Here is a 115,343-nt window from a genome sequence, read left to right on the forward strand (position 1 = left end):
GTTATGGAAGAGGTAATAAGGTGGCAAGCACGAGCATTAGATAGAATATACCCGATTGTATATTTAGATTGCATCATGGTAAAAGCAAGAGATAATAATATAGTTATAAATAAGGCTGTTTACCTTGTTATTGGTATAAATATAGAAGGTAAGAAAGAGCTTTTGGGTATTTGGGTTAGCAAGAATGAGGGTTCAAAGTTTTGGATGCAGGTTGTAAGCGAATTAAAGAACCGAGGTGTAGAACAAATTTATGTAGCATGTATTGACGGTCTTAAAGGTTTTAGAGATGCAATAAACAGTGTTTTCCCAAATACCATAGTACAACTTTGTATAGTACATATGGTTCGTAATTCTTTAAAGTACGTTTCTTACAAAAATCTTAAAGAAGTAGCAGCTGACTTAAAACAAATCTATACAGCAAGTAATGAGAATATGGCTAATTTAGCATTAGAAGAGTTTGCTAAAAAATGGGATAGTAAATACCCAGTTATTTCTGATATATGGAGACGTAATTGGAGTGGTATAGTACCTTTCTTTGCTTTCCCTAAAGAGATTAGAAAGGTAATCTATACTACCAATACTATAGAATCGGTAAATCGACAAATCCGTAAAATTATCAAAAATAAAGGGGTTTTCCCAGATGATAAATCTATCACAAAAATTGTCTACTTAGCTCTTAAAAATGCTGCAAAAAAGTGGACTATGCCTATTAAAGAATGGTCTCTTGCTTTGAATCAATTTGAGATACTATGTGGAGATTTTAAATATGAATTATTAGAAAATGATTTTTAACTAACTTACACAAAAATTATGATTGACTCGAGGAAATTTACAAAGTAATTTGACGAAGCAATCTCAGGAGTTTGTTATTATTTCATGAGATTGCCACACAGCCTACGGCTGCTCGCAATGACGATTTGGTATCCCGCACAGGAATGATATTTTTAGAACAATATCTTTAACTTTAATGAACCTTTGGTGGCTAGTATATTTGCTGCGTAAATTACAGTTATACGTTGCAAATAGCTCAATATTCTTATGAGCGGTAAGTAAACTTGCACCTACATTATAGCCGACTTTCGGTGTGCTGCTACTTGTAGTGTTCTCAAAGTAATTATCTGCCCAAATAAATCTAGCTTTCACCTTAGGTTGCTTATTGCTAAAGCTATTTTCTACAGAAGCATGTAGTCCCGGTACTATTTGAGTATAGTTTGATAATCTCTTAGGAGCGGTTAATTTTATGCCTGCAATCCCTGTAGTTAAGTTACCGGACTTACCAGCGACATAAATATTATTGACACCTGTACCGGTTTGGGTATCTTTATATGTATTATATCTAATACCGATATTAGGCATTAAATTTATACCGTCCATGGCAGAGAATTGATAACCGACATTACCCTCAAAACCATAAGCTTTGCTTGTATATTTACCGCTAGCAGTTTTATATCTATGAAGTCCGACCGGTCTTAAGTCCTTTTTGTTGATTTTACTGTTACTTGCTGAAAATATTTCTTGTAATATAAAGCCATTACTAAATTGTTGTTGACCGTATAGAGAAATAATATAGCTTTCTGCCGATAATTTATCACCAGTGCTTGAACCTTTAAACTTAAAGTCAGAGTTCATACGGCTATATACAATACTGACAAGACTATTTTCCCCGATGTAAAGCTCACCGCCGATTGTGCCGCCGGATACCGTGCCTTTATAGCTAGGATTACCTTTATATGCATCTTGATTACTTGAACCGAAAGTACCGGCAACCCATAATACTTTTTTAGTAATTATAGGGTTTGCTTCATCACCTGCTGCAACGGCTATCATAGTACCGCCTGATAAGTGATTATTAATACTAGTAGTTACTGCTTCAGCTGTAACTACACTAACCGATCTTGTTCCTTGCTCAGTTAAATGCTCTACTACTTTTTTTGCATTATCAGGTGCAACTTGAGCTAAGTTTGCTACGAATAATAAGAATTGTTCTTGTTTTGTTTTACTCACTACAACAGTATCATCATTAGCTACTTCTTTAAGCTCAGCTTCATTATTTACTAATTCCTTAGCAAGCTCTACAGCGTGTTTTTCAGGATTTTGCATAACAAGTGCAGATTTTTCTCTAATCACTTCTTTTGTGCTTCCGCTACAAAAGTATTTTCCGTATGTATGGACAACGATAGCATTATTGATTGCCTCAGCTAATTTTTGCGACTCAGGTTTTTTAACATATTCCTCTGCTACTCTTATTTCGTTAGCTTGACGTTGCCGATACTCCGCTTGCAGTCTTTGCTGTTCAGCTCTCTCGTTAACGCTGAGCTTGTGCTTGTTGCTGTGCTTGTGCATCTGCCGGTACTACTAAACCGGTTAGGTTAGCTTATGTCTCTGCATCAACTTGATCTTGTCTAGCTTGAACCAATTCTAGAGCTATATTATCAATTGGTTATTGTATCTCTCTTTGTCTAGCTTGTCCATCTCGCTGCAGTACTGCAATTTGTACCTGTACTTCTCTTTGTGTATTTGTTAAGTCCAGCTGTGCTACAAACGAAGCGTTACGAATATCAAATAAAGCTTGCTGTGCTCGATTTTAGTCCCCTATATCGGCTCCTGCACGTGCAGCATTTAATCGTTGCTGTGCATCTGCTAATTGTTGCGGATTCTCAGCTTGTATTCGTGCCAGTGCATTCTGTACTTGCCTTAACCTTAAGTTTTCTCTGTCTACTTGTTGCTGACCCCTCACCGGAGCCACTACCATATCTTAGTCGTGCTTGTCTCTGTCCTAACATATCTACTGTTTCTCTTGCTACTATTACGTTTCCTACTATCGCTGCTTCCGCTCTTGCTTGAGCATGTGCCGGTTGTGCCGCTGCTTGCACTCCTACTTGTTGTACTTGTAATCCTTGCAGTAAAACAACGGTTCCAGTAGCTGCAGTATCAGTATATCCATTAGGAACAAACTCCATTACTCATCCTCAAAATTGATAGTACGGCTACATTATTCGCCATGTGAGCCCTATTAATATTAATCACAATATTTGTACCGAATGCCGTAGGGAGATTTTGAAAAACTATACCGCTTTCTCCTAAAGCATTTATAGTAGTAATATTGCCTTCAAATACTACATCACCGGTAAAAATTACGTTACGTCTAAGATCGAATGTCGAGCCATTAAAGTTAGCATTACCGTTAATTGTAATGTCCTGCGTGCAAATATTATAAGTTCCCGAATCAAAATTAGTTTGTCTAGAATGAATATCATTATATGCAATTTGTGTTCATGATTACCTTCAAACATCACTTTAGAAACTTGTTTGGTTTGTGAGCCGATTTCATAAATATCAGGAATCTTTACGAAAGTTACCTCTCCTCTCATAGTTTTAGTATTAGTAATATTACCGGTAAAACCTTTATTAAACCTTACCTTCCCAAAACTTATAAACTCTAAATTTCCTGTATCTATTACACTGCCGTTGCGATGTTTCATATCAACTTTTTCTTTAAATACAAGCTCAATAGATTCAACGGCACTAATATCATTACCGATAATGGTTAGCTCAGAACCTGTTCCATTACCGCTTGTAAGCTTTAGCTTTGCTTTTGCATTATTATTGGCACCATATGCAAGAGGTGCTCCTAAAGCATTTTGAACTGCCCTTTGAGTTTGCGGATTGTCAACATTAGTTATATTGTTAATACTAACTCTTGTAGTTGGATTGCCTTCAATAATAGTAAATACCCCATTAAAACCATAAAGATTAATATCATTAATATTAATATTTTTGGGTAAAATTAACCCTATGGTTATTTTCTGCGATAATAATATTGTCATTATCTTGTGGAAGATAATGGTTGTGATTATATCTCAAATCATTCATCGTACCTATATTAGAAGATGGATTTCCCGCCGGAATAATATCCGCCGTAAAGCCTCCCATGCTTGCAAGCAGCCCGATACTACTGGTTGCTAGTAAAATTTTATTAAAAAAAATTTTGTTCTTATTAGTTATAATTTCCCCTATAACTTATTGCTTTTAATGATTTTACCACTTAACTTATCGGTCATTATACACTATTTATTTACGACGCACAATAATTAATGAATAAATTTACTATTAGTTAATATTTATTAATTATTTACGATGGTGTGATTTATGAAATTTAAAGGAAATAGGCTGGTTTAATGAAAGGTAGGGGTTATGGTGTTTGTTTGGTAGGTAATCGTCATTGCGAGCAGGCATTGCCCGCGTGGATCAGTTTTCCGGTGTCATCCCGTGGCTTGACCACGGGATGACACCGAGTGCGTTTTTCGATCCGCACAACAATGTCGTAATTTCCTCGCAATGACGTCAAAATAACATCCTATTCATCATATATATTAGAAAGCTCATCTTGTAATTCTCGAGAAAATACATCCTCATCATCGTTAGAATCATTCAATTTCTTAAGAGAGTTTTTGAAATTATTTAGGTCTTTATTTTCAAATATTTCAATAGATTTTAAAGTCTCATTTGGAATTATAACTATAATATTTTTACTTAATTCATATAAATAATCAGTGGTAATGGAAACTTTCAGTACTCCTCCATATTTGCTCTGTTTACTACTTACTACAAAATCTTTTAAAGATTTACTTCTAAAATAGTTTTCAGAAGTAAAGATCATTGTTATAAAAAATAGTACTAACGAGATAGTAGTACCTACGGCAAATCCTGCCAATAACCCTAAAAATCTGTCAATAAAACCGTTTCTCATAAATGAAATTATAGCAAGAAATTTATAAACTATAAAAACACATAAAATTAAAGCAATAACATAAGATATAACACCGGCAATAATTATTCTTATAATCTCATTATCCATATATTTCCCGATTAGGTCAGAAATATATGGATATAGAAAATATCCTAACATTATAGAAGTAATAAAACCGAGTATTCTAGTTACAAACCCGATTATGCCTTGATATAAGCCGAAAAATGAGAAAAGAGTAATAATAGCAAAAATAGTAATATCAAAAAATGTGATCATTATTGTTAACTTCTATTGAATAATTGGATTTAAATCTTATATATTTAAATCTTATATAACTAAAGTTTTATTTATGGGCGATAAAATTTTTCATAACTTATCCGGTAAAACACTAGTTGCTACACCGCATGTAATTACAAAAGGCATTTACCATAAATCCTTAATTTATATGTTATCACACACGGAAGAAGGAGCAATAGGATTAATATTTAACCGCTTAGTAAATCATATAGATTTAAAATCGTTTTTTAAAATAAAAAATGACGAAATAACAACCCCGGTTATGGTTCCTATATATCTTGGCGGACCCGTAGAACATGAAAAAGGGGTTTTTCTTCATTCTAGCGATTATAATAAAAATTTGTTATTGGATTTCCATAATGATTTAGCAGTAAGCTCTAATTTAGAAATTTCAGAAGATATAGCTTTCGGTAAAGGACCTAAAAATAGCTTATTCATTGTCGGTTATACAGCATGGAAACCAGGGCAGCTTGAAGAAGAATTAGAGACAAATCTATGGCTGGTTATGGATTGTAATAAAGAATTTATTTTTGCCGATAATCCTGAAAGTAAATGGCATAATGCATTAAAACACTTAGGCATTGATGAAATACATTTCTCATCACAAATAGGAAATGCTTAGAGATTATCTGTTAACCATTTTTCGTAAGCCTAAGCAATAATGCTTTAAAAATTTTCCCTGACTGCTAATTAAATACACAAAATTAGAATGTTGTAATTCATATTTGTTTGTTTTTACATCAAATATTTTGGATGTATAGAAGACCTTAAATTGATCTGCTAATTGTTCAATATCTTGGACTCTCCCTGTTAAACCTATAAAATTATCATCTATTTTTTCTAAATATTTTTTTAATACTTCACTTGTATCATGCTCAGAATCTAGAGTAATAAAAACTACTTGTACTAAAATATTCTCTTTCTTCAAAATCTTAATAATATCTTCTACTCTTTTTAGTGTTTGATTGTCATATAAGGAATAGGTAGTACCAAAATAAATCAAACTTAAATGACCTTGCAAATGGGTACTATCAAATTTCTTTCCTTCTTGATCTATAAGAGTAAACTTAATTTTAGGCGAATCATCCATATTACTAGTTTTCACACCAATCTTAAGCTTAGACGGAGTTAATGAAGAATACAATAAACATAAAAATATTATGCCTGTAATCATAGCTAGGGCTATAAAAATTTTTATAATATACATTTGGTTTTTATTATTTCTCATAACCTCAGTAATTATTAATATTTATTTATAATAAACCTTATTCTTATCATATATGCAATAAAAATCATCTTTCAGTATATTAAATATCGTAATATCTAAATTGTGATATTTTTAGTTAATTAATTTATTAACTAAATTGAAATTTTTTGAGTTAAGATTATTAAATAAAAAAACAACTAAGAAACAGATTAATTATGTACAATTATACCGTTTATGTAAAACGTTTAAATGATAAATTTAAAAAACAAGAACATACGGAAATAGTAGATAGTACTATTTCTGAAGACCATTTATTTCAAATACTAAATGACAACAATAATGCAACTCAACCGATACAAACACTCATAAATCAAAATTCGTTTGAAATAACAAATATATTGAACACAATAAAGCAGAAGATATGAGGGATATAATGATGTTGAAAAAAGAAGAAATAAAGGAAGCAGAAATGGAACATTTTATATCCGATATGTTAAAGGATAAAAATTTTATCGACTTAATTAATAAAGATAGTGAGAAATATGAATCTATTATTGATAGGAGTAATAAAGCTATAATTATATGATTCTATTTATTACCTCAAGCTAGCGAACAAGCAAAAGACTATACAAAGCTATTAAATATTAGAGATGATAATTATATCATTCTAGATGAATATAATAAAATAACAATCGACGACGAAAATTTAACATATATTTTAAATTCTATAAATGTAATTAATAAAGAAGTACCAATTAGTATCAATGAGCTTAAAACATATATAGAAAATAATTTAAGTTTTGAAGATGTTTTGCCTAAAACAGACAAATTGAAACAATTAATAGATATAGTAAATTATTATAAACAGTTAGAAGACAATACCAAAACTATAGGAATTTTCTTAGAAACCGTTAAAAAATTAAATCAGCTTTTAGAAACACCGAAATCAGAAAATAAATTAGAGAATCTTCTAAATTACCTTAAATATTTATCTAACATCAAATTTTCCGAAAAAGAAAATTTGGTTACACTTAATTCTGCAAAATGGTTTAACGATTTATTTACCTCGGGGCATATAATATAAAAGAAAAGTTATTAGAATCATTTAAGCATACAATATGCAAAGATAAAGATTCATTTTATAACAAATTAAATGAGACTATTGAAAAATTTTATGAAGATATCAAAAATAACGATGTTTTAGACTTAAAAGTAATCTATAATATATATAACTTAAAAAACTTTTTACAGCATATTAACAATTCTAGCACTGATGTTGAAAATTTAGATATATTAAATTATTTTTAACAAAGAGCTTTAAGAATTTTAATAATATATTAGGTATAACTATAAATAATAGCATTAGTAATTTAGAAAAACTAATAGGCTCAGTCAGCAAGCAAGAAGCTAAATCTCTTTGGAAGTATATTACCGCCTCTAAATCTATTACAGAAATATCTCAAAATCTCGATAAAGTAATATATGATAAGCTTTTACATCAGCCTGTGTTACCTGATCAAGCGCTACCTATTTATAATTTATTAGAAAAATTACTAAAAGAAACTCATAAATCTATTAATGATTGTTATAAAAACGAAAACTTATATAAACATCAATTAGCAAAAATTTATTGTCAACAAGCACAAATCTGTACACCTAATGGCTCAACAAAACTATCTAAAGACTCAATAGGATTGTATGAAAACGCTGCTAACCTTGGTTCTGAAGAGGCAAATATAAAACTTGGGAAGATTGAATTTAAGAGCGGAAATTATGTAAAAGCTTTAGAATATTTTAAAAATACTACTCATATATCTTATGCAAAAGATGCTTTTAATAAATTATTACATCTCAAAGAATCAGAACTAAAAAAGAAAATACAGCAAAAGAATCTGCAAGATATAGCTAAATTAACATCAGAAATAATTGAATTATATTCAAGCCAAGGTGATTTAACCAATATAATCTAGACATATCAGAAAAAAGTCTGCAAGATTCACTAAAAGTATTTTGTCTTAATACGAAAGCTCTCATAGAAGAACGAGGAAGACCTAAACCTTATGGAATATTATATGATTTGTCTAAAGAGTTAACATCAATAATTTTTTCACCGTGTAGTCAACTTAAATTTATATAAAAAACTGAAAAATATAAAAATTTAGCAGAAAAATTTAAAGAAGAAAAACTAGAAACTAATTATACAAATATTACGACAAGCCGGTCACATTATTCATACTTTAAAGAACCTTTACTTAAGTTCGATGATTTAAACCTTAATTCTTCATTTAGACCATATTATGATAATAATGAAGATTCTAGCAATATGTTAGGTGCTTGTTATAATTCCTCAGAATATCCTCAATGAGAAAAATTTAATATCTCTTAATACAATTTTTATAGACAAGCAGAAATGTGGTGCTAGTATAAAAATAGCTATATTTAACGATGAATTAGATTATGACAAATAATCAATTTTCCGAAGATACCAAAAAAATTGCTGATCAAATAAAAGATGCATTAATGGGTATTAGTGACGATCTTGTACTTGAAAGTAAAGAGGTAGAGGAAATTTTTGAAGAATTAAGCCAAAATGAAGAATTTGAGTATGAGATGGAACGAATGCTTGCTATCTTAAATGAACAAACTATGGATTTAACTCAACTGCAAAGTCGGATTATCTTATTAATCCGTAAGTATTTAGGTAAAACTAAAAACTTAAAGCTTAAAATGCTTAAAATGGATGAGAAGCTCATTAACAAGAATGTTGCCGAAGTCAGTAATTATTTAATGCATCAGCATTCTAAAATAGTTAGAGATGCTAATAAAAACCTTGCAAACCCAAAAGACAAATTACAAGGTTTAACCAAACAAGCTAGAATAGACTTAAAACGTTTATTAAAAAGCTTTGCCGTTTACCAAATTTATATGTTTATGAACCCAAAAAGAATAGCAGGCGAAACGAAGCTAATGAACTTCGCCTATAATATGATCAAAGGGGGCATGAAACTCGCTAAAAAATATGAAGGCGGCAAGGAACAAGAAATTAAATCATATTCACCTAGACTTATTAAAAAACTTGAAAAAGCTCATGTCGGCTTTAAAAAAAGTGGCGGTATATCAATTTAACTATTGTATCTTTTATAAAGAGCTTATACTAAACTAACATTAATATTATGATAGGTATCAAGCTTTCAACTTCAAGTTATTCATGTAAACTTAATATTTTCAGAACTAATAACTTGGGTATATCTTGGCTGCAGTACTCAAGAAAAACACCACGCTCAACCTGTAAAAATTAACATAAAAATAAAACTCTTTCTCTTAACTCCTCCCCTTGCTACTGTAACGGATAATATAAACGATACTGTTTGTTATGCAGAAATCGTACGGCTAGTACAAAAACTTTCTCAAGAAAATCACTTTAATCTTATCGAGTATTTAGCCGCACAAATATATGATATTATTTATCAAAATTTTATCGAATCTAAATTAGAAAAGATTTTTCTAAACTTAACCGTTACTAAATTAAAATCACCGGTTTCAGGAGTGCATGGCGGAGTTTCTTTTTCTTATTCAGGAAAGGAGACACTATGATTTATATTTCTATAGGCAGTAATTTAGGTAATAGACTTTTAAATATTAAAAAAGCTCTAAATTTACTAAAAAGTTATGATTTTATATTGCTTAAGCAAGCTATTATTTTTGAAACACAAGCTATTCTACCACCTAATGCAGATAAAGCTTGGGATAAATCATATTTAAATATGGTGGTGCAGGGCAAAAGTACTTTAACGCCTAGTAAACTTCTAATTAAGCTTAAAAAGATTGAAAAACAACTAGGTCGAGCAAGCTCTTACGATAAATGGTCTCTAAGAGTTATTGACTTAGATATCCTACTTTGGAATAATTGCCATATAGATTTACCTGATTTAAAGATACCACATCCTGAATTATTAAACAGACCGTTTCTTATTCATCTAATTGCAGGTTTAAGCTTGGAATGTCGTTATTCATGTCCGATCAATAATTTTTACAACAATAAAACCTTTGCAGAAATAGCACATTTAATTGAAAATCAAGGAGTTATACGCTCTCTTGTTTTAAATCCTCAATTTGTCGGTATTTTAAACATTACTCCTGATTCTTTTTCAGGATTGAGTTTTCATAAAGGAAATGCCGTTAGAAATTTTGTACGCTTGATAAATGAAGGGCTACAATAATTGAGCTTGGATCACAATCAACACGTCCTTCTGCTTTAATTATTAATGAAGATGAAGAATATGCAAGGCTTAATAATGTTCTTGAAGAGCTTAAGGAAGTTATAGTCAGTATTGATAGTTTTATTCCTGAAGTAATTAAACGTGTTTTTAAAAAATACCCTATTTCCTGTATCAACTTGGTTAAAAATAATCTAGATGATTATACATTACGATTAATTGCCGATTATAATTGTAAAATTATTACTATGCATTCATTAACCGTTCCACCGCAAAAACAAAAATGTCTTGATTTCGATAAATCTCCGCTTGCTAGCTTAAATATATGGATAGAGCAAGAAATAACAAAATTAGAAAAATGTGGATTTGATAGAAAAATATCATTCTTGATCCTGGAATTGGTTTTGGAAAATCCGTTTATCAAAATTTATATATTACAACATATTAAAGAATTTAAAAATCTAGGATGTGAGATATTGCTAGGACACTCACGAAAATCTTATATTTCTGCTTTTTATAATTCCAAAGCATCGGAAAGAGACTTAGAAATAATAGCAATATCAAAATATTTAATGGAAAACGTAGTTGATTATTTACGAGTGCATAATGTTATAGAGCATCAAAGATTTTTTGTAGCAGACCATATGATTCACTATATCTTATGAAAAATAGAAAAATCATCAAGGTCAGATGCCTTGGTCTTATACTAAGGAGTTTGAATATTTTTATCAGACAGTGAAAAATAATATTATAGTCATGGGACGAAAAACCTTTGACTCTATACCTACAAAGATTTTAAAAAATTGTATTTGTATTGTTTTTTCAAGAAATACACCATTACAATCTTATAATAATATATTTTTTATTAAATCCTTAGATGGATTTTTAGGTAATAAAACCTTTTACTGATAAGAAAATTTTTATGGTTGGAGGGGCAGAAATAGCAACTCTTTTCCTAGAGCAAAATCTTATTTATGAATTTTTACTTACAAAAATAAATAAAAATTATGATGGAGATACTTTTTTGCCTCTTAATCTTTTAGCAGAATGGCATTCTGTAATAATAGATAAGACAAACAATTATCAGATTTATAAATTTACTAAGAGGAGGTAAGATGAAATTTTTAGAACAGTTTAATATAAAAATCTTGAGCAATATAACCTCTTAAATCATCCATTTTATCAATTATGGCATATGGGAAAACTTACTCATTCTACTTTACAAATTTACACAAAAGAATATTATCATCACGTTACAGCTTTCCCACGTTACATTACAAATGTAGTGATATACAAGCTAGGCAAATATTACTTGGTAATCTTATAGAAAAAGAACAAGGTGAAGAAAATCACCCGGAACTATGGAAACGTTTTGCTGAAGGACTTTGTTTAAGAAACCAACGCACTTCAGAACCTAAATTAGACTCAACTTAAAAACTTGTTCAAGGTTATTAAATTAACAGAGAAATCTTTTTCTATAGGTCTTGGAGTACTTTATGCTTATGAGCGTCAGACTCCTAAAGTATCTGACTCTAAAATTCAAGGATTACAAAAATTTTATGGAAATTCAGATTACAGAACTTTACAATTTTTCATTGTTAATAGTAAAGTTGATCAATGGCATACACAAGAATGTGCAAATTTGATTAATAATTTAAGCTCAAAAGAACAAAAATTAGCATATTAAGGAGCAAAACTACTATGGCAATTTCTAGACGGTATAAATGCAACGTATCAATAATTTAACTATTATTCTTTCATAAAATGAACAATATCTTCCTACATTCCTTAAGTCTTGAGAATTATCGTAATTTTAAAAATCTTGAACTAAAAACAGATAATACACCAATAATTTTAATAGGTGAAAACGGTAGCGGTAAAACTAATATTTTAGAAGCTATATCGCTATTTTACCCAGGAAGAGGACTGAGATCAGCAAAACTTGCCGATGTATTCAAAACTTCAGAAGATCATTGTCTAGTTAAAGCTCTATTGCAAAGTAAGCTAGGACTTGCAGAATTTACCACCCAATTTAAACGTAGTTCTAATAGAAGGATAACTAAGTATAACGAAAGTAAAATAGCCAATAATGAGTTAAGTAAATTCACTAGCATGGTATGGCTGACTCCGCACATGGAAGGAATCTTTACAAGCGGTAGCAGTGATAGAAGAAAATTTCTTGATAGAATAGTTTATAATTTTGATCCAAAGCATGCAGAGCTAGTTAGTAAATACGAATATTACATGCATGAGAGAAATAAAATTCTAGTAGAAGATATAAGAGATGATAATTGGCTTAAAATTATTGAAGAAAAGATGGCTGATATTTCTAACCATATTGCTAATAATCGCTTAAAAACCTTAGAATTTATGCAGCAAGCAATAGATGACCTTGAAAATGAATTTCCAAAAGCCGATTTATCGATTGACGGCATTGTTGAACAAAAAATATTAAACGGTAAAGAAAATATTGTTAGTTTTATTATTGCAGAACTTTATCAAACAAGAAGCAAAGATAAACTACTTGGTCGCACTAGTTTTGGAGTTCATAAAAGTGACTTTTTAGTAAAGCATCAAAAGAAAAATATCTTAGCCAAATTCTGTTCTACCGGTGAACAAAAAGCTATATTAATTGCAATAATCCTTGCTGAAATGAATTATGCTATAAAGCTAACTAAAATAGCACCGATTTTACTTTTAGATGAGGTCTTTGTGCATTTAGACGACAAAAGACGTCAATATTTAATCGAATTTTTTACCGGCTTAAACATGCAACTATGGGTTACCACTACCAATCTAGAGGGAATAGAAAATTTTGCAACTAAAGCACAATTGATTAAGTTATAGTTTGTTTAATAATGTCATTCCTGCGAAGGCGGGAATGACATCAAGAGTATTTTCTGATCCATACAATAAAGCACTATCCCAATCAGCTTCACAAGAAAAATTTACAACATCCTTTTTGATTTTTATCGCACCTCTTAAAAAACCAAAATAACTATTATTATTTTTCATAAAATAAAATTACTCTTCACTTACTATTATATGAGCATTAGTTAAATTTAAAGTTTTTTGTATATAAATATATTGCTTAATCTTTTGAAACTGCTTAAAATTTGCTTAAAATTAATTTTTAATTTATGTAAATACTATGACAAAACAAGCTAATAAAATATCCTATGATGAAGTACCTTATTCTCCATTTACTTTCAGTTATACCTCCCCACCTTATTTAAGAACTATCGGCAGGCTATTCGGGCTAAACCCTCCACCTCTTGAAACTGCTAAAATACTTGAACTCGGTTGTGGAATCGGTGTTAATCTGCTTAACTTTGCTGAAACATATCCTAAATCACAATCTCTAGGTGTTGACTTATCCAAAACACAAATAGAATTAGGTAAAAAAATTATCAGTGATTTGAAAATAAAAAATGCCGAACTAAAGGCATTATCTATATTGGACCTTGATGAGTCATACGGTAAGTTTGATTACATAGTTTGTCACGGCGTATATTCATGGGTACCTGAAGAAGTACAAGATAAAATACTCGAAGTCTGTAATAAACTGCTAAATCCAAACGGCATAGCTTTTGTAAGCTATAATACGCTCCCGGGCTGGAATATGCAAAGAACAATACGTGAAATGATTATGTTCCATTCAGAGCTATTTAATACTAGCCATGATAAATTACAACAAGCTAAATTACTTTTAAAGTTCATCAATGACTCATTAGAAAGCTCCACAACGCCTTATTCTAATTTCTTACGAGATGAAACAAAATTATTATCTGCATATACGGACTCATATGTATTACATGAATATTTAGGCGAAATTAATACAGGTACATATTTTCACCAATTCATAGAAAAAGCTCAAAAAAATCATTTAAATTACTTAGGTGATACGTCGCTTACTGCAATGTTTATCGGTAATTTACCTACTCAGGCAGCAGAAAAGCTACAAGCCGTTAATGATATTGTTCGTACTGAGCAATATATGGATTTTATCACTAATAGAAAGTTCCGCTCGACATTATTATGTCATCAAAACATACCTATAACAGAAAAATTGAATTTAATAATTTAAAAGAGTTTTTTACTAGCCTTAATATTAGACCGGCAATTCTAGAAAAAGCTGTTGATTTAACTAACGAACAGGAAAATGTTAGCTTCTATTACGAAAATTTACCTGAGCCTTTTATTTCAACCACTTCGCCGATCATGAAAGCTATTTTATATGTATATGCCGAAAATATTAGCAATCCGATAAGCTTAGAACAAGTAGCAAAAGAAGCTTTTAAAAAGCTTGGTAAATATCAATTACAAGATTTCTTAGCAGCATTAGAACAGCATTTTATCATATTCATTTTTCAAGGTTATCTCAAAATATTTGAGACTAAACCTCATGCTATAGCAACTATCACCGAAAAACCTAAAACTAGCGAATTTGCAAGATACCAAGCAAAACAAGCATATTTTAATAATGTAACTAGCGTGTTTAGCGTCACTAATAGACTTAACGATATGGTAGGTATACCGATACATGAAAAATATATTTTAGAAATGTTAGACGGTACGCATAATATTGATGATATTAAGAAAGGCGTTCTTGAAAAAATTAATTCAAAACTTTTAACTGCTCGTGACGATAAAGGACAGGAAGTAACAGATCCAAAATTATTAAAAGAATTTGTTGACTATGTAGTTAATACATCCCTTGAGAAATTCCGGATGAATTATCTGTTAGTAGAGTAATTAAAATGTTCGTGATCAAGTCTGCTTTGTTGCATGGATCAGATTTTTCGTTATTGCGAATAGTCGTAGACTACAGCCAATCCATAAAAATATAATCCGAGTCAATGAAGAGTAGCTATACGAAGCTCAACTTGGAAAAGAGCAAGGAGCCGAGGAGCAGAGCGTATACTTAATACGTGAGCATCCGAGGACTTACAAAGACGACACAGCCAATTTTTCAAGTTGAACGAGTATAACTATGCTACTAATTTTTCACGCAATACTTCAACTAACTTATTAATTGCTTCGGTTGGGTGGATATTTTCAAGGATAGCAAGCTCGCCTGCAAGTCTATTTAAAGCTGATTCGTAGAGTGTTCTTTCACTGTAAGAACGATCATTATCAACATTTTTATGTAAGTCCCGTAATACTTCGGCTATGGCTACAATATTACCTGAGTTAATTTTACCTTCATATTCTTGGGCTCTTCTACTCCACATTCTATTTCCTTGTTTTGGTTTACCTTGAAGAGTTGAATATATGACATCTAAATCTTTTCTGCTTGCAACCGCTCTAAGACCAACAACCGCAGCTCTACTAACAGGCACTTTTAATGTCATTTTATCCTGCGAAAAGGAAATTACATATACTTTAATTTCAGTACCTGCAATAGTATGATATTCTATATTTGTTATTTCACCAACTCCATGTGCAGGATAGACAATTCTCTGCCCTATTTTAAACTCGGATTTTTGTTCGGATTGTGTTGTATTTGCCATTATTAATTCCTCCGTAGTGGTTTTAATGCCTAAGAACTTAATGTTAGACTATTATTTCCTATAGTATAGCATATTTTGCTTTTATTACAAAGTAGAGATTTTTATTGAAATAAAATTGATACGATCTTATTGTAGATAATATTAATAAGTTAAAGGAATAAATATGCGAAGTATTTTTATTGTACTAATATTTTTATTATTTTTGAGTAGCTGTTCAGAAGAAAAAGCACAAGATAAGAACCATGAGGAAAAACAAATAATAGAGCACAAAACTCTACAAAATAACACAACTTCTAAAGAAACGAATCAGAAAGCCGTAAATTCTGAAAATATGGCTGAATCAATAGTTCCTGCTAATGATAATAATCAGACTGATGAAGTATCAACGCCGGCTTCACAAGAACAAAAAAATCCTGCAATAAAACCTGTTAAAGTCACTTTTAAAGTTGATGATAATGATATGGTTCTTGGTAACAAAAAATCAAATGTTATAGTAGTCGAGTATTTTTCTCCTACCTGTCCGCATTGTGCTTATTATCATCAAACAATTTTTCCGGAACTTAAGAAAAAATATATTGATACTAACAAAATTGCATATGTGGTTCGTGAATTTATTGCTACTAAACAAGATTTAGATGCTGCCATTTTAGCCCGCTGCAAGGGGGATACAAATAGTTTTACACAACTTCATAATATCATATTAATACAACAAGATAAGTGGGCATATAGCAATAAATACAGAGAATTATTAACTGATATAGGACAACTTGGCGGTATTTCTCCGGAAGAATATAAACAATGTTTAAATAATGATAAAATTACTGCAATACTAATTGCTAATACCAATTTTGTAGCAAAAGCACCCCAATTTATAGGTACTCCTTCTTTCTTCGTTAACGGAGTACAAACAGGAAGTTATAGCATAGATACTATTTCCACAGCAGTTGATAAAGCTTTAGAGGAGCAGAAAGAAAAAGCAAAAAATGAAATAAACTTGTAATTTAGATCGTTATTGCGAGCAGTCGTAGACTGTACGGCAATCTCGTTAAATATCCTGAGATTGCTTCGTCGACGCCTATGGCGTCTTCTCGCAAGACGGAGATAAACTAATGAATACGGGAAAACTAAAAGATATCAAAGCAAGAATTAAAGACTTAAAAACTCCTAAGTTCTCTAATCCTAAAATTCGGCCAGAAATTAGCCCATTCACTATCGCTGTAGATTTAGTTTCAGGTACAATGGTAGGTGTCGTAATTGGAATATTTACGGATAAATTTTTTAATTCTAAACCTTTATTTCTTATTATATTTACAATAATAGGAATGATTGCTGGCTTTAACATTATAAGGCAAAAAGTAAATAATAAAAAGTAAGGAAATGACTCATAGCCCTTTAGCACAATTTGATATCAAAAAATTAATAGACATCAAAATGTTCGGTTTTGACGTCAGCTTTACTAATTCGAGTATCTATATGTTACTTGCTAGCATCTTAGCTCTAACTTATTTTTACTTAGCTTTTTATAACCGGAAATTAGTACCTTCTAGATTACAAGTGAGTGCTGAAATAGTTTATAATCTTATAGCTGATATGTTAAATCAGAATATAGGAGTAAAAGGACGTAAATTTATTCCGTTAGTTTTTAGTTTATTTATTTTCATTTTATTCTGTAATTTACTTGGTATGACACCTTATAGCTTTACTGCTACTAGTCATATTATCGTTACTTTTACCTTGGCAATTCTAGTATTTTTAATGGTAACTATAGTCGGTTTTGTAAAACACGGCTTACGTTTTTTAACCCTTTTTTTACCGCACGGTACTCCTTTATGGTTAGCACCGTTGATGATAGTAATTGAACTATTTACATATTTAGCAAGACCGGTTAGTTTATCATTGCGACTTGCCGCTAATATGATGGCGGGACATGTTTTATTAAAAGTAATATCCGGTTTTACCGTTTCATTAATGATTTACTTGAAATTTCTGCCAATCCCTCTTATGGTGATACTAATTGGATTTGAAATTTTTGTTGCAATACTTCAAGCTTATATTTTTACTATTTTATCTTGTATGTATCTTAATGATGCTATTAATTTACACTAGGCTTTTTGCACAACTTGCTTCTAAAGGTAATTTGTACGTCAATCCGATGCTCGAATCCTCACGTACTTTTTTGTACGCTGCGGTTCTGTGTTTCGTGTTTCCTGCAAATTCCTCTTTATTAGCTTCGTTGTGCAAAAAGCCTATTATACAGATAATTAGATAAAAATTTTTTATTAATTAAAAGTGAGGTTTTTTATGGACATGGTTTCTTTAAAATTTATTGGTACAGGACTTATGGCTATCGGCATGTACGGTGCAGCTTTAGGCGTTAGTAATATATTTAGCTCTCTACTTAGTTCAATAGCACGAAACCCTTCGGCTACAGAAAACTTACAAAGAATGGCTCTGATCGGCGCAGGTCTTGCTGAAGCAATGGGACTTTTTTCCTTTGTAATTGCTATGTTACTTATTTTTTCTTAAAATTCATTTTTAAATAAGATGCCTCAATTTGATATTGCTACCTATTATTCACAAATTTTTTGGCTTATCGTTACTTTTGGCTTATTGTATATCTTTGTTTATAAATTTATAACTCCAAAAGCTGAAGAAATTTTTAATAATAGAAAGACAAATATTCAAGATAATATTACGCAAGCCGATACATTGACCATAGAAGTAGAAAAGCTAAATAAATATTATAACGAGGAAATAGACAAAATAAATACTGAAATAGATAGGCTAAAAAAAGAAAAAATAGACTCTTTAGAATCAGAATTTTTAATTAAAAAAAAGAATCTAGAGCAAGATTTAAAAAACGCTATAAATCAAAACATTGAAGATATAAATTTAGCTGCTAAGCAATTTAGAACTAATAAAAGCGCAGCAATCATAAAGCTTGCCGTTAATATTATTGAAAAAATAGCTGGCACTAAAGCAGATATGAATTTACTACAAAATATAAAAGTAAAATAATGAATTTCCTAGATGAGAGCTTCTGGCTTGCCGTTAGTTTTGTAATTTTTGTATATTTAGTTTATAGACCGGCAAAAAAAGCCATTTTAAATTCTTTAGATGCTAAGATTTTAGAAGTCCAAGAAAAAGTTCTAAAAGCTGAAAAGTTAAAAGAAGATGCTGCTTTGCTCTTTAAACACACCAACGCACAAATAAAGAAATTAGAAACTTTACGCTCTCAAATGATAGAAGAAAGCAATGAAGTTACCAAGAAAATCATTCAAGAAAAAACTAAAGAAATTGAAGAATTTTTAGAGCATAAAAAATCTGATGCTATACAGTTAATGCAAAACCAAAAATCAACCGCAAGTAAAGAGCTACAAGATGAATTTTGTGATGAAGTGATAAAACTTGTATCCGAATATTTTCAATCAGTTAAGCTTTCAGAAAGCAACATTTCTAAAAATTTAATGGATAAATCTGATTTTCCTCAGGATGAGGGTAAAGCTACATAGCCACACTAATCACTAGCTAGCAATTTATTTAAAATTGCTTCATCATTAACACATACCCGTAATATTGAGCCATCAATAAAATATTCAGGATGTTCGTTATCTTATTTGTTAATTCAGGATAGGCTCTAACAAATTCTTTTACACAAGTGAAGTTTTGAGCTGTTAATCGCTCCTAAGCAAATCGCTTCAAAACATAACATTTTAGCTATTTCTATATTTTTAAGGTCAGATAAAACTCCTAGTTGTTTTGCGATAAATATCTATCGCCTAAATAGCCTTTCGCCCCCAATTTCCTAAGATTGAGAACTTACTATTCCTCTTATCTTTATCAGCATTAATATATATTTTATTTAAAACATTCTTTTGTATTTTTTGTTTCATTTCTAATGTAACTTCCTCAAAATCGCCTCTTTGTAATATAAACTCCCTAGTTTCATTATTTTTTATAAATATAATAACCCATTTTTTGATATAAATTTGCCTTTCTACATTTATCCATTTCAATATCATCATTTAATATTTTTACTACATGGGGATAAAATATTTTAGAATTTTCCCAGTCTTCACTTGAAATATCTGTTAATATTTGGAAATAAATCATCTAAGATTTCTGCTAGTCTTGTATAAATCTCTTTTTCATCTATCGCATGTTCTTTATATTTATTTATATATTTTACTTTGTTATAAATTGCATTAATCTATGTAATTGTAAGCCGGCTTGTCTATTTTGGTATGTTAGATTCATTATCGATAATGCTTTTAACCTTTTTATAGGTTCTTGTAGCTTTTCTTCATCTATTAAAAATAATTCTTTGAAAATCTCTATACTGATAAAATCAGGGTCTAAATCTGCAGAATATTGTAAAATATCTGCCAAGCTAAAGGCGATTTTTCTAATAATTGTAGTAATAAAACGGTTTCTATATGATCATCTTTGCTATTTTTAAAGTAATTAATGTAATCATTTACTTTAAGTAATTTATTTGCTTTTAAATATGCTACTGCTTTAGATAGCCTATAAGGTGATGCAGCATCGTTACTACCAAAGTCTTCTACTAATTTATCAATATCTTTCTTGTTAATCTATTTTTTAGAGATTTCTTTAAATATAATATCGCTTCTTTTTTACTAAAAGACTCTAATATAATATTTTCTATATCATCACTTAAATTATTATTTTTAGTAGTAATTATCACTTGTACCTTATCATTAAGTATATTAATTATACTGTTAAGATAAGGCTCTATATATTTATGATCTTCAACATTATCAAAAATAAATAATATAGCTGAATTTAAATTAGCAATCCTCTCATGGACTAATCTTATTATGTTTTCTTCCTTTTCATCTATTACGTAAATAGTAAATTCTTTAGTAAGTTGTCTATATGCTTCAAGGACTTTGTCCGCAGAATCTGTGTTAATAAAACGTACTATTTTCTTTTTCGCTTGTGTTTGTCTATCTCCATATTTTATAGCTAGAGTGGTTTTACCGGCTCCAGCGAAAGCACTAACTGTTACAAATCGTTTTTCGTTTAAAGTTTCTTCTATTTGTTGTAATATTTCATTATGGACAATCAGATTATAAGTTGATAAAGGTGGGTAAATTGCTAATTATATTTTCTGTAACTTTAATTGATTCATTAGGAGTATAAGCATTGCAGTCTTCTAATACTTCCTTTGCTTCCCTACTGACTTCAATTAACCCTAAAATTTGCTCTCTTAAGTCATCTACTTTAACTTTAGGTAAGTTTGTAAAGATATAATATTTGCCATATTGAGGTTTTATTTCATATAGTTCTTTTATTACTTTTAACTGTTGTTTTATTAAATTTGGTATTTCTTTTTTATCTATACTCAATTGCTCAACTGTGCTAGATACCAATCGCTACTGTCCTTATTATTTGTATTTGCTATATCTACAGACAAATTTACTTTTTTATACGATAATGACCTTTGTAAGAAAGTTCAAATTTTCCCTCAGGGGTTATGATCTCTTTTGATGGGCAACCTTGTGCGGCATTATTTTCTAAATGCTTATAAACCCCTAAAAATTGTCCGATTGCAATATCACCGCTTATATAAGCTGATCGATTACCTCTAAGAAGTTTCCAAATGTCGTTGCAGTAACATTTTTATATATTAGATTGCTTGCTAAAAAGTGCTTTATTAATATGCGGATTACAGACATTTACAAAATTTGGAGCTGATAAATAAGTTGTTATATTTAAAATTTTTACGTCAAAGGTAGTTTCATGGCTATACATCTGCGGCTAAAGATTTTCTGTAGCTAAACCCGGGCTATCGAATGTGATTGCCTTTGCTTTTGGATAATGAAAATCTCTATGAGCAAAATATAAACTAAGCTTCTGCGAGCCATACACCTAAAGAATGACCTGTGAAAGATAAATTATAATTATTCTCTTCAGCATATTTGGTAATCTCCTTTGTAGCTTCATATGCGGCCGCTTGCTGTGCCACTATCTGTCCAACCTAAAATACTTTTAAAATGAGCTTTAAACGGTGAATTAATTTTGAGCAAATCTAATTTTTCAAATGTAGTACCTCGAGAGGTAAGTACCATTTGTTTTACTTTTTCATTTACATATGCTTACTGCGTAATATCTACCTATTTCAGGCTTGTTAAATATTTTCCTGTCTTTTAATTGTTCATTTCGGGTTTTGACCTTTTCATTATTTTCTTTTTCTACAGTAAAATCTACAATATCATTTTCCGTAGAATCCATATAAGCATGTAAACTAAATAAACCATGGACAAAGTCGGTAGGGTGGTGCTTTATAGTTTTGATTATTTAAGATAATTTTACTTTCAATCTTTTGTACAAGCTCACTAGAAGCATTAGGCACCTTGCCCCAGCTTACATTACCGATAAAATTATTATTTTGGATTTTAGCAGCTATTTCCTCTAGCTGCGGAAGCGTTAAATGTAGATTGCTAAAATCTAAATGAACAAATGAAGGGGCATGCTTTTCTAGACACACTATAATTGTTTGATAGTCACTTATAGTTTGAGAATAGTTAACTAGATTTTTTGAAGAAAACACATCTGCTTTCATAAATATACTTCATAAAATTTTATTAATTGTATTGTATAATACTAATTGAACTGAACTTTGTGTTTTCAGCCGATTTTTTTGAAGCATCATAAATTAAAAGTTATTATTTTCAACTATTATTTTTATTCTGAATTTAAAATTAGATTATTTAAGATCTTATATTATAGGAAAATATAGAATGGTGACCCCTACGGGATTCGAACCCGTGTTCCCACCGTGAAAGGGTGGTGTCCTAACCGCTAGACGAAGGGGCCTTAATTTTAAGTAAGCAATATAGATATATTAGCCATACCGTGGCTATGACCATGGCATGACATTAAGTTAGAAGTTTTATATAACACCTTTGCAAATATTGCAAGTATAAAAATTATAGGTTTACCTTAAGCTTAACACTACCTTGATGACTTCTATAATGTTTATTTAGATAATAATTATAATCCAACGAAATAGTAGTATTTTTGATACTGCCTATAATACCCGTTCCTAAATTATAGGATGTTTTCGGTTGCTTCGGTATTAGATAATTATGTTTGAATGTATTATCAAATATTTTAACAACTCTATTTATTCTTTGGGTTTTCTCTTTAAAATTATGTTCTACCGCTCCTTGGAATGTTAGACTTAAATTATTAAATTTTAGAGCATCTTTTAAAGGTACTGTGACTTTAGTACCGACAATTCCGGACAATATATTATTCTCTTTCATTGTAAGAGCTATTTCTTGTACGTTAACACCGATTTCATTATATACCCCGTCTCGTGACTTCCCGTATCTTAAGCCGATATTCGGGGTAATAACGAACTTGCTCTGCAAAAGATAATTATAATGCAGTAATGCTTCCGCATTATAACTATTATTACGATGTTTTACATTACTTCTAATTTTAGTATCACCATATGAATAAGTTGTTTTATCTTTAATAAAGTTTTTAGAAGCAGATACTAAAGCTTGTAGTGCAAAATTCTTCGGTAATTCTTTTTGTCCGTAAATAGAAACCACATGACTATTAATAAGTTCTTTATCATTATTTTTACTATTTTTAAATTTAAATACTGAATGAACATTACTATAAGCTATACCTACGATATTATTGTCGATTTCAGCATCAAACCCGATAGTAGCACCTTTGTTAGTACCTCTATAACCGGTCATATTCTCAACGCGTCCATGATTATTAGTGCCGTACATACCACGCATCCACAAACCTCTTTTTATATGAGACTCTTCTTCATCACCGGCTCCCACTGCTACCATATTATTAGACATATTCATAGATGCATCTAATCTGTTACGAATCATATTATTTACAATAGTATTAACAACTTTCGCTTGATTTAAAGTAGGAGCGTTTTCTGAAATTTGCGTTTGCATTTCTTTTTTTGCTTCCTGTTCAAGAGGAATAGCAGTATCAACTTCCGTTATTTTAAGATTACCCCAATCGGAATCGGATAATTGCCCTATTGTTTCTTCTTCCTCTTCAAACCCTGAATCATAACTTTCTTCATCTTCGCTACCATCGCCTAATGCTAAACATTCCTTTTCTCTATCGTCACTTAATGCTAATGCACACTCATTACTTGATGCAAGTGCAGGTAATGAAGATAATTGTCTACTTACTTCTGTGTCTTCTTGTTCTTCATCCCCTGCAGGTAAGATAGATTCTGATTTACCATCCGACACTAACATTTCTTGTAACAATGACTGAGCAAGAATATCTGCAGCTTCTTCGCCTGTATACTTCTCTAGAAGTAACGAAGAAATTTTTTCATCATGTTCTTGTAATCGTGCATTTATTGCTAAAAGCATTTTTTCATCTAATTCCTCTACATCCTGTATACGATTACTTATATAAGCCATTGCTTCTTTAATATGATTAAGTTCCTCACTTCTAGAACTTGAGCCAGGCAATTCTTCTATTTCTTGTATTTTATTGCTTAATACTCTTATATAGGTATCTACATAATCTTTATCAATTTCTCTAGTTAGAGTATCTACCGAAGTTACAACATCACGACTACTCAAATCATCACCATTAGAGAAGCTGTTTATGCTACCAACTGAAGATGAACATGAAAATACTGGCTTACTCTCAGTTACCTTAGGTTTAGACTCAGTATCTAGATGCTTTATCTCCCCTTCTAACCAAATCTTTTCTGGATCATCATGATTTAAAGTATCTAACTCCAATTCCTTAGCTTTATAATCATTGGCTATTTTTTTATGTTTAGATTTTAATTCCCCTAATTTCATAACATTAGAATTATTTAAATCCTCTAAGCCACTAACCGAAGGTGAACGGGATAGATTTGATTTGCATCACTAAGTACACTGCTTATGTCATCAATTGAATAGGAACGTAATATTGATACATCTGTGCTTGAAGACTTTTCATTTAAAGAAAATTCTGCTGCTATGGTTTTCCTTTTTGCTTTTAATTGTGATTCTTTTGAAGATAAGTCTAGTGCTTCCATAGCTAACCGCTTAAATTCTGGGTTTTCTGGATCTTGATATTGATCCAATGTGGCAATAGCTTGCTTTTCCTTAACTATTCTAGCTTCCTCTACTTCTAATAATTTATCTTCTAAATCCAAATACTCTAATTTCTTGTCAAGATCGGCACTTCTGAATAATGGCATAGGTAATTCTCGTTTACTAGTATTCGTGTAACTTATAGATGGCTTAGGTTGCTCTGTCTTATATATTGTTTCTGATGCTAAATTCTCATAACTAACCGACTCATATATAGTAGATAAATTAAATAATGGCTGTGTACCTTTTTTAATAGTACTATCAACCAAATTTAGTCTACCTTGTGATCTATCAAGTAAAGCTTCAACTTCCTTTACTACCTCAGGGGGAGCAGTATTATATATTGAAGCATCTACATCTGTAAGTTCTCTCACCATAGTACTATCAACCAAATTTAGTCTACCTTGTGATCTATCAAGTAAAGCTTCAGCTTCCTTTACTACCTCAGGGGAAGCAGTATTATATATTGAAGCATCTACATCTGTAAGTTCTCTCACCATAGTACTATCAACCAAATTTAGTCTACCTTGTGATCTATCATTTATTATAATATTTTTATGATCTTCTCGAAATTGTTGAGCTTGCGGAGAGTTATATAGTGACCCTACATTTATAGTTGGGGTTACAGCTAAATTTTTTGGTAAGCTATCCATATTAGCAGGCGGCATAGAATGACTATTTCCCCCATTTGGATTAAATCCAACATCTGCATCTGTTTCTATATTATTAAAGTATTTATCTGCTCTACTTTTAATAGCATCCAATTTTTTTTCTGCTTTTGAATTATAAGCTTTTATATCTTCCGGTTTGCGTATTAATACCTGCTGTAATTCTTGAGAGATTTTAATTGCTTCTCGGTAATCATTTTCTATTTCCTGTAAAACTAAACTAAGTGATTTTCTTTGTGAAGGACTGGTTGTTTGCAGTATTGCGGTTCTCTTTGCATCTAAAAGGCTTATAAGCTGAGTTGCCTTTTTTGTGAATCCACTAACTACATTATGATTCTCATTTCCCCAAGCGTGGCCAAATTCTCCCTCTTGATCTACTGTTCTTTTTTGCTTTGAGGTTTCTCCATCTTTTTTCCTTTTTCTGTTCTCTGCATAATTTGTTTGCAAAATTGACCCTACTTTTGATACAGCTCTATTTATTATATTACCTTGTTTGTTCTTACTAGAAACTAAATAGGTACTTTCTTCAGTTAAAGTTTCTTGAGGTGTATAATGTAAATATAGCTCTAGATCATCCTGCACACCTAAAGTTTCTGTACGCATTTTTTCTAATTGCAGTTGTTGTATCTCCGGAATACTTCCACTTACATTATTTTTCCTCGATGAGTCACTTTTAGCAACCGTTGTATTTTGTGTTGGTGTTATTAAACTAAGAGTTTCTATAGTTAACGTATCAGGTTGTTTTAGATTCTGAACGAATGCGTCGCCAGCTAAATCTAAATATTCTAATCCTCTTTTGTCAAGCTTTGGACTTGAAGAATATGGTGCAGGATTTTTCCAATTGTTGTCAGATCTCAAGCTTTCATCTGTAGTTGTGGTTTGTAACAATGCTGATTTTTCTTCAAAATTTGATGATATTACACTTTTAGCTGAAGACGAGCGTGATAATACTGGTGTACTGCTTTTTCTTAAATTCTCTTCATACTCTGCATAAGACTGAAATATTTCCTCTTGCTCATATACTTTTTGAGTTTCTGAAATTCTAGCTTGCTGAATTTCATATAATTTCTCGAACAAATCTTCATATGCCTTTATACTGGCAAGATGTGCAATCTCACCTAATTTTTGACTAAATTGATCCGCACTAAACTTTCTCATTTCTGTTGCTAAACTATCTATTACACTATCTATTTGAGCTTGATTTGACTGATTTGGCTGTATGCTATTCAAATAATTAATGTATTGTGAAACCTTAGATTCGTAAATATCTTTTGAATGACTTGGAATAGGGTCCTCTATTTCTTGATTCGGCAACATTACTGTATAAGGTTGCTGCTGAACTTTTCTTGGCACTAAGTACCCCTCTGCATCCTCTGGTTGTTCACATAAAATTCTCTGAACCCCATGACTTAATGGTATGGTTGGCTTTGCTTTTGGCGGCTGCTTATAAGTAGGACCGTCAAAATCACCATTCATTTTATCTTGCATGGCTCGTAATGCCGTTCTACTTGTTTCTTTTTTCACACTAGCAGCTACTTCTTTAGCTTTATCTGATGCCGTTTTTATAGCTTTTTCTTGTTTCTTTATTTCTGATAACTGCTTTTGTGCTTCTTGTTTTTTCTTTTCTCTTTCTGTTCTAGCACTACTTTTTCTTGCATTATCTCCGCTTGATTTATTTTTATTAAATACACCTTGCCGAGCCTCATTAATTCTTGCTTGCTGTGCTTGAAACGCACTAACTTTGGTTGACGCCGTTGTAGCCGGAACTGTTTCCTGCGATTTTATCGAAACTTTATTTGCTGGAATATCTATTTTTTCTATTTTCTGAAATAATCTATCTGCTTTATTGTTTTTACTTGTTAACTCTTTTTCAAGCTTCTTTATTTTATCTTTATTTTTACCTATTTTGATTTTTGTTTCTATCTCTTCAGCTCTTGACTTGAGTTCTTCTGTTGTTTTTTGTGCTGAAGTTAGCTGCGTATACAACTTCTGCAATGGTTTTTTATTTTTTTTACCTGTGGTATCTTTAATAGCCTGTGTTACTTCAGCTAACTTGATTCCTATTATCTCATTAACTCGTGATATATTACTTACCATTCCTGCTGCAATTTCAGTACTGCTTTTTTTTGTAGGCAACGGTACAAATGTCGGCTTCAGAAGAACTTCTGGTTTAACCTGTGAGCTAGATTGCACTGCCTGTTGTTGCGGGTTGCTACTGCTAAACGATAATCTTCGTGCTGCCTTTGAGTTTGTGTTTATGTTTGGTGGTGTATTAGCTCCTAAACTATCATTTGGTTTAGAATCTGAAGTAGGCTGATACGGAGTCGCCGGTGTTGATGATGGAGTACCAGGTGCCGTAGTATAATGTTCAGGTGATGTCAGGGTAGTATTTGGTGTATTAGGTGCAGTGACAAAACCATTTGAATCTGGGCTAAAAGTAGGCGAAGACTCTGTTATTATAATCTCTGATTTTTGAGGCATTTGTTCTATCGATTCAGGAGTATAAGTACTTTGACTTTGTGCTGTTTTTTCAGTGCCTGCAAATGTTTTGCGTCTAGTAATTGGTCGTACTTTTCTTGCTTTTCCGACATCAGACTTACTACGTGCTACCACTTTATAATGATCCTCTATAGGAACATCTTTTAATGGATTAGATGCCTTAGGTTTGTTAGATATTTTCATTTCTCTTATTTCAGATGGAGTATATGTGTTTATTTCTGGTTCCGGTACAATTACTGTTCCTATCTGCTGTGGGGTATTTGTTGTATCTTTGTGTCTGTTTAATTGTGACACGTGATTCAACAATTTATTACTGAGGTCGATACGAAATGCTTCTTTACTCATCGCCATACCCTCAAAAGGTATTGCAATTATTGCTCCTACTGAAATAGAGGCAAACAGAGAATATTTTAAAAATCTTGATTTTTTTAGTAAATGTTGTTCTGTTAACTTATTCATTACAAATATCTCAATTTAAATTAAAATTTTATATACATAACGTTGGACATTATAATAAATAAATTAATAAAAAGCAATATATAAGTTAATTTATCTTAACTTATAATTACAAGAGAATTTGGTTCTAATCATTGAAAATATAACAGATTTTTCATTTTTTGTGTTTATTTAATATTAACCTTTACTAGAAATTCTAATATATTTTTACAGTTTACTTACTGAATGATTATTGCTTTTATTTTTGGCATATTCATCTCTAAATATCGTGTAACTTACATAGCGAAATGCTTTATAAAACTATCATCACTAAAATTAGCGGTAAAATAGAATCGATAAAACCGACTATTATAGGAGGATAAGTAGTATTAAGTCGCATAAAGATAGAAAAAATTAATCGTAACTTACAAAAAGTTAAAATTAGTATACCGAAAAATATATACAAGAAATTAGGGTAAATAACCGAATTACTTTGCTTGCTAAGCTCTATAAGCCGCAAAATAGTATACTACCCGGGGGTTATGATTTTGGTTTTTACGCTTATCTATCTGATATTGGAGCAAACGGCTATGCGATGTCTGAGCCGCAAATTATAGAACGTAATGAAACAAATTTTGATAGTTTTATTTATAGAGTCGTTCCTATATTTATAATAATAGAAAAGCTAGGAAAAGATAAAGGGAATTTTGCAGCTGCAATATTACTTGGCGAGACAAAAGGTTTAAACAGGCAAATAATGCAGGATATGAGGCAAAGCGGTATATCACACGTGCTTTGTGTTTCAGGATTGCATCTATCTTTAGTTGTGATGATTATTTTCCTTACTACAAGGTTTTTATTATATCTTTCAAATTATTTGGCATATAATTTCAATATAAAATTAATCTCTGCTTATTGTTCGCTAATAGGAAGCTTTGGTTATTTAGAACTAAGCGGTATGCAAATAGCAGCGACTAGAGCTTTTATTACTGATGCAATTTTTATTTACGGTATTATATTTACCGGACGCTCTTGCTTTCCCCCTTCGTTCACTTACAATCGCGGCTTTTATAATATTACCGTTAAATCCCGAATATATTTTTCATCCAAGTTTCCAATTATCTTTTATCGCCGTATTATCGCTTGTTGCCGGTTATGAATTTTACTTAAAGAATTCATGGTTACTTGGAGAAAAGAAAGGCATTTTTGGAGCAGTAAAATTTTATACAGCCTCAAATATTTATTCAAGCTTCTTAGCAAGCATCATAACGGCACCTGTAGTAATTAATCAATTCTTTATATTTGCTACTTACTCAGTACCAGCTAACCTCATTGTCGTTCCGATAACGTCATTTTTTCTTATGCCGCTTGCTTTGTTATCTCTGCCTTTTACCATGATCGGGTTTGATAACTATATCTTAAAGCTTATGGGATTCTTTATTGATATAATAATAAAATCAGTCGCCTATTTTAATAGTTTACCGGCTGCTGTATGGTATTTCGGTTATATTACCAATTTCAGCATATTACTCTTTTTATTCGGCTTTTTTGGATTTGTATATGGAAAACTGCTTGGCGTTTGCTTGGTCTTGCAATCATGGCAATATCTTTTATATTTATGTTCTACTCCCCAAAGCCGGAATTAATATTTGATGCAAATCATATGGCGGTAGGCGTTAAAGATAGAGAAAATAAACTAGTAATACATGCTGATACAATACCTGCTTTCAATAGAACTTACTGAGCTAATTGGTTTGGACAAAAAGATAGTATGGTGTTACCTTTAGAGAATAATATTTTTTAACCAACTACGGACAAAAAATTGTCATTAATAAAGATAATCATTGTGAGAAAGCCGAAATTCATATTAAGCTCAATTATAAATCTAAATGCCGTGGGAGCTTAATAACGATTAATAAAGATTTTTTTAAAAAAAGCCCTGTTACACTTATCTTTTGCAATAAAAAGGAATGTACGGTAAAATCTTAGTACCGGACTGTTTTTGTTTTATGTCATTCCCGCTTGGCATTGTTGCGTGGACAGGTTTATCCGTCATTGCAAGGAAAAACTGTAAGTTTTGACTAGGCAATCCAGTAAAAAATGCTTTTTATTATTTTTCTGGATTGCCACGCTCCTTAAGTCGCTTGCAATGACTACTCAGTATCCACGCAACAATGCCAAGCGGGAATGACATAAACGAGCCATATAACAAGGTCCAGTTTTTAGCTAGGATGACATCAAAGTCTTTTTAAAAACTATCCGATACTTTAGGTAAAATCGAATAATGCAAGTTACACACAAAATACTAAAAATCCCCTCAAAAGGATATAGAAAAATCTTGAGTCTCTTAAATGAAAAAGGACAAGCAAGACTTATAGGCGGATGCGTACGTGATGCGTTACTAGATCTCTTGCATAACAAAACTAATAAAGAGGAATTTGAAGGAGACACGGAACACAGAATCGCAATGTACATCGTACGTGAGGATTCGAGTACCGGATCGACGTACAAATTACCTTTAGAAGCAAGTTATCCAAGAGATCGACTTGAGAAAGGTAGCTACGATATAGATATAGCTACTAATTTGACACCTAGTGAAGTAACAAATATTTTATCTGGAGCTAAAATAAAAACTATTCCGACCGGTTTAAAATTCGGCACGATTACGGCTACTTTAAATAATGAAAAATTTGAGATCACGACTCTTAGGAAAGATATTGAATGTAACGGCAGACATGCCAAAATAATATTCACCAACGATTTTGCCGAAGATGCCGCAAGACGAGATTTTACTATTAATGCTTTAAGCTATTGTCCCTTTAAGAACGAGATATATGATTATTTTGAAGGGTTTAAGGATTTGCAGCAGGAAAAGGTTATATTTATAGGGGAAGCTCTAGATAGAATTAAAGAAGATTATTTGCGAATTCTACGCTTTTTTCGGTTTTCTAGCTATTATACGAACCAGCTTGATGATGGCAGCTTTAAAGCATGTAAAGCTTTAAAAGACGGCTTAAAAACTTTATCACGAGAGCGAATTAAAAGCGAAATGGATAAAATTATTGTTTCAAAAAGAGCAGCACAAATTTTAAAAGCTATGTTTGAAATAGGAATATTAGAACTAATATTCTCTATCCAAAATTATGAAATAAAATTTTTTGAGCAGGCAAATGATTTTAAATTAGAATTAGTTACTCGATATGCACTCTTATTATATTGTCAAAAAGATTTAAATTTAAAGGTCTTTCTAGATTGGAAATTCTCAAAACATGAAGCAATACAAATATTATCAATAACGAACTTTCTGAATGACGCTAAATTTAACATGAAAAAAATTTGGTTTGAAAAAAAGAATTATAAGGAATATTTATTAGCAGCTAGCATAATCGGTAAATTAAATCATTCACAAGTAAAAGAATTTATTCTTAAATATGATGCGTTATTACGTCCTAAATTCCAAGTAAACGGTAATGATTTGTTAAATATGAATGTAGAAAAAAAAGAGATAGGAGAAAAACTAGAATATCTAAAAAATTTTTGGATAGAGCAGGATTTTAAACCTAGTAAATTAGAGTTGTTGGCGAAATTATGAGAGCTAGTAAGTCAAACCGTCATTGTGAGGAAAAATTGAAAATTTTGACGAAGCAATCTCGTGCCAAAATCCTGAGATTGCCACGCTCCTTTCAGTCGCTAGCAATGACGATTTGGTATCAACGCAAGCAAGCCTTCACAAAGATGACATACCTAACATTACTATTCCTTACATTCCTCAGCCTTACTAGCTATGCTAAGCCTAAGATAGTTGTAAGTATTATGCCAATCGGCAGTATTGTTTCGATGCTTGTTAAGGATAAAGCGGATATCGAGAGCTTAGCTATTAGTAGTGACTGTCCACATCATTATAATTTAAAACCTAGTGATTTAGTAAAAGTCAAAAATTCTGATATAGCAATTTATATTAATGAACAATTTGACGGTTTTGCCGAGAAATTAATTGATAATCATAGCAAAAACATTATAAAAATCAGTGATATTAAATCTTTAACCACTATAAAAGATAATTGGCATATTTGGCTTGATCTTAATAATGCTGTGATTTTACTACAGGAATTTGCACGAATATTTAGTGAAAATTTTCCTGAGTTACAAGAAGATATTAATAATAACCTTTCAACAGCACTTAAAGAATTAAATAAGCTACAAGAGATTAAAAATAATGAGCTTGCAACGATAAAAGACGTAATTTTATTAAGTGACAGTAGCGAGTATTTTTTTCTTAATACTAATATTAAAACTGCAAAATTATATAGCGACAGTCAAAAAAGCCTCCGATATATAAGCAAGCTAGAAGATTTAATTAAAGAGTCTAATAACAAATGTCTTGTTTTAAGTAATGAACAAAATTCACGATTATACGACAAATTAAACGCTAAAATAATAATATTAAATAGCGAAAACTGGAATGTGCAGAATATAGGTTCCAACACTTTTCAGAATCAATATTTACAAATGATTTATCAAGTTAAAAAATGCATACACTAAATAGCGAAGAAGAGACAAAGAAGCTTGCAAAACTTTTAGCACAAAGCTTAAAACCAAATGATATAGTTTTACTTAACGGTGACCTTGGAGCAGGTAAAACATTTTTTTGTCGTGAAATTATTAAATATTTTTGCGGTGAAAATACAAGCATTATAAGCCCGACTTTTAACTTACTGCAAACATATAAAGCATCTAACTTCACTATATATCACTATGACCTGTATCGTCTTAAATCACCTGAAGAAATTTATGAACTTGGATTTGAAGAGGCATTAAACGGCAATTTAATTTTAATAGAATGGTCTGAAATTATTAAGCATTTACTTACTCCGCCTTTAATCGAAGTAAATCTAGAAGTATTAAATAATAATAAACGTTTATGTAGTATAATAACAAATCATAAAGAAAATTCACAATAATCTTCCCTTATTGATTTTTTACAAGATTCTCCGCTATTCGATACAAAACTTGATATTCAAAGAGATAAAAGGCCTACTAGAAAAGTTAAGTTATAATTATGAACTATTTAATTTTTCTTTTAAATAATTTATAAACTTCTCCATCATTTCTTTTTCCTATAAGAAAGATATTTAATATCTTATTTAAAAAATCCTTACTCTCTTCCTCTCATAAAAAACCGCTTTTACTCGCATTTTTTGCTTGCATTGCCCAATACATATCTTCAAGCTGATTAATTTTCTCATATTCTTCATGTGATATAAGAACAACTATGGGCTTACCGTATTATTAATATCTAACTAATCAATTGTCATGTAATAAAAACGCCTTTTCAATAGGAAGTAATTTTAATTCCGGTAACATCGGCATAATTAAATCTATTCCGGCTTTTTCATTACTATTACCGTGTACCAATATAAAAGAACCATTTTGAACTTTTTCACCTTTAGCAAGCCATGCATTACTCCCAAGCGGAATAAATCCCAAATCTTTTAGTTTTTCTATTAATGTTTGATCGGAAACTAATCCAGGAAAACGAAAGAAAGGTGACGGAGCAATATTATAACTTACTAATATTTTCCCTGCTTCTAATACTTCATTTTCAAAATCATCTTTATTGGAAAGAAGGAAATTATCTTCAAGAGGTTTATCTTTAAAATAAGGATGACTAAATGAATGATTAACCCATGCTATTTGTAAATAACCGTTTTCTTGTTGTTTTAATAACCATAAGAATTCTTCTGTATGCTTATTAATCCATAATCCTGAAACACATATAGCAATCGGAATAGGTTTATTTAGTTTGATCGATAATTCTACGAGCTTTTTAAAAAAATCTTCTTCAAAGCTTTTGGAAGAAGGACACATGTCAATTGTCAAGAACTGTCCTTTTACTTTATACATGCTACTCGTAGCACCGTAATTTTGTTGTATATAAGGTGTAGAGCTATATTTATTTAAAACTTTAATATACGGAGTTTTACTTAATTTTTTTAGAAGATTTTCTTTTTCTATTTTATTCGTAGGTAAAATTACCAGCTCTTGTAGGGCTATTTCAGTTTTAAAAGAATTCGGATCTACTAAAACAAAATATGATTTTTCATTATTTAAATAAGAACGAATAGCAATTCTTATTTTTTTATTTTCAGCAATTACAGGCAAAAATACCGGTTTATAATCAGTTATAATTACTGCTTTTTCACCTGCATAGCTTAAACTAAAAAACAATATTACAAAAATAAAACTTAAAATTCTTTTAATTTATTCGTCTCCATAACGCTCGTATAAAATTCCGCAATTTTCTCTTTTACAGCTAGAGGATCGTTCATTAAATTAACAGCACCTCTAAACTCTGCTGAATTCGGTAAACCACTACTATACCAGCCAATATGCTTACGTGCAATAGGTACACCCACAGATTCACCATAATAATCAAGTATTGCCTCATAATGCTCGGTTACGATATCTAGCTGCTCTGCTATAGAGGGAGCAGATTTTTCTTCACCTGTTTTAAGATAATGATCAATTTGTGAAATAAGCCAAGGTTTGCCATATGCTCCTCTACCGACCATAATACCGTCTGCACCGGATTTTTGTAGGGCTTCTTTTGCCTTAGCAAAATTAGTAATATCACCGTTAGCAATAACCGGAATCTTTACCGATTCTTTAACTGATCGTATAAAATCCCAATCGGCATTACCGGAATAAAACTGGCATCTAGTTCTACCGTGAACAGTAATCATCTGAACACCTGAGCTTTCAGCAATTTTGGCTAAAGTCGGAGCGTTTTTCGTATTATCATCCCAACCTATACGCATTTTAACGGTTACCGGCAACTTAACCGCTTCAACGGTAGCTTCAAAAATTTTAGCTGCCAGCTGCTCATCCCTCATTAGAGCCGAGCCTGAATAACCGCCTACTACTTTTTTCGCCGGACAGCCAAAATTAAGATCGATAATTTTTGCCCCCATACCCTCATTCATTTTAGCAGCTTCTGCTATCAAATTCGGCTCACAGCCTGCTAGCTGTACGCAAGCACTTGTTTCATCATCACGCATAATGGCACTTTTTTTTAGTGACTGTCTAGATTCCACAATCATTGCTCTACTTGCTACCATTTCAGAAACTACAAGCCCTGCACCAAATCTTTTCACCAATCTTCTAAATTCCAAATCCGTAACACCCGACATTGGAGCTAGTATAATATTTGAAGAAAGCTCAATATTGCCGATTTTGATCATAAAAACCGTTATAAAAATAAACACTCATAATATCATAATTAAGTATTTTTGTCTAATATTACTAATTAAGAATAGACAAAAGCCGATTAATCTATTATAAGCTCAAGTTATATTTCTTGTTCTTACACCCATAATAAATGAAAGAACAGTATAGACGAAGATCAACCTGGAAAAGAGCAAGGAGTCTGTAAGCCGAGGAGCGGAGCGTATACTAATACGTGAGTATCTGAGGACTTACAAAGACGACGAAGCTAATTTTTCAAGTTCATCGAGTATATACGGCCACGTAGCTCAGTCGGTAGAGCAAAGGACTGAAAATCCTTGTGTCGTTGGTTCAATTCCAACCGTGGCCACCATCATTCCTTACTTTAAATCCCGTTATTTTATATCTTCAATTAAATTTCTATTGCATCTGTAAACTTATTTTTGTAATTTTAATTAACTTTAGGTTAATAAGGATAAATTATGTTTATACGTATAAAAAAATTTTTGGAATACATAAAGAATCAACACCTGAAGAATCAGATGAAATATTATATAATCAACTAATATCTTTACTAGAAAAATTAACGTGTGTAATACACACAAAAGATGAAGATAAAAAAGAAGTTGAAAAATTAATATTTAATCAATCCGATGAGGATGGTAATACAGCCTTAATTTTAGCTGCTGATGCAGGTTTAGAAGAAGCTTGTTTAAAACTTATTCCCAAGATGTCTGACAGGCTATTAATACGATCGAGGAATATACGTGGTCAGCCTGCATTAACAAAGGCTATGTGGCGTGATTTAGATAATGTTTGTATAGAGCTTATTCCAAGAATGTTTGGGGAAAATATTAACGCTATTGATAAATTCAGAAGGACATTGTTAATGCTTGCAGCCAAAAAAGGCATTATAGCAGTTTCTCTAGAGTTTATTAAGCTGCTGCCACCTGAGATGATTATTCGTGCTGATAATAATAGAAATATGGCTGCAAGCTATGCAGATACAGACAAAGCATTTGCCGAGGTAAGGGAATTATTGCAAGAAAAACAACAAAACTTATTAAAAAATTTAGCTTCATTTCTAAATAAAACTTTTTTATAACAATGGTTTAGATAATTTTTTTAAAATTGCATATGCTACAAAATTCTATAAAAAAGTGAAAGTAAATAAGTAACTATTAGCATCTTATTTACAAGAACAAAATAATAATACTGAATCTATTATAATAACGATGAATAATTTTATGAAATTATTCCCATTTTCCATTGCAGGAGTGTATAAAAATTCAACTGGAAATTCAATCGGATTCTAAAACCCTTTTTTACATTTATCATGCTTACCAAATGAAGCAATATGTTGTATTATCTCCCACTTAGAAAATGAAAAATGGGGATAGATGTTGAGTTGTCTGGAAAAAGTAGCGCTACATAGAATTAATAAAAAGGGACAATTTTGCCTTCATCTTTAATTTTTATGATGCTTATAAATTTTGTTATACAAAAAAGTATTACTTAATATACTGTCGCTTGGTGGAACAAATCATCTATTCTCTTCTGCTTTCAAAAATTGCTCTTTCATTTTATCAAGGATTCGCATCCTCACCTCTCAAAATAAAATTCAATTCTTGAAAGCATTTGAGTATGCTTGCCTCCACCATTTAAATTCTGCTTATTTAATTACTCCCAGTTAATCAGTTTTTTAAAGTAATTAATTTTAATATAACAAAAAGTAATTTTCATTACTTTTTAAAGCTCGTATGTTCAATACAAAATCATTCTTATCATAGATAAAAATTTTAACTAAGTTTAGATATAATACAGTGCCAAGAATAATTGAACGAAATAAACCAAGCGATGCTTTTAAAAGTTGTTTATCGATTATAAGTATAACTTTCGGTATGGTAAATTGAATAAATTTCTAATTAATTTGTAGTCAGAATATGATGTGTAAGGTTTTTTAGCTAAAATAAATTCTATTCTTAATTCCCTATTTATACCATTTGGATAAATTTCACGTAATAAGTATTTGTCTTTAATAAAAAAATCTAGATATGGCTCAATAATAGCTATTTCTACTGTTTTAGTGTTCATAACGGCTTAGTTCTCATTAGTTAAACTTAAATGATTCAAGTTTGATCACCAAGAAGCTAAGCTAAAACCCGATTGGTGATCAGGGAGTTAGAAACACCGTCAACAAGAACAGCTGAGTAGTTTTTAGGCTTAAAGTTAATACTCTAAGCCCTGAACATGACTACTACCTCCCCGACCGTAAAATATCGAGGAATAAACCAATTTAACGGTGATTTTACCGCCTGTTGATGGAGGTTTCTATACTCCAGAACAACCTTAGCTGTTCCAAGATGATTCTAAGCAAAACTTTAAACAAGTCAATATGATTATTGATTTCAAAAATTGGTATTGCTCGCATGACTCGTTTTATGTAATTCCCGCTTTCGCGGAAATGACATCGAGCGGGTTTTTCGAGCCATGCAACAAAGCTTACAGTCGTTTGCAATGACGATATCAATCTTTATTTTGCAATACCTTGTATGCTATCTGTAAAACAAGATTAAATCGAATAGCGGGTTATCCACTCGCGTTGTTATAATACAAGGCTATCATTAGAATCGTTTACTCCTAGTCCTGCAAGCATTATATTCTCCATTCTCGTCACATAGTCATAAGTTGCAGAATAACCTGAATTTATTAATGTTTCTTTTTGTTCAGCTGTGATATCAAAATTTAAAGCTGATATATTATGATCATCAATAAAAACTGTTCTATCATGATTCTGAAAACAACTTATCAAGTCAAAGCTTGTGAGAACTTCAGCTAATGCATATAGTTGATCCACAACAGTAGTAGAATCCATAAACGGTTTAGATTCTGTACCATTCTGATAAGCTTCTAATATTTCTTTATTGATTGGTTTAAACCCAAGAGTTTTATAATTTTTATTATATGTTTGAGGGAGGCTTTGTGCTGCAGTTTTATCATCACACCTCAACCGGGTAATTATTCGTAACTCCACCATCCACATATGTTGAAACTACTCCTTGAACAGTTTTTTGTACGGACTGAAAATATATAGGAAAAGCCCCTGAAGCGTATACGAATTTTATGACTTTCTCATCAGGAGCATTTTCATAAGATAGAATTTCTGGAAATTGAGTACTGAGATTAGTACACACTAAGTATAAATCTATATTTGTTTTTTGACTGTCATGTAGCTGTTTAAAAGTAATATCGGGGTCAAATCCCTTGTCTTCTAATATTGCCCTAAAAATTCTTCTAGATATTTCTCAGAATTTAACCCTCCGTAGAATACAAGGTTATACACTTCCATTTACTAGTATGATCTGAAAATTTATTAAAATCAATTTTCTTAAGTATATCCTCAATTTCTTCCAGTTGATATCCTAGTGCTATGGAGAAAGCAGCTATTGCACCACCGGAAGCTCCAACTACTTTCTGGATATTTTTTTAAACAATCTTTGTCTTTTAATGCCTTTAGAGCCCCTGCATACACGATGACTTTTACTCCACCACCTGCAAAGGCTAAGTTGTTTATTTCTAACATTTTCAATACCTTGATTTAGTTAATATAATTTAGGCTTTATTAAAAGAAATTAGATTATTAATATTTTTGTAAAAATTGATAAGATTTGTACTAAAATAGCCACAATATATTAATTTAATTCTTCTTAATAAAACGTAAATTAATATTAACTAAATATTTTTCTAGATATTAAGATAAATATTAGGTTTATATTAATAAAAATTAATATTTGTGACTTTTTATCTAGATCTTACAATCAAATAGACGTTGTTGCGTGGATCGGTTTTTCCATCATTGCGAGGAATTTGCATAGCAATTGACGAAGCAATCTCAGGAGTTTGTTATTATTTCATGAGACTGCCACGCAGACTACGGCTGCTCGCAATGACGATATAATTCTTTACTTAGCAATACCTTTTATGCCACCTGTAAATTTTGTTGCATAATAAAACTATCACTTATATACTGTCGCTAATGATTAATTTGCTTAAAGTTATATGGTAAGTAGTAATTTTTATAAAAATCTAGGGCCACGAAAACTAACAGCAATTATAGATTTTTTACACGATATTATAGCACCTCCTAAGATTCATGAGGATATAGCTATTCATGATATTAAAATTCTGCATGAAGCATCACCAAATGATATTAGCTTTTTAAGCAATCCTAAATACTCCGAATTTTTAAAAACTACCAAAGCTGCTGCTTGTATAGTGCCGAAAAATTTTACGGGAGAAGCAAATCCAAATACTGTTTTATTACACGCCCAGAACTCATATTTTGCTTACGGCAAATTAATAGATTTTTTTTATGCTCCTATTAAATCATACCCTGCTAAAATAATGAAATCCGCTATTGTTGCAGATTCGGCGACTATCGGAAAAAATTGTTATATAGGTCACAATGTAGTTATTGAAGACGATGTTATTATAGGTGATAATAGTATTATAGAAGCTGGAAGTTTTATAGGTAGAGGCGTAAATATCGGCAGAAACGCTAGAATAGAACAACATGTTTCAATAAATTATGCAATTATAGGTGACGACGTCGTAATACTTGCAGGTGCAAAAATTGGACAGGACGGGTTTGGATTTTCTACCGAAAAAGGCGTACATCACAAAATATTTCATATAGGAATAGTTAAAATCGGCAATAATGTTGAAATTGGTGCAAACACTACTATTGATAGAGGATCACTTCAAGATACAATTATAAAAGATTTATGCCGCATAGATAATTTAGTACAAATAGGGCATGGCGTCAAAATAGGTAAAGGCTCTATTATCGTAGCACAGACAGGTATAGCAGGAAGTAGCACGATCGGTAAATATTGTGCTCTTGGAGGGCAAGTAGGAATCGCTGGACATCTAAATATAGGCGACGGGGCACAGGTAGTGGCACAAAGCGGTGTAGCACAAAATATAGAAGCAGGTAAAATTGTCGGCGGCAGCCCTGCAATTCCTATTATGGATTGGCATAGACAATCTATTATTATGAAACAATTACTAAAGACCTCTAATAGCAAATTAAAAAAGTAGCTTGCTATTGAAAAGAGCTTTGTTGTTGCATGAATACCTGAGTCGTCATTGTGAGCTAGGCTACGTGGCAATCCAAAAAAATTAGCAAAAAGTGCTGATTTTAGTACTTTTTACTAGATTGCTTCGTCAATTATTTCATAATTTCCTCGCAATGACGGAAAATTTACATTAAAGAAGAGATCTAAATAAATGATCATAGATATTACTGAAATCATGGATTGGATACCTCATCGCTATCCATTTTTATTATTAGATAGAGTACTTAAAATTGATCCTAACAAATCAATAACAGGTATTAAAAACGTTACCGTTAACGAACCGCAATTTACAGGACATTTTCCGGCAAGGCCTGTTATGCCTGGTGTTCTAATGGTTGAGGCTATGGCACAATTAGCTGCTATATTAGTTGCTAAATCTTTAGGTTCTACTAAGAATAAAGAAGTGTTTTTAATGGCTATCGAAAATGCAAAATTTCGTAGAATTGTTCAGCCGGGGGATACTATGCATATCCACGCTGTTATTGATCAGCAAAGAGCTAACGTATGGAAATTTTCAAGTACGGTTACGGTCGAAGGTGAAATAGCTGCAGAAAGTAAGTTTACCGCAATGATTAAAGATAAAGCATAGGGACATAGTGTCAAATTCTAATATTCATACTACAGCTGTAATTGCAGAAGGTGCAAAGCTTGGTAAAAATGTAAAAATTGGATCGTATTGTATTATAGGTCCTGAAGTTGTGCTTCATGACAATGTCGAGCTAAAATCCCATGTAGTAATTGAAGGGATTACCGAAATCGGCGAAAATACCGTAATCTATCCTTTTGCATCAATAGGTCAACCTCCACAAATCTTAAAATATGCTAATGAGCGATCAAGCACGATAATTGGCTCTAATAATACTATTAGAGAATATGTTACGGTACAAGCAGGAAGCCAAGGTGGTGGAATGATGACAAGAGTAGGAAATAATAATTTATTTATGGTCGGTGTCCATATAGGTCATGATTGTAAAATCGGCAATAATGTAGTATTTGCTAATTATGTAAGCCTAGCAGGTCATATTGGGGTAGGTGATTATGCAATAATCGGCGGACTATCTGCCGTACATCAATATGCTAGAATCGGTGAATATTCGATGATCGGCGGGCTATCGCCGGTCGGAGCAGATGTAATACCGTTTGGGCTTGTAAGTAGCAAACGTGCGGTGCTTGAGGGCTTAAATCTAATCGGTATGAATAGAAAAGGGTTTGATAAAGTAAAGTCTTTAAGCGCTTTAAAAGCTATCGAAGAAATCTTCTCAGGTGAAGGTAATTTTGCTGAGCGTATAAAACAAATTGCTGAGAAATATAACAATAATTCTATAGTAATACAAATTATCGATTTTCTTAATCAAGATAGTAGTAGAGCATTTTGTCGTTTTGAGAAGTAAATTTATTTAACTAGCGATATGTAACACTTTGTGTTACAATTAAATATTATAAGGAGGATAAAAATGACAAAAAGTATTACGACTAGTATACGCTTAGAAATAAATAACTTGAAAAAGCAACTTATGATTTACACCGTGAAAAAAGCTGGATAATTAGTGAAGCAATACGTATATATCTTAAACAACTAGAAAATTCAGACCTAGCCAAAGAAGCTAAACGTCAATCCTTATTAGCTAGTAAAGAAAACAATCCTGATGCCGACTTATGGTTAAAACACAATGAAGAAAGTTGGTTAGATGAATGGAAATAATAGAAATTAAAAAAAGATATGTTGTTGCTTGGTGTAATATCGGAGATTATGGTAAACCTCGCCCCGTTTTTGTTGTTCAATCTAATTTATATAAAAATCATCCATGTATAACAGTTTGCCCTCTAACACGGATTTAATAGATGCCCCAACTTTTCGCCTGTTGTTGACTCCTACAGAGCTAAATGGTCTTAATTTAGAATCTCATATTATGGTTGATAAAATTAGTGCTATAAGAAGTGATAAAATTCAAAAAAAATTGGTGAATTATCACCTGAACAACTAGAAGAGTTAATTGAAGCATTATGGATGAATTAGCCACTAATTTTCTCATTTTTTCTTGCAAAGAGTTTTGGCGTAAACGAGTTTTTAAGCTCTTAAAATCAACTATTTCTGCATTTTGATTTTGCTGGCTACATGCAAAAATATATTTCTGCTCTCCCTTAACTTTTTGAATACATTGTCCGCAAATTCCTTTCATCATACATTGCATCGATGAATTAACGCTAACTATTATTTTTGTATTTTCACTGAATATTTCATTTTTTAGACTTTGCAATTCTTCTATTATTTCAGGAGAAGCATTAATTATTACTATATCCACTGAAACTAATTTACGGATTTTTATATCAGGATAGGTAACAAATATAACTTCATTATTATTTTCTTTTAGAACTTTTAATAAGCCTATATTACCGGCTTTGAAATCAACAATAACTATTTTTTTATTTTGAGGTATTTCTAGCGGCGAACCTGTCGGTCCCATTAAAACTACTTTCTCATTTTCGGATAATGTTTTACATAAGCTAGTAGATTTACCGACTTCAAAAACTATAAAACTAATTAAGCCTTTTTCTACATCAATATCGATAGGGCTTAAGGCTACAGGCTCTATTAACTTAGCAGCATCTTCAGAATAATTTTGTAAGCGAAAAAACTGTCCGAACTTAAAATTTTTAGCAGCAAGCGGCGAATGAATTATCAACTCAAAAGTTTTATCATCTAAAATATTTATTTTATTAACCCTAGAAGTCAGCAAATAATCAAGCTGCGTACAAAAATCTTTATAGCTACCTTTAAAGCTAGGATTATTATTTATAAGCTTTTTGTTAATAGCGTCGTACCCTTCTTTGGTACTAGCAAGAGCCTTCACTATACTACTCGAATATTTAGGATTACAATCACCGAAATAACTATATTTATCCTCATCGAATTGAGTGTTATTTTCTATACCGATTGCCATAATCACGGTTTTGGTTTTAATGTCATTGCGAGGAAATGCGTAGCATTGACGCGGCAATCTTGTTAAACCAAACTCCTGAGATTGCCACACAGTCTTTGACTGCTCACAATGACGGTTTCGATTCTCAAACTCCACAGATTCCACATGACCGTATTTATCAACATTAATCCTTAAAGGTTGCATATTTTCCTTAAAATCAACACCGAGTGCTAATGCATATATTAGCTCTTCGTGATTTAATTTATATGCCGGCGAATCTTGCAATCTTCCACGATAGTAGACAGTAACACCCCCAAGCTTATTAAAAACCTTTCTTAATTCTTCATTATTCTTAGCTTCTTTAAACAATTTTGCATGAGCAATAAATTCTTCAGCTATTTCTTTATCTTCCTCCGTTAAATCTTTTTCTATATAATCTTCGGCAAATTCCTCTACTTGTTTTTTATAGTAATATAAACTTTCCGTTGCTGCGTCTAAGGAAGTAAGACCGCCACCTATTACCGCAATCGGCATCCTAATTACCATATTAGTACTAGAATTTTTCAAAAATGCCCCTCCGTTTTGCAAAGTCATTAAGAAATCAGAAGCCATTTTTACGCCCTTAGCTTCAAAATTTTCTATATCCAAAACTTTCGGCTGACCTGCTCCAATGCAAAAAGCTATATAGTCAAAACCCAAATCGAAAGCTTGTTCTTTCGTTATATTAAAATCTAAAGCTACTCCGTCATAATATTTGAAATTATTATTTCTCTCTAATATTAGCCGCAATATATCGAGATTGTTTTTATCCCACCGAACGGTAATCCCATATTCCGCTACCCCTCCAAATCCTCTTGGCATTCTTTCCGATAACAAATTTTTATATTCATGCCAAAATTTTATAGGCTTATGAACGTCAAAAGGCAGTAGAGTAATTCTTAAACCGTCAATAGCCACAACATTATGACCTGACCGTAATAAATAATAGCTAAGACTAAAACCTGCAGGACCAAGACCAGTAACTAAAATATTATAATTAGTAGGTTCTTTCGGAAGCGGTGCATAAATATTAAGCGGATTCCAACGAGTAAGCAGTAAATATATCTCTAAGCCGTAAGGTAATTTAAGCGTTTCTTCTAAAATATTTGATTCTATTAATGGGATATTTACCGGATCTTGCTTTTGGTAAATACAAGCTTTTGAGCAATCATTACAAATCCTATGACCTGTTGCTGCAACCATCGGATTATCAATAACGATAATAGCAAGAGCACCTAGGTTAAAACCTTGTGCCTTAACATAGTTCATTTCAGAAATTTTTTGTTTTAACGGGCAGCCTTGTTTTAAATCCGTCATTGCGAGCGACTGCAAGGAGCGTGGCAATCTCGTCAAATCTCCTGAGATTGCCACGTCGCTTCGCTCCTCGCAATGACGATTCTGAGGTTGCAATCCCTTAGAACAGCTATCCTTATCTTGCTTATGGCAATAAATACAATAATGAGAATGGTTTAAAGCTTCATCTAGATTTAAAAAAGAATCTGTATAGTCAAAATCTACTCTCTCATTTTTTTGATATTTTAATATTTTTTTATCGTCTATTAGATTTTCTTTATCTAGTTTTTGTGGGAGGTTGAATAGGATGTTATCCTGTGGCTTGATACCCTCACACAAATAAACCCTATACGCAGCATACCTAGCTGCTATGTCTAATTCTTCTGCAAAACTTTCTTCTGCCTGTTGCCATATAACTATTTGTTTGGCAAATTCTCTAGAAGTAAAATTCGCACCTATTAAATCAGTTAGCTTTAAATACACATCTTCAAAATCAATATCTTTTATTTTTTCCGGTGGATATTTTTTTACGGCAACACGTTGAACAAATTTTCTTTTACATTCATAAATAATATCAAAATCTTTATGTTTTAACCTTGATATCGTTATTTCTTTTGAAATACAAAATAACTCTGCTAAAAAATCGTCTAAATGAGGGGAAATTTTTAGCAAAAATTCGGAATAATCTTTTGGAGTAATGGAGAGAGGAGTCGATCTAAATAACATTATATCTTTATGCAAAGATCTATCGGCTTTAAAGAGATAATCTAAAAATATTTGATCTAATTTTTTAAGTCCGGTTAAATCTAATTCATTAAAATCTAGATTAAAACCAAGTTTCATAAATAATAAATAACTCTTTTAGAAAATTGTCTATAAATTAAATAACTAATACAAACAGTAATAAATGCAACTATAATAGACTTAACTATCAGCATCATATCCGGTAATGTTCCGTCAATCACCAACGCTTGTACGGGTCTTATAACTAAAAAGAACGGATTAAATTCAAAATATATCTTTTTAGACTCCGGAATTAGCGAATATGGATAAACTATTGGTATACTCCAATAAATAACTCCAAGAATAACACTCAACATTTGCGGAATATCTCGAATATACGGCGTTAAAAATGCTACTGCGATAGAACCGCTAATCACGCATATTATTAAGGGCAAAATTAATATCGGCATAAATATTATTTGCCAAGAAAATTTTTCTGGAAATAATAAAATAAAAGCAAAATACATTGCAGAAAATGAGCAAATTAAAGTATATAATTGCCCTAAACTATCCGCAACAGGAAAAAAAGTCTTAGAAATTCTAACTTTTTTTATTATTTGATCACGTGTAACTAAAGAACTTGAACAAATCGTTAAGCTGCTTACTATAAAACTCCACAAAGGAATACCGCCGACTAAGTTCATTACCATAAATTCTCTCGGCTGTCTTAATAAAAAACCAAAAAAATATGAAATTACCATTATGTGAATAAAAGGCTGAATTAAACTCCATAAAGAACCTAAAAAAGAATCTTTATTTTGCCTAATTATAGAAGCTTTAACTAGTAATACTATTGCCCGCCAGTATTTTTTAGAAAAAAAATACTTTATCATTTATGAATTTCCTTGTTGTTGATTATAGATTTTAAACATTTCCGATGGTGTACCATCACCTATAATATTGCCGTCTTTTAATAAAATACATCTATCGCAATTATCTTTTATAATTTCTTCTTGATGACTTACTATCATTGAAATAGGAGTATTTTTAAATTTATTCTTCATTAAACTAAGAGATTTTTCTATAAAATAGCTATCGCCTGCCGCAAAAACTTCATCAAGTAATAGAATCTGCGGATTTTGAAATATCGATACAGAAAAAGCAAGACGTGATAACATACCGGAGCTATAAATTTTTATCGGTAAATCAATTTTACCACCAAGTTCTGAAAAATCTATAATTTCTTTTTCAATTTTTTTGCTATATTTATCCAGCATATTATTATATAGCATTAACATTTTTATATTTTCACGACCAGTTTGCTCAGACTCAAAACCAACTCCCATATCTATAATTGCCGCAATATCTCCATGAACTTTGACTGTACCGGATTTTAACGGATATATTCCGGCGATTAGCTTTAGAAATGAACTTTTTCCCGAACCGTTACTCCCTATAAAAGCTATTTTTTCTCCCTCATAACAAGAAAAATTAATATTGTTTAATATAGGTATATTTGGAGAAAGAGAGACTCCTTTTTTCAAGAAGAAATGCTTTAAACCTTGAGCTCTTTTATGAGTATCAATACCTTCAACATAACCATTAGTTATCTCTATAAATACTTTTGGATGGCTAAGTGACATAAAATAAATATTAAATAGATTTATTAATCCAATCTAAAAGAGATTTTTTTTGTTGCAAACCTATTTTAGTATCTTTTTGTTCACCATTTTTAAATAACATTATCGTTGGAATACTACGAATACCGTATTCTGAAGGAGTGTTAGGATTTTCATCAATATTCATTTTAAGTACTTTTACCTTGCCTTGTAATTCTTTACTGATTTCATCTATTATCGGTGTTAACATTTTACACGGTCCGCACCATTCTGCCCAAAAATCAACCAGTACAGGTAAACCCGATTCTAATACTTCCTTTTTAAAAGAGCTATCCATTACGTTATTTGCCATAAATTCCTCTATGTTTTGTAGCATTGTCCATATATGGACAACATCTATATTTATAAATAAAATTATAAAGTACAGACTTCTACTTGTAAATAATGAAAATCTTTTTATTTATTATATTTATTTTTTCTATTATAATATATTCGCATTATTAAAGCTGCTGTTTCCTCTATTGATCTAGTCGACACATCAATTACCGGCCAATTTCTTTGATCACAAATTTTTCTACTTCTAGGCACTCTTTTTGTACTATATTAAAATCCGTATAGCTTTTATTTTCGTTAATTTGTAATAGATTTAATCTAGCTTCTCTTATCTCAATTAACCTATTTGGATTAATAACGAGTCCTACTACCAATTGACCTATATCTTTTTCTATAAAATCAGGAAAGGGGCAATTATAAACATAAGGAATATTGGCAGCTTTTAAACCGTTATACGCTAGAAATACGGAAGTCGGTGTCTTAGAAGTTCTAGAAGGACCTATTAATATTATATCAGCCTCTGATAATTCATTAAGCATTTGTCCGTCATCATGTCTTATAGCATAATCTATGGCATTAAGTGTATCAAAATAAGTTTTATCAAATTTATAATTGTAATTCTGTTCTTTTTCTATTTCAATACCTGAAAAAACAGACATTTCTTTAATAATTTTACCTATTACAGAAATACATGGAATTTTTAATTCATAGCAAAATTTCGTTAAAGCTTTTCGGAGTTCTTGATCGGCAATCGTGTATAATACTATCCCATATTTATATTCTATTTTACTTAATACTTCATTTAGCAATTCCAAATTTCTAATCATTGGCCAATGATATAATTTTGGTTTTAAGGAAGTAAATTGTGTAAGGGCAGAATTTGCTGCATATTTTGCAGTTTGCACGGAAGAGTCTGAAACTAAGTGAATAATCAGCTTTGTCATACTTTACACATGTAATTGTGGATAAATTTTTTAATAACTTATTATTTTTCCTATCAAAACCTATTAAAAATTTCCTCAAATCCTTATTAAATCAAGTAAATCTAGTGTATTTTCTTTTAAATAAATAGTTTGTGGATAAAATTGTGAATAAATATCATTTTTCTTTGAAAAAATAGTCTTTTCTAAGCTATAAATGAATTTTACACTTAATTATCCACTTGTATAAATTCATTACAAACTTATGTGAATAATAATTTAAAATGCCTATATTTTTAAGAAAATTTTAATGAAAATTTTGTTGATAACTCTGTTTAAAACATTTAATCTACATAATTCTACTTACATAAACAACAAATAATAAATATATTTATTATTTTAATATTTTTAGTAATAACATGAAGCAAATTATAAATCCGTTAAAAGGAAATAGTAATAAAATACCTATTTGGTTTATGCGTCAAGCAGGTAGATATTTGCCGGAATATAAAAAAGTAAGAGAAACAACAAAAAACTTTCTAGATTTTTGTTATGATGTTAATAAAGCAACGGAAGTAACCTTACAACCGATGAAACGTTATGGATTTGATGCAGCTATTATTTTTTCCGATATATTAGTTTTACCTCATGCTCTTGGATGGGAAGTGGATTTTAAAGAAAATATAGGGCCTATATTAAAGCAATTCAAATCACAAGAAGATTTTAAATATCTGCAAATCAATCCGAATGATAAATTAGAAAAGGTTTATGAAATAATAAAAAAAGTAAAAAAAGAATTACCATTCCCCATTTCTTTAATAGGATTTGCAGGTAGTCCTTGGACAGTGATGAGTTACATGCTAGAAGGAAAAGGAAAACAGGATTTTAAAACGAGCAAAAAATTCATATATGAAAATAAAATACTTGCTAAAGAATTATTAAATTTTATTACGGAAAAAACAGCTGATCATCTTATAAATCAAGCAAAATCTGGAGCAGATGTTTTAAAGCTTTTTGATTCATGGTCAGGAGTACTTGCAGAAGAGGAATTTACTGAATTTGTAATAGAGCCGACAAAAAAGATTGTACTAAAAGTAAAAGAAGTTTTTCCAAAAACTCCTATAATTACTTTTCCTAAAGGAGCAGGATTATTGTACGAAAAATTTATAAAAGAAGTACCGATAGATGTTTTAGCCGTAGATCAAATGGTCCCTCTTGAAAAAATGAAAGAGTGGAGTGATAAAGTAATAGTACAAGGTAATTTAGATCCGGTTGTATTATTAACTAATAAAGAAATTATTAAAGAAAAAACTTATAAAATTCTTCAGGCAATGAAAGGAAAGAATTTTATCTTTAATTTAGGACATGGTATTTTGCCTGAAACACCTACGGAAAATGTAGAATTTTTGACAAAATATGTTAGGTTATATGAAGAAAAGAATAGCAATAGTACTTTTTAATTTAGGCGGTCCAAAAGACCTTAAATCAGTGAAGCCTTTTCTATTTAATCTATTCTATGACAAAGCTATAATTAATCTACCAAATCCTTTGCGTTATATTATCGCTAAAATAATTTCTATTACTAGAGAGAAAAAATCTCAAAAAATTTATTCTTTAATCGGTGGTAAATCTTCTTTACTTCAGGAAACAGAGGAGCAGAAATTAGCACTAACCGAAAAGCTAAAGCAACTTATAAAAGAAGATTTCGCTATTTTTATAAATATGAGATATTCAGCACCGTTTGCTAAAGAAGTAATAGGCCAAATAAAAAAATATAATCCAAGCGAAGTAATATTATTGCCTCTATATTCTCAATTTTCAAGTACCACGACAGGATCATCGGTTAAAAATTTTTTACAAAACCTTGATATTGATATTCCAATTAAAACAATTTGCTGTTATCCTCTAGAAAAAGATTTTATAAAAGCCCATGTTTCATTAATTAAAGAAAAACTATACGGTAAAAATTTTCGTATATTATTTTCTGCTCACGGGTTACCCGAAAAAATAATAAAAGCAGGCGATCCTTATAGTTTTCAGATAAAAGAAACAGTACAAGCAATAGTTAAAGAATTAAATATAAAAGATCTAGATTATAAGATAACTTATCAAAGTAGAGTAGGACCTATAGAGTGGTTAAAACCGAATACGGAAGACGAAATAGAGCTAGCAGGAAAGTTAAAAAAAGACATAATTATCGTACCTATATCCTTTGTATCCGAGCATGTTGAAACACTAGTAGAGCTTGATATTGAATATAAATTAATCGCAGATAAATATGAAATTCAATATACCAGAATTCCGACACTTGGAACAAATAAAATTTTTATTAATAGTTTGACAAATATATTGCTACGATTTATTAATAAGGTTGATACTAATTTAGTTATGAGTAGCTCTAGTACAAGAATATGTCCAAACGAATTTACTAAATGTTTGTGTAAATTAACAAGTTAATAAGGAAAAGAATGGCAAGTTACTATCTATGGTTTAAGTCAGTCCATCTGATATCTGCTATATGTTGGATGGTAGGACTTCTTTATTTACCTAGAATCTATGTTTATCATATCAAAGCTAAAATAGGTAGTGAGCTAGATAGTACTTTACAAGTAATGGAGCTAAAATTACTCAGATTCATTATGAATCCGGCAATGATTAGCACATTTATTTTTGGTTTAATAAATGCTCATATTTACGGGTTTGTTGCTCTTGATACTTGGTTTCACTTTAAAATGTTTGCAGTATTAGTTTTAGTGATATTTCACGGTTTACTTGCAAGATGGCGAAAAGATTTTGCAAATGGTAAGAATGTCCATTCAGAAAAATTTTATCGCATAGTTAATGAGATTCCGGCTATTTGCATGATTGTTGCAGTAATTATGGTTATAGTGAAACCATTTAACTAGTATACTCTTTTTATTTGAAAAGGGATTGTTAAAGATATATCGTCATTGCGAGTAGGAAATAATAACAAACTTCTAAGATTGTGCTTCGTCAATTACTTACGTAATTTCCTCATAATGATGTTAAAACAGATCCATGCCGGCAATGTTTTTCCGTGAAAGGAAAGTAGGAATGACATAATAAAGCAATGTCTGCTAATCTATACTTTAGCAATACCAAATATTGCTTCTAATTCTGCTAAGCGTTTTCTCTATTGCGTTGATATCTCTCTTTTTCAAAGGTCTTTCTAGCACCTCTGCTATCTCAACTTTTAGGATTTCTAAATTTTCTTTTGAAGTAAACTCTGCTACGAGTTCAGGTAGGTTCTTGTTAGTTTGATTGGATATGTAGTTACTCCCGATTAATTAAACTTAAATTGCTTAAGTTTCAACCACCGAAGAGAAATAAACCCTTGGTGGTCAGGGAGTTAGCAAAACTGCCAAAAGTCAGCTATAATAGGTTTTGCTTAAAATAGTTTATTTATCTAAAGGATTTTTTATTTCTAATGTAAGTTGTAAAATTTATTTAGAATATCTATGAATAATAGCTGATAAACTTAATAAGTTAGTAATCTTTAAAGATAAAACCATTAGAAGAATTTTGCATAATAACAAATGGTGGTTTTTAGTAGTCGACGTAGTAGGAGCATTGACTGATAGTAGTGACCCTGGAGCTTATTGGAGAAAACTAAAACAAAGGTTAAACGAAGAAAAAAGTGAGGTCGTGACAAATTGTCACGGACTGAAATTAACTGCCACAGATGGAAAAAATATATAACAGACTGTGCAAATACAGAGTCATTACTTCGTATTATACAATCTATTCTGTCTCCAAAGGCAGAACCGTTTAAACAATGGCTTGCTAAAGTCGGTTATGAAAGGATTCAAGAAATTTCTGATCCAGAAAAGTCAATTGATAGAGCAAGGGATAATTGGAAACGACACGGTCGTAGAGAGAAATGGATTTAACAATGTATGATGGGGCAGGAAACACGAAATAAATTAACTGATTACTTGGAAAAACCATGAAGTAACAAAAGAGAATGAATTTGCTATATTAACTAATATTATTCATCAAGAATGGGCTGGTATAACTTAAAGAACACAAAAATATAAAGGGCTTAACAAATCAAAATTTACGTGATCACATGAATGAAGCAGAATTAATTTTTACTGCTCTTGCTGAATTATCTACTCGTCAGGTAACAGAAACTAATAATACAACAGGAATGGAAGAAAATAAGGTTGCAGGTAAAATAGGAGGAAGTATAGCTAAAAACGCTAAAACGGCCTTGGAAAATAAAACTGGTAAAAAAGTAATCTCAATAGAACATTATTTCCCGCCTAAACTTACAAAGTAAAAAATTTTGTTATAGTGAAATGCATTGAATTAGGTGACATTTTTTAATTTTTAAATAATATATCTCATATCGTAAATGGGTTGGCATTCGCTGTATCCTTAAAAAAATAAAATATTTCTTATAAATATCATCTAATTCAATGTATTTCACTATAAACCAAGGATTGCATCGGTTTTGTGGAAAATACTCTCACTTTTTACAGAAGTTTCAACACACCAAAATAGCATTTTGCCATTCCGGTTATGATTTTAAAAAAGTCAATCAAACTTTACTTCAGGTGGCAATGACATTAATATTGCCTCGACATTTCCATCGGTCATTAAGCCGAATTTAGTACCGCGGTCATATAGCAAATTAAATTCTACATATCTACCTCGCCTTATAAGCTGGTATTCTTTCTGCTCAGCTGTCCAAGGTAAAAATAACTTACTTCTAACGATTTCAGGATATACCGACAACAAAGCCTTACCTACGTCCTGTGTAAAGGCAAAATCCTGTTCAAAATTACCATTATTTAAGTAATCATAGAATATTCCGCCTACTCCTCTCGGCTCTTTTCGATGCTTTAGATAAAAATATTCATCACATTGCTTTTTGAATTTAGGATAATAGCTAGAATCATACTTATCGCACGCTTCTTTAAAAGCTGCATGAAACTTTACAGTTTCGTTTTTTTCCGGATAAAAAGGTGTTAAATCGCTACCGCCGCCAAACCAACTTTTAGAAGTTTCTATATAACGAGTATTAAAATGCATAGCGGGAATTAGCGGAGATTTAAGATGTGCGACTAATGAAATGCCTGTTGCAAAGAATTTCCCGTCTAGCTCTGCTCCTGGAATTTCGCTGCGGAATTCGGGAGAAAATTCACCAAATACGGTAGATATATTAACCCCGACTTTTTCAAATACTTCTCCTTTCATGAGAGACATGACACCGCCACCGCCGCCGTTACGTTGCCAACTTGAGCGTATAAACTTAGCCGGTTTTAAACCTTTGGTTTGTGCATATTCTTCTTCGATTTTTTCAAATTCTTTGCACAATAAATCACGTAAATTAGTAAACCAACTACTTGTTATTTCTTTATTTTCTATGTTCATAATTATTAAGCAACGATTTAATTACTTTCTTCATCATATACATAATCACTAAAAATACGGCAGCAATGATCATAATATAAAAAGCCGGAGCATAAAATAAGCCTGTGCGCTCTACAAGCCAACGAGAAATAATAGGTGAAGTTCCGCCGAATATCGCTATTGCAAAATTGTAACTGAAAGCAACACCGGTAAATCTTTGTTCTGCCGTAAATAAGGATATAACGAGTATATAAGCTGTACCTGCTATGCTTCCTGCGAGCATACCAAGTATTGTAAGAGCTATAATTTGTTGCCATATCTCTTCTGTCGACATAAGTAACATGGTCGGTAAAATCAATATCAAGATAGCAACACCAACAAGCATTGCCATTTTAAATTTTCCGATAATATCGGAAGTACCGCCGGCAAGCGGCATCGCTATCATCGCAATAAACGAACTATACGCTAAATATGATAAAGCAATAGTATTACTAAGAGCATTACATTATAATAGAAAACATTTATATATGTTTTTACTAAATACATAACGCTGCTAGCGATAGCACCTATACACATAGTTAAAAACATCGATCTCCAAGCAGTTCTAATTACATTGGAAAAAGGTGCTTTAAGAACTTGTTTCTTTTTCTCAAGCATTTTAAAAATCGGTGTTTCCGATACACGCAATCGCAAGTAAAATCCTGCAAGACCCATAAATCCGCCAAGCAGAAAAGCAAAACGCCAAGCAAAATCTATATGAGAGAAATAACGTTCTATTATAATACCGATAAATGTTGCAATTAAGGTACCGGCGATATTTGAACCATGTACTAAACCTGCCGTAAAACCCGGTCTTAAATTTTGACGATGTTCAAGGATAAAAATAGCCGCTCCCGTTCCTTCACCGCTAATACATAAACCTTGAATAAGCCGCATTATAACTAGAGTTATAGGGGCATAAATCCCAATACTTGCATATGAGGGTATGAGACCCATAATAAAGGTCGGAATAGTCATACCTAGCATCGAGATTATTAAAGCGATACGTCTACCGTATCTATCACCGATATAACCGAATAATATGCCTCCTATCGGTCTTGTCAGAAAGCCAACCGCAAATACTCCAAGGCTTAGAAGAATTCTAATGAATTCTGATTCGCCTGGAAAAAAAACTTGTCCAATAATCAGCGAAAAAACTGAATATACCGTAAAATCATAATATTCGAGTATATTACCTGAAATAGCAGATAAAAAAATGAACTTAGACCTATTCATCGAGCTTTAAATAACTTAATTACTAATTAGTTATTATAGACAAGTTACATCATTTATAAAGTGTAATTTATAATATTATAAATTAACTTTTATAATATTTAATTTTTTATATATTATTAATTAACATATGTAGTATAAATATTTAATTGTCGGCATTTTAATTCTTGTGGTGATAGTAATATGTTTTTGTGGTTATAAGTTCTTGTTTAATAAACAACCTGAATCAGTTGCAAATGATTTTGAAAAAGAATTAGCAAAATGTGATAAAGCTATAAAACAAAATTCAGGCTTATTAATAAAGGAGCGGTATTAATTCAGTTGGGAAAATACGATTTAGCTTTAGAAGCTTATAATAAGGCAATCGAAGTAGATCCAAGTCATCCTTATGCTTATAACAATAAAGCAGAAATATTAAGAAAGCTTGAAAAATACGAACTAGCACTTGAAGCATAAAATAAAGGAAATGAGTTTAATCCTAATGACGCTAAAGCTTCTATAAGGGGTTAGCTTTAGATACGTTACAGGAATATGAAGAAGCTATTAGATCGTATGATACAGTATTAGAGCTAGAACCGAATGAGCCTGTAATATACTTTAATAAAGGAAATATATATTTTAATATAGAAGAATATGATTTAGCTATTAAAATGTATAATAAAACAATACAGTTTAATCCTGATGATTTTAGAGCTTACGTGAATAAAGGAATAGTTTTAGGAATTCTTAAAAAATATAATTTAGCATTAAAAGCTTTTGATGCAGCACTTAAATTAAATATCAATGATTATAAAGCACATCTTAATAAAGGTCTTACTTTGGAAAAATTAGGCAAATACGATTTATCTCTTGAATAATACAACAAAGCATTAGAATTAGAGCCAAATGACTTTTGAGACACAAGCTCAAATACAAGCTATATTAGACATGCAAAAGGCTAAATAATAGTCATAATTTATTATGACTATTATAACGTACATATTAATTTGGTCATAACTATTATAATATACACGTTATAATGGTCAAGCACTTATAACCTAGTTATCCTCTAGTGGGAACTACCGGAATTCCTACTTTTGTAAGTTTAGCTCCTTTTGGCTTTTTAATTCCTGCAAATTTCTGTTCTTCTTGTTGTTTTCGTAGTTTTTTTCCTATTTTTGCAGCTTCTCTGCTACCTTTAAGAGCACTTTTTACGGGCTTTGTGTTAAGATTCGTAACATCTTTTGAAGTCTTAATACTTCAAATCTTTATCAAAATATTTTACGTCTGTAGCAATACTTAAATGGTAAACTCTGCTACCTTTTTGTATAAACTGATTTTGTAAAGCTTTACCTTCTAAATCTAAGAATTTACCATTTTTTTTGAAGAATAGTTTCATCAAGCTTAATATTCTCATCTAATACTACTTTTCCAAAATCACCTACTTCTCCAACTTTTGTACCACTAAGATCATATGCGTAAAGTTTTTCTTCATGGAAATCTAGGTTGTTCAAAAAGTTCTCTATAGAATTCTTATCATTAGTAAAATTGCCTAATTCATAGGTGCCTATAATTTTCTCTTCTTTGCTTACTACTTTTTTCGTATTTTTAATAATTCCAAGATAGGCTAGAGCTTTTTTAAACTTACCCAAATTACGCTTTACCTCAACTTCTATGGGTCTAGAAAATTCTTTTTCTTTTACTTCTTCAACTTCTCCTATAACTAATTGCCCATCTATGGGGCCGCCCAGTTTATCTTTAAAATGAATTAATTTGGCATTTTTACTCTATTTAATTCAGTTTCTTCAGTTTGAAAATGTAGATGTTTTTTTCTGGCATAAATTCCTCCTTGAATAAATTGTGGTTTATTTCAAGTGTAAAGGAGTAAATTAAATTTTTGCAAGAAGTTTTTATTGTTAGTTATTTCTCAATAACTAACAAATATTAAGAATTAAAAACTACTGTGCCGTCCAGCCACCATCTATCAAGAGTCCACTACCTGTTATTAATGATGCTTTTTTTGTCACATAAGAATATTACTAAGTTTGCTATTTCATCAGCTTCTACAAATTTTTTCGTAGCTTGAGATTTAAGGATTACATCCCTTAACGCTGATTCTTAACTGATATGTCTAGCTTTAGCAGTATCTGCTATTTGATTCCTTACTAATGGTATGTTGACGTAACCGGGACAGATAGCATTAACTGTAATATTATTCTCAGCCACTTCTAAAGCAACGGTTTTGGTAAGCCCAAGGATACAGTACTTTACTGCTACATATGCCGACTTGAAAGGTGATGCGACATATGCATAAGCGGAAGCGATATTAACAATTCGCCCGAAGCCGTTTTTTTTCATAATCTGTATTGCGTATGTAGTATAGAAAGATGCTATTAAATCTATACACAAAATTTGCTCCCATTTATCTTCAGGAAATTCATCGATAGCAGCAACATGCTGAATACCTGCATTATTTACTAATATGTCTATTTTACCGAATTCTTTTATTATCCTCTCAAACATAGAATGAATTTCATCAGGTTTTTCCAAATTTATTCCTTGATAAAATACAGCCCTTGTCCCAAGTTCTTTCAATTTTGCTGAAATTGTGGCTACTTCATCTTCTTTTGCAAAACCGTTTTTGCAAAATGTTTTGCTATCTCAAGCCCGATACCGCTAGTAGAACCGGTAATAACTGCTACTTTGTCTTTCATTTTTATCGCCTTATAAAATATGCACTGTCATACCGTGGCTTGTACCAGCCAGCTAAATCGTCATTGCGAGCAGAGTCATAGGCTGCGTGGTAATCTCAGAACTTTAGCACTAGATTGCTTAGTCAATTACTTATGTAATTTCCTCACAATGACAAGAAAATTAGAATCATGCAACAAAGCTGATCAAGTCACGGGATGACATATTTAATCAAGTAATATTTGTCTTTTATTTAAAAGTAACTTATATTAGATTACACTTAAAGAAATAATGTATAAATCTATGGAAATTGTTAATAGTGTTGATGCATCTGTATCTTGCCAGGGCAAAGAACCTCCATATGACCATCCGAAAGTTTATTTAGAGATAGATAAAGAAAAAAAGGAAGTTATCTGCCCATATTGTAGTAAGAAATTTAAACTAGTAACAAAATGACTATAAAATTTTTGTCAGAAAGTACTATCAACCGAATTGCTGCCGGTGAGGTTATAGAAAGGCCCGCATCGGTAGTAAAGGAATTAGTTGAAAATGCTGTTGATGCAAGTAGTACTAAAATAGATATTATTTTAGAACGTGCCGGTAAAAATCTAATCATTATTTCCGATGACGGTATTGGTATGACTGATAAGGAATTAAAAATTGCTGTTGAACGTCATACAACTTCTAAGCTTGATGAAAGTGATTTTCTAAATATTAATACTTTCGGTTTTAGGGGTGAAGCACTGCCGTCTATTGCTGCTATTAGCAAAATGCTAATTACTTCTAAAAAACGAGATGCCGACAAAGCATTTCAGATTAAGTTAATCGGCGGCAATGAAAAACAAGTTACTATTTCTGTTCATAATGAAGGTACTAAAATAGAGATACGTGATTTATTTTTCGCAACACCTGCACGTTTAAAATTTCTTAGAGCCGATAAAACAGAGCTTGCAGCAACTGTAGATGTGGTTAAGAAAATCGCTCTAGCACATCCTGAAATTTCTTTTAGTTTAACACATGACGGCAAGAATTTATTAAAACTAAAGGGACAAAATAAAGATGCTGAAACTAACCTAAAACAGCGTATAATTGATGTAATAGGTGATGATTTTATAAAAAACGCCGCTTATATAGACTTCAAAACACCTGATTTCTCTATTTGCGGCTATACTAGTAGCTCGACATATAATAGAGCTTCAAGTGAAGATCAGTTTTTATTTATTAATAATAGACCAGTAAAAGATAAATTATTACAGGTAGCTTTAAGGGTAGCATATCAAGATTATTTAGCTCGTGATCGTTATCCGCTATGTGCTATATTCTTACAAATCGATCCGCAACTTGTTGACGTTAACGTACATCCGGCAAAAGCAGAGGTTAGGTTTCATGACCCGAATTATGTGCGAAACTTATTAATAGAAGCAATTAAAAATGCTTTAACAAATAAAAGCCATGTTACTTCTACTATTATCGCCTCTGATGCTCTTGAGTTATTTAAAAATCCTTTAGTTAACAAACAATCGCCAGTAAGTAAAGTTATAAATGTTAATAGTAAATCGGCAGATTATAGACCTACTACTCATTCTACACTTAATACAGTTCCTCAAAATCATGTTTGTCAAAAATTAATCGATACATTATCACATGCTAAAATAGAACAAGAAGTAGAAAACCGTATAGAACATGAACAGCAAACCCGTAAACAATATAAACTTGGAGCAGCTAAAGCACAACTTCATACGACTTATATTATTTCACAAACCGAAGATAGTATAGTGATTACCGACCAGCATGCAGCACACGAACGTTTAGGGTATGAAAAAATAAAAGATTACCTTAAAACGGAAGAGTTAATCAAACAGCGTTTGCTTATCCCTGAGATAGTAGAACTGCCAAATGAAAAAAAAGCAGATTGTTTATATGACCATAGAGAAAAACTACATAAACTCGGTTTAACTCTAGAAAAATTCGGTGAAAAATCTATTATAGTAACTGAAATTCCAAATATCCTTGGAGATGTAAACGTACAAAAGTTAATTCAGGATCTCGCCGATCATTTATCGGATTTTGGCAAGAATATAGCTTTGACAGAGTTAATCGAGCATGTAACGGAAACTTATGCCTGTCATTACTCTATTAGAACAGGACGAAAATTATCGGCAGATGAAATGAATGCCTTACTGCGTCAAATGGAAAATACGCCGCTTTCAGGTCAATGTAATCACGGCAGACCTACTTATATTGAGTTGAAGCTTAAGGATATCGAACGCTTATTTGGACGGTAACTCGTTCGCAATGACGTATCTCTCTTTATTTTGCAATGCCTAGTTTTTACTTGACTATTTTTCATTTTCGTTTTATTCTGCTTTTCTTAGAATAATAATATCTTGATTTAAGGTGTCAGCTAATGGCAAAGAAAAATAAAAATGTTTTGGTAAGGCTAGTAAGTACTGCCGGCACAGGTGTTTTTTGGGTAAAGAAACGTAATCCGAAGACCCAAACCGAGAAGCTTTCTTTTCGTAAGTATGATAAAGTAGTTAGAAAACATGTTCTTTTTAAAGAAGAAAAAATAAAATAATTGTAAGTAATATATGGCAGTAAAAATTCGTTTAGCTAGAGGTGGTGCTAAAAAACGTCCTTTTTACCGTGTAGTGGTAGCTAACGCAACAGCACCTCGTGACGGTGACTTTTTAGAAAAAGTTGGAACTTATGATCCAATGCTTGCTTCAGATAATAGTGAGCGTGTTGTTTTAAAAAAAGATCGTATAGAATATTGGCTTGGCACCGGTGCTAAACCAACTGAGCGAGTCGCAAAATTTATTGAGCAAGCGGGTGTTACTCTTCCTAAGAAAGTTAAAAAGGAAATGGAAGTGAAAACAAAAAACCGCAAAGCTAGACTAAGTAAAAAGGAAGCTAAAGAAGCTTAGTTTATAGTGTATTTTCGTCATTGCGAGCAGGCATTGACTGTGTGGATCAATTCAGCCCCTGTCATCCCGCTATTTGAGTGCAGGATTTAGTAAATTTGACTGTTACAAGTTATTTTTCTAGATATTGTGGTCAAGACACGGGTATGACAGCACATATCTCTTCTCTATAATCATATTAATATGCCGGATTAGCTCAGTGGTAGAGCAACCGCCTTGTAAGCGGTAGGTCATCAGTTCAAATCCGATATCCGGCACCATCAAAATTTTTCTTGTCATACTGGGACTATCTTTATATAGATACCAAATCGTCATTGTGAGCAGCCGTAGTCTGCGTGGCAATCTTATGAAATAATAACAAACTTCCTGAGATTGCTTCGTCGAATTACTGTGTAATTCTTCTCGCAATGACGATTTACCGATCCATGCAAGCAAGCTTTCACAAGAATTATATAGAAAAAAACATACAATAGTGACATCCTTTAAAATTTTTATATATGATAGTAATCGATAAAACATCTTATAGAGCTGTGGGATTTGATAAACGTATTAAATTCCTAGTGCTACATTATACACAGTGTGATTTTAAGCAGTCTTTAGATTTTCTAACCGGTGAAAAGTTAAGTAGCCATTATTTAATAAACAATGAAAACCCTGAACATATATTTCAATTAGTAGAAGAGCGTGATAGAGCATGGCATGCTGGAGTAAGTTACTGGCAAGGTCATGAGCGTATTAATGATACATCAATCGGTATTGAAATCGTAAATCCTGCTTTTGAAGTAAATGCAAAAAACAATGATATAGTTTGGCTACCCTATTCGGAAAGGCAAATTAATAGTGTTATAAGTTTGTGTAAACAGATTATTGCTAGATATGATATTAAACCTACTAGAGTAGTTGGGCATTCTGATATTGCTCCAGGTAGAAAACAGGACCCTGGTCCGCTATTTCCTTGGAAACTATTATATGATAACGATATTGGAGCTTGGTATGATGAACAGGCGTTTAACGATCTATTGCCGCAAGTCGACATAACCGATATTGCAGCAATTCAGCAAAAATTTATTACATACGGTTATAAGCTTGAAGTTACCGAAATTTTAGACTCTAAAATGAAAGATATTATAATTTCGTTTCAAATGCATTTTCGTCCTAGTAATTTTTCTGGCGATTTGGATGCTGAAACCATAGCAATTTTAGATGCATTAATATTGAAATATAAATCTGAATTAATATGATAAGATTTATAACTATACCGGATTTTGCGGATTATCAAGTTACTTTGAAATTAATGGAAGATTACGTTAACAAAGTAATTAGTGATCATGAGCCGGAAATTATTTATTTAGTTGAACATTCGGCAGTATATACAGCTGGTACTAATTATAAACAAGAAGAATTATTAAATTACGGTGATATTCCGGTAATTTACACAGGACGTGGCGGTAAATTTACTTTTCATGGACCGGGTCAGCGTGTTATTTATCCAATTCTTAATTTAGCTTCACCAAATCGACACAAAGATTTAAAGCTATATATAAAAATGCTTGAAGAATGGATTATAAATAGCTTAAATTATTTTGGAATTAAAGCATATATTATTAAAGATAAAGTAGGAATTTGGGTAAAAGTAAGGAAAGATGAATTTGCTAAAATTGCTGCAATAGGTGTTAGAGTAAGAAAATGGGTTACATATCATGGTGTAGCTATAAATATTTCAACAGATTTAAGTAAGTTTAGTGGGATTATTCCTTGTGGACTTGAAAATTCTTTAGTAACATCTTTAAATCAGTTAGGGATTCATGTTGAAATGTTTGAATTTGATAAAATTATTCAAACTGAATTTAATAAAATATTTAAATGATCAGAAAATTTTTACTCACAATTTTTGCTCTTTGGGTCGGTGGTTTTTGTTATTAGTTATATTTAATAAATTCTTATAAGCTTAATAGTAATACCACTAATGCAATAATAGTGTTTGTAGGAGGAGGACATAAAATTGAAACCGGTATTGCTTGGCTTAAGGCAGGCTATGCACCTATATTATTTATTACTGGTATAGAATCTACAGAGCAATTAAAAAATTTGTTAAAGGAACGTAATGTTATAGAACAGCAGGTAATATTTGCTCCGAATAAAATAATGTCTGAAGAAGATAATATTAAGAAAGCGGTTGATTTTATTGTAACTTACAATTTTACTTCAATAATTTTAGTAGAGCATAATTATAATATGCCTTTTATGCTAAATAAGCTTGAAAAAGCGATTTCTTCTTATAATAATATCTATATAGTACCATCTCCTGTTTTTTCCAAACAAAAATATGATGTGTTATTAAAATCCTATCATCGTTATTTAATGAGTATACTCGTTTAATTTGCTTCTTTACTCTTTTCTAGTACAATATTTTAGAACGGCTACGCCAAATAATGCAGAAATTAAAGAGCCTATTATTACTGCAGCTCTTATAGAGTTTGAAGGGCAGCTGCTCTCAAACGTAATACTACCTATAAATAAACTTTAAATCCAATCCCTCCAAGTATAGCTATAGAATAAAATTTTAACCATGAAGTATCACTTGGTAAATTACAGAGTTTAATTTTACAAATGGATATGAAAATAGCATAATACCTAATTGCTTACCTACAAATAAACCAAATATTATCCCATAAATTAAAGCAAGTATTGAGTTGGAACAAATGCCTTTAAATGCAAAATTTTCTAAAAGGATACCGGAATTCATAAATACAAAAAGCGGTAAAATAAAGTAATTTACAAAAGGACGAGTTAAGTTTTCAAGTTTTTTAAAAGAAGTATTAAATTCTCCTTTTATATTAACAGGTATAAAAAGTGCTATAATGGCTCTGCATAAAGTATCGTGAATACCTGACTCCACCATACTAATCCATAATAATAAACCTACAATTATATAATAAAATAATTGTTTAACTTGTCGATAATTCAATATAAACAAGATGAATATAATTATAGAGGAAATTAATAATGCCGGAGTATTGATTGTTTTAGTATAAAACAAAGCTAGTATAATTAACGTAAAAGCATCGTCAATTAATGAGAAACCTATAATAAAAGCTCGTAATTCTAAAGATATATGTCGGCTGAAAAAAGATAAAATACCAAGGACAAAAGCAGTATCAGTTGCGATAGGAATAGCCCATCCTTTTATTAATCCCGGTTTATCGTAATTAAAAAATATGTATATTAAGACAGGAATTACCACACCTCCAAGGGCTACCGCTGCAGGTAATATTAGTTTTTTTATTTTTATGTTCACCTTCTACTAGGTGAAATGTCATCTCTAAACCTATTAATAAAAAGAAGAAAGTCATGAGACCGTCATTAACTAACTCTATAAAAGTTGTTTGTAAACTTACATTTCCTATTGTTAAAGAAAATTTACTGTAAATAAAAGAAGAATAATATTTTGTTAGGAAAATGTTATTGCTGACAATTATTGCTAAGGTAAAAGCAATAATTAATAATATACCGGCAAAAGTACCTGATTTAATTAATTCTCTTAACTGGTTATTTATACTCATGATTTTAATATTAGTTATAACAAGCTCATAATAATAAGTTATTTAAATTCATTAAGAAAGTCAAAAATCTATATAAATCCATAGCAATAATTTATTTTTTAGTGAGATAAAAAGTTGTTTTTTGTACTTTTATAAGCTTGTATAATAAGTGTAAGAAGATATAATTATTAATTACAAAAAATATCTAAGCAATTCTTATGTTAGCAGAACAGCAAACCGAATGGATTGAATGTATTATCAGCAATAACCTTGTAAATAAGGTATGGCAGCATATAGATAATGATACTAAAAAGAATGTTTATTTCCAAAAACCAAAATCAAAAATAGAACAGACAAGATTAAACGGAAAAAGACCGGATTATATCTTATATGAAGATATAAAAGGCGATGGAATATTTCTTAGAAAAAATTACATCAACGGAAAAGTGATTTAGGCGAATATTTTACACTGAGAAATATAGTTAAAACCATTATTAATTTGGTTGATCCTAAATTTAAAGAAACAATTTATGATCCTTTTTCGGTACAGGTGGATTCTTAACTGAAGCTTTTAATTATATCAAAGAAAATAATATAATTAATACCGATGTAGAAAAATTAAGATTTAATATATTATATGGGCGAGAGTTAACCAAAACCGCTAGAATCGCTAAGATGAATATGATTTTGCATGGTGATGGACATAGCGGAATTCAGCAAATAAATAGTCTTGAGAACCCTAATGATGTTAAACCCTTAACTGATCAGCAGTTAAAGTTTGATGTAATTGTTGCTAATTGCCATTTTTTCAAACTATCACTAAAAAAACTAGCAAAAACGGCAAAACCATAACAGAAAATCATATAACTTCTCTTTTTATAACGGCATTGCAAAAAATAACGGTGATGCTGCTTGTGTTTTGCATTGCCTACAAAATTTAAAAGAGAGTGGTAGAATGGCATTGGTAGTACCTGAAGGGTTCTTATTCAGAAAAGACACCGCTGCTGTGCGTCAATTTTTACTATCAAAAGCAAAGCTGCAACTCGTTATCTCTCTACCGCAAGGTACTTTTTTACCTTATACAGGAGTAAAAACGTCAATACTTTATTTTATCGATGCACATAAACCGAATAATCAAAAAGAATATTGGTTTTATGAGGTTAAAAATATCGGCGTTACATCTAGACAATAAAAAAAGAAAAATTGTCGGTATAAATTATTTAAACAGGCGAGGATGGAAAATTAAATTTATCTAAATTCCTTTTATAGATCTCGATTTTTATCAAATAGCTAAAAAAGGATTGGTGAAAAACAATGATATTTTAATGTGTAAAGATGGAGCATTAACGGGTAAAGTGTGTTTTGTAGATGATAAAATTTTACCGCAAATAGAAGTAATGGTTAATGAACATGTTTATATTTTTAGAGGGAAACCGAATATTATGCATCAATCTTATTTATTTTATTGTTTAAATAGCGATATAATTCAAAGTCAAATTAATAAGAACTTAGCTTATAATAAAGGTGCTCAGCCTGGTTTAAGTAGAGAACATATAAACTCAATTTACATTTCTCTTCTGTCTCTAGAAAAACAACAGAAAATTATTAAAGAATTGAATAGCTATCAAAAGATAATAGAGGGGGCAAAACAGATAATAGATAATTGGCATCCTTATTTTGAAATAAATAAACAATGGGAAATTGTTAAATTTGGCGATATCATTATCAATAAATTAAAAAGTAATATTTTATCTCTTGAGCGTAAGGAGTATACAACATTAATAGTATGTAAAAAAGGTAAAATGATTAACATTAATACTGCAATTAAGGGGGATATTCCAGTAATAGCAGTTGGTCGGGTTAGTCCTTATTCACATAATCAATATAATTTTAACGGTAACATAATCACTATTTCTTCATTGGGAGCATATGCTGGATATATTTGGTATCATAATTCACCAATGTGGGCTTCAGATTGTAACGTAATCTATTCAATTAATGAAAAACTATTGTTAACTAAATATCTATATTATATTTTAAAATCTCAGCAAAATATAATATACCAAAAGCAAGCTGGATCAGGTCAACCTCACGTTTATTTGAAAGATTTAGAGGATTTACAAATTCCTATCCCGCCTCTTGAAGAACAGCAAAAAATGGTAACAGAGCTCAAAGTAAGATTGACAACCTTAAAAACTATATAAAACAATTTGAAAACAAACTAAAAACCACATTAAATTCTCTTTGGCAATAATTGATGTACATTAACTACTTAAAAGATTTGATTGGTTTTAAGTCTGTAACTCCTAAGAGCGATGGGGCTATTGAGTATATTAATGATTTGCTTAAACAGCACGGCTTTAAGACCGAAATAAAAATATTTGGTGATTCTAAAAGTGAGCAAGTCACTAATCTTTATGCTGTTTTCGGTAGCAATGAGCCTAATATTTGCTTTGTTGGTCATGTAGATGTAGTGCTGGCAGGCAATCATGAGCTTTGGCATAATGCGAGGCCATTTAAAGCTAGCCAGCAAGACGGTAAGATATATGGCAGAGGTGCGGTGGATATGAAAGGGGCTATAGCGTGCTTTCTAGCTGCCAGCTTAGATTTTATAAAAAATAATACCGATTTTAAAGGTTCCATTAGTTTCTTACTTACTAGTGATGAAGAGGGAAAAGCAAAGCATGGTACTAAAGAAATGCTGCAATATATTTATGATCAAGGATATAAGATAAATTTTGCTATTGTCGGTGAACCTACTTGTGAAAAAGAAATAGGCGATGCAATTAAGATTGGCAGAAGAGGAAGTGTTAACTTTAAATTAAATATAGAAGGCTTAAGCGGGCATGTAGCTTATCCTCATAAAGCACATAACCCATTGCCTTGCTTAATAATAATATTGAATGAGTTAACAAATATAAAACTTGATGAAGGTACTGAATTTTTTCAACGTTCAAATCTTGAAGTAACGAATATCGAGGTCAGTAATAATACTTCAAACGTAATTCCGGCAAGTACGGAAGCATCTTTCAATATACGTTTTAATAATTTACATAGTGCAGAAACTTTAGCAAAACAGGTAGAAGAAATTATTAAACAGCATTGTAAAGAATATAAAGTAGATTATAAGTTAGAATATAGTAGTTCTGCTGAAAGTTTTATTCAGAACCCTAGCGATAAAATAAAAGAATTTGCTAAAGTAGTAGAGCATACGCTTAAAATAAAGCCTGAATTCTCTACAAGTGGCGGTACGTCGGATGCAAGATTCGTCAAAAATTATTGTCCGTTAGTAGAGTTTGGTTTATTATCCGAAACGGCACATAAAATAAACGAATACACAAAAATTAGCGATTTACAAAAATTATATGATGTGTATTATAACTTTTTGATGGAAATACTTTGATATCATTCCCGCAGAGGCAGGAATGACATAGAATCCATGCAACAAGGCCACCTTTTTACAGGAATGGCATTACCATACGCGGATGTGATGGAACTGGTAGACATGCAAGATTTAGGTTCTTGTGCCGTGAGGCGTGGGGGTTCAAGTCCCTTCATCCGTACCACTTAAATTTTCTCATAAAAAATAACATAAAATTTTTATGCAGCAATTTAGTATTTATCAAACAAGCGATGAATTGCTTCTAAAATCGATATTGCTTCTGATAGAAAAATGCTATCACTCTGATCTTAAAAGTGTGATATTAACTGCAGATGCAGATCAACAAGAAATGCTCAATAAAAATCTTTGGACTTATTCACGTAAGCAATTTATACCTCACGGTAGTAAACTTGATCCGCAGCCTGAAAAACAGCCGATTTATATTACCGATGAGTTACAAAATCCTAATAATGCTAGTGTGCTTGTTATTATTTCGCCTACAGATATAGGAAAAATTTTACAAGCAAAAGAGTATATAAGAGTTTTCAAAAGGATAATTATAATAACCGATTTACCGGAAGATTTAAAAGAATTAACAATTAAAATAAATAAATTTACCGGACAGGAAAACAAAATAGATTGTTTTACTCAAAATCCTCGTGGAGCTTGGAATAAAGTAGTCTAATAAATTTATATTCTTTTACGTATAAATAAATATAATCCGATCGTTAAAGCAATAACCAAATTGAAATAACAAGCAAAAATAAAATCTAGATTTTTTGAAGCAAAATTTTGTAATATAAAATGACTTGAAGTAACTAGCAATACTGTTAAGGCAGAAAATAATATCGGCATAAAAGTTGTTTTTTTGCTATAAGGATATCTCAAAAAAACTGCAAGTGCTACAAAAGGTAATACAAAATTGTATAAAGGCCAAATTATTCTTTGATGTGCTTCAGCAATTAATTTAATTTTTTTAGTAATAGCTAAATCATGAGTAGGGGCAAGTAATTCGCTTATATAATATTCGTTTGCTTCTTTATTATGTTTAGTTCTTTGCGATACTAAAGGATTATCATTTTGTAGTTTTATCATTAAAGAATCGAAAGTTAACTGAGTTAAATTACCGTTTACGTCATATTCTTGTCTTAAGCCTTTATTAAGTTCAAAAATCGGGCTATTATCATATATATTAAGAGTACCTGAACCCGCAAATATTACTGATGGGTTATCAGCGTTGCGGTTATCAAATATTATTACGCCATTCATAATATTTCCTGCGGATTTTTTATCTATAAAAACAGTGATATCTTTCGTTACTTTATTAAAAGTTTTCTCTTCAATCATACTTGAGATATAATTATTCTTTATAAAGTTTAAACGTGATTTTAAGTTTATATGAGATAACGGCAGGATGTTAGAAGATATATAATAAGCAAGTAGCATAACTATTAATGCGACATATAAAGCAGGTAGTGCTAGCTGTACATTATTAACTCCTGAAGCTTGTAATATAATTAATTGTCGCTCGACTTTTAAATTATTATAGATATAGATCATGGTAATAACCGTTATTACCGGTAACAGAATAAATAATAAAGTAGGAAGTACTAAAACTATTAAACTGAAGAAGTCTATAACTTTTATACCTTTATCAAATAAATATAAGAGTTTTAATATTTGCGTTATCCATACTATACTAGTCACTGAAAAAGTAACGACTATAAGCAGCGGTAAGATATTTTTTATAAAGTATTTTCGGTATAGTAGCATAATGTTTGTTTGGTTTTTTGATGTCATTCTCGTTTTTAGCTAGGAGCGACATCAAACGCTTTTCAAAGACTGTCCAGTACTATGGATGGTTAGATGGTTTTGGGGGAACTCGTTCCCGGTTCATTTCAAAATAATTAAAAACCAAGTGCACTGTGTGAACCTAATCGTATTAACTTCAATGTGCCAGCATCGGGTTTTCTATAAATTAATACTAAATCCGGTTTAATATGACAATCTCTAAAATCTTTCCAATTACCTCTATAAGGGCATGACCTCTCATATGTATAGGTCATGTTATATCAGCAACCAAGTATCTAACTGCTTTCAGTAAAATATCATCCAAATTTATTCCACGTTTAAACTGTGCAGTACGTTTAATCGTTCTCATTTAAATCAGATAACAAATTATTGATATTACCAACATGAACTAATTTGCCGCTTCTTGCAGCTTTCATAGCTTTAATTGTTTCATCATTTGGGATAAGTGGATCAAACGGCAATGCTTTTTCACGAGCAACACGAAATAACAGCATACGAACAGCATCAGATAAAGTAAGTCCCATAGCAGCAAGCACTAAAGCTGCTTCTTCTTTCACGTCTTCATTAATACGGGCTCGCACAATAGAATCAGCAGACATAAAAATCTTCTTTCAATAATGTAGCTACATTGTAGCGCGCATATTAAAAACTTTCAAGATTAAAAAACAAGTTTTTTATATGTTTTTTCTTAATTACTGCCTCATTAATAGAAAATCCCCGATCTTTCTTATTATATGATTTGCAAAGATGCGATAAATTAACTTACCTATCAGTATTGTTATAAATGCAATAATAATGCCGTAGATTATATCACTTGGGTAATGCATAGCAAGGCTTATGCGAGATAAAGACACGAGCATAATAACACAAATCATTAAGATTTTTAATGGTAATTTTATATAATTCCAAGCAAAATACGTTACTAACACGCTAAGAGCTGCGTGGCTACTTGGAAAGCTTGAAAAGCATCTTTCGTTTGCAGTATTTATTATGGTCATGAAACTATCTACAGGAAGACTGCAATAAGGGCGAGGGAAATTAACTGAAAATTTAAGAGCGGTAAAAATTAAACCGAATACCCCGTATATTATACCGATTTCAACTAACTTATTATAATTGTGCCAGAATTTATTTTGCCGCTTCTTATCATTTTTGGTTTTCTTTAATTGAATATAAAAATATATACAGTATAAAATATATATTAAGGCGAAATTAGCGATATTAAAACAAAACGAAATTATTTTAAAAAAATAAGGTATAAAGCCGATATTAGTAAGTTATTCAAACATAAGAATATTTCTTGATTTAAGCCGCAAAAATTATAAAAAACTTCAAACATTATTTTAAATATTTATGTTACAAGTAATAATACTTGGGTGTGGAGGATCTATAGGCGTACCAGTGATCGGGTGCAATTGTAGTACTTGCACATCTCCTTCAAAGTACAATAAAAGGACTAGATCAGCAATATATATTAACGATGAAAATAGTCAAATATTAGTTGATTTCGGTTTTGATATTAGAAGTCAACTATTACGAGAAAAGATAAATAAGCTCGATTGTGCTATATTAACACATTATCATTCCGATCACGTTAACGGCATCGATGATTTACGAGTATTTACTTTTATGCAAGGCAAGCCATTTGAAATCTATACAGATTACGATAGTACGGCAAAGCTCCATACAAAATTTGATTATCTATTTAACAATAAGTTATTTAAGCTTGGGCGACTGTTCACAACTCAATCTGTTAGTTTTTTTGATAAAATTAAGATTAATACTATCGAAATACAATTTTTTAGACAGCATCACGGTCCTATAGATAGCTTGGGCTTACGTATAGGTGATTTCGTTTATTCGCCCGATTTAATCGATTTTCCTCCTGAATCAGATAAATTTTTAAAAGATATAAAAATATGGATATTAGATTGTATGGATTATAAATCAAATCCGAATCATGTAGGGCTTGATAAAGTTTTAGAATGGCGTGAAAAATATAAACCTGAGCAGATATTATTAACCAATATGAGACACACGATAGATTATCATGAGATTACGAAAATGCTTCCAAATAACGTTAAGCCGCTTTATGACGGTTATAAATTTACGGTCTAGTTTATGATTATTTTAGAAAAAGTTTGTAAGCGTTATGGCAAGAATTATGCAATTAAGAATATTGATTTAAGTTTTACTACTAAGGAAACTACTGTAATAATCGGTCCTTCTGGAAGCGGTAAAACTACTCTGCTTAGAATTTTAAATAATTTAGAAGAACCAAGTAGCGGTACTTTTTTGGTAGACGGGAAGAAGCTACTGCTTAAAGATAGAAGAAAGCTTCTTTTAAAAGTTGGTATGGTTTTTCAAAATTTTAATCTATTCCCGCATTTAACGGTAGGAGAAAACCTAATCTATACGCCGGTAAATGTTTTAAATTTGCCAAAAGAACAAGCAATTTCTATGGCAAAGGAATTGCTTGCAAAATTTAAGCTAACGCAAAAATTTGACTCATATCCGGCAAGCCTATCAGGAGGGCAAAAGCAACGTACCGCAATAGCAAGGGCTTTAATGATGAAGCCGAAAATTTTGTTATTCGACGAACCGACTTCGGCACTCGATCCTGAAAATATTAAAGATGTTATAGAGAATATAAATTTATTAAAAGATCAAATGAGCATGGTAGTAGTCACGCACCATTTGAAGTTTGCAAAATTAATAGCGGATCGTGTTATTTTTATGGATCAAGGACAGATTTTAGCAAATCAGCCTGCCGAGGATTTTTTTAATAAACCGGCATCGCATCGAGCTAGGTTGTTTTTAGAGAATATCGGCGATTTAAGGTGATTTTCTTGATAAAGATAAAATTATAGCCTATAAATTAGTATTTAGATTTAGTATTAATTATAGGTATCCTCAATGAACTTAAAAAACTGGCTACGTCGTCTAAATAAGTTCGCAGGTAACCACGTATTAAGGATACGCTCCACTCCTAGTCTTGCAGACTCCTTGCTCTTGTCCAAGTTGATCTTCGTATAACTTTCTTCGTTTACTTGGAGTCAATAATGGAATATATTTATGCAAATCTAGCAGTTAGTATATCAGAATTTAAAAAAAGCCCTACTGCATTATTGGATAAGGCAAGTGGTGAACCTGTTGCCTTATTAAATCATAATAAACCGATTGCTTATCTAATTCCAGCTGAATTATATGAGCAAATTATTGAAGCTTTAGATGACAAATATTTATTAGAGCTTGCTACTTATTAGATTAAAAGATAAAGAAAAGGCAATAGCGGTTAAAAGTAGCTTTTGTCATTCCCGCGAAAGCGGGAATCCAGTAAAAAATGGTAAAAATAAAAAAAATCATATAAAAATTTAGTATGTAATTTGTTTAGAAAGCTGGATTCCTGCTTTCGCAGGAATGACATAGAATCAATAAATAATATCGCCATATGAATAAAAAGCTTATCCTATTTTTTAGTATAATGTTACTATTATCACATCGTACAGTTTTGGCACAGACATGAGTAGAATTACCGCAAAAACTAAAAAGCTTGAATTGCAAAAAGACGAATTACAAGGAGGAGCAATTGCAATTTTATACAAAGGTGAAGTTATTTATTTATAAAACAATGTTTGGAAATCAGAAAGGTAATAGAGGAGTTATTTATGGATAAAACTTTATTTCCTTTAGCATCGGTTTTAAAAGCTGTTTCAGCAACGGCAATTGCATTAATGGTAGATCAAGATAAGTTGAGATTTTGACGAAAAATTCAAATTACCATACCTAAAAATGCTATTAGTCTTAATAATATTTTAAGCCATACAACAGGTTATCAATTCTCAGGAAATATTGAAATTGAGCAAGGAATGAATAAGCTTTTAACGTTGCTAAAAAAACAACAAGCTAGTTGTAAACCCGGGCAATGCTATAAGTATAGTAACATATTTTAGTTTACTTGAAGAAGCTTTAAATTGTAAAAAATCAAGTTTAGAACGCAAGATATACAAATATTACCGCTAGGGCCTGAATGTACAACTTGCTTATCCGCATTCTAAAGCAATAATAGACGGACAGGAGGTAATAACATTGCTGCCGTTTCCGCCTTATTACCCAAAGACGGTACCTGAATCTGTCGGTATTTTTGCATCGATAGATGGAATGATTGAAATATTCACACTTAGTTTTGGTTATAAACCGAATTTTATTGCTAAAAGTACTTTAAGATCGTATGTATAAAATAGTAGAATCAAACAAAGATGTTTTTGGATTTAAATGGCAACCGATTTGGCCTATTAATCAAAAAATTATTGAGTCATATTATGCTCTTGGATGGCGTATTCTTAAAGTAAGAGGATGCTCAAATAAGGATTTAATTTTTCACTCAGGCTATATAATTAACGGTATTAATTCTTTTATTGGCTTTATACAGTCAGAAGAACTTGGAATTATTATTCTAGTGAACCAAGAAGGTAGTTTTCCACTTAAAAATGGGCTGGGACTTTGGTTTGATTATATGGATTAAAATTTATATACTCAGATAGAACTTCGTATACCTATTCTTTATTTACTTGTAGTATATTATATGAATAAAAAACTCATAAAACTTATTTTTATCATTTGCAGCACCGTAATTGTAACCGGTTTATTATGCAAATGTATCAATCAACATTATCCAAAATTTTTTAAAGCACCACAAAATATAGGGAGTTTTTGTGTGTCATTATTAATATTATTTAGTATAATTTACAGTACTATTAGCCAAAATGAAATACGCAGATTTTGTTTGCAATTAGCAATGTGGGCAGTAATTTTCTTAGTTATAATAACCGGTTATGCTTTTAGGTTTGAGCTGAACTACGCTTATCATAGAGTAATGTCTGCTTTAATTCCATCATATAAATGGTCTACTGAAGTTGGAGAAATTATTATAGCCCGTAGCAGAGACGGGCATTTTTATATCAATGCTTTTGTAAATAACGTTAAAATAAAATTTATGGTAGATACAGGGACAAGTGATATAGCTTTAACTAAAGAAGATGCTCAAAAATTAGGCTTTGACTTAACTAAATTAAAATATACTAGAACTTATCTAACAGCTAACGGCGAAAATAAAGCCGCCCCTATAACCTTAAATAGTGTAGTAATCGGTACGGAATTTAAGAACATCAAAGGACATGTAGGTCTTGGTGACCTTGATATTTCGCTTCTTGGTATGTCGCTACTTGAGCGTTTCAAAGGTTTCAGGATTGATAAGGATTTATTGATCTTGAATTATTAGACTTCTTGCATAACTTGCTTCTAAAGGCAATTTGTACGTCGATCCTAATCCCTAATCTTCACGTATGTCTATATATGCTGCAGCGGCAAGTGCTTCCGTGTATCCTTTAAATTCCTTTCTATAAACTACTTTGGAAAGATGTCTATTTTTTACAAATTTCCTTGTTATTAAGAAATAGTTAAATTGTTAATTATTTCTTGGCCTTTATATCAAAAAGTGCCAACATGCCTTTTTTAAATAAAAGGGTTTTGTGTATCAATATAAATATGACGAAATCAATTTGTTTAATACTATTTACAATTAAGACATTAAGAAGATCAAAGAACTTGTTAATAATAAGATGGCTGTTTCTAATGAGTTTGCAACAATACCACTAAATGAACACGATGATACACCTCTGCATATAGCGTCTATTCTAAGTAAAGAAAATATAGTTAAAATACTACTGAAGACAGAGGCTAATCCTGATGACGTAAATTGTGAAGATAATTTTCATAAATTGGCAGAAGAATGTAGAAACGGAAAATTTAGTAGAAATTTTCATTTGAAAAATTAATAGAATTTATAGCTTGGAAAGCATCAATAAAACTTTTGGATACTAATTATAATATTGATGTTGTTAAACTTTATCTACAAGATGCTCGTAATTTGAAAAGTTTTTTAGAAACCGGTAAAAAAGAGCTAACAGAAGAGCAAAAAGAAAAATTAGAGCAAAAATTAGATAAAATAAACGATATGATTATCCCGTCTCTTAGGTATAAAATAGGGATAAAACGCTATTGAAATATAAAGAAATATATAATGAAGAATATCAAATATTAAAAGAGAAACTTAAAGTTTTGCCTGAGATAGCGCAAACAGAGCTTAATGAGATGTTGGGGATAATACATCTTATTATGATGATATTTTGTGAATAAATATGGATACCAAATCGTCATGAGCTAAGCGACTAAAGACGTTGTTGCGTGGAGCAGTTTTTCCGTCATTGCGAAGAAATTTACAATAGTAAATTGACGAAGTAATCTTGGGAAGAATTCCTGAGATTGCCATGCTCACTAACGTTCGCATGCAATGACGACTTGTGTCCACTCAACACGATCTTTGCAAGAATGACGTAAAAGAGCCGTGTTAAAACGGCATTTTAAAGCCTGGTGGTAAGCTCATACCGTTTAAAGCTCCTGATAAAGAATTTTGAGAATCTTCATCACATTTTTGTTGAGCATCATTAAAGGCAACTTTAATTAAATCCTCAAGCATTTCTTTTTCTTCTGCTTTTAATAAAGATTCATCAATTGAAATCTTTTCAACGTTGCCTTTACCGGTTGCAATAACCTCAACAAGTCCGCCGCCGGCTTTACCAGTATATCTTGCATTTGCCATTTGCTCTTGAGCTTCTTGCATTTTCTTTTGCATTAATTGGGCTTGCTTTAAAAACTGATTAAAATTTACCATAATTCTATCCTATATATTTTTAGCTTTTAAGTAAAATATCTGAAATTGTTATATTTGGAAAATGTTTTTTAATTAAACCAAAATCGTTACTTGCTTCAATCTTACCAATTAACTGATTCTTTAAGGTTTGCTTGTTCTGCTCTTTTATTATTACTATCTCAAACTTTTCATTAGTAAAAGCAGCTAACAAATCTTCTATTTGTCTTTTTATTTTGCTTGTAACTTCAAGACTTACGAACTCTAATCTATTATTACTGAGATTTTTAAGTTCCGTATGATTGAGCAGGAAATAATATATATCTATCTCATTATTTTTATATAAATATTCAAGAAAATCTACAATTTCAAATTTTTTTTTATTTCTGGATTAATTGATTGATTTAAATTTTGATTATTACCGTCAAAATCTGTAAGCAAGGGTAGCGATGTCGAATATATAGATTTTATAACTAACATTTCCGTTTCTGTTAGTTGGTTATAGGAAATTTTTATTTCCCCTACTCCCTTATTATATATTTGCCATAAGATTGATAAGTGCGGCAAGCTGGTGTTATCTAATATGTTTTTAGTTCTATCATTAAATGATTCGTATATAGGCAAACTATAATTAGGTAACATTTTTACTTTATTAAGATAAGCAATAAAATCTGATACCGATTCTATAAAAATCTCAAGATTAACCGAAGAACCGTAAAGTTTATTTATTAAATTTATAGCTTTTTCCGTCTCTCTGTGGATAATACATTCGACAAATTCTATTATAACCGAACTATCGACAAGCCCAAGCATTTGATTAATTACTTGAGGACTAATTATATTGTCAGATTTCGCCGACATACTAGCTGCTTGATCTAAAATAGAGACTGCATCACGTGCCGACCCTTCCGATTTGTAAGCTATAATTCTTAGTGCTTCTATATCGGTTTTTAAATTTTCTTGCTTAGTTATATATTCAAGTAGCTTAAAAATCTCTTCAAAACTCAACCGCCTTAAATCATAACGTTGACATCTTGAGATAATAGTTGCAGGTATCTTTTGTACTTCCGTTGTTGCAAAGATAAATATTATATGAGGTGGTGGTTCTTCCAGTGTCTTAAGAAGTGCATTAAATGCCCCTTTAGAGAGCATATGCACCTCATCAATAATGAAGATTTTATGCTTACCTTGTAGGGGCTTATACTCGGCGGATTCTATAATTCTACGTATGTCATCTATGCTAGTTTTACTTGCTGCATCAATTTCGATTATATCAGGGTGATTATGATTATTAAAGCTGATGCAATTCGTACATTCCTCGCATGTTTTAATAGTCGTATTTTCGGTAATTAAAGCAGAACAGTTGACGGATTTAGCAATAATTCGGGCGGAAGTAGTTTTACCGACTCCTCTAATACCTGTTAAAAGATAGCCTCCGGCGAGCCTATCGTTTAAAATAGTATAGCTTAAAACTTTGACTAATACCTCTTGCCCCTGAAGCTCGGCAAAGTTACTAGGGCGATATTTCCTTGCAAAAGGAATATATTGATTTGATGAATTTATATCTAGCACGATAGTTATAAGACTTTTTATATCATTTTAGCAGAAAACTGGCTTTATTGCATGGTTCTCTATGTCATTCCCGCGAAAGCGGGAATCTAGAGAAAATAACCTTGATATTGCTACAAAATACGTATTTTGTAAAATAAACATATAAAAAATTTATTTTGTATATGTTTTACTGAATTCCTGCTTTCGCGGGAATGACATAAAACGAACCGCCTTGCTGTAGAAATGACAAAAATTAGAATAATGCTAGTAATGACCCATCAAATCCCACTCTGGCTGCTTCCTTTCAGACCTGACCGACTAAACAGGTACAATGCCCACTACTAGCATAATTAACATAACCTGTTTATTTTCAAGAAACAATATATTTTTTTTCTATTTCCGATTTTGTTAATCTTTTAGGAGGACCGAATATTTCAGGGTTTTTTACTTTAAACAAATCATCGGAAAATTTTTGTACTTTAGCTATTTTATCAAAAGTAATAGTGACTATATTATTATCTTCAAATATTTTTAATGCTTCAATTTTTTGAGTAGCTTTATTAAAAGTAATTTCGCTACGTTTTTCCGTTAGAGTATGATAGATAGTAATTTTAGAAATATTTCTTTCGTTAATTACTGATTCAAAAACAAAATCCTTGTCAAAATGCTCATTATCTTCTAATAAAAAATTAAATGTATTTTCGCTTCTATTAATACGGCTTACTTGCTCCATATCATAATCATACATCGATACGAAATTTTTAGTACCTATTATAACTAAAGGGAAAGGAGGATAATAATTACATCTAAAATTATAAGGTTTATGGATCAGTAATTTTCCTTTAACTGTTTTACCGTACGAATCTTCTTGAGTAAAATCTATCGCAACCGATTTTATCGTACGTAGATAAGTTTTTAGCTCCGAAATAGCTGTTTTATCATCTGCCCCAAATGCTAAGCTTGAATTCACAAAAAGATAAATAATGATTAGAAAAAATATTTTTTTCATTTTCGTTGTTTTATATTTTAAATTATGTTTAAAATACCTTATGTATTTAGTTAATGCAAAATATAATTAGTATTTATGAAAATCGTTGCTTTAAAAGAAAAAGCCAAGCATGAAACACGAGCCGTTATAACGCCTGAAGTAGCAGGATTGCTAGTCAAAAAAGGTTATACGGTTATGGTAGAAAAAGATATAGGGCTTCATGCCGGTTTTCTTGATGAAGAATATGTTGCTCTAGGTGCTAAAATATCTTCGGTACCACTCGAAATTATTTCTGATGCTGATATTATATTAAAGGTGCAACCTTCATCTGTTACAGATAAATGTAGTGAGCTTGAATTTGCAAAAAAAGGAGCAATTATTGTAGGATTATTATCGCCTTATTTAAATCATGAATATATAAAAGCGGCAGCTAAAAAAAACCTTACGACTTTTGCTATGGAGTTTGTGCCGAGAATTACTAAAGCTCAAAATATGGACGCTTTATCTTCTCAAAGTAACTTAGTAGGCTATAGAGCGGTAATTGAAGCAAGCTATCATTACACAAGGGCTTTTCCTATGATGATGACGGCAGCAGGGACGATTTCACCGTGTAAAACTTTAGTGCTTGGTATCGGTGTTGCCGGTCTTCAAGCTATTGCAACGGCAAAAAGGCTTGGTAGCATTGTTGCAGGATATGATGTAAGAGCTGCTACCAAAGAGCAGGTAGAAAGCTTAGGAGCTAAGTTTGTTTCACCGGAATTACAGGAGGATTTACAAGATAAATCAGGCTATGCTCACGAGAGTTCGGAAGATTATAAAGCTAAACAAGAAGAGTTTTTAGCAAAAATTATTAAAGGATATGATATAGTTATTACTACTGCACAAATTCCGGGAAAAAAAGCACCTCTGCTTGTTACGGAAAAAATGCTAGAATCTATGCAGCGCGGCTCAGTGATTGTTGATATAGCGACTAGTACAGGCGGTAACGTGGAAGGTTCAGAACCGGATGAGATCGTTACTAAGCACGGAGTTACAATAATAGGTTTATCAAACCTTGCTACTAAAATTGCTACCGACAGCTCAAAATTATATGCTAAGAATTTGTATAATTTTCTAACCTATGCATTGCAAGACGGTAAGTTTAATATGGATGATGCGTTAGTACGTGAGATGTTGATTACTAAAGACGGAAAAATTGTGAGTGAGAAATTAAATATATGAATCAATTACCGACGATGGCTAAACAGGCTGCTGAAATTGCCCATAATACCCAAGAATTATCAGATAAATTAAAAGATTTGGTAATAGACACTAGTTGGCAAACAAACACAAGTACTATAGATCCGCTAGTATTTGCTATAACTATTTTTGTATTAGCTTCTTTTGTGGGCTATTATGTTGTGTGGAAAGTAACGCCTGCACTCCATACTCCGCTTATGTCTATTACTAACGCTATTTCAGGTATTATAGTTCTTAGTTCTATGATTGCTGCAAGTAGCTCTGCTTTTGGGTTTCCCGGTCTACTAGGGTATTTTGCAACGCTGCTTGCTTCTATAAATATCTTCGGCGGATTTATAGTAACAAAAAGAATGCTCGAGATGTTTAAGAAGAAGTAATTAATAATGTCATACCTGCGTTGTTGATACCCAAATCGTCATTGCAAGGAGCAGGGTTTTGCATGGATCGAAGAACCTACTCGATGTCGTTCCCGCGTAGGCAGGAATGACATAACAAGCCATACGGTTAACGTTTATAGTGACAAAAAAATAAAATTAAAGTTCTAGTTCTTTATATTCAACGGTAACTACTTCGTATGATTTAGATCCTTTCGGTGTTGTAACTTCTACAAAATCACCTACCGATTTTCCAATCAAAGCTTTTGCTATAGGAGAAGCGATTGAAACTCTTTTTCTAGTTATATCGGCTTCATATTCTCCTACAATGATATATGTTACTTCTTCTTCAGTATCGTTGTCGATCAAAGTAACCGTAGCCCCGAATTTTATGTTATCTCCCGATAATTTACCAATATCAATAATTTCCGCTCTTGCTGTCATATCTTCAAGCTCTTTAATACGCCCTTCTATAAATGCTTGTTTCTCACGTGCCGCTTCATATTCCGCATTCTCGGATAAATCGCCGTGTTCTCGTGCTTCGGCTATATCTGCACTAATTTTTTTACGTTCTACATGTTTTAAATGTTTAAGCTCGTGTTCTAATTTTTCAAAACCTTTAGCGGTGATAGGAAATTTTGTATTCATAATTATATTGTATAGATTTAGTAAGTTTAGTATACTATTTTCAATAATATAGATTTCAGCAAGTATATTTGTAATAGTGAAATTTGTCAAATAAGCCTTTTTAATTATTTGGCATTGCCTAAATATCGTCATTGCAAGTGGTCCTTGTCTAAGCGGATTCTATTATGTCATTCCTGCGAAAGCAGGAATCCAGAAAAAACTAACAGAGACTGGATACCGCGATCAAGTCGCGGTATGACAAAAGATTACTGGATTCCTGCTTTCGTAGGAATGACATCGAATACTGCTCGCAATGATGTTGGCATTATTTCTCATATAACAATAGCAACAAATTAGTAATCTTATGGAAATTAAAGATTTGGACTTTGAGAAAAAGCGTAAAATTTTCCACCTATCGGCTATAATATTTCCGCTGCTTTATTTATTTATTCCAAGAACCGCTATTACGTTATTATTATTTATAATAACGGCTATTACATTATATTTAGATGTATCACGTCATAATAATGCAAAAATTAGCGAATTTGTAACTAGATTTTTTTCAAAAGTTATAAGGCTTGAAGAAAATAATGGTTCTTTTGCTTTAAGCGGCGTTAGCTTTATGATGCTCGGTTTTTTCTTAACTGTTCTTCTTTTCCCTAAAAATTTAGTGATTTGTTCGTGGTTGATTTTAATTATTTCAGATTGTTTAGCGGCTCTTGTCGGCGTTAAAATAGGAAATAGCTTAGGTAACGGTAAATCTATAGCCGGTTCTATTACCTTTTTAGCTTCTGCAATTTTTATAAGTATATTAGTGTATTTCTATTTAGGATATAATACAAGTTTTATTATTATTATTATAAGCTGCATAGGGGCTACAGTAGCTGAATTTTATTCAAAAGATTTAAGAATTAACGATAATTTGTCTATACCGCTTTCTTATTGTCTTTCTACAGCTATTCTTTCCTACATATTGTAATATAATGAGAGTTGCACCGGAATTTTATGAGTTCTTAAGAAACCGTATTAACATATCGGATGTAGTGCGGCAAAAAGTAGCTTTAACTAGAAAATCTGGTAACTATGTAGGTTTATGTCCCTTCCATCAAGAAAAGACCCCATCTTTTACGGTTAGTAATAGTAAGAGATTTTTCTATTGTTTTGGTTGTAAAGCAGCCGGTGATGTTATAAAATTTACTTCTAATATTAGCGGTTTATCTTATAATGAGTCTGCTATAAAGCTTGCAATCGATTACGGTATAGAGATACCGAAATTAACTGCAAAACAGAAAGAATTTTATGAAGAATCCGATGAAATTCTAAATATTTTAGAACTCGCCAATAAGTTTTTCAGGACACAATTAACACCTGAAATATTACATTATCTACACGAAAGGGGTATTACCGAAGAAACAGTAAAAGAGTTTTCAATAGGCTTTGCCCCGAAGAGTAATAAATTTGAAAAATTTTTTCACGATAAAAATATAGATATTATAAAGCTTGGTAAAGCAGGGCTGATCGGCAAGCGAGAGAACGGTGAAATATATAATTTATTTTCTAACCGTATTACTATTCCAATTAGAAATATTTACAATAAAATTGTAGGCTTTGGCGGTAGAGTACTAGGGGAGGGGCTGCCTAAATACTTAAATTCACCTGAAACTACAGTATTTCAAAAAAGTGAAACTCTATACGGTGAGCATAAAGCGATAAGCAGTAGCTATAAAAAAAATCATTCGATTTTAGTAGAAGGTTATTTTGATGTTATAGCACTACATCAAGCAGGTTTTAGTGAAACAGTTGCGAGTCTCGGTACTAGCATTACCGAGAATCACTTACATAAATTATGGCGTGCTGGCGATGAAATTATATTATGTCTTGACGGAGATAATGCAGGCATAAAAGCTAGCATAAGAACTATTAACTTAGCATTACCGCTTATTAATAGTGAAAAGAAAATTTCTTTTATTAGGTTACCAAGCGGATTTGATCCCGACGATGCAGTAAATAAAAACGGTGCTGATTTTTTTGCAAAGCTTATAGATAAAAGAATAAGCTTATCAGAAATGATTTGGCATATTGAGTATAACGGCAAGAGTTTTAAAACTGCGGAAGAAAAAGCTAATTTAGAAAAAAATTTAACAAATTATTGCAGCAAAATATCGGATAGTTATTTAAAAGCAAGTTATTACAGGTTTTTTAAAGATCAAATATGGCAAAATTTAGTTACAACGCAGAAGAAAGCTACAACTAAAAACTCAAATTTAGCTCCTATAATTTCAAGTCACAGCTATTCGGAGCTTGAAATACTAGAACACGCTTTTTGTGCTTTGTTGGTTAAATTTCCTATAATACTTGAAGAAAAAGATATTAGAGATTTCATCTTAAATTTAAATTTTAATAATAAATCGCTTGAAGAATTCCGTAATTGGTATTTAAACGAGATTATAGATAATAACGTAGAAGCAAGTGAAATTACTGCAATTGTGGAAAAAACTAGCTTTTTTGATATTTTTTTATTATTATCAAAAACGGATAATTTGTTTTTAGATATCTCATTTAATAAAAATAATATCAGACTGGATTTATTATGGCAGTGGCTACATAAGAAATATTATCTAATAAATTTACAACAAGAATACGCTATTACCATAAACAGTACTGACAATCACGACTTTGAAAAAGTTTTACTATATAAAAAAGAAATTCTGAAGATTGCAAATGAACTGCAAGTTTTAAACGAATCTTTTATTAATCACACGATAACTTAATTATTTCAAACTTCTTTTAAAAGAAAAAAGCATATAGGTATTTAATGAGCAATAGCAATATAGACAATGATCTAGATAAAATAGATAGTTTACTTAAAAAAGCTAAATCTAAAAAGTACCGGTCACTTATGATGATATAAACAACGCTCTTCCTCTTAATAAAAATCCTTCAATAAGACAATTAGAGGAAGCTATATTAAAATTTTCTGATGCAGGAGTAGATATTTTAGAATCTAATGAAGATGATGAAATTAAGCTTGATATCGGAATGGATGAAGAATTTAAGCTATCTACCAATGTTGATAATGAACCTGAGGATGAGGTAGAAGAAGAAAATATAGGTACTACTGATGATCCTGTAAGATTATATCTTAAGGATATGGGGGGAGTCGATCTTTTAACTCGTGAAAATGAAGTAGAAATAGCAAAAAGGATTGAGGAAGGACATAAAACAATGACTGCTTCCTTATGCAGAAGTCCTGTTGCTATGCGTTGTTTTATAGTATGGTATGAAGATTTAGTTAATGAAAAAATGTTACTACGTGATCTGATAGATTTAGAAGCTAACATGTTACATGACGAAACACCCGAAAATGATGAAGAACATAGTAGTGAGACCGAAGGAGAAGAACATGAGGATAATCACTTATCTATGTCTAGAGTAGAAACGCAGATATTACCTAATATTATAGAGCGTATGAAAAAGATTTCTTTTATCTGTGAAGAGCTACTCATTGAAGCTAAAAAATGTTATGAGAAATCTTTTGAGCCGAAGGTTTTACAAAATAGCAAAAAATATAATAATTTGGAATTATTAATAAATGAAGTTTCGGAAATACATTTTAATTCTAAAAGAACGGAAGAAATTTTAGGTAAGATGTATGGAATAAATCGTGATTTAATTAATAAAGAAACAGCTTTTTTAAAACTTGCTGAAAAATATGGAGTAACTCGCCAAAATTTCCTTGATGAATATATAGGATCGGTTATTAATGCAGCATGGAAAGAAAAAATGCTGCAAAATAAAAAAGTCGCTTGGAAAGAGTTAATGACTAAAGAATCGGATTATATAGATCAAATGATTGCTGAATTATCGGTTATAGAATCTAAAACCGGTCTTTTAGTTAATGATTTTAAAAAACTAGTGAATACTATACAAAAAAGCGAGAGACAAACACTACAAGCAAAAAAAGATATGATAGAAGCGAATTTACGTTTAGTTATATCTATCGCTAAAAAATACGCTAATAGAGGATTGCAGTTTTTAGATTTAATTCAAGAAGGTAATATAGGACTTATGAAAGCGGTGGATAAATTTGAATATCGCCGTGGTTATAAATTCTCTACCTATGCTACGTGGTGGATTAGACAAGCTATAACAAGAGCTATTGCCGATCAAGCAAGGACTATACGTATTCCTGTACATATGATTGAAACAATTAATAAGATACTACGTACTTCAAGACAAATGCTTAATGAACTCGGATACGAACCAACAGCGACGGAAATCGCTAACCGTCTTTCAATGCCGCTTGATAAAGTGCATAAAGTCATGAAAATAGCTAAAGAACCTATAAGTCTTGAGAATCCCGTAGGTGATGATAGTGACGGCGGTCAATTAGGCGATTTTATCGAAGATAAGAATGCAGTAGCACCGATTGATGCGGCAATTCAGTCAAATTTACGAGAAGTTACCACTAGAGTACTTGCAACCCTTACGCCTCGTGAAGAAAGAGTGCTTAGAATGCGTTTCGGTATAGGTATGAATACTGACCATACATTAGAAGAAGTAGGGCAGCAATTTAAAGTAACTAGAGAACGTATAAGACAAATCGAGTCAAAAGCTTTAAGAAAGTTACAACATCCTATTAGATCCAAAAAACTTAATAGCTTTAGAAGCGGAGGAAAGCGTGGTGACGGTAATCCATCGGATTTACTAGAAGCATGATAATACTTATACTGTCATCCCGTGATTTGGGATCTCAGGACACGGGCTATGATACAAGATCCCGTGGTCAAGCCACGGGATGACAGTGGGCTATTATGTATCGATATAAAATTACCATTGAATATTTAGGCACGGATCTTGCAGGTTGGCAAAGACAAGCAGGAGTAATGTCGGTACAGCAGGTATTAGAAGAAGCGATTTATAAATTTTCCGGTGAACAGGTGATATTGTTTGGGTCAGGAAGGACAGATGCCGGTGTTCATGCTATAGGTCAAGTAGCACATTTTGATCTTTCAAAATATTTAGAACCTCACAAAATTATTACAGCTATCAACTATTTTGCAAGACCGTATGCCGTAGGAGTATGGAATTGTGAATTAGCCCCCAATAATTTTCATGCTAGGTTTTCAGCTACCTCTCGTTATTATATATATAGAATTATTAATAGACCTTATCCATCGGTAATTGATTTAAATAGAGCATGGTGGATTAGTTCACCTTTAGATGTTTCAGCCATGCAACAAGCTGCCGCCTATCTATTAGGCAAACATGATTTTACTTCATTTAGGGCTAGCGCATGTCAATCAAAATCACCGATTAAAACTTTAACTGAACTTAATATTATTAAAGAAGACGAAGAAATAAAATTATATCTTTCAGCCCCGTCATTTTTGCATCATATGGTACGTAATATTGTCGGCAGTTTAGTACTTGTTGGTAAAAATATTTGGCAGGCAGAACAAATTAAAGATGTTTTAGAAGCCAAAGATAGAAAAGCCGCCGGTCCTACTGCTCCCGCCTCCGGTCTTTATTTTGTGAAAGCAGCGTATTAACAACCATAAATTTTGTCATTACAATGCCTCCCTGCATAGGCATTGTTACGTGGATACCACCTTGTCATTGCGAGGAAATTACGAAGTAATTGACGAAGCAATCTCAGGATATTTGACGAGATTGCCACGCAAGTACTACGGTTGCTCACAATGACAACCGGATATCCATCTACAAAGCACACTCGTAATGACGTCCTAAATTAGTACACTACGACACTGTCAATAAACTGTATAATTTTTCATGGATGTTAGTTAACTTACCTATATCATTTCCACCGGCTTGAGCAAGGCTTGCTTGTCCACCTCCGCCGCTGCCACCTAAGAATAAAGAAAGTTTTTTGGCAATTATATCTGCATTGTATTTGTCTGTTATGGCTTTACTCACCGCAACTGTAATAGATAATTTACCAATTCCCTCGGCAATATATACCATTATCAAATCTTCTACTTTTTTTGTTAAATTTTCGGCAGCTTGACGTAATATTTTATTGTCTATATTTCCTACTTTTTTGTATAATAGTTTTATTCCTGTTATTTGTGCAGCTTGCTTTTCAATTTGTTCTATACTTAAATCTAAACTAGCTAAATGAGTTTTTTCTAACTCTTTCTCAATTTCCTTGTTACGCTCTAAGATATTATTAACCTTAGTAATAAGTTCATTTTTATTAGTTTTGAAACTGTTTTCTATCGATTTAAGTAAACTATCCTTTTCTCTCATTAATTTAATTACGAATTCACCGCAAACTGCTTCAATTCTACGAACACCTGCTGCTATAGCACTTTCGCTTGTGATTTTAAAGCAACCGATGTCACCGGTACGTCTGACATGCGTACCGCCGCATAATTCTAAAGAAGTCTCACCCATCTTAACTACTCTTACTTCAGAGTCGTATTTCTCGCCAAACAGTGCCATAGCTCCTTGTTTAACTGCATCTTCAGTTGCCATTAATGTAGTAGTTACTTCATGATTATCTCTAATAATCTCATTTACCTTATCTTCGATTAAAGTGATTTCTTCATTAGTCACAGCTTTAGAATGGCTAATATCAAAGCGTAAATAAGTCGGAGCGACTAACGAACCTTTTTGAGTAACATGTTTCCCAAGTACCTCATGCAGTACTGCATGTAATATATGCGTTGCCGAGTGATGAATTCTTAAATTTTGCCTATATCTTATGTCTATACTAAAATTAGCATTCTCGCCTACGTTAATCTGCCCCTTTTTCAAAATACATTTGTGGACTATAATAGAGCCTAAATATTTTAAAGTATCTATTACTTCTACTTCAGAATCTTTTGCAAATATCGTTCCGATGTCACCTATTTGACCGCCTGATTCACCGTAGAAAGGAGTTTGGTTGCTGATTAGCAGGAATTGTGTATCTATCTCTTTTATATCATTAACTAAATTATTATTTTTGATTAATGCAATTATTTTACATTTTGCTTCATTAAGTGTATATCCCAAAAACTCCGTGCTACCATGTTGCTCTTTGATATCAAACCACAACTGATTGGTTTTTGATTCACCGGAGCCAAGCCAAGATTTTCTAGCACGTTCTTTTTGCATAAGCATTTGCTCTTCAAACCCTTTGTGATCAACGAAAATATCACGATTTTTTAGAATATCTTCGGTTAGATCAAGCGGAAATCCGTAAGTATCGTATAATTTAAATGCTACTTCTCCTGATAATTCATTACCTTTTGTTAGCGTTTCTGTTTCTTCGGTAAGAAGTTTGAGACCACGTTCTAATGTGGCTTTAAATCTAATTTCTTCTTGTTCTAAGATACTGCTTATAAAGCTTTCTGCTCTTTTAAGTTCAGGATAAACATTCCCCATTAAATCAACAAGTTTTGGCAGTAATTTATACATTAACGGCTCTTTTGACCCAAGCATATGGGCATGCCTCATGGATCTTCGCATAATGCGGCGAAGTACGTAACCACGCCCCTCATTTGAAGGAATAACGCCGTCAGCTATTAAAAAGCTACTTGCTCGTAAGTGGTCGGCAATAACTCGGTAAGAAAATTTAGCTTCTCCCTCTACTTTCACTTTTACTATATTTTCTATAAAATTAATTATTTCCTGAAATAAATCTATATCATAATTGTTGTTAACATGCTGTAATACTGCCGTCATACGCTCAAGACCCATACCGGTATCGATAGATTTTTGCGATAATTCTATACTAGTATCTTTATCGATTTGTTCATATTGCATAAATACCATATTCCAAATCTCGATAAATCTATCACCGTCTTCATCTTTAGTACCAGGAAGTCCGCCATATATTTGTTCACCGTGGTCATAAAAAATTTCGGAACAAGGACCGCAAGGGCCAGTATCACCCATTGACCAAAAATTATCGTTTGTTTTGATCTTTATGATGCGATCATCCCCAAAACCTGCTATTTTTTTCCAATAAGTAGCTGCTTCGTCATCAGTATGATAAATTGTTGCATAAAGCTTGTCTTTTGGGAGTTCAAATTCTTTAGTCAATAAATTCCAAGCGTAATATATGGCTTGTTCTTTAAAATAGTCACCGAATGAAAAATTACCTAGCATTTCAAAAAAGGTATGATGTCTTGCCGTATAACCGACATTCTCAAGGTCGTTATGCTTGCCGCCGGCTCTAAGAGACTTTTGACTAGTTACCGCTTTGTTATAAGGTCTTTTTTCTTGTCCGGTAAAAACATTTTTAAATTGTACCATTCCGGAATTAACAAACATTAAGCTAGGGTCATTGTGTGGAATTAACGAACTGGCCGGTACATGTGTATGATTATTTGCTTTAAAGTAAGTTATAAATTTACTTCTAACTTCTTCGGTGGTAAATTTAGTCATGGAAAGATATATTATTTAATGTTATGTCATTCCGGAGAGGATCATTTTTCGTCATGGCGAGGAAAATTACTTAGTAATTGTACGTACGCAATCTCGTGCCAAAGTCCTGAGATTGTCACGCTCCTTATCAGTCATTCGCAATGACGGTTCGGGTATCCACGCAGAAATGACGTCCAGTATAGTAAAATACACTGAATTATGATTAAAATAAATTTATTTATGAAAAATATTTTTGATTCGATCAAATTACATTTTGTTCAATTTGCTACAAAATTAAAAATATTTTCTTTCAAAAGAAAAAAGATTGTGGTGTTACTAGGTAATAAAGGTGTATTTCTTAGTACTTTTCTTGATAATAAATTATTAGATAAATTATTTATCCCTATTCGGGAACAGATAGACTTAAATCCTTATAAAAACTTTTTTAGTAAATTTCCAAAAAGTGATATTTATTTTTTACTTGACGGCAGTGAATGTAAAACACGGCACGATCAAATACCTATATTACAGTCAATAGTTAAACTTGATCCTATTGAACAATTTATTGAAGGTTATTTTAATAAAGAAGACATTATAGCACATTGTGTTTACGAAATTACTACTACCCCAAGTGAAATTTGGTCGACTTTAATTATGTCGTGTCCATTTGAAACACCTTTAAGTGATATAATTTCATGCATTATAGATAAAAGATCTCTTGATTTAAAAGGAATTTACTTTTTAACGTTAGAGCTAAAAGTTATTATAAATAAAATAGTGCAGAATATAGAAAATGATAAATATAACGATTATTTTCAAATTTGTGTATATGCATTACAAGCTAGCGGTATAAAATTTATTATCAAACATAAAAATAATATAATAACAATTAGAAATCTTGAGTATCCATTGGATAAAACAACCGGCTATGTTCAAGGTATTATAGAACAAGAAATTAATGATTGTTTGATATTATTTAAAAACTATATAAGTAATCTTGACCAAAGAGCCTGTATAATTCTTATAGTAGATGAAGAGTTAAAATCTTTATTAGAATCAACAAATTTTGAAGAACGCCCTGTAATCTTTATACCGGTTGATAATATACTAAATAAGCAAACTCTAGAAAAAGAAAGATTTATAGATACGAATATTAGTAGACTGTTTCTAGAATATAAGAGTTTTCCCGCTTATAATAATAATTTAAAATCAATAAAAAAACTAGTTACTATAAGGGATCTGACATTTAAATTATATAGTGCATTACTTATAATATTAATATTAGTGGTCGGTATTATCAAATATAATACAAAACAAAATTACAAAGACATAAACTCTATTAATGAAAAATATTATGCAACAAATCAAGAATATGATGATATCAAATATAAATATCCTTATATTAAAAATACTACTAGCCTAGCTGATTTATATGTAATAGGAAAATTACTAGAAACACCGGTACCACTGCCGTTTGATTTACTTAAAAGGCTAATAATTACTTTAAATCCGGCTTTTAAATTAGAAGAAATTAAATGGGAATTAACAAATATAGATAATATTTTGTTAGTTTCTAAGAGACAATTAATAATCAAGTTAATACTTAAATATCATACTAATAATCTATCGGTAGATGAATCTCTAAAGATGCTAGATGATCATATGACAAACGTAAAAAATAAATTATCTAATTTGCAGATAGATTATGTTATATATAAGGATAAAATACTTGATATATTCGGTAAGGTAGTAATTCCTTTATCGGTTAATATAGTTGATAATAAAACGTAATATTCCATGTCATTCTCGCGTAGGCGGGAATCCAGTACTTTAAAGCTTTTTAAAAGCTCGATTTATCTTGCTTTACTCTGGATTCCAACCTACGCGGGAATGACATAAACCATGCAACGGCACTAATAACCCAAGGTAAAAATAATGTTTGAAAAATATATTATGTATTTAAAGAATCTTATATTTTTTCAATTTATTATATATTTCTTCTTTATTTCCTTAACTATTTGGATAATAAAAATTTTCCAGCAAGAATACAGTAAATCTATTCTTGATAAACAAGTTTTACAAGAAAATCTAACAGAGAAAGTTTTAAAGCTTTATTCTGTCATGAACTCTAAAGAAGAAATATTAGAATCGTACAAAAAATATGTAGATTTAAGTGTGCCAAGTAGTGTGAATTGCTTAAATTATCAAGAACTAATTCCTAAAATAAAAAGCTTAAGCAATAAATATGATTTAGTAGAACCTATAGATGTATTTATAAATTCAGTATTTTTTAAAAATAATGTTCAGGCAATTGAAGGAGAAGGTAAATCGATTCATGTAAATAATTATAGCATAAATATAAAATATGCATGTGCAGATTTTTTGACTTTTCTAAAAATATTCTCTGAAATTTATTCTTATATGCCTCCTAATACTCTTATATCTTTTGTACGAGTACGTAATGAAGAAGTGTTAACACCTAAGAATATATATAAACTTTCAGTAAATCATGCTCCTAATCTTATTTATGCTAAATTGATATTATATATCAGAGAATTAGCCTCAAAATAAATTACCAAAATGAATAATGCAATAGTACTTAATAACGTAAATACTAATTTATTTAAAAAAGATATTGTTAATAATTTTGTCAATAATCTTATGAAATCTACTTGCTCTACTATTGCAAATATGCTTGCTATAGATTATACGCTAAGGCTTAATTCTAAACCAGAGGCTGAAAAATATATTAATAAATGTATTTCTAGACTCAGAAATTATTTAGGTATGCGGGTTATTAACGATGATAATTTTTCTGTAGCATTAGAGTTATTTGCAATAATGATTACTTCTGAAGACGAAAATGAGCAAAATAAGAATAATATTTTAGAGCAATCACAAGATATAATAGCAGAAAATCTTGTAGAAGTTTATTTTGGAGATGAAATAAATAGTACCAAAAAAGAAAAAATTAAAAATATATTTAAAACTCTTTTAAAAGAGAAGAATTTTGATAAAATAATAAATTATGCCGAGTCTCACAAAAAATTATTTAAGGCTTCTGTAATGTATGCCATGAAGAAATATAATAATATTGATGAAGCAACCATCTATATAAAGAAAGAATTTAATAAAATATTAGAGATGTCTTTAGTATTGACACAAAAAAGTAATATATTTAAACAAACAACTGGAAAAATCGCCGGTGCTGTTTGTGCTTTATTAGTCGGAGCAATCAGTGTTGCGACTGCAGGAGCGGCTTTTTCTATCATAGTTGTACCAGCATCAATTTTTGCCATCAGATATGCACCTGAACTTGGTGAAAAAATTGGAGGATTAATTTTGAATAATGATAATGCAATAAAACTAGAACAAAGCAATATAGATAAGTTTATGAAAACATTACAAAATGATAAAGAAAGTCTTCTATCTCAAGAAAAAACAAAAAACATCAAACAAAATATTAAAGTTTCTCCTTCTCAAATCAATGCTAAATTAACTAAGAAAGTGGTTAATGAAAAATATAGATAGGGTATAGTCATTACGAGAAGAATTACGCAGTAATTCGCGAAGCAATCCAGTAAAAATTCTGTAAATCAGAATTTTTTTAATTATTTTTCTAGATTGCCACATCGCTACGTTCCTCGCAATGACGACTACAGTATCAACGCAAGCAAAGCTATTCGCATGAAATAAAGCTATTTTTACTTGAGAATATAAAATATTACTCTTATTATCTTTTTTTAAATCAATAAAATAACAATAAAATAACTTAATGAGAAAAGTAGTAATATCCGGCATGATCGGCAACGCTTTAGAATGGTATGATTATGCATTATATGCGCAATTTGCTTATATTATAGGGCAGCATTTTTTTCCGGATCCAGAAATGCGAGAGACGTTAACTTTTGCGGTATTTGCTGCAGGCTTTGTAGTACGACCGCTCGGTGGTATTATTTTCGGTAATATAGGTGATAGATTCGGTAGACGTACTGCTTTGGTGATGGGTATTATAGCTATGGCAATACCGACTGCCGGGATAGGGCTCTTACCAAGTTATAAAACTATTGGAATTGCCGCTCCTATTATTTTAACTATTATCAGACTCATACAAGGTTTTTCTTTAGGAGGGGAATTTAGCGGTTGTATTTCGTATATTGTAGAACATGCTTCGTTCGAGCAGCGAGGACTTGCGGGGAGTAGCTCATTTGTTAGTATGTGCGGTGGTATGCTGCTTGGACTTGGTACAGCAGCCGGTTTTTCTTATTTTATGCCTGCCGATATGCTATTTGAATGGGGTTGGAGGATACCTTTTATTGCCGGTTTATTTATTAGCTCTGTAGGTTTATATATTAGAAAAAACCTAGCAGAAAGTCCTATTTATAAAAAAGCTAAGGGAACAAGGCGTTTAGCACGTTTTCCTTTACGAGAAACATTAACAAAATACCCAAAAGAACTAATTATCGCACTTGGTCTGTATATTACCGTAACTGCTCCTTTTTATACTTCTACGGTTTTTATTGGTAATTTTATGCAAACACTCGGTTATACTAATCAGCAAAGCACAATTGTTAGTAGTATAATATTAATCGTAATGATGATAGTATTTCCTATATCTGCGTATGTTTCGGATAAGGTGGGGCGACGTCCTGTACTAATATGGGGGATTATCTTGTTAATTTTATCAGTCTATCCTATTTTTGTAGCCTTAGGGTCGATGAATTTTACTTTAGCTATAATATCTCAAGTAATATTTGCTGGAGTTATTAGCATCTATATGGGGCCTATTCCAACGGTTTTAGTAGAGATATTTCCGACTAGCATAAGATTTACCGGTGTTGCACTTTCATACAACCTTGCAGCTGCTATATTTGGCGGTACTGCTCCAATGTTAGCAATGATATTAACGAAAGTTACCGGAAACAATTATGCTATTGCATATTATTTAATTGCACTTGCCTTGTTATCTTCTATAATTCTAAAATTCTATAAAGAAACCTATAAAAAGAATCTAGTAAATTAATATGAGCGAAGTTTTTGAAATACCAAACGGTGAAAGCAAGGTTTTACTCCATTGTTGTTGTGCTCCTTGTGTTGGCCCTTTAATGGAAAAAATGATCGATACCGGCATTAAGTTTATGCTTTTTTTCTATAATCCTAATATTCATCCTAAAAAAGAATATGAGCTTCGTAAAAATGAAAATATTAAATTTGCCGAGAAACATAATATAGAATTTATCGATGCAGATTATGATCCGCAAAATTGGTTTAGGCGTGCTAAAGGGATGGAGCTTGAGCCTGAGAGAGGTATACGCTGTACAATGTGTTTTGATATGCGTTTCGAGCGTACGGCTTTATATGCTTATGAGAACGGCTTTAAAGTTATAACTAGCTCGCTTGGTATTTCTAGATGGAAAGATATGAACCAAATTAATGAATCAGGAACTAGGGCGGCATCTCATTATGAAGGGGTGACCTATTGGACTTATAATTGGCGTAAAGACGGCGGTGCTAGCAGAATGTACGAAATTGCCAAAGAAGAGAACTTTTATAAACAAGAATTTTGTGGCTGTGTTTATTCTTTCCGTGATACTAACAATTGGCGAGTAGCAAACAATCGTCCTAAAATCGAGATCGGCAAGGAGTATTATTAAGACTTCAAATTAATAAAAAAATATTTTATTTTTTTGAATCTTTATATTATAATAATCTAGACAATCTAACTATATGAGGATTTTATATGAATAAATGGCAGTTACACGAAGCAAAGAATAAGTTAAGTAATATTATTGATATTGCAATGCATGGTACCCCTCAATGTATTACAAAAAGGGGTGAAGAAGCAGTTGTAATTATTAGTATAAAAGACTATAAACAACTTACTAAACAAAAACCTGATTTCAAAGAATATTTATTGAGCATACCTAAGACAGATAATTTGGATATTCAGAGAGCAAAAGGATATGCTAGAGATTTTGAATTATGAAATATTTATTAGATACTAATGTTGTATCTGAAATTCAAAAGAAAAAATCCAATTCTCAAGTAGCAGCATGGTTTTCAATTGTTCATTCTAGCCAGTTATACTTAAGTTGTATTACTATCGGCGAAATAAGAAAGGGAATATCAAAATTAGCAAAGAAAGATAAAATAGCAAGTTTGAAATTAGAAAAATGGTTAGAAAGAATAATAATAGATTATAATGAAAGAATTCTTAATATTGACAAAGAAATATGTGAGGAGTGGGGTGAATTAATGAATATTGATAGTACGAATGCAATCGATGCTTTAATAGCTGCACAGGCAAAACAAAGCAATATGATACTAGTTACTAGAAATATCAAACATTATAATATGTTTAATATAAAAATATTCGATCCTTTTAACTGATCAAAATTTTCTTTCCCAATAATAATACCCTATGAAAAAACTATCATTTCAGCAAATTATTATGACATTACAAAATTATTGGCAGGATTATGGCTGTGCAATATTGCAGCCTTACGATGCCCATGTTGGAGCCGGTACGTTTCACCCTGCAACTGTACTTCGCTGCCTTGGTACTAAACCTTGGTCTGTTGCATATGTTCAGCCATCAAGAAGACCAGGGGATAGCAGGTATGGCATGCATCCTAATAGAATGCAGCATTATTATCAGTTTCAAGTTATCTTAAAGCCGTCGCCGGATAATATTCAAGAGTTATATCTTAAAAGCTTAGAATGTTTAGGCATAGATTTAAAAATTCATGATATCAGATTTGTTGAAGATGATTGGGAGTCGCCAACCTTAGGTGCTGCCGGGCTTGGCTGGGAAGTATGGTGTAACGGTATGGAAGTATCGCAATTTACTTATATGCAGCAAATCGGCGGTATTGAATGCCGTCCCGTTGCTGGTGAAATCACTTACGGACTCGAGAGGCTTGCTTTATATATTCAAGGTGTTGATGAAGTAAGAGAGCTTGATTGGAATGGGCAAGTAGGCGAAAAAGCTTTAAAATACGGTGAAGTGGATTTCGAAGCTGAACGGCAATTTTCAAAATATAATTTAGAGCTTGCCGATAGTGAAATGTTACTGCGACATTTCAAGGATAGCGAAGACCAGTGTGAGAGATTAATCAAAGCTAATTTACCTATGCCGGCTTATAATGAATGCCTTAAGGCAAGTCATGCATTTAATCAACTAAATGCACTTGGAGTAATTAGCGTCACTGAGCGTGCTTCTTATGTTTTAAGAGTGCGTCATTTAGCTAGAATTTGTTGTACAAAATGGTTGGAGATGAACAGTGAGCGAGTTATTATTAGAGCTATTTAGTGAAGAAATTCCGGCTTTTATGCAAAAAAATGCTGAAGAGGGTTATTTAAATATATTCACGAAAATTTTTGAAGAAAACGAAATATTTGCAAAAGTGCAAGTATTCGCGGGACCTCGCAGGATAACGCTGCATGCTACCCATTTGCCAAAGATAACTTTGCCAAAAGAGGAAGAAATGAAAGGACCAAGCATAGAAGCTCCGGAAGCCGCTATTAACGGCTTTTGTAAAGCTCATAATGTTAGTAAATTAGAGCTTTCTACTAAATTAATTAGTAATCAGCTATATTATTTCTTTGTCAAAAAAACAGAAGAAAGAGAAATAAAAGAGATTTTGCCGGAGATTATTATAGAGGCTATTAATAAATATAGCTGGGCAAAATCGATGTTTTGGGGTTATTACAAAATAAAATGGATTAGACCTCTGCGAAATATTTTATGCATATTTGACGGCGAAATATTACCGATGCAATTTGGGCATTTAACCGCTAATAATATTACGTATGGGCATCGTCTTACTGATAATAAAAAATTAGAAGTAACAGATTTTGAAGATTATAGAAATAAGCTTTTAGAAAATCATGTTATTTTAGAAAGAGCAAAGAGAGAGACAATAATTAAAACCGGTTTACTGGAACTAGCAAATTCTCATGATTTAATTATAAAAGAAGATAATCGTTTAGTAGAAGAAGTAATAGGGCTTAGCGAATTTCCTGTTGTACTGCTTGGAAAAATACCACAAAAATTTTTAGAGTTACCTAAAGAAGTACTTATTTCTTCGATGCGTACGCATCAGAAATATTTTTGTTTATTTGATAAAACAGGAAATTTCACACCGTATTTTCTCTTTGTCAGTAATGGCAGATTTACAAATGCTGAACTAGTTATTCAAGGTAACGAGAAAGTTCTATCGGCACGTCTTTCGGATGCTTTATATTTTTGTAAGCAGGATATAGCTAAAACTTTAGAATCAAGATTAGGCCAATTAGAAGCTGTAACATTTCATGCAAAGCTTGGTAATTTAAGAGAAAAAGTTGAACGCATAACCGATATTTGTAATTATATAGCTCCAAATAATAAGGATTTGATTACAGCAGCTAGACTTTGCAAAAGTGATCTTGTTTCTGAGATGGTCGGGGAATTTCCTGATTTACAGGGGATTATGGGTTATTATTATGCAAAACATGAAGGGCTCAATGCAGAAATAGCCGCTGCAATTAGAGACCATTATAAACCGCAAGGTTTGAGCGACAATGTACCAAGCGGAAATGCGGCTTTACTTGCTTTAGCCGATAAGCTAGATAGTTTAGTAGGTTTGATGATAGCAGGGGAAACACCAACAGGCTCAGGTGATCCATATGCCTTAAGACGTCAAGCTCTTGGTATAATAAGAATAATACTTGAAAATAAATTAGAGCTAAATTTTAATGATTTAATTAATTTTTCTATAAACTTATATAAAGATTCATCTGACGAAAATAAGAATTTAATAATATCTTTTTTTGAAGAAAGAGCAAAATTTTACTTTAAAAATGACTATGATATTGCGTTAATTAATGCAGTTCTTGACTTAAATTTAGTAGATACAAACTTTAAGCTTGATGTGTTAAAAGAATTTTTAATAGAAGACGCAGGCAAGCAATTATTAAATGCTTACAAACGAGCTAGCAATATAATTGGTGATCAGAAAATTACCGGCTTAGTTGATGCGAGTCTCTTTAGTACACAACCTGAAAAAGAATTATTTGAAGTAATCCAAAAAATTTCTCCGCAAATTATAGATAGTATAGCTGATAAAGATTATAAGAAAGCCTTAAATTTATTATCGTCTCTATTAACTCCCATTACTAGCTTTTTTGATAATGTACTCGTTAATGACTCTGATCCAAAGATCGCTCAAAATCGTTTGTCGTTATTACAGAATATTTGTGAATTATTTGATAAAGTAGCTAAGTTTAACCGCTTATGATAAACAAAGCAGTTCAATTTATAAAATCAGGTAAAGTGGTTGTTTTTCCGACTGAAACAGTATATGGGATTGGTGCGGATGCCACAAATAATGAGGCGTGTTTAAAGATTTTTCAGTTCAAAGAGCGCCCTGCTATCAATCCGCTTATCGTGCATGTCTCCTCCATAGAGCAAGCAAAGGAAATAGGGGAGTTTGACGATTTAGCTACAAAAATAGCAGAAAAATTTTGGTCTGGACCATTATCTATAGTTGTCCCTTTAAAAGAGAATGCAAATATTGCCCCTAGCGTAACAGCAGGACTAAATACCATAGCACTTCGGATACCATCTTATCCTGTAGCGTTAGAGCTTATCAGACAATCAGGCATACCTATAGCTGCCCCAAGTGCTAACCCTTCAAACTATATTAGTCCGACTAACGCTGAGCATGTCACAAAACATTTTAAGGATAATAAGGAAATTTTTATTTTAGCACCTGAAATCTATCAATCTAAATATGGGCTAGAGTCAACGATAATCGATACAACAACTGTTACTCCTACTATTCTTAGAGAAGGGGTTATAACTGCTGAAATTTTAGGAGAAATACTAGGGATAGAAGTTTTAAAAGCATCAGAGACAAGTACTATAAAAGCTTCAGGAATGCTTGCAAAACACTATTCACCAAAAGTACCGGTTAGGCTAAATGCTATAAATTTAGAGGATAAAGAAATCGGATTAAATTTTGGCAATAGCAATCTTACAGGAAGATTTTCATTAAACTTAAGTGTAAAAGGTGACTTTATAGAAGCCGCTGCAAATCTTTATGCTTATTTAAGAATACTTGACGATTATGCTGCATCTCATGATGTAAGAGGTATAGCAGTTAGCCCTATACCTCAAGTGAATATAGGGGCTGCAATTAATGATCGCCTAAAACGTGCTGCAAAATCATAAATTTCGGCGTTCTATTCGCCTTAATAGCTTTTTGATGATATTTGGTAATTACATAGTTATCGTGCGGTTTTAAATAATCATTTTTATTTATAATTTCAAAATTACCGTTCTGCTGTATTAACTCTATTGCTTCATAAAAATAATTTTCGATATCGGAAGCAAATACTAAATTACCATTGTCTTTTAGCTTATCTTGTAAAATCTTAAGTCGTTCTTTATTGAAAATACGTTTCTTTTTTTGCTTATTTTTTATCCATGGATCGGGAAATAAAATATAAATTCCATCAAGGCTATTACTTGGTATCTCATTTAATATTAAATCCAAATTATTAGGGAATAATAAAAAATTCGTGATATTTTGTTCTCCTGTAAGCTTTAAAACATTTGCAACTCCGTTTAAATATACCTCTACCCCAATAAAAAGTGCATTAGGATTCATTTTAGCTTGATTAATGAAATGCTCACCCATACCAAAGCCTATCTCAAGAAATACTTTACGTTTTTCATTTACAAGCTTTTCTTTAGAAAATAAATATTTTGGTAGTTTGTTATCTAATAAATTCTGTTGCACTCCTGATAAGCTTTTACCGATACGTCTTGCATATGACCGATTGAGATTAATAGGAGAAAATAATATTACCCTACTGTGACCTTGTAGATCCTTATAAACGCTTTCAATATTATAACCATGATCTAAGAAAATTTGGGTTACCGCTTCTTCCTGTTTAAACCCTATTTCTAATATAATCTTACCGTTTGGTTTTAAGAATTGTTTGGCATTTTCGGCGATGAGAAAGTAAGCCTGCAGTCCGTCTTTTTCAGCAAATAAAGCAATAGACGGTTCATAATTGATTGTTTCAATTGCCATCTCTGATTTTTCGCTGTGAGCTATATATGGCGGGTTGCTAACGATAAAATCAAATTTCTGAGTTTCAATATTCTCAAACCAATTACTGTGAATAATCTGAATGCGATCCGTTACCTCATATTTTGCCGCATTACTTTTGATAATGTCTATAGCATCAAGACTTATATCGGTTGCAATTACATTAGCATTCGGTAACTCACATAATAGACTGATAGCAATGCAGCCGCTACCTGTGCCAAGTTCTAGGATATTTAAGAATTTGTCATTACAGTTTTCGCTTATGTCATTCCCGCGAAAGCAGGGATCCGTTTGCTTTTTTTCTGGATTCCCGCTTTCGCGGGAATGACATTGAAATACAACATCTACCAAAACTTCAGTATCGCTTCTTGGAATTAATACATGTTTATTAACAATAAATTCACGTGAGTAAAATTCTTTAACACCTGTAATATATACTATCGGTTCATGCTTTAATCTTCTCGCTAACAGTTTTTCAAAAGCTTCTATCTCGGCTTCATTTAACTGCTCATCAAGATTAATAAGTAAATACTCAATAGGTTTATTTATAACATGCTGTAGTAAAATTCGTGCTTCTAATTGCGGCGAACTAATACCTATTTTATTTAATTTATCTGTAGCATCACTAAGAGTTTGCTTTATAGAACATTGCATGGAAAGTTTTATTTTCTGCCAAAATTTTTCATTTATAAAATCTCATCTACACTATCTTCGGGTTCTAGAGTTATAATATCTATTTTAAGATAATTTTTGGTTTTAGGTATTTTAATTATTTTCATAAACCGTTTTATGTTATTATATCACCAATTATTTCTGAATAATATTCATGTTCTATATAGCTATTTTTAAAGCTAAGATTTGCTAATGTTTCTAAATCACAAGTGATTAAAGGTTCTTGTTCGTGTTGATTTTTTAATAAATAAGGACTAGTACAAAACCAAGCGAACTCTCCTTTTATCTGGTCAGCAGTTAGTTTATTTAGTACTTCACCATTTTTCCCATACAAAATCAAGTCAGAAAAAGCACCATATCCTGCTTCGGTAAATTTTATGGGAGCTTTCTTCTCACCTAAAATTTCTTGTTGATTTTTTAAAATATATTCTAAATAAGTTTTAAAATAATGCTTATACTATTGTCCCTCATATTGGAGCTTTTATTATTCCTATATGTGAAATAAAATTTGCGTTTTGGAAGTTGCCATAGTTATAATCATTTCTACTGATGGTATACCAATACTACTTTTCTGTTCCCATGCTTTATTATAGGTAAAAACTACATATACATCTGTTAAATCTTGGTCATGATATTCTATGCTAGAGTCAAAAGCATCTAGTCCCATAAAAGCTTTTCTATATTCTTTTTTCCCGGACTGGTTTATAAACTCCCCCTGTTTCTTTGAGAAATTTTGCCAAGTAGTTACATTTACTCCATTAACTTTTACCATATAAAAATGTAAATCATCTTCTACTTCATAATGATAAATTTCTGATTTTACTTCTTGTGCTTTATATAGCTTTGTAAAAAGATGTTGTAAATTAGAATATTTTTCATCTATTTTACTGAAATCAAATTCAGAGAAAATCCGCAGAGCTTGCATATATTGCATGTCTATATTATCAGGTGCTTTTGCTTCTTTGCATGCAACTTTTATAAATTTATTTAATTGTTCTTCTTGCTCATTAAAAAAATTTTTTTAATAAAATTTCTTTCCTATAATTTGCATCATCAATATACGTACTATTATTAATATCTATGCCTGTTTTTAATCTTAGAGAAAGAATTTCATTGACGAATTCAGAAATTTTAATTTCATGTTCTGTACTATATTGGGAAGAGCTAGCAATTTTTATAGATTGCGGTTTAAAAGATAAATTATTACCTAATTTTAAAATAAAATCTTTTACTTCTTGCCAATCTCTATAATTTGATATATCTAAGGAAATAATTTTGTCTGTGGCGGTACTTAAATCTTGCAGAAAAGTAAAAATCTTTTCTAATCTCGCTTTTTGTTTTCTAAGGTTTAAAATACCCTCTTCCATAGAATATAAGGCTTCTTCTAATTTAGAATTAGCTTTTTTCATTTTATAAATAAATATTAATCCTTAATATTATATTAAAAAATTAATATTTTGTCAATTATAAACTAATTATCTCTTCCATATCCCTTGGCAACTCACAAGAAAATTCCATAATCTCATTACTAGTCGGATGAATAAAACTTAAATACCAAGAATGCAGGGCTTGACGTTTAAAATCAATTAATTTTGCTTTTAGTTCAGGGGGAGAATGAGCAATTTTTCGGTCGTTATTGCCGTAAGTTTGGTCGCCGACTACCGAATGCTTTAAATGGCTTAGCTGTACTCTAATTTGGTGAGTTCTACCCGTACTAAGCTTGCACTCCACCATACTAATACTACCTTTATAAAATAATTCTAGAGTCTTATAATGTGTAACGGCTTCTTTGCCGCCATATTTTAATATGGTCATTTTTTGGCGATCGCTTCGGCTGCGACCTATATTATTTTTAATGACTCCTTCTAGCGGATTTATTACTCCCCACACTAACACTTTATATTTCCGTATTACCTGCCTTTGTTCTATCTGATTTGCAAGTAGCATATGTGCTTTATTATTTTTAGCAACTACCATCAAGCCCGTAGTGTCTTTATCTAAACGATGTACTATCCCGGGTCTTTCTGATGAGCCGATATCCGATAAGTTTTTTGTATGATGTAGTAAAGCATTAACAAGCGTATCGTCATGATGCCCTGCTCCCGGGTGTACCGTCATACCTGCAGCTTTGTTAATTACTATCAAATCATCGTCTTCATATATTATATCAAGTGCTACATTTGCTGTTGCAATTTTTAGCTCTTCAGGTTCTTTAAAAGAAAAAAATATACTATCATTCTCCTTGACCAAAACATCAGGATCAGAAATAATTACATCATTAACTAGTACTTGCGAATCTTTAATAGCTTTTTGGATTTGATTCCTTGAAACATTTTCAAGAAGCGATGATAGAGCTTTATCAAGCCTTATGCCATTTAGTTCGTGTGGTACGGAATATTTTAACATATTTTATTTTAAGATAATGAATAATACGCTTAAATGGTTAAGTGCAATCGGTGTTGAATATTATTGCCATGAACATCCACCGCAATTAAAGGTACGTAATAATACTGAACTAACTGAAAAGCCACAAGTAAAACTTATGTCTACAAAAGAAACTGCATTCAATATGAATGATAAAGTTCATGATAATATAACCCTAGCAAGATTTCTTGCCGATAAAGCTAATAATATCGAAGAACTAAAAGAATCTCTACTAAATTTTAATGGTTGTGAACTTAAGAAATTTGCTACTAATACGGTTTTCGGTGACGGTAATTTAGAAGCTAAAATTATGTTAATAGGCGAAGCCCCGGGAAGTACCGAAGATTTGAAAGGAATACCTTTTTACGGCGAAAGTGGCAATTTACTTGATAATATGCTACACGCTATCGGAATTTCACGAAAAAATAACGCTTATATTACTAATACAGTATTTTGGCGTCCTCCTGCTAATAGACAGCCGACGTTCGAAGAAGTCGATATTTGTAGACCTTTTGTAGAGAAGCATATTGCTCTTATTAACCCGCAGCTAATTATTCTAGTCGGTAGCACGGCTGCAACTAGCTTACTTGGAAAAAATTCAGGTATTACTAAAATTAGACAAGAATATTATTTTTATACCAATAAATATTTATCCGCTCCTATTCAAACTACGGCAATCTTCCACCCTGCCTATTTACTCCGCCAACCTATGCAAAAACGTACCTCTTGGTATGATTTACTCAAGATTAAGGAGTATTTAGTCAATAATAGACTTCTTGCATAACTTGTACATTAATCTAGTACTCACAGCTTCACGTACTTTTCAAAATAATTTTCTACTGGACAATTAGTCGTATATATGCGACAGTGTAATCATCTCTAGTTAAGCTTAATATGCAAAACACTAAACAAATACAATTTTTATAACAGATATTTCTGCTATTAAATGCAAGTAATAAAGATACTCAAGGCAAAGATATTAAAAAAGCCTTAGAAATAATAGAAGAAGTTTATAAACGAAATTAAGGGTGTTATATGGAAAGTTTACAGATTATTTAAAAGAAAAATTACAAAATGAGGAAATATTAGTAGGGTATATTAATGAAGCGTTAGAGCAAGAGGAGGTATAGCAAAAATCTCTAAAGAAGCTCATATAAATAGACAATATATATATATAATGTTATCTAGCAAAGGTAATCCAAGTGTCGACAATATAGGATCTTTATTAAACGCTTTAGGCTTGCAGTTGAAAGTAGAAGCATATGCGTTTTAAATTTTCATTAACCTTGCAAGTTGAGCAAGATATCAAAGAAAATTTTTAAATTCTAATAAATCATAATTCATTTCTAATTTCATTAAATTAGGGTTATACTTACTGATGTATAAAAATAAGGTATATCCATATGACCAATGAAAATAATAATGATTCAGAATTTGCTGAATTAAAAATCAGAGGAAAAATATTTAAATTACCTATACTTAAAGCAAGTATTGGTGAGGATGTAATCGATATAAGTAGGGTATCTGCGGAAGCCGATTGCTTTACTTACGACCCGGGTTTTATGTCTACTGCTTCTTGTCAGTCTACTATCACCTATATAGACGGTGATAAAGGAATCTTGCGGCATCGAGGATATGATATTAAAGACTTAGCTGAGAAAAGTGATTTTTTAGAAGTGGCATATTTACTGATTTATGGGGAACTACCAAGTGGTGAGCAGTATAATAATTTCACTAAACAGGTTGCTCATCATTCATTAGTGAATGAAAGATTACACTATTTATTTCAAACCTTTTGTAGCTCTTCTCATCCTATGGCTATTATGCTTGCGGCTGTCGGTTCTCTTTCGGCATTTTATCCTGATTTATTGAATTTTAAGGAAGCAGATTACGAACTTATCGCTATTAGAATTATTGCTAAGATACCTACCATCGCTGCAATGTCTTATAAATATTCTATAGGACAACCGTTTATTTATCCTGATAATTCGTTAGATTTTACCGAAAATTTTCTGCATATGATGTTTGCAACGCCTTATACGAAATATACAGTAAATCCGATAATAAAAAATGCTCTTAATAAGATATTTATTCTACATGCCGATCATGAGCAGAATGCTTCTACTTCAACAGTCCGAATTGCCGGCTCATCCGGAGCTAACCCTTTTGCTTGTATTAGCACGGGTATTGCCTCACTTTGGGGACCTGCTCACGGTGGGGCTAATGAAGCGGTAATAAATATGCTTAAAGAAATCGGTAGTTCTGAGTATATTCCTAAATATATAGCTAAAGCTAAGGATAAAAATGATCCATTTAGGTTAATGGGTTTTGGTCATCGTGTATATAAAAACTATGACCCGCGTGCCGCAGTACTTAAAGAAACGTGCAAAGAAGTATTAAAGGAACTCGGGCAGCTAGACAACAATCCGCTCTTACAAATAGCAATAGAACTTGAAGCTATCGCTCTTAAAGATGAATATTTTATTGAGAGAAAATTATATCCAAATGTTGATTTTTATTCGGGTATTATCTATAAGGCTATGGGTATACCGTCGCAAATGTTCACGGTACTTTTTGCAATAGCAAGAACCGTAGGCTGGATGGCACAATGGAAAGAAATGCACGAAGACCCTGAACAAAAAATCAGCAGACCTAGACAGCTTTACACCGGTTATGTACATAGAGAGTATAAGGGTATTCGGGAGAGGTAAACATTGTCGTCATTGCGAGCGACTGCAAGGAGCGTAGCAATCTCAAGAGATTTGATGAGATTGCCACGTCGCTTCGTGCCTCGCAATGACGTTGAAAATATAAATCATATGCATTTTATTGATGAAGTTAAAATATATATAAAAGGTGGGAACGGTGGCAATGGTTGTGTTAGTTTCCATCGTGAGAAATTTATTGACAGAGGCGGACCGGACGGTGGTAATGGTGGACGTGGCGGTAGTGTTATTTTCAGGAGTAATCACCATCTTAATACGCTAGTAAATTATCGATATAAACAGCATTTTACCGCAGAAAACGGCGAAAACGGTAAAGATTCAAATAGAAGCGGTAAATCAGGAAAATCATTAGTTCTTGATGTTCCGATCGGTACTCAAATCTTTTCCGAGGATGGCAATATATTATTGTATGATTTCACTGTGGATGATCAAAGCTTTGGAATAATTAAAGGAGGAAGTGGCGGTCTTGGTAACAGCCGTTTCAAATCGTCGGTTAATCAAGCTCCAAGAAAGCGTACGGAAGGAGAAATTGCTGAAGAAATGTGGATTCATTTAAGTTTAAAACTTCTCTCTGATGTTGGGCTTGTGGGGCTTCCAAATGCCGGTAAATCTACTTTTTTATCCGTTGTAACGGCAGCCAAGCCTAAAATTGCCGATTATCCCTTTACTACTTTAGTGCCGAAGCTTGGAGTGGTATATGTTGATGACGAAGAGTTTGTCATAGCCGATATTCCTGGCTTAATTGAGGGGGCTCATCAAGGTCACGGACTTGGCGATAAATTCTTAAAGCATATAGAAAGATGTAATGTATTAATACATTTAATAGACGGCTCTAGTAATGATGTAGTTGCAGATTATAATACGGTACGTCTTGAGCTTGAATCATATTCCGATTATCTAAAAAATAAAATCGAAATCATATGTCTTAATAAATGCGATGTTCTCACAGATGAGGAAATACAGGAAAAAATAAATAAGTTGCAGAAAGTTACTAATAAAGAAGTTTTTCCTATCTCTACCCACACTAATGCTGGAGTAAATAAAATAGTTAAACTTGCTTTAGAGACTATAAAAAATCAGGAGTAATACTACTAGGTATTGCCTGCGTGGATACTGAGGATTGTCATTGCGAGGATTCCTGAGATTGCAACGCTTACTAACGTTCGCTCGCAATGACAATGAATAAGCTTTAAATTAAAGTAATACATTGCTCTTCTGCTTCTAGATATTTCTCTAGCTCTTCCTTAGTATATTTCTTTTCTTTAAGTTTTATTTCGTGATTAAATATATATTGTACAGCTTTATCTTCTAAGGCAGGACCTTTAAGTCCTTCAATTGCTCTAGGATTATTTTTATAAAAATCAAATATCATATTTTCCTGCCCAGGAAAATTACGTGCTTGTTGCATAATAACTTTTCTTAAATCATCAGGCTCTAATTGCAAATTTTTAGATTTTGCATATTCAGCAAGTAATAAGCCTATTCGCACACGGCGTAGGGCTAATTTATTATAATATGCTGTTATTTCTTGAGAGTATTTACCTTTCAATAATGATTCATCTTGTTCATTTTTATCGGTTTCGGACTTTAGAATATTTTTTTCTTGCTCTAATAAAGATTCCGGTACATCAAAATCTAACAATTTTTCTAACTTATCAAATAAGTTCATTTTCATTATAGTATTAATAGCTTCTTCCGACTCATTTTCTATTTGTTTAGTAAAATGTGTACGTAATTCTTCAAGGCTATTACTTTGGAATTTTTTAGCAAATTCGTCATCGATAACGGTAGGTTCTGCAGTATGTACTGCTTTAATTTGTACTACAAAACGAGCATCCTTACCTGCTAAATCTTTAGCATGGTAATTTTCAGGAAAAGTCACATTAACATCTACTTCGCTACCTGTTTTAGAACCTATTAATTGTTTCTCAAAACCGGGAATAAGTGCATTACTACCTATTATTACTTTAAAATCATTTAATTTACCGTCCTCAAAAGCTTTCTCCTTGATGTACCCGATTGCATCAATAGTAACCTGATCTCCGTCTTTTATTTTTGCTTTACTTTCTTTAGTATAATTTTTTGTTAATGCGGCAAGTTTTTCTAGTTGTTCTTCAACATCTTTAGAGTTTACTTCTAATTTTGGACGATCTAGTGAGATTTTTTTTAAATCCGGAATAGTAATTTTAGGTAATAGCTCTATTTTTACGGTAAATTCTAAAGCTTTATCGGATTCGTTTTGTAATTCTTCAATTTTGGGTCTACCGATTATATTTAGATTATACTCTTTAATAACGTGATTTACTGAATGGTTAATTCTTCTTTCTATTATATCATTCCTGACGTAAGTACCGTATTTTTTCTTAACAATTGAAACCGGTACTTTACCGGCTCTAAAACCTGCTATTTTAACTTTTTTGGTTAAATCAAGTAATTCTTTTTGAATATCGTCATCTATCTCACTTAAAGGAGTAGAAATTCTTGCATGAAAATCCAATCCTTCATTTTTTAATATGGTAATTCCCATTTTAATAATCCATTAATTCTGTATATAGTTTGCTAATCAAAATAAACTAAAGAGCTGCAATATGCAATAGTTTTTGTAAAATACCATTAGGATTAGGCATTGTTAACTTTGAGTTTCGCAGAACTCACCTTTGTTGGCATATAGTCGTCTATTTTTGCAATCACTAACTATTTCGCGTTAGCACTTAATAGCAATTGAGCCATTTCCATAGCATTAAGCTCCTGCTTCTTATAATTTTCAAGGGCTTTAATAATTTTGGATATATCAAATATCTTATCGGTATTATTAATATAATAATATTTAGCCCGATTTCCCTTTTTTATTGTATTAATGTTCGGTTCGATGTTTGATATAGTACGTAATAACCTTAATTTGTGTCTATAAATCATTATGATAATTTTTGTTCTGCTACTTTATTCTTAGTGCTAAGTAATCGTTTGTTGTTGCTTGTTTGTACTTTTCGTTTTGTTTCGTCAGGATAAGTATTAAAACAATCCATGTGGCTATTTGAGCATTACTAAATTCTTTCCCTGGATGAGTTTAAGGAACTCAATAACTGCATTTTTACGGTCAAATTTTTTATTATAATATACCTCATTATAATTAACCGCTCTATTAGTATTATTAACATAACAATATTTAGTCAAAAGCCCTTTTTTTATTATCTTAATGTTCGGTTCTATTTTTGGTATGGTTGTAGGTAATAGCTTCTTCATTTCATTTTTATACAAAATTATCGCTATTTCTTTTGTGTTACTCATCTTGTTAACGCTCATTAATAGCTTATCGTTACTTGTTTACAATTTTTGAGCAGCCTCTTGAGAGTACGTTTTAACTATCCATACGGCTATTTTAGAAGCAGTAAACTCTTTGCCGGCATGAGTTTTAAGAGTTTAATAATTGCAGTTTTGCGGTCAAAAAAAGACATATTCGGTAATTATATTAAGTTAAAATTCATATTACTTATATTTTTTAGACATTGCTAAATTAAAGATGGATATTGTCATGAGCTAAGCAATTAGTCGTAGTCGATTTTGTAGAAGTACTTTTTTCTTTTTTGTTATTGCTCGTTTGTTCTTTATCTGAATTAACTTTAAAAGCTCAATAATTACAGCTTTGTATTGAAATTTTGCAGAAAAAATAAATTATAAATTCTTCAAAGTAAACAAATTAATTATATAGAAATAAAAAATTAATATTATAGTGGTATAAAAATACAACTATTTTTTAAATTATATAAAGATAAGGTATTTATGGGGTAACCTTTTATTTTTTAAAAAGAATTTAAAGGGTTATATCTTACTTTTTTTAGAGTATATTGCAATAAACTAGATGATTTAGGAGCAAAAGCAAGTAAATAAATTGGGTATAAGATTTGTGGCGTTGTTAACCAAAGATATATATCGTTATGAGCTAAATAACTGAAAGTGTTGTTGCGTGGAGGCCAAATCGTCATTGCGAGGCGCGAAGCGACGTGGCAATCCAGTAAAAAATTCTGTAAATCAGAATTTTTTACTGGATTGCTTCATCGAATTACTACGTAATTCTTCTCGCAATGACGGAAAACCGATCCACGCAACAATGCCACGCAGGAATGACATTAAGAGCATTTTTTATTAGACTGCTTCGTCAATTACTGCGTAATTTTCCTCACAATGGCGTTAAGCAATAAGATTTAAGCGTACTTCTTCGTTCAGTTCTTTAGCAGAAGATAATTCTATATCAAGTGCGGCAAATATCTGCACTAAAGCTACAGATAAATCATTGATCATTTTGTCGGTATGGGCAGGGGTTGGGATGATTCGGAGGCGTTCCGTACCTCTCGGTACGGTTGGAAAATTGATATGTTGAACGTAAATACCGTATTCATTAAGGAGCATATTTGAGGCTTTTGCCGTTTTAATCGGATCACCAATAATTATCGGCACTATATGACTTTCATTTTTCAAATAAGGTATATTAAAACGTTCAAAAGAATTTTTAAGTTTTGTAACTACTTCTTGATGTTTTATTCGTTCTTCATTCGATTCTTTAAGATGTCTAATACTATGCGTTGCAGCGGTAGAAATTACCGGCGGCAATGAAGTAGTGAAAATAAACCCTGGAGCGGTTAGTCTTATAGCGTCGACTAAATTATGGTTGCTAGTGATATAACCGCCGATAGTACCATATGCTTTGGCAAGCGTCCCTTGAATAATATCGATTTGATCACTACAATTAAGAAGATCGGCAATACCGCCACCCTGTTTACCGTATAAACCGACCGTATGAACTTCATCGATAAAGGTTAAAGCATTATATTTTTTGGCTAAGTTGATTATATCTTTGATAGGTGAGAAAAAACCGTCCATAGAGTAAGCCGATTCAAAAACAACAATTTTAGGTCTATTAATATCGACTGATTGTAAAAGCTCTTCTAGATGCTTAACGTCTAAATGTCTATATATATATTTCTCGGCTCTTGAACTTGTAATCCCTGTAATTATTGATGCGTGATTTAGCTCATCGGAGAAAAATACTATATCCGGCATGATTTTAGCAAGACTTGCAAGCGTTGTATCATTTGCAACAAAACCGGATGTAAAAACTAAAGCTGCTTGCTTTTTGTGTAAATTTGCAAGTTCTTTTTCAAGTTCAAGAATGGCTATATTATTACCGCCGATATTGCGAGTTCCACCTGATCCAACACCGTATTTTAGCAAGGCATCTATAGAAGCGTGCATTACTTTTGCATGTTTACTCATACCCAAATAGTCATTAATGCACCACATAACTATTTGTTTATTAGCGTGTTCTGCAAAAGGAAAATTATCGGCTTGTCTTTTTAAGGCCTTAAATTCTCGATATCTTCCTTCGCTTTTGATCTTATCTATATGTTTGCTAAATATAATATCGTAATAAGACATTTTCTCGATGTCATTCCCGCGTAGGCGGGAATCCATTTTATTAATTATAAAATTCTATAATCAGATATTTTGAATGTTCTTTCTGGATTCCCGCCTACGCAGGAATGACATTGAACAGAACAATACTTCCAAACTCACGTTTGCAACTATTCTACATTAAAATTAAAAAAGTTTAAAGTTATAATATGGCTTTTTGTACAATATCGTTTAATCTCTTTGAAAATGCACCTGTATCAGCAACCGGTTCACCCTCTAAAATACAGGCTTGATCAAATATTAGATTAACCAATTCTTCATTATTTTTATTATTTGCTTTTAAGTCGTTAAAGATTTTCTCTATGATTTTATTTTTAGGGTTTAACTCTAGATTTTTAGCTGAGGCATTAGCTATTTGTTTCTGTTCAATCAAAAATCTCTCCATACGAATATCCATAGCAGCGTCGCTAACGGCAAGACAAGCAGGACTTGAAGTAAGTTTTTTAGAGATCTTAACTTCTTTTACCAACTCCCCTAGTGTCTCTTTAAAATAATCTGTTAGCAATTTATATTCATCATCGGATTTTTTACTATCTGTGTTTTTCTCCTCAGATTGTGAAGTAGTTTGCTCTACATCGATATCGCTTCTTGTCGCTGATTTAATAGCATGTTCTTTATATTTGCTATTAACATTTACCCAAAAATCATCCACTGTATCGGTAAAAAGTAATACATCGATTTTTTTACTTAACAACCCTTCGATTTGTGGGCTTGAAAGTAATTTATCGGGGTTATCACCGCTTAAATAATATATAGTACTCTGCCCTTCTTTAAAATTCGCTATATATTCGTCAAGGCTGATCATTTTATTATGCAAGGCACTTCTGAATATGCATACCTCTAATAATTTTTCATGGTTGGTAGTAGCCTCACATAAACCCTCTTTTAAAGCACCGCCGAAATTAGCCCAAAACTTATTATATTCTTCAGGTGATTCCTCTTTCTTTTTTCTAAGCTCGCCAAGCACTCTTTTTGTAATAGCGTTTTTGATTTTCTCAAGCACGCTATTATGCTGCAGTGATTCACGGCTAATATTTAGTGGTAAATCTTCTGAATCAACCACGCCTCGTAAAAATCTTAAATATGACGGGATTAAATCTATATTCTCATCAGATATAAATACTCTTTTTATATATAATTTTACTCGCCTTTTGCGATCAGGGTGGAATAAATCAAATGTTTTGCTTGATGGAATGAAAAGTAGGTTAGTAAATTCTATAGCTCCCTCGTTTTTATTATGCATAGTTATCCAAGGGGCATCAATGGCATAAGATAGGCTTTTGTAGAATTCTTTATATTGTTCTTCCGTAATTTCCGATTTCGGTCTTGTCCATAATGCAGAAGCTGAATTAAGCTGGATTTCATTATTACCAGCTTCATCAAAGAAATATATCGGTACTGCTATGTGATCGGAATAGCTTTTAACGATGTGTTTTAATCTAAAATGATCAAGGAATGTATCTTCTTCCTTTTTGATATGTAAAACGATTTCCGTGCCTCTTGTGAACTCTTTATCTGAATTTGAGACAGTGTATTCACCAAGCCCGTCTGATTCCCAAATATGGACTTTATCTTCCCCAGCTTTTCTTGAGGTTACAGTCACTTTATCGGCTACCATAAAGCTTGAATAAAATCCAACACCAAATTGACCGATTAGCATATTGTCTTTTTTAGAATCACCGGATAGGCTTTTAAGAAAATTTGCCGTACCCGATCTTGCAATAGTACCGAGATTTTCAATTAAATCGTCTTTATTCATGCCGATGCCGTTATCACGGATAATGATTTGTCCGTTATCTTTATCGACTTTAACTGTAATTTTAAAATTGCTATCGCCAGCTACTAATGCACTATTACTTTGAGATAAATAACGTAATTTATCACAAGCATCCGAAGCATTGGAAATTAACTCCCTCATAAAAATCTCTTTATTACTATAAAGAGAGTGAATCATTAAATTTAAAATCTTGCCAACCTCGGCATCAAATTTCTTTTTTTCTTGTATCATAATTATTCTAGTTAATAAATTATTTTTTCGTCATATGACTGCTTATGTCATTCCTGCGAAAGCAGGAATCTAGAAAATAATAAATATAAACTGGATTCCCGCCTATACGGGAATGACATTGGAAGTCTAGCAACAACTGCACCTTATTTAATATAGGAATTAATAATCAAATTTAAATAGTCTTCATTAATATTTTTTATCAATATCGTTTTTAAGCTATGAGTATGACCTTTAATAATTTCGATATTACTACGTGATAATTTCCATTCTTTTGCTAAATAATTTATGATTTCTTCATTCGCTTTACCTTGTTCGGTATTGCTTTTATAGATAATTTTAGATATGGGATATTATTAATAATTACAAAATTGCTAATTAGATTTTGTTTAGAATTAGGCTTTACTTTAAAACTAAGTAAAGCCTGATGTGAAGAAGAATTGTAATTGTAGAATTTATCCATGAATATTTTTTATCATATTTGCTTATTATTTTTAATAAAAAAAGAATCCTTGAAAAACTTTGCTTAAACTGATATAATGTTTACCACAAATGTTTAGCACCCTTAGCTCAGCTGGATAGAGCAACAGATTTCTAATCTGTGGGTCAGAGGTTCGAATCCTTTAGGGTGCGCCATTCTGCATTTCTCGGTATTTCTACAAACGTATCAAATCGCAGATGCAGCATAAAATCAAGCTTTTGACCGTTTAGCTGAATATTAATTGTCTTTCACCAAGTCTCTAAACTAAGCAGCTTTTCTCTTTCTTCTAAATAGTAAATTTATCACCTTATAAAACGAAATATAAAAATATTTCTCAAGTTTATTAATTAAAGCTTTAATTTCTTTTGTGTTAACGAATATTTAATAATCATGATTAGTTATATCACAAGTATCGCTCCATATGTAGACATAAATATGCAAATTTGCTTAATGGAGCTAATAATGGATTAAAAGAAGAAATGATTATTAATACCCTAACAGAACTATCATCAGACCATTCTGGTGTAATGCTTAATTTAAAACCGAGTAATAACGAAAAAGAGTTTAAAAAAATTAGAAAAGATTATTAATACTTATGAAAAAGGGAAGGCAAATCCTGAAATCAAAAAAGAATTAGAGAATCTAGATATATGGTGCACAAAAACAGCTAAAAAAGATAATTTGCATGTTTTTAAAAATATTGGACA

113 protein-coding genes, 5 tRNA genes, 1 other RNA gene and 22 pseudogenes (1 of these 141 running past the window's edge) are annotated in these 115,343 nt (G+C 31.6%); 89 read left to right on the top strand and 52 right to left on the bottom strand.

Annotated elements, in window-relative coordinates; translation table 11 throughout:
- Positions 1 to 792, top strand: a 792-nt coding sequence (locus RAT170B_RS03780; protein WP_045805655.1) for an IS256 family transposase, incomplete at its 5' end; no start/stop codon positions are given.
- Positions 793 to 894: 102 nt separating this feature from the next.
- On the opposite strand, the gene RAT170B_RS03790 is transcribed toward RAT170B_RS03780, so the two are convergent.
- The 4 genes from RAT170B_RS03790 to RAT170B_RS03805 form a co-directional block, all read right to left on the bottom strand.
- Complete coding sequence (locus tag RAT170B_RS03790) at positions 895 to 2,343, bottom strand: autotransporter outer membrane beta-barrel domain-containing protein (protein WP_261368693.1); 1,449 nt, start codon at positions 2,341 to 2,343, stop codon at positions 895 to 897.
- Between the two features lie 314 nt (positions 2,344 to 2,657).
- A complete protein-coding gene (locus RAT170B_RS12380; protein ID WP_014013766.1) occupies positions 2,658 to 2,960 on the bottom strand; it encodes a hypothetical protein in 303 nt (100 codons plus the stop codon).
- Between the two features lie 174 nt (positions 2,961 to 3,134).
- Complete coding sequence (locus tag RAT170B_RS03800; RefSeq protein ID WP_261368694.1) at positions 3,135 to 3,827, bottom strand: hypothetical protein; 693 nt, start codon at positions 3,825 to 3,827, stop codon at positions 3,135 to 3,137.
- A 530-nt stretch (positions 3,828 to 4,357) separates the two neighbouring features.
- Positions 4,358 to 5,026, bottom strand: coding sequence for a CvpA family protein (locus RAT170B_RS03805; RefSeq protein ID WP_045805656.1), 669 nt, complete (start codon positions 5,024 to 5,026; stop codon positions 4,358 to 4,360).
- Between the two features lie 73 nt (positions 5,027 to 5,099).
- Here RAT170B_RS03805 and RAT170B_RS03810 point away from each other — a divergent pair, with 73 nt between their 5' ends.
- Positions 5,100 to 5,669 carry a YqgE/AlgH family protein gene (locus RAT170B_RS03810; RefSeq protein WP_045805657.1) on the top strand — a complete coding sequence of 190 codons (570 nt, stop codon included), beginning with the start codon at positions 5,100 to 5,102 and terminating at the stop codon, positions 5,667 to 5,669.
- Positions 5,670 to 5,672: 3 nt separating this feature from the next.
- Here RAT170B_RS03810 and RAT170B_RS03815 read toward each other — a convergent pair whose 3' ends face one another.
- Complete coding sequence (locus RAT170B_RS03815; protein WP_045805658.1) at positions 5,673 to 6,275, bottom strand: SCO family protein; 603 nt, start codon at positions 6,273 to 6,275, stop codon at positions 5,673 to 5,675.
- Between the two features lie 194 nt (positions 6,276 to 6,469).
- Here RAT170B_RS03815 and RAT170B_RS11420 point away from each other — a divergent pair, with 194 nt between their 5' ends.
- The 12 genes and pseudogenes from RAT170B_RS11420 to recF all read left to right on the top strand — a co-directional run bounded on the left by RAT170B_RS11420 (position 6,470) and on the right by recF (position 13,318).
- The gene (locus tag RAT170B_RS11420; protein WP_186786291.1) at positions 6,470 to 6,679 is read left to right on the top strand and encodes a hypothetical protein; all 210 of its coding nucleotides are present in this window, start codon (positions 6,470 to 6,472) and stop codon (positions 6,677 to 6,679) included.
- A gap of 8 nt (positions 6,680 to 6,687) precedes the next feature.
- Positions 6,688 to 6,840 (top strand): hypothetical protein, encoded by a 153-nt coding sequence (locus RAT170B_RS11425; protein ID WP_186786292.1) that lies wholly within the window; start codon positions 6,688 to 6,690, stop codon positions 6,838 to 6,840.
- A gap of 225 nt (positions 6,841 to 7,065) precedes the next feature.
- A complete protein-coding gene (locus tag RAT170B_RS03825; RefSeq protein ID WP_014013760.1) occupies positions 7,066 to 7,338 on the top strand; it encodes a hypothetical protein in 273 nt (90 codons plus the stop codon).
- A 421-nt stretch (positions 7,339 to 7,759) separates the two neighbouring features.
- Complete coding sequence (locus RAT170B_RS03830) at positions 7,760 to 8,224, top strand: hypothetical protein (protein ID WP_045805659.1); 465 nt, start codon at positions 7,760 to 7,762, stop codon at positions 8,222 to 8,224.
- A 487-nt stretch (positions 8,225 to 8,711) separates the two neighbouring features.
- Complete coding sequence (locus RAT170B_RS03835) at positions 8,712 to 9,380, top strand: DUF5394 family protein (RefSeq protein ID WP_045805660.1); 669 nt, start codon at positions 8,712 to 8,714, stop codon at positions 9,378 to 9,380.
- A gap of 108 nt (positions 9,381 to 9,488) precedes the next feature.
- The gene (locus RAT170B_RS08655; RefSeq protein ID WP_081497955.1) at positions 9,489 to 9,848 is read left to right on the top strand and encodes a dihydroneopterin aldolase; all 360 of its coding nucleotides are present in this window, start codon (positions 9,489 to 9,491) and stop codon (positions 9,846 to 9,848) included.
- Complete coding sequence (gene folK, locus RAT170B_RS11430) at positions 9,845 to 10,474, top strand: 2-amino-4-hydroxy-6-hydroxymethyldihydropteridine diphosphokinase (RefSeq protein ID WP_261368695.1); 630 nt, start codon at positions 9,845 to 9,847, stop codon at positions 10,472 to 10,474. Before RAT170B_RS08655 ends, folK begins: the two co-directional genes overlap by 4 nt.
- Positions 10,475 to 10,515: 41 nt before the next feature.
- Positions 10,516 to 11,136, top strand: a complete 621-nt coding sequence (locus tag RAT170B_RS11435) for a dihydropteroate synthase (RefSeq protein ID WP_261368717.1) — start codon at positions 10,516 to 10,518, stop codon at positions 11,134 to 11,136.
- A gap of 13 nt (positions 11,137 to 11,149) precedes the next feature.
- Positions 11,150 to 11,585, top strand: a pseudogene (locus RAT170B_RS11440) (dihydrofolate reductase); the annotation flags it as partial.
- 81 nt (positions 11,586 to 11,666) lie between these two features.
- Entirely contained in the window at positions 11,667 to 11,798 is a 132-nt protein-coding gene (locus tag RAT170B_RS08665) for a hypothetical protein (protein ID WP_081497870.1), read from the top strand.
- A gap of 111 nt (positions 11,799 to 11,909) precedes the next feature.
- Positions 11,910 to 12,158 carry an iron-containing redox enzyme family protein gene (locus tag RAT170B_RS03865; protein ID WP_045805663.1) on the top strand — a complete coding sequence of 83 codons (249 nt, stop codon included), beginning with the start codon at positions 11,910 to 11,912 and terminating at the stop codon, positions 12,156 to 12,158.
- Positions 12,159 to 12,235: 77 nt separating this feature from the next.
- A complete protein-coding gene (recF, locus tag RAT170B_RS03870; RefSeq protein WP_045805664.1) occupies positions 12,236 to 13,318 on the top strand; it encodes a DNA replication/repair protein RecF in 1,083 nt (360 codons plus the stop codon).
- On the opposite strand, the gene RAT170B_RS10440 is transcribed toward recF, so the two are convergent.
- Positions 13,313 to 13,486 (bottom strand): hypothetical protein, encoded by a 174-nt coding sequence (locus RAT170B_RS10440; protein ID WP_186786293.1) that lies wholly within the window; start codon positions 13,484 to 13,486, stop codon positions 13,313 to 13,315. The genes recF and RAT170B_RS10440 overlap by 6 nt on opposite strands.
- 136 nt (positions 13,487 to 13,622) lie before the next feature.
- On the opposite strand from RAT170B_RS10440, the pseudogene RAT170B_RS03875 reads away from it, so the two are divergent.
- A pseudogene (locus RAT170B_RS03875) lies at positions 13,623 to 15,226 on the top strand (methyltransferase regulatory domain-containing protein).
- Between the two features lie 236 nt (positions 15,227 to 15,462).
- Here RAT170B_RS03875 and RAT170B_RS03880 read toward each other — a convergent pair.
- Positions 15,463 to 15,984: a CarD family transcriptional regulator gene (locus tag RAT170B_RS03880; protein WP_010976718.1), complete on the bottom strand. Its 522-nt coding sequence runs from the start codon at positions 15,982 to 15,984 to the stop codon at positions 15,463 to 15,465.
- 163 nt (positions 15,985 to 16,147) lie between these two features.
- Here RAT170B_RS03880 and RAT170B_RS03885 point away from each other — a divergent pair, with 163 nt between their 5' ends.
- The 3 genes from RAT170B_RS03885 (at position 16,148) to RAT170B_RS03895 (ending at position 18,090) form a co-directional block, all read left to right on the top strand.
- Entirely contained in the window at positions 16,148 to 16,984 is an 837-nt protein-coding gene (locus RAT170B_RS03885; RefSeq protein WP_045805665.1) for a DsbA family protein, read from the top strand.
- A gap of 109 nt (positions 16,985 to 17,093) precedes the next feature.
- Positions 17,094 to 17,357 (top strand): AtpZ/AtpI family protein, encoded by a 264-nt coding sequence (locus RAT170B_RS03890; protein ID WP_014013750.1) that lies wholly within the window; start codon positions 17,094 to 17,096, stop codon positions 17,355 to 17,357.
- A 4-nt stretch (positions 17,358 to 17,361) separates the two neighbouring features.
- Positions 17,362 to 18,090 carry a F0F1 ATP synthase subunit A gene (locus RAT170B_RS03895; protein WP_014120446.1) on the top strand — a complete coding sequence of 243 codons (729 nt, stop codon included), beginning with the start codon at positions 17,362 to 17,364 and terminating at the stop codon, positions 18,088 to 18,090.
- On the opposite strand, the pseudogene RAT170B_RS08670 reads toward RAT170B_RS03895, so the two are convergent.
- Positions 18,085 to 18,264: pseudogene (locus tag RAT170B_RS08670) on the bottom strand (palindromic element RPE1 domain-containing protein); the annotation flags it as partial. The gene RAT170B_RS03895 and the pseudogene RAT170B_RS08670 overlap by 6 nt on opposite strands.
- Positions 18,265 to 18,285: 21 nt before the next feature.
- Here RAT170B_RS08670 and RAT170B_RS03900 point away from each other — a divergent pair.
- From RAT170B_RS03900 to RAT170B_RS03910, 3 genes are read left to right on the top strand one after another with little or no spacing between them, the layout of a single operon-like run.
- A complete protein-coding gene (locus tag RAT170B_RS03900) occupies positions 18,286 to 18,510 on the top strand; it encodes a F0F1 ATP synthase subunit C (RefSeq protein ID WP_010976714.1) in 225 nt (74 codons plus the stop codon).
- An 18-nt stretch (positions 18,511 to 18,528) separates the two neighbouring features.
- The gene (locus RAT170B_RS03905; protein WP_045805666.1) at positions 18,529 to 19,002 is read left to right on the top strand and encodes an ATP F0F1 synthase subunit B'; all 474 of its coding nucleotides are present in this window, start codon (positions 18,529 to 18,531) and stop codon (positions 19,000 to 19,002) included.
- The gene (locus RAT170B_RS03910; RefSeq protein ID WP_045805667.1) at positions 19,002 to 19,496 is read left to right on the top strand and encodes a F0F1 ATP synthase subunit B; all 495 of its coding nucleotides are present in this window, start codon (positions 19,002 to 19,004) and stop codon (positions 19,494 to 19,496) included. The genes RAT170B_RS03905 and RAT170B_RS03910 overlap by 1 nt, the downstream gene beginning before the upstream one ends.
- Before the next feature lie 267 nt (positions 19,497 to 19,763).
- On the opposite strand, the gene RAT170B_RS03915 is transcribed toward RAT170B_RS03910, so the two are convergent.
- The 8 genes and pseudogenes from RAT170B_RS03915 to RAT170B_RS03950 form a co-directional block, all read right to left on the bottom strand.
- Positions 19,764 to 20,009, bottom strand: coding sequence for a hypothetical protein (locus RAT170B_RS03915; protein ID WP_024704419.1), 246 nt, complete (start codon positions 20,007 to 20,009; stop codon positions 19,764 to 19,766).
- Between the two features lie 160 nt (positions 20,010 to 20,169).
- Positions 20,170 to 20,373, bottom strand: a complete 204-nt coding sequence (locus RAT170B_RS03920) for a hypothetical protein (RefSeq protein ID WP_041404291.1) — start codon at positions 20,371 to 20,373, stop codon at positions 20,170 to 20,172.
- 178 nt (positions 20,374 to 20,551) lie between these two features.
- Complete coding sequence (locus RAT170B_RS12135) at positions 20,552 to 21,103, bottom strand: AAA family ATPase (protein ID WP_409994153.1); 552 nt, start codon at positions 21,101 to 21,103, stop codon at positions 20,552 to 20,554.
- A complete protein-coding gene (locus RAT170B_RS03930; protein ID WP_146620340.1) occupies positions 21,078 to 21,356 on the bottom strand; it encodes a hypothetical protein in 279 nt (92 codons plus the stop codon). Before RAT170B_RS03930 ends, RAT170B_RS12135 begins: the two co-directional genes overlap by 26 nt.
- A gap of 736 nt (positions 21,357 to 22,092) precedes the next feature.
- The gene (locus RAT170B_RS10445) at positions 22,093 to 22,242 is read right to left on the bottom strand and encodes a hypothetical protein (RefSeq protein WP_186786283.1); all 150 of its coding nucleotides are present in this window, start codon (positions 22,240 to 22,242) and stop codon (positions 22,093 to 22,095) included.
- A gap of 13 nt (positions 22,243 to 22,255) precedes the next feature.
- Positions 22,256 to 22,573, bottom strand: coding sequence for a hypothetical protein (locus RAT170B_RS03940; protein ID WP_014120442.1), 318 nt, complete (start codon positions 22,571 to 22,573; stop codon positions 22,256 to 22,258).
- Positions 22,574 to 22,752: 179 nt separating this feature from the next.
- A tRNA-Glu gene (locus tag RAT170B_RS03945) sits at positions 22,753 to 22,827 on the bottom strand.
- Between the two features lie 113 nt (positions 22,828 to 22,940).
- Positions 22,941 to 28,729, bottom strand: a pseudogene (locus RAT170B_RS03950) (autotransporter domain-containing protein).
- Between the two features lie 742 nt (positions 28,730 to 29,471).
- Here RAT170B_RS03950 and RAT170B_RS11465 point away from each other — a divergent pair.
- The 5 genes and pseudogenes from RAT170B_RS11465 to tsaE all read left to right on the top strand — a co-directional run bounded on the left by RAT170B_RS11465 (position 29,472) and on the right by tsaE (position 33,762).
- Positions 29,472 to 30,351: pseudogene (locus tag RAT170B_RS11465) on the top strand (ComEC/Rec2 family competence protein).
- A complete protein-coding gene (locus RAT170B_RS10450) occupies positions 30,303 to 30,449 on the top strand; it encodes a hypothetical protein (RefSeq protein ID WP_186786284.1) in 147 nt (48 codons plus the stop codon). Before RAT170B_RS11465 ends, RAT170B_RS10450 begins: the two are co-directional and overlap by 49 nt.
- 540 nt (positions 30,450 to 30,989) lie before the next feature.
- Positions 30,990 to 32,297, top strand: a complete 1,308-nt coding sequence (locus RAT170B_RS03965; RefSeq protein WP_045805669.1) for a palindromic element RPE1 domain-containing protein — start codon at positions 30,990 to 30,992, stop codon at positions 32,295 to 32,297.
- Positions 32,294 to 33,247, top strand: a complete 954-nt coding sequence (locus RAT170B_RS03970) for a metal ABC transporter solute-binding protein, Zn/Mn family (RefSeq protein WP_041404290.1) — start codon at positions 32,294 to 32,296, stop codon at positions 33,245 to 33,247. Before RAT170B_RS03965 ends, RAT170B_RS03970 begins: the two co-directional genes overlap by 4 nt.
- A pseudogene (gene tsaE, locus RAT170B_RS03975) lies at positions 33,235 to 33,762 on the top strand (tRNA (adenosine(37)-N6)-threonylcarbamoyltransferase complex ATPase subunit type 1 TsaE). Before RAT170B_RS03970 ends, tsaE begins: the two are co-directional and overlap by 13 nt.
- A 247-nt stretch (positions 33,763 to 34,009) precedes the next feature.
- Here the strand turns inward: tsaE and RAT170B_RS03980 are convergent.
- On the bottom strand, positions 34,010 to 34,966 hold the full coding sequence (locus tag RAT170B_RS03980) for a polysaccharide deacetylase family protein (RefSeq protein WP_146620341.1): 957 nt from the start codon (positions 34,964 to 34,966) through the stop codon (positions 34,010 to 34,012).
- Complete coding sequence (dusB, locus tag RAT170B_RS03985) at positions 34,951 to 35,946, bottom strand: tRNA dihydrouridine synthase DusB (RefSeq protein ID WP_045805755.1); 996 nt, start codon at positions 35,944 to 35,946, stop codon at positions 34,951 to 34,953. The genes RAT170B_RS03980 and dusB overlap by 16 nt, the downstream gene beginning before the upstream one ends.
- Positions 35,947 to 36,226: 280 nt before the next feature.
- Here dusB and RAT170B_RS03990 point away from each other — a divergent pair.
- Positions 36,227 to 36,302, top strand: a tRNA-Phe gene (locus RAT170B_RS03990).
- Positions 36,270 to 37,034, top strand: coding sequence for an ankyrin repeat domain-containing protein (locus RAT170B_RS11470; protein ID WP_261368697.1), 765 nt, complete (start codon positions 36,270 to 36,272; stop codon positions 37,032 to 37,034). The genes RAT170B_RS03990 and RAT170B_RS11470 overlap by 33 nt, the downstream gene beginning before the upstream one ends.
- A gap of 1,500 nt (positions 37,035 to 38,534) precedes the next feature.
- Here the strand turns inward: RAT170B_RS11470 and RAT170B_RS08695 are convergent.
- The 3 genes from RAT170B_RS08695 to RAT170B_RS12385 are packed head-to-tail and all read right to left on the bottom strand — an operon-like array spanning position 38,535 to position 39,409.
- Complete coding sequence (locus RAT170B_RS08695; RefSeq protein ID WP_261368698.1) at positions 38,535 to 38,972, bottom strand: alpha/beta hydrolase; 438 nt, start codon at positions 38,970 to 38,972, stop codon at positions 38,535 to 38,537.
- Positions 38,929 to 39,231: a patatin-like phospholipase family protein gene (locus tag RAT170B_RS11475; protein WP_315849888.1), complete on the bottom strand. Its 303-nt coding sequence runs from the start codon at positions 39,229 to 39,231 to the stop codon at positions 38,929 to 38,931. Before RAT170B_RS11475 ends, RAT170B_RS08695 begins: the two co-directional genes overlap by 44 nt.
- Before the next feature lie 10 nt (positions 39,232 to 39,241).
- Entirely contained in the window at positions 39,242 to 39,409 is a 168-nt protein-coding gene (locus tag RAT170B_RS12385) for a patatin-like phospholipase family protein (protein ID WP_409994154.1), read from the bottom strand.
- A gap of 579 nt (positions 39,410 to 39,988) precedes the next feature.
- Between RAT170B_RS12385 and lpxD the strand changes: the two genes are divergently transcribed.
- The 5 genes and pseudogenes from lpxD to RAT170B_RS08710 all read left to right on the top strand — a co-directional run bounded on the left by lpxD (position 39,989) and on the right by RAT170B_RS08710 (position 43,052).
- On the top strand, positions 39,989 to 41,029 hold the full coding sequence (lpxD, locus tag RAT170B_RS04015; protein ID WP_014013727.1) for a UDP-3-O-(3-hydroxymyristoyl)glucosamine N-acyltransferase: 1,041 nt from the start codon (positions 39,989 to 39,991) through the stop codon (positions 41,027 to 41,029).
- Between the two features lie 189 nt (positions 41,030 to 41,218).
- The gene (gene fabZ, locus RAT170B_RS04020; protein WP_014013726.1) at positions 41,219 to 41,656 is read left to right on the top strand and encodes a 3-hydroxyacyl-ACP dehydratase FabZ; all 438 of its coding nucleotides are present in this window, start codon (positions 41,219 to 41,221) and stop codon (positions 41,654 to 41,656) included.
- Positions 41,657 to 41,663: 7 nt separating this feature from the next.
- On the top strand, positions 41,664 to 42,458 hold the full coding sequence (gene lpxA / locus RAT170B_RS04025) for an acyl-ACP--UDP-N-acetylglucosamine O-acyltransferase (protein ID WP_045805671.1): 795 nt from the start codon (positions 41,664 to 41,666) through the stop codon (positions 42,456 to 42,458).
- A gap of 63 nt (positions 42,459 to 42,521) precedes the next feature.
- Positions 42,522 to 42,769: pseudogene (locus RAT170B_RS12140) on the top strand (hypothetical protein).
- A gap of 24 nt (positions 42,770 to 42,793) precedes the next feature.
- A pseudogene (locus RAT170B_RS08710) lies at positions 42,794 to 43,052 on the top strand (type II toxin-antitoxin system PemK/MazF family toxin).
- A gap of 15 nt (positions 43,053 to 43,067) precedes the next feature.
- Here the strand turns inward: RAT170B_RS08710 and RAT170B_RS04030 are convergent.
- The 5 genes and pseudogenes from RAT170B_RS04030 to RAT170B_RS04050 all read right to left on the bottom strand — a co-directional run.
- Positions 43,068 to 46,163: pseudogene (locus RAT170B_RS04030) on the bottom strand (FAD-dependent oxidoreductase); the annotation flags it as partial.
- Positions 46,160 to 46,936 (bottom strand): ABC transporter permease, encoded by a 777-nt coding sequence (locus tag RAT170B_RS04035; RefSeq protein WP_014013722.1) that lies wholly within the window; start codon positions 46,934 to 46,936, stop codon positions 46,160 to 46,162. The pseudogene RAT170B_RS04030 and the gene RAT170B_RS04035, both read right to left, overlap by 4 nt.
- A complete protein-coding gene (locus RAT170B_RS04040; RefSeq protein WP_045805672.1) occupies positions 46,937 to 47,686 on the bottom strand; it encodes an ABC transporter ATP-binding protein in 750 nt (249 codons plus the stop codon).
- A 10-nt stretch (positions 47,687 to 47,696) separates the two neighbouring features.
- Complete coding sequence (gene trxA, locus RAT170B_RS04045) at positions 47,697 to 48,014, bottom strand: thioredoxin (RefSeq protein WP_014013720.1); 318 nt, start codon at positions 48,012 to 48,014, stop codon at positions 47,697 to 47,699.
- A 104-nt stretch (positions 48,015 to 48,118) separates the two neighbouring features.
- Positions 48,119 to 48,939 (bottom strand): annotated as a pseudogene (locus RAT170B_RS04050) (pyruvate, water dikinase regulatory protein).
- A 395-nt stretch (positions 48,940 to 49,334) separates the two neighbouring features.
- Between RAT170B_RS04050 and hemE the strand changes: the two are divergent.
- The 5 genes from hemE (at position 49,335) to RAT170B_RS08725 (ending at position 53,218) form a co-directional block, all read left to right on the top strand.
- Positions 49,335 to 50,375 carry a uroporphyrinogen decarboxylase gene (hemE, locus tag RAT170B_RS04055; protein WP_045805673.1) on the top strand — a complete coding sequence of 347 codons (1,041 nt, stop codon included), beginning with the start codon at positions 49,335 to 49,337 and terminating at the stop codon, positions 50,373 to 50,375.
- A complete protein-coding gene (gene hemH, locus RAT170B_RS04060; RefSeq protein WP_014014941.1) occupies positions 50,332 to 51,372 on the top strand; it encodes a ferrochelatase in 1,041 nt (346 codons plus the stop codon). Before hemE ends, hemH begins: the two co-directional genes overlap by 44 nt.
- Positions 51,373 to 51,383: 11 nt before the next feature.
- Positions 51,384 to 51,821 carry a protoporphyrinogen oxidase HemJ gene (gene hemJ / locus RAT170B_RS04065; RefSeq protein ID WP_045805674.1) on the top strand — a complete coding sequence of 146 codons (438 nt, stop codon included), beginning with the start codon at positions 51,384 to 51,386 and terminating at the stop codon, positions 51,819 to 51,821.
- A gap of 637 nt (positions 51,822 to 52,458) precedes the next feature.
- On the top strand, positions 52,459 to 52,635 hold the full coding sequence (locus RAT170B_RS11480) for a hypothetical protein (protein WP_261368699.1): 177 nt from the start codon (positions 52,459 to 52,461) through the stop codon (positions 52,633 to 52,635).
- 370 nt (positions 52,636 to 53,005) lie between these two features.
- Positions 53,006 to 53,218, top strand: a complete 213-nt coding sequence (locus RAT170B_RS08725) for a hypothetical protein (protein ID WP_082068661.1) — start codon at positions 53,006 to 53,008, stop codon at positions 53,216 to 53,218.
- 257 nt (positions 53,219 to 53,475) lie between these two features.
- On the opposite strand, the gene hemF is transcribed toward RAT170B_RS08725, so the two are convergent.
- Together hemF and RAT170B_RS04080 are read right to left on the bottom strand one after the other, a co-directional pair.
- Entirely contained in the window at positions 53,476 to 54,315 is an 840-nt protein-coding gene (gene hemF / locus RAT170B_RS04075; protein WP_045805675.1) for an oxygen-dependent coproporphyrinogen oxidase, read from the bottom strand.
- A pseudogene (locus RAT170B_RS04080) lies at positions 54,299 to 55,569 on the bottom strand (MFS transporter). Before RAT170B_RS04080 ends, hemF begins: the two are co-directional and overlap by 17 nt.
- A gap of 202 nt (positions 55,570 to 55,771) precedes the next feature.
- Here RAT170B_RS04080 and RAT170B_RS12390 point away from each other — a divergent pair.
- Together RAT170B_RS12390 and RAT170B_RS12395 are read left to right on the top strand one after the other, a co-directional pair.
- Positions 55,772 to 56,318: pseudogene (locus tag RAT170B_RS12390) on the top strand (tetratricopeptide repeat protein); the annotation flags it as partial.
- A 33-nt stretch (positions 56,319 to 56,351) separates the two neighbouring features.
- Positions 56,352 to 56,423 (top strand): annotated as a pseudogene (locus RAT170B_RS12395) (hypothetical protein); the annotation flags it as partial.
- Between the two features lie 492 nt (positions 56,424 to 56,915).
- Here the strand turns inward: RAT170B_RS12395 and RAT170B_RS11490 are convergent.
- Together RAT170B_RS11490 and RAT170B_RS10800 are read right to left on the bottom strand one after the other, a co-directional pair.
- Entirely contained in the window at positions 56,916 to 57,197 is a 282-nt protein-coding gene (locus RAT170B_RS11490) for a hypothetical protein (protein ID WP_225981278.1), read from the bottom strand.
- Positions 57,198 to 57,663: 466 nt separating this feature from the next.
- Positions 57,664 to 58,140: an SDR family NAD(P)-dependent oxidoreductase gene (locus RAT170B_RS10800; protein WP_045805676.1), complete on the bottom strand. Its 477-nt coding sequence runs from the start codon at positions 58,138 to 58,140 to the stop codon at positions 57,664 to 57,666.
- 387 nt (positions 58,141 to 58,527) lie between these two features.
- On the opposite strand from RAT170B_RS10800, the gene RAT170B_RS08730 reads away from it, so the two are divergent.
- The 9 genes and pseudogenes from RAT170B_RS08730 to RAT170B_RS10455 all read left to right on the top strand — a co-directional run bounded on the left by RAT170B_RS08730 (position 58,528) and on the right by RAT170B_RS10455 (position 63,687).
- Complete coding sequence (locus RAT170B_RS08730) at positions 58,528 to 58,692, top strand: zinc-finger domain-containing protein (protein WP_008579257.1); 165 nt, start codon at positions 58,528 to 58,530, stop codon at positions 58,690 to 58,692.
- Complete coding sequence (gene mutL / locus RAT170B_RS04105; protein WP_045805677.1) at positions 58,689 to 60,521, top strand: DNA mismatch repair endonuclease MutL; 1,833 nt, start codon at positions 58,689 to 58,691, stop codon at positions 60,519 to 60,521. The genes RAT170B_RS08730 and mutL overlap by 4 nt, the downstream gene beginning before the upstream one ends.
- Before the next feature lie 122 nt (positions 60,522 to 60,643).
- Positions 60,644 to 60,814, top strand: coding sequence for a 50S ribosomal protein L33 (rpmG, locus tag RAT170B_RS04110; RefSeq protein WP_004997072.1), 171 nt, complete (start codon positions 60,644 to 60,646; stop codon positions 60,812 to 60,814).
- 13 nt (positions 60,815 to 60,827) lie between these two features.
- A complete protein-coding gene (gene rpsP / locus RAT170B_RS04115) occupies positions 60,828 to 61,163 on the top strand; it encodes a 30S ribosomal protein S16 (protein WP_014014933.1) in 336 nt (111 codons plus the stop codon).
- Between the two features lie 182 nt (positions 61,164 to 61,345).
- Positions 61,346 to 61,420 (top strand) — tRNA-Thr (locus RAT170B_RS04120).
- A gap of 237 nt (positions 61,421 to 61,657) precedes the next feature.
- Complete coding sequence (locus RAT170B_RS04125) at positions 61,658 to 62,401, top strand: N-acetylmuramoyl-L-alanine amidase (protein ID WP_014014932.1); 744 nt, start codon at positions 61,658 to 61,660, stop codon at positions 62,399 to 62,401.
- Positions 62,398 to 63,027 (top strand): lipoyl(octanoyl) transferase LipB, encoded by a 630-nt coding sequence (gene lipB, locus RAT170B_RS04130; RefSeq protein WP_014014931.1) that lies wholly within the window; start codon positions 62,398 to 62,400, stop codon positions 63,025 to 63,027. Before RAT170B_RS04125 ends, lipB begins: the two co-directional genes overlap by 4 nt.
- Positions 63,024 to 63,539, top strand: a pseudogene (locus tag RAT170B_RS04135) (YdcF family protein). Before lipB ends, RAT170B_RS04135 begins: the two are co-directional and overlap by 4 nt.
- 1 nt (position 63,540) lies before the next feature.
- Positions 63,541 to 63,687 carry a hypothetical protein gene (locus RAT170B_RS10455; RefSeq protein ID WP_014014929.1) on the top strand — a complete coding sequence of 49 codons (147 nt, stop codon included), beginning with the start codon at positions 63,541 to 63,543 and terminating at the stop codon, positions 63,685 to 63,687.
- Positions 63,688 to 63,723: 36 nt separating this feature from the next.
- Here the strand turns inward: RAT170B_RS10455 and nhaA are convergent.
- Positions 63,724 to 64,723, bottom strand: a pseudogene (nhaA, locus tag RAT170B_RS08735) (Na+/H+ antiporter NhaA).
- A 197-nt stretch (positions 64,724 to 64,920) separates the two neighbouring features.
- On the opposite strand from nhaA, the gene RAT170B_RS10460 reads away from it, so the two are divergent.
- The 9 genes and pseudogenes from RAT170B_RS10460 (at position 64,921) to RAT170B_RS04175 (ending at position 68,769) form a co-directional block, all read left to right on the top strand.
- Entirely contained in the window at positions 64,921 to 65,157 is a 237-nt protein-coding gene (locus tag RAT170B_RS10460; protein ID WP_045805678.1) for a hypothetical protein, read from the top strand.
- A 23-nt stretch (positions 65,158 to 65,180) separates the two neighbouring features.
- A complete protein-coding gene (locus RAT170B_RS10465) occupies positions 65,181 to 65,264 on the top strand; it encodes a hypothetical protein (protein WP_261368718.1) in 84 nt (27 codons plus the stop codon).
- Between the two features lie 35 nt (positions 65,265 to 65,299).
- Positions 65,300 to 65,554 (top strand): SAM-dependent methyltransferase, encoded by a 255-nt coding sequence (locus RAT170B_RS10470; protein WP_261368719.1) that lies wholly within the window; start codon positions 65,300 to 65,302, stop codon positions 65,552 to 65,554.
- Between the two features lie 34 nt (positions 65,555 to 65,588).
- On the top strand, positions 65,589 to 65,894 hold the full coding sequence (locus RAT170B_RS10475; protein ID WP_409994155.1) for a class I SAM-dependent DNA methyltransferase: 306 nt from the start codon (positions 65,589 to 65,591) through the stop codon (positions 65,892 to 65,894).
- A gap of 112 nt (positions 65,895 to 66,006) precedes the next feature.
- Positions 66,007 to 66,300, top strand: a pseudogene (locus tag RAT170B_RS11495) (restriction endonuclease subunit S); the annotation flags it as partial.
- A gap of 6 nt (positions 66,301 to 66,306) precedes the next feature.
- Complete coding sequence (locus RAT170B_RS04160) at positions 66,307 to 66,906, top strand: restriction endonuclease subunit S (protein WP_409994156.1); 600 nt, start codon at positions 66,307 to 66,309, stop codon at positions 66,904 to 66,906.
- Positions 66,907 to 66,959: 53 nt separating this feature from the next.
- A complete protein-coding gene (gene dapE, locus RAT170B_RS04165) occupies positions 66,960 to 68,105 on the top strand; it encodes a succinyl-diaminopimelate desuccinylase (RefSeq protein ID WP_024704402.1) in 1,146 nt (381 codons plus the stop codon).
- Positions 68,106 to 68,183: 78 nt separating this feature from the next.
- Positions 68,184 to 68,268 (top strand) — tRNA-Leu (locus RAT170B_RS04170).
- Positions 68,269 to 68,304: 36 nt separating this feature from the next.
- Positions 68,305 to 68,769, top strand: a complete 465-nt coding sequence (locus RAT170B_RS04175) for a DNA polymerase III subunit chi (RefSeq protein WP_014014923.1) — start codon at positions 68,305 to 68,307, stop codon at positions 68,767 to 68,769.
- A gap of 5 nt (positions 68,770 to 68,774) precedes the next feature.
- On the opposite strand, the gene RAT170B_RS04180 is transcribed toward RAT170B_RS04175, so the two are convergent.
- The 4 genes and pseudogenes from RAT170B_RS04180 to RAT170B_RS04190 all read right to left on the bottom strand — a co-directional run bounded on the left by RAT170B_RS04180 (position 68,775) and on the right by RAT170B_RS04190 (position 71,235).
- The gene (locus RAT170B_RS04180) at positions 68,775 to 69,857 is read right to left on the bottom strand and encodes an LptF/LptG family permease (RefSeq protein ID WP_045805758.1); all 1,083 of its coding nucleotides are present in this window, start codon (positions 69,855 to 69,857) and stop codon (positions 68,775 to 68,777) included.
- 134 nt (positions 69,858 to 69,991) lie between these two features.
- A pseudogene (locus RAT170B_RS10805) lies at positions 69,992 to 70,099 on the bottom strand (type II toxin-antitoxin system mRNA interferase toxin, RelE/StbE family); the annotation flags it as partial.
- A gap of 132 nt (positions 70,100 to 70,231) precedes the next feature.
- Positions 70,232 to 70,495: a type II toxin-antitoxin system RelB/DinJ family antitoxin gene (locus RAT170B_RS04185; RefSeq protein ID WP_014014920.1), complete on the bottom strand. Its 264-nt coding sequence runs from the start codon at positions 70,493 to 70,495 to the stop codon at positions 70,232 to 70,234.
- 93 nt (positions 70,496 to 70,588) lie between these two features.
- A pseudogene (locus RAT170B_RS04190) lies at positions 70,589 to 71,235 on the bottom strand (phosphatase PAP2 family protein).
- 14 nt (positions 71,236 to 71,249) lie between these two features.
- Here RAT170B_RS04190 and RAT170B_RS04195 point away from each other — a divergent pair.
- The 8 genes and pseudogenes from RAT170B_RS04195 (at position 71,250) to RAT170B_RS04235 (ending at position 75,960) form a co-directional block, all read left to right on the top strand.
- Positions 71,250 to 72,014 (top strand): MBL fold metallo-hydrolase, encoded by a 765-nt coding sequence (locus RAT170B_RS04195; protein WP_045805679.1) that lies wholly within the window; start codon positions 71,250 to 71,252, stop codon positions 72,012 to 72,014.
- 3 nt (positions 72,015 to 72,017) lie between these two features.
- Positions 72,018 to 72,740, top strand: coding sequence for an amino acid ABC transporter ATP-binding protein (locus RAT170B_RS04200; RefSeq protein ID WP_014014917.1), 723 nt, complete (start codon positions 72,018 to 72,020; stop codon positions 72,738 to 72,740).
- A 218-nt stretch (positions 72,741 to 72,958) separates the two neighbouring features.
- Positions 72,959 to 73,193: pseudogene (locus RAT170B_RS04205) on the top strand (type II toxin-antitoxin system Phd/YefM family antitoxin); the annotation flags it as partial.
- A gap of 371 nt (positions 73,194 to 73,564) precedes the next feature.
- Positions 73,565 to 73,660, top strand: coding sequence for a serine hydrolase (locus RAT170B_RS11500; RefSeq protein WP_014014913.1), 96 nt, complete (start codon positions 73,565 to 73,567; stop codon positions 73,658 to 73,660).
- Positions 73,661 to 74,127: 467 nt separating this feature from the next.
- A complete protein-coding gene (locus tag RAT170B_RS04220) occupies positions 74,128 to 74,421 on the top strand; it encodes a serine hydrolase (RefSeq protein WP_261368702.1) in 294 nt (97 codons plus the stop codon).
- A gap of 60 nt (positions 74,422 to 74,481) precedes the next feature.
- Positions 74,482 to 75,177, top strand: a complete 696-nt coding sequence (locus RAT170B_RS04225) for a TIGR02281 family clan AA aspartic protease (protein ID WP_045805681.1) — start codon at positions 74,482 to 74,484, stop codon at positions 75,175 to 75,177.
- 340 nt (positions 75,178 to 75,517) lie between these two features.
- A complete protein-coding gene (locus RAT170B_RS04230; RefSeq protein ID WP_045805682.1) occupies positions 75,518 to 75,733 on the top strand; it encodes an ankyrin repeat domain-containing protein in 216 nt (71 codons plus the stop codon).
- Between the two features lie 35 nt (positions 75,734 to 75,768).
- Positions 75,769 to 75,960, top strand: coding sequence for a hypothetical protein (locus tag RAT170B_RS04235; RefSeq protein WP_045805683.1), 192 nt, complete (start codon positions 75,769 to 75,771; stop codon positions 75,958 to 75,960).
- Between the two features lie 345 nt (positions 75,961 to 76,305).
- Here the strand turns inward: RAT170B_RS04235 and RAT170B_RS04240 are convergent, their stop codons facing one another.
- The 4 genes and pseudogenes from RAT170B_RS04240 to RAT170B_RS04250 all read right to left on the bottom strand — a co-directional run bounded on the left by RAT170B_RS04240 (position 76,306) and on the right by RAT170B_RS04250 (position 79,165).
- Positions 76,306 to 76,629, bottom strand: coding sequence for a YbaB/EbfC family nucleoid-associated protein (locus tag RAT170B_RS04240; protein WP_014014906.1), 324 nt, complete (start codon positions 76,627 to 76,629; stop codon positions 76,306 to 76,308).
- Positions 76,630 to 76,648: 19 nt separating this feature from the next.
- Positions 76,649 to 78,177: pseudogene (gene dnaX / locus RAT170B_RS04245) on the bottom strand (DNA polymerase III subunit gamma/tau).
- A 235-nt stretch (positions 78,178 to 78,412) separates the two neighbouring features.
- An RNA gene (gene ffs, locus RAT170B_RS08760) (signal recognition particle sRNA small type) lies at positions 78,413 to 78,506 on the bottom strand.
- 20 nt (positions 78,507 to 78,526) lie between these two features.
- A complete protein-coding gene (locus tag RAT170B_RS04250; RefSeq protein ID WP_045805685.1) occupies positions 78,527 to 79,165 on the bottom strand; it encodes an outer-membrane lipoprotein carrier protein LolA in 639 nt (212 codons plus the stop codon).
- Positions 79,166 to 79,240: 75 nt separating this feature from the next.
- On the opposite strand from RAT170B_RS04250, the gene RAT170B_RS04255 reads away from it, so the two are divergent.
- Positions 79,241 to 80,365 (top strand): NAD(P) transhydrogenase subunit alpha, encoded by a 1,125-nt coding sequence (locus RAT170B_RS04255; protein ID WP_045805686.1) that lies wholly within the window; start codon positions 79,241 to 79,243, stop codon positions 80,363 to 80,365.
- Positions 80,362 to 80,760 carry an NAD(P) transhydrogenase subunit alpha gene (locus RAT170B_RS04260; protein WP_010977888.1) on the top strand — a complete coding sequence of 133 codons (399 nt, stop codon included), beginning with the start codon at positions 80,362 to 80,364 and terminating at the stop codon, positions 80,758 to 80,760. The genes RAT170B_RS04255 and RAT170B_RS04260 overlap by 4 nt, the downstream gene beginning before the upstream one ends.
- A gap of 156 nt (positions 80,761 to 80,916) precedes the next feature.
- Here RAT170B_RS04260 and greA read toward each other — a convergent pair whose 3' ends face one another.
- Entirely contained in the window at positions 80,917 to 81,405 is a 489-nt protein-coding gene (gene greA / locus RAT170B_RS04265) for a transcription elongation factor GreA (RefSeq protein ID WP_024704400.1), read from the bottom strand.
- Positions 81,406 to 81,748: 343 nt separating this feature from the next.
- Between greA and RAT170B_RS04270 the strand changes: the two genes are divergently transcribed.
- The 4 genes from RAT170B_RS04270 (at position 81,749) to truA (ending at position 86,936) form a co-directional block, all read left to right on the top strand.
- Entirely contained in the window at positions 81,749 to 82,363 is a 615-nt protein-coding gene (locus tag RAT170B_RS04270; RefSeq protein WP_045805687.1) for a diacylglycerol/polyprenol kinase family protein, read from the top strand.
- 4 nt (positions 82,364 to 82,367) lie between these two features.
- On the top strand, positions 82,368 to 84,155 hold the full coding sequence (dnaG, locus tag RAT170B_RS04275) for a DNA primase (RefSeq protein WP_014014899.1): 1,788 nt from the start codon (positions 82,368 to 82,370) through the stop codon (positions 84,153 to 84,155).
- 172 nt (positions 84,156 to 84,327) lie between these two features.
- Positions 84,328 to 86,103 carry an RNA polymerase sigma factor RpoD gene (gene rpoD, locus RAT170B_RS04280; RefSeq protein WP_409994157.1) on the top strand — a complete coding sequence of 592 codons (1,776 nt, stop codon included), beginning with the start codon at positions 84,328 to 84,330 and terminating at the stop codon, positions 86,101 to 86,103.
- A 95-nt stretch (positions 86,104 to 86,198) separates the two neighbouring features.
- On the top strand, positions 86,199 to 86,936 hold the full coding sequence (gene truA, locus RAT170B_RS04285) for a tRNA pseudouridine(38-40) synthase TruA (RefSeq protein ID WP_045805688.1): 738 nt from the start codon (positions 86,199 to 86,201) through the stop codon (positions 86,934 to 86,936).
- Between the two features lie 208 nt (positions 86,937 to 87,144).
- On the opposite strand, the gene alaS is transcribed toward truA, so the two are convergent.
- Positions 87,145 to 89,781, bottom strand: coding sequence for an alanine--tRNA ligase (gene alaS / locus RAT170B_RS04290; RefSeq protein WP_014014896.1), 2,637 nt, complete (start codon positions 89,779 to 89,781; stop codon positions 87,145 to 87,147).
- Positions 89,782 to 89,979: 198 nt separating this feature from the next.
- On the opposite strand from alaS, the gene RAT170B_RS04295 reads away from it, so the two are divergent.
- The 10 genes from RAT170B_RS04295 (at position 89,980) to RAT170B_RS04340 (ending at position 99,973) form a co-directional block, all read left to right on the top strand.
- Complete coding sequence (locus RAT170B_RS04295) at positions 89,980 to 91,551, top strand: hypothetical protein (protein ID WP_045805689.1); 1,572 nt, start codon at positions 89,980 to 89,982, stop codon at positions 91,549 to 91,551.
- A 144-nt stretch (positions 91,552 to 91,695) separates the two neighbouring features.
- Positions 91,696 to 92,331, top strand: a complete 636-nt coding sequence (locus tag RAT170B_RS04300) for a hypothetical protein (protein ID WP_045805690.1) — start codon at positions 91,696 to 91,698, stop codon at positions 92,329 to 92,331.
- A gap of 9 nt (positions 92,332 to 92,340) precedes the next feature.
- Complete coding sequence (locus RAT170B_RS04305) at positions 92,341 to 93,291, top strand: RP853 family protein (protein ID WP_045805691.1); 951 nt, start codon at positions 92,341 to 92,343, stop codon at positions 93,289 to 93,291.
- A gap of 244 nt (positions 93,292 to 93,535) precedes the next feature.
- Complete coding sequence (locus RAT170B_RS04310) at positions 93,536 to 94,783, top strand: metabolite/H+ symporter (RefSeq protein WP_014121154.1); 1,248 nt, start codon at positions 93,536 to 93,538, stop codon at positions 94,781 to 94,783.
- Position 94,784: 1 nt separating this feature from the next.
- Positions 94,785 to 95,414 carry an epoxyqueuosine reductase QueH gene (locus RAT170B_RS04315; protein WP_014014891.1) on the top strand — a complete coding sequence of 210 codons (630 nt, stop codon included), beginning with the start codon at positions 94,785 to 94,787 and terminating at the stop codon, positions 95,412 to 95,414.
- Positions 95,415 to 95,500: 86 nt separating this feature from the next.
- Positions 95,501 to 95,746: a type II toxin-antitoxin system Phd/YefM family antitoxin gene (locus RAT170B_RS04320; RefSeq protein ID WP_004997145.1), complete on the top strand. Its 246-nt coding sequence runs from the start codon at positions 95,501 to 95,503 to the stop codon at positions 95,744 to 95,746.
- Positions 95,743 to 96,150, top strand: coding sequence for a type II toxin-antitoxin system VapC family toxin (locus RAT170B_RS04325; RefSeq protein ID WP_045805692.1), 408 nt, complete (start codon positions 95,743 to 95,745; stop codon positions 96,148 to 96,150). The genes RAT170B_RS04320 and RAT170B_RS04325 overlap by 4 nt, the downstream gene beginning before the upstream one ends.
- A 31-nt stretch (positions 96,151 to 96,181) precedes the next feature.
- The gene (locus tag RAT170B_RS04330; RefSeq protein WP_045805693.1) at positions 96,182 to 97,072 is read left to right on the top strand and encodes a glycine--tRNA ligase subunit alpha; all 891 of its coding nucleotides are present in this window, start codon (positions 96,182 to 96,184) and stop codon (positions 97,070 to 97,072) included.
- The gene (gene glyS / locus RAT170B_RS04335; RefSeq protein WP_045805694.1) at positions 97,044 to 99,038 is read left to right on the top strand and encodes a glycine--tRNA ligase subunit beta; all 1,995 of its coding nucleotides are present in this window, start codon (positions 97,044 to 97,046) and stop codon (positions 99,036 to 99,038) included. Before RAT170B_RS04330 ends, glyS begins: the two co-directional genes overlap by 29 nt.
- A complete protein-coding gene (locus tag RAT170B_RS04340) occupies positions 99,035 to 99,973 on the top strand; it encodes an L-threonylcarbamoyladenylate synthase (RefSeq protein ID WP_045805695.1) in 939 nt (312 codons plus the stop codon). The genes glyS and RAT170B_RS04340 overlap by 4 nt, the downstream gene beginning before the upstream one ends.
- On the opposite strand, the gene trmB is transcribed toward RAT170B_RS04340, so the two are convergent.
- The 5 genes from trmB to RAT170B_RS04365 all read right to left on the bottom strand — a co-directional run bounded on the left by trmB (position 99,939) and on the right by RAT170B_RS04365 (position 103,937).
- Positions 99,939 to 101,513: a bifunctional peptide chain release factor N(5)-glutamine methyltransferase PrmC/tRNA (guanosine(46)-N7)-methyltransferase TrmB gene (gene trmB / locus RAT170B_RS04345; RefSeq protein ID WP_045805696.1), complete on the bottom strand. Its 1,575-nt coding sequence runs from the start codon at positions 101,511 to 101,513 to the stop codon at positions 99,939 to 99,941. The genes RAT170B_RS04340 and trmB overlap by 35 nt on opposite strands.
- Before the next feature lie 133 nt (positions 101,514 to 101,646).
- Positions 101,647 to 101,865 (bottom strand): hypothetical protein, encoded by a 219-nt coding sequence (locus tag RAT170B_RS11510; RefSeq protein ID WP_041404113.1) that lies wholly within the window; start codon positions 101,863 to 101,865, stop codon positions 101,647 to 101,649.
- A gap of 156 nt (positions 101,866 to 102,021) precedes the next feature.
- The gene (locus RAT170B_RS11515) at positions 102,022 to 102,456 is read right to left on the bottom strand and encodes a hypothetical protein (RefSeq protein ID WP_232048114.1); all 435 of its coding nucleotides are present in this window, start codon (positions 102,454 to 102,456) and stop codon (positions 102,022 to 102,024) included.
- Positions 102,457 to 102,538: 82 nt separating this feature from the next.
- On the bottom strand, positions 102,539 to 102,940 hold the full coding sequence (locus RAT170B_RS09770; protein WP_045805697.1) for a hypothetical protein: 402 nt from the start codon (positions 102,938 to 102,940) through the stop codon (positions 102,539 to 102,541).
- A 55-nt stretch (positions 102,941 to 102,995) separates the two neighbouring features.
- Positions 102,996 to 103,937, bottom strand: coding sequence for an RluA family pseudouridine synthase (locus RAT170B_RS04365; RefSeq protein WP_014014883.1), 942 nt, complete (start codon positions 103,935 to 103,937; stop codon positions 102,996 to 102,998).
- Between the two features lie 16 nt (positions 103,938 to 103,953).
- Here RAT170B_RS04365 and RAT170B_RS04370 point away from each other — a divergent pair, with 16 nt between their 5' ends.
- The 4 genes from RAT170B_RS04370 (at position 103,954) to obgE (ending at position 107,767) form a co-directional block, all read left to right on the top strand.
- Positions 103,954 to 104,739, top strand: coding sequence for a uracil-DNA glycosylase family protein (locus RAT170B_RS04370; RefSeq protein WP_024704397.1), 786 nt, complete (start codon positions 103,954 to 103,956; stop codon positions 104,737 to 104,739).
- Between the two features lie 390 nt (positions 104,740 to 105,129).
- A complete protein-coding gene (locus tag RAT170B_RS12400; protein ID WP_409994158.1) occupies positions 105,130 to 105,228 on the top strand; it encodes a hypothetical protein in 99 nt (32 codons plus the stop codon).
- A gap of 130 nt (positions 105,229 to 105,358) precedes the next feature.
- Entirely contained in the window at positions 105,359 to 106,666 is a 1,308-nt protein-coding gene (locus RAT170B_RS04380; protein ID WP_045805698.1) for a citrate synthase, read from the top strand.
- Positions 106,667 to 106,774: 108 nt separating this feature from the next.
- Entirely contained in the window at positions 106,775 to 107,767 is a 993-nt protein-coding gene (gene obgE / locus RAT170B_RS04385) for a GTPase ObgE (protein ID WP_045805760.1), read from the top strand.
- Between the two features lie 103 nt (positions 107,768 to 107,870).
- On the opposite strand, the gene tig is transcribed toward obgE, so the two are convergent.
- From tig to RAT170B_RS08770, 6 genes and pseudogenes are all read right to left on the bottom strand, one after another.
- Positions 107,871 to 109,208, bottom strand: a complete 1,338-nt coding sequence (tig, locus tag RAT170B_RS04390) for a trigger factor (RefSeq protein ID WP_045805699.1) — start codon at positions 109,206 to 109,208, stop codon at positions 107,871 to 107,873.
- 167 nt (positions 109,209 to 109,375) lie between these two features.
- Entirely contained in the window at positions 109,376 to 109,597 is a 222-nt protein-coding gene (locus RAT170B_RS12145; RefSeq protein WP_041404354.1) for a hypothetical protein, read from the bottom strand.
- A gap of 19 nt (positions 109,598 to 109,616) precedes the next feature.
- Positions 109,617 to 109,924, bottom strand: a pseudogene (locus RAT170B_RS10485) (hypothetical protein).
- Positions 109,925 to 110,869: 945 nt separating this feature from the next.
- On the bottom strand, positions 110,870 to 112,114 hold the full coding sequence (gene hemA, locus RAT170B_RS04405) for a 5-aminolevulinate synthase (protein ID WP_045805700.1): 1,245 nt from the start codon (positions 112,112 to 112,114) through the stop codon (positions 110,870 to 110,872).
- 178 nt (positions 112,115 to 112,292) lie between these two features.
- On the bottom strand, positions 112,293 to 114,158 hold the full coding sequence (gene htpG / locus RAT170B_RS04410) for a molecular chaperone HtpG (RefSeq protein WP_014121142.1): 1,866 nt from the start codon (positions 114,156 to 114,158) through the stop codon (positions 112,293 to 112,295).
- A 143-nt stretch (positions 114,159 to 114,301) separates the two neighbouring features.
- Positions 114,302 to 114,618 (bottom strand): annotated as a pseudogene (locus RAT170B_RS08770) (DUF167 domain-containing protein).
- 96 nt (positions 114,619 to 114,714) lie between these two features.
- Between RAT170B_RS08770 and RAT170B_RS04415 the strand changes: the two are divergent.
- The 3 genes from RAT170B_RS04415 to RAT170B_RS11525 form a co-directional block, all read left to right on the top strand.
- Positions 114,715 to 114,791: transfer RNA gene (locus RAT170B_RS04415), tRNA-Arg, on the top strand.
- 288 nt (positions 114,792 to 115,079) lie between these two features.
- Positions 115,080 to 115,226, top strand: a complete 147-nt coding sequence (locus RAT170B_RS11520; RefSeq protein WP_261368704.1) for a hypothetical protein — start codon at positions 115,080 to 115,082, stop codon at positions 115,224 to 115,226.
- Between the two features lie 91 nt (positions 115,227 to 115,317).
- Positions 115,318 to 115,343, top strand: partial view of a hypothetical protein gene (locus RAT170B_RS11525; protein WP_261368705.1) — the beginning only. 193 nt of this gene lie beyond the right edge of the window; the window shows 26 of its 219 coding nt (coding positions 1-26); its start codon is at positions 115,318 to 115,320; its stop codon lies beyond the right edge, outside the window.

Origin of the sequence: Rickettsia argasii T170-B (assembly GCF_000965185.1) — a bacterium.
GTDB classification, from domain to species: Bacteria; Pseudomonadota; Alphaproteobacteria; order Rickettsiales; family Rickettsiaceae; genus Rickettsia; species Rickettsia rickettsii.

Coding starts and splice junctions, on each gene's coding strand:
- RAT170B_RS03790 (WP_261368693.1), bottom strand. CDS start 2,343: ATGCACAAGCACAGCAACAAGCACAAGCTCAGCGTTAACGAGAGAGCT.
- RAT170B_RS12380 (WP_014013766.1), bottom strand. CDS start 2,960: ATGGAGTTTGTTCCTAATGGATATACTGATACTGCAGCTACTGGAACC.
- RAT170B_RS03800 (WP_261368694.1), bottom strand. CDS start 3,827: ATGACAATATTATTATCGCAGAAAATAACCATAGGGTTAATTTTACCC.
- RAT170B_RS03805 (WP_045805656.1), bottom strand. CDS start 5,026: ATGATCACATTTTTTGATATTACTATTTTTGCTATTATTACTCTTTTC.
- RAT170B_RS03810 (WP_045805657.1), top strand. CDS start 5,100: ATGGGCGATAAAATTTTTCATAACTTATCCGGTAAAACACTAGTTGCT.
- RAT170B_RS03815 (WP_045805658.1), bottom strand. CDS start 6,275: ATGAGAAATAATAAAAACCAAATGTATATTATAAAAATTTTTATAGCC.
- RAT170B_RS11420 (WP_186786291.1), top strand. CDS start 6,470: ATGTACAATTATACCGTTTATGTAAAACGTTTAAATGATAAATTTAAA.
- RAT170B_RS11425 (WP_186786292.1), top strand. CDS start 6,688: ATGATGTTGAAAAAAGAAGAAATAAAGGAAGCAGAAATGGAACATTTT.
- RAT170B_RS03835 (WP_045805660.1), top strand. CDS start 8,712: ATGACAAATAATCAATTTTCCGAAGATACCAAAAAAATTGCTGATCAA.
- folK (WP_261368695.1), top strand. CDS start 9,845: ATGATTTATATTTCTATAGGCAGTAATTTAGGTAATAGACTTTTAAAT.
- RAT170B_RS08665 (WP_081497870.1), top strand. CDS start 11,667: ATGGGAAAACTTACTCATTCTACTTTACAAATTTACACAAAAGAATAT.
- recF (WP_045805664.1), top strand. CDS start 12,236: ATGAACAATATCTTCCTACATTCCTTAAGTCTTGAGAATTATCGTAAT.
- RAT170B_RS10440 (WP_186786293.1), bottom strand. CDS start 13,486: ATGAAAAATAATAATAGTTATTTTGGTTTTTTAAGAGGTGCGATAAAA.
- RAT170B_RS03880 (WP_010976718.1), bottom strand. CDS start 15,984: ATGGCAAATACAACACAATCCGAACAAAAATCCGAGTTTAAAATAGGG.
- RAT170B_RS03885 (WP_045805665.1), top strand. CDS start 16,148: ATGCGAAGTATTTTTATTGTACTAATATTTTTATTATTTTTGAGTAGC.
- RAT170B_RS03890 (WP_014013750.1), top strand. CDS start 17,094: ATGAATACGGGAAAACTAAAAGATATCAAAGCAAGAATTAAAGACTTA.
- RAT170B_RS03895 (WP_014120446.1), top strand. CDS start 17,362: ATGACTCATAGCCCTTTAGCACAATTTGATATCAAAAAATTAATAGAC.
- RAT170B_RS03900 (WP_010976714.1), top strand. CDS start 18,286: ATGGACATGGTTTCTTTAAAATTTATTGGTACAGGACTTATGGCTATC.
- RAT170B_RS03905 (WP_045805666.1), top strand. CDS start 18,529: ATGCCTCAATTTGATATTGCTACCTATTATTCACAAATTTTTTGGCTT.
- RAT170B_RS03910 (WP_045805667.1), top strand. CDS start 19,002: ATGAATTTCCTAGATGAGAGCTTCTGGCTTGCCGTTAGTTTTGTAATT.
- RAT170B_RS03915 (WP_024704419.1), bottom strand. CDS start 20,009: ATGATGATATTGAAATGGATAAATGTAGAAAGGCAAATTTATATCAAA.
- RAT170B_RS10445 (WP_186786283.1), bottom strand. CDS start 22,242: ATGGATTCTACGGAAAATGATATTGTAGATTTTACTGTAGAAAAAGAA.
- RAT170B_RS03940 (WP_014120442.1), bottom strand. CDS start 22,573: ATGAAAGCAGATGTGTTTTCTTCAAAAAATCTAGTTAACTATTCTCAA.
- RAT170B_RS10450 (WP_186786284.1), top strand. CDS start 30,303: ATGGCAATATCTTTTATATTTATGTTCTACTCCCCAAAGCCGGAATTA.
- RAT170B_RS03965 (WP_045805669.1), top strand. CDS start 30,990: ATGCAAGTTACACACAAAATACTAAAAATCCCCTCAAAAGGATATAGA.
- RAT170B_RS03970 (WP_041404290.1), top strand. CDS start 32,294: ATGAGAGCTAGTAAGTCAAACCGTCATTGTGAGGAAAAATTGAAAATT.
- dusB (WP_045805755.1), bottom strand. CDS start 35,946: ATGATCAAAATCGGCAATATTGAGCTTTCTTCAAATATTATACTAGCT.
- RAT170B_RS08695 (WP_261368698.1), bottom strand. CDS start 38,972: ATGTGGATGGTGGAGTTACGAATAATTACCCGGTTGAGGTGTGATGAT.
- lpxD (WP_014013727.1), top strand. CDS start 39,989: ATGGTAAGTAGTAATTTTTATAAAAATCTAGGGCCACGAAAACTAACA.
- fabZ (WP_014013726.1), top strand. CDS start 41,219: ATGATCATAGATATTACTGAAATCATGGATTGGATACCTCATCGCTAT.
- RAT170B_RS04035 (WP_014013722.1), bottom strand. CDS start 46,936: ATGATAAAGTATTTTTTTTCTAAAAAATACTGGCGGGCAATAGTATTA.
- RAT170B_RS04040 (WP_045805672.1), bottom strand. CDS start 47,686: ATGTCACTTAGCCATCCAAAAGTATTTATAGAGATAACTAATGGTTAT.
- trxA (WP_014013720.1), bottom strand. CDS start 48,014: ATGGCAAATAACGTAATGGATAGCTCTTTTAAAAAGGAAGTATTAGAA.
- hemE (WP_045805673.1), top strand. CDS start 49,335: ATGAAGCAAATTATAAATCCGTTAAAAGGAAATAGTAATAAAATACCT.
- hemH (WP_014014941.1), top strand. CDS start 50,332: ATGTTAGGTTATATGAAGAAAAGAATAGCAATAGTACTTTTTAATTTA.
- hemJ (WP_045805674.1), top strand. CDS start 51,384: ATGGCAAGTTACTATCTATGGTTTAAGTCAGTCCATCTGATATCTGCT.
- RAT170B_RS08725 (WP_082068661.1), top strand. CDS start 53,006: ATGAATGAAGCAGAATTAATTTTTACTGCTCTTGCTGAATTATCTACT.
- hemF (WP_045805675.1), bottom strand. CDS start 54,315: ATGAACATAGAAAATAAAGAAATAACAAGTAGTTGGTTTACTAATTTA.
- RAT170B_RS08730 (WP_008579257.1), top strand. CDS start 58,528: ATGTATAAATCTATGGAAATTGTTAATAGTGTTGATGCATCTGTATCT.
- mutL (WP_045805677.1), top strand. CDS start 58,689: ATGACTATAAAATTTTTGTCAGAAAGTACTATCAACCGAATTGCTGCC.
- rpmG (WP_004997072.1), top strand. CDS start 60,644: ATGGCAAAGAAAAATAAAAATGTTTTGGTAAGGCTAGTAAGTACTGCC.
- rpsP (WP_014014933.1), top strand. CDS start 60,828: ATGGCAGTAAAAATTCGTTTAGCTAGAGGTGGTGCTAAAAAACGTCCT.
- RAT170B_RS04125 (WP_014014932.1), top strand. CDS start 61,658: ATGATAGTAATCGATAAAACATCTTATAGAGCTGTGGGATTTGATAAA.
- lipB (WP_014014931.1), top strand. CDS start 62,398: ATGATAAGATTTATAACTATACCGGATTTTGCGGATTATCAAGTTACT.
- RAT170B_RS10460 (WP_045805678.1), top strand. CDS start 64,921: ATGTTAGCAGAACAGCAAACCGAATGGATTGAATGTATTATCAGCAAT.
- dapE (WP_024704402.1), top strand. CDS start 66,960: ATGTACATTAACTACTTAAAAGATTTGATTGGTTTTAAGTCTGTAACT.
- RAT170B_RS04175 (WP_014014923.1), top strand. CDS start 68,305: ATGCAGCAATTTAGTATTTATCAAACAAGCGATGAATTGCTTCTAAAA.
- RAT170B_RS04180 (WP_045805758.1), bottom strand. CDS start 69,857: ATGCTACTATACCGAAAATACTTTATAAAAAATATCTTACCGCTGCTT.
- RAT170B_RS04185 (WP_014014920.1), bottom strand. CDS start 70,495: ATGTCTGCTGATTCTATTGTGCGAGCCCGTATTAATGAAGACGTGAAA.
- RAT170B_RS04195 (WP_045805679.1), top strand. CDS start 71,250: ATGTTACAAGTAATAATACTTGGGTGTGGAGGATCTATAGGCGTACCA.
- RAT170B_RS04200 (WP_014014917.1), top strand. CDS start 72,018: ATGATTATTTTAGAAAAAGTTTGTAAGCGTTATGGCAAGAATTATGCA.
- RAT170B_RS11500 (WP_014014913.1), top strand. CDS start 73,565: ATGGATAAAACTTTATTTCCTTTAGCATCGGTTTTAAAAGCTGTTTCA.
- RAT170B_RS04220 (WP_261368702.1), top strand. CDS start 74,128: ATGTATAAAATAGTAGAATCAAACAAAGATGTTTTTGGATTTAAATGG.
- RAT170B_RS04225 (WP_045805681.1), top strand. CDS start 74,482: ATGAATAAAAAACTCATAAAACTTATTTTTATCATTTGCAGCACCGTA.
- RAT170B_RS04230 (WP_045805682.1), top strand. CDS start 75,518: ATGGCTGTTTCTAATGAGTTTGCAACAATACCACTAAATGAACACGAT.
- RAT170B_RS04240 (WP_014014906.1), bottom strand. CDS start 76,629: ATGGTAAATTTTAATCAGTTTTTAAAGCAAGCCCAATTAATGCAAAAG.
- RAT170B_RS04250 (WP_045805685.1), bottom strand. CDS start 79,165: ATGAAAAAAATATTTTTTCTAATCATTATTTATCTTTTTGTGAATTCA.
- RAT170B_RS04255 (WP_045805686.1), top strand. CDS start 79,241: ATGAAAATCGTTGCTTTAAAAGAAAAAGCCAAGCATGAAACACGAGCC.
- RAT170B_RS04260 (WP_010977888.1), top strand. CDS start 80,362: ATGAATCAATTACCGACGATGGCTAAACAGGCTGCTGAAATTGCCCAT.
- greA (WP_024704400.1), bottom strand. CDS start 81,405: ATGAATACAAAATTTCCTATCACCGCTAAAGGTTTTGAAAAATTAGAA.
- RAT170B_RS04270 (WP_045805687.1), top strand. CDS start 81,749: ATGGAAATTAAAGATTTGGACTTTGAGAAAAAGCGTAAAATTTTCCAC.
- dnaG (WP_014014899.1), top strand. CDS start 82,368: ATGAGAGTTGCACCGGAATTTTATGAGTTCTTAAGAAACCGTATTAAC.
- truA (WP_045805688.1), top strand. CDS start 86,199: ATGTATCGATATAAAATTACCATTGAATATTTAGGCACGGATCTTGCA.
- alaS (WP_014014896.1), bottom strand. CDS start 89,781: ATGACTAAATTTACCACCGAAGAAGTTAGAAGTAAATTTATAACTTAC.
- RAT170B_RS04295 (WP_045805689.1), top strand. CDS start 89,980: ATGATTAAAATAAATTTATTTATGAAAAATATTTTTGATTCGATCAAA.
- RAT170B_RS04300 (WP_045805690.1), top strand. CDS start 91,696: ATGTTTGAAAAATATATTATGTATTTAAAGAATCTTATATTTTTTCAA.
- RAT170B_RS04305 (WP_045805691.1), top strand. CDS start 92,341: ATGAATAATGCAATAGTACTTAATAACGTAAATACTAATTTATTTAAA.
- RAT170B_RS04310 (WP_014121154.1), top strand. CDS start 93,536: ATGAGAAAAGTAGTAATATCCGGCATGATCGGCAACGCTTTAGAATGG.
- RAT170B_RS04315 (WP_014014891.1), top strand. CDS start 94,785: ATGAGCGAAGTTTTTGAAATACCAAACGGTGAAAGCAAGGTTTTACTC.
- RAT170B_RS04320 (WP_004997145.1), top strand. CDS start 95,501: ATGAATAAATGGCAGTTACACGAAGCAAAGAATAAGTTAAGTAATATT.
- RAT170B_RS04325 (WP_045805692.1), top strand. CDS start 95,743: ATGAAATATTTATTAGATACTAATGTTGTATCTGAAATTCAAAAGAAA.
- RAT170B_RS04330 (WP_045805693.1), top strand. CDS start 96,182: ATGAAAAAACTATCATTTCAGCAAATTATTATGACATTACAAAATTAT.
- RAT170B_RS04340 (WP_045805695.1), top strand. CDS start 99,035: ATGATAAACAAAGCAGTTCAATTTATAAAATCAGGTAAAGTGGTTGTT.
- trmB (WP_045805696.1), bottom strand. CDS start 101,513: ATGCAATGTTCTATAAAGCAAACTCTTAGTGATGCTACAGATAAATTA.
- RAT170B_RS11515 (WP_232048114.1), bottom strand. CDS start 102,456: ATGCAAGCTCTGCGGATTTTCTCTGAATTTGATTTCAGTAAAATAGAT.
- RAT170B_RS09770 (WP_045805697.1), bottom strand. CDS start 102,940: ATGAAAAAAGCTAATTCTAAATTAGAAGAAGCCTTATATTCTATGGAA.
- RAT170B_RS04365 (WP_014014883.1), bottom strand. CDS start 103,937: ATGTTAAAATATTCCGTACCACACGAACTAAATGGCATAAGGCTTGAT.
- RAT170B_RS04370 (WP_024704397.1), top strand. CDS start 103,954: ATGAATAATACGCTTAAATGGTTAAGTGCAATCGGTGTTGAATATTAT.
- RAT170B_RS04380 (WP_045805698.1), top strand. CDS start 105,359: ATGACCAATGAAAATAATAATGATTCAGAATTTGCTGAATTAAAAATC.
- obgE (WP_045805760.1), top strand. CDS start 106,775: ATGCATTTTATTGATGAAGTTAAAATATATATAAAAGGTGGGAACGGT.
- tig (WP_045805699.1), bottom strand. CDS start 109,208: ATGGGAATTACCATATTAAAAAATGAAGGATTGGATTTTCATGCAAGA.
- RAT170B_RS12145 (WP_041404354.1), bottom strand. CDS start 109,597: ATGATTTATAGACACAAATTAAGGTTATTACGTACTATATCAAACATC.
- hemA (WP_045805700.1), bottom strand. CDS start 112,114: ATGTCTTATTACGATATTATATTTAGCAAACATATAGATAAGATCAAA.
- htpG (WP_014121142.1), bottom strand. CDS start 114,158: ATGATACAAGAAAAAAAGAAATTTGATGCCGAGGTTGGCAAGATTTTA.